Genomic DNA, 113623 nt, shown 5'->3' on the forward strand with positions numbered 1-113623 from the left:
ACCCGTTCGCGCAGCAGCAGGGCCACGGCGGCCAGGCCCATCCCGAGCAGTACCAGTGAGGCCGTCAGCATGACGAAGATCCGTGTGCTGGTGACGGTGGTGGTGAGGTTGAAGTGGCTCGTGGTCCCCTCCGCCGCCGCCCAGGTGCCTCCGGCCCCCTCCAGGGCCACACAGACCACCGCCGTCCAGGACATCACCCGCACCGCACGGTCGTGGCCCCGGACGAGGGACAGCAGCCAGATGAGCGTGACGCCGAACAGCCCGAAGGAGAAGGCGAACCGGGCGGGCTTCGCCCAGATGGGCTGTCCGGTGAGTTCCCGGGGGTCGATGGCCAGCCCCACCAGCGCGGCCGTCAGGAACAGGCCCGCGACCACCATGGTCGCGATCATCGGCGGGTTGACCACCCGCACCCTGCGCGCCAGGGCCCGCGCCCCGGAGACCGTCATGACCAGCCCGCCGTTCCTCGGCAACGACACCTCCTGCCCAGGATCCCGACGGGCCCTCGCACGGGCCGCCCACCGGGCCGGGTGGTCACCCGACCGGTCCGAACACCTCCACCACCCGGCCCACCGGCCCGCCCACGCGACGGGCCGACAAACACAACCGCTGACTGATCGGCCACCGACTGATCGGCCACCGACTGATCGGCCACCGACCGCCGACCACTGGCCACCGACCGATGACCGCCGACTGTCGGTCGTCGGTCGCCGTCAGGGGGTCATCGTCCGCGAGGCTCCCAGCGTCCGGTTCTTCGCGATGGACTTGGCTATCTTGCCCGCGTCCAGGGATATCTCGCGGAGGTTGCCGCTGATGGGGTTGGTGTAGCCGGTGAAGTAGAGGCCGGGGGCGCCCGCGGGGGTGCGGGGGCCCCGGGTGCTGGGGCGGCCCCGGGGGTCGAGGACGTCGAGGTGGCCGAGGAGGGCGTCCAGGCCCCGGGTGTAGCCGGTGGCGGCGATGACGGCGTCCGGGGTCAGCCGGGTGCCGTCGGTCAGGAGCACTTCCCCGTCGGCGAAGCCCTCGACCGCGGCCACGATCTCGACCTTCCCCTTGCGGACCGCGTTGATCAGGCCGATGTCCTGCACCGGGATCGCCCCCTCGCGGGCCCGGCTCAGGAGCCCGGTCGTGGGGCGGGGCAGCCCGTGGGCCGAGAGGTCGGGGACGCCGAGGCGGGCCAGCGGGCGGGCGAGGCGGTCGACCAGAGGGGCGGGGAGGCGGCGGACGAGGATGCCGGAGTACTGGGCGGGCCAGCCGGCGGTGGTGCGGCGGACGATGTGCGGCGGGGTGCGCACGGCCAGCCGCACCCGGGCGGCGCCGCCCTCGACCAGGTCGACGGCGATCTCGGCACCGGTGTTGCCGACACCGACGACCAGGACGTCCTGGCCGGTGTAGGGGTCGGCGTTGCGGTACTCGGCGGCGTGCAGCAGGGGGCCGGGGTGGTCGGCGCGGCCGGGCCAGTCGGGCAGGTGCGGGGTGTGGTTGTAGCCGGTGGCGACGACCACGGCGGCGCCGGTCAGCTCACGGCCGCCGGTCGCGCGCAGCAGCCAGCCCGTGCCGTCGGGGGCGGGTTCGACCCGGGAGACCTCGACGCCGGTGACGATCTCCAGGGCGTGGTGCTCGGCGTACTTCTCCAGGTACCGGACGACGTTGTCGCGCGCGACCCAGCGGCCGAAGCGGCGCGGCATCGGCAGCCCGGGCAGGGCCGACGTGCGGCGGGTGGTGTGCAGCCGCAGCCGGTCGTAGTGGCCCCGGCAGGAGGCGCCGACACGGTCGGAGCGTTCCAGGACGACGGCGCGGACCCCCCGGGCCCGCAGCGCCTGGGCGACGGAGAGCCCGCCGGGGCCGCCGCCGATGACATAGACGGGACGGTCGGCGGCGCGCTCGACGGCACGGTCGGCGGGCTGCGGCGCCGGGGCCTGCGCGGCGGTCGTTGACGCTGTGGAGTCGGCCATGGTTCGGAGCGTAATCACCCCGGGGGTTGATGGGTCTCGGTCAAGACCGGAATTGATTGCGGGTTGATCACGCATGGTGCGGTTTGCACTGGAGGAGTTCCGGTTGTTGTCCGGAAATGCCCAGAGCGCGGGGCGGGTCGGGGGCCTTGCGGAGCCGCCCCGGATCCGCTGAACTGACGTACCGTCAGATATGGCTCGGCGGCAGGGGAGCGCATGGACACGATCTGGCTCGACGGGGCGGAGTGGCTGGCCGTGCTGCGGATCGGGCTCGGGCTGTGGTGGCTGGAGAGCTGGCGGCACAAGGACAAGAAGACCTGGTTCGAGGGCGCGGGGATCGCGTGGGCGGCGGACGTGGCGGCGAAACACCGCTGGGCGGTGGTGCGTTCCGGCTTCGCGAAGGTGGTGGGGCCCCGGCCGAAGGCGATGGCGTATCTCGTCCTGTACGCCGAACTCGCCCTCGGCCTCGGCCTGATCCTGGGCATCCTGACGCCGGTCGCCCTGGTCGGCGCGCTGCTGCTCAACGTCCTCTACTTCGTACTGATGGTCCACGACTGGGCCGAGCAGGGGCAGAACTCGATGATGGCGCTGATCTCGGTGGTGGCCCTGTTCGGGATGGCATGGCAGACGTGGTCGCTGGACGGCGCGCTGGGGTGGTTCCAGTGACGGGGGCGGCCCGGCACGACCTCCCGGAGCCCGATGCCTTCACCCGCCCCTACTGGGACGCGGCGGCGGAGGGCCGGCTGCTGATCCGGCGCTGCGAGACCTGCGGACGGAGCCATCACTACCCGCGCGAGTTCTGCCCGCACTGCTGGAGCGAGGCCGTGGTCTGGACTCCCGCGACCGGCCGCGCCACCCTCTACACCTGGTCCGTCGTCCACCGCAACGACCTCCCGCCCTTCGGCGACCGCACCCCGTACGTCGCCGCCGTCGTGGATCTCGCCGAGGGCCCCCGGATGATGACCGAGGTGGTGGACTGCGACCCCACCGACCTGCACGCCGACGCCGACCTGGAGGTGGCCTTCCGGGCCGACGTCCCCGTCTTCCGCCTACGGGACTCCCACCGGGACTGAGGTGTTGACCGAGTCAACCGACCCGCCCCGACCCCACGAGTTGACCAGGCCGACCGGGCCGACCAGATCAACCGGGTTGACCGAGTCAACGGTGTCGGAGCGATCGGGCTTCCGGCCCGCGTCCCGTCCGTCGACCGGACCCCGGCGGTCAACGGAGGGCGGGCATCGTGCCGTTCCGCCAGTCGTCCACCCGCTTCCGGATGCTGGTGACCATGGGAAGACCATCGACCTCCGAGGGCGGGAACCAGTCCACTTCGGTGGACTCGTCGGACACGGTCAGCCGCCCGCCGATCGGCCGGGCGAGGAAACAGACCGAGAACTCCTGGCGGACTTCGCCGTCGTCATAGGCGAAGACATGGCGGGGGTTCGTGTAGGTGCCCACGATGCCGACGATCTCGACATCGAAACCGGTTTCCTCACGGGTCTCGCGGATCGCGCAGTCCGGCAGGGACTCACCGATCTTCATGGCCCCACCGGGCAGAGCCCACATGCCGTTATCGGTCCGCCGCTGCAACAGGACACGGCCGTCGGCGTCCACCACGATCGTTGAGGCAGCCGGTACCAGGCTGTTCGCCTCGGGCGCGGCCGGGTCGTCCTCGTAGTCACGCCTGCCCACCGTGCTCCTCCCACACCGGCCGCCCTCGCGACCACAGTTCTTCGACGTGCGCAGCGAAGCGATCGAAGAGCCCGTCGTCCTGGTGACGACGTAGGCGCAGCGTAGGCGCCACGGCGCGAGCGTTCAGCGGGGCCGACGGGGGAGTCGTGCGCAGCACCTCGGCCTCCGCCCGAGCGGGGCCGATCGCCGTTCCCCCTGCAACTGGCCAGGGGTACCGTTCCGGTGTCGATGCAGAACGGAGATCAGTATGTCTGAATCCACTGACACCGCGCCGTCACTCACCTTTGGGGAACGCGTCCGTCGCGCACGGATACGTGCCGGGAAGACTCGACCGATCATCGCCGACCGCATGGGCCAGTCAACGGAATGGGTCAAGGCGATCGAAACAGGCCGCATCGGAATGCCGCGCCTTCCCAAGCTGATCCGTCTTGCTCACGCCCTCGGTGTCAAAGACATCACCGAACTCACCGGTGACGACCGGGTAACTGCGGTCACCTATGCCAAAGCCGAGCATGCGGCGCTGCCTTCGGTCAAGCACGCGCTGGCCGATGTCCGCCTGAAACCTTCCGACCGGCAGCCGGAATCGGCCGCGGTGTTGGAGGCGCGAGTACGCGAAGCGTGGAAACTCTGGCATGCCGCCGATCGGCGCACAGGCCCCCGGGAAAGGACGGAGGGGAACCGTACCCGTATGGGTAACCTGCTGCCGTCTCTGCTCGCGGACACTCGGCACAGCGTGCGCGTCCTGGAAGAGGCAGACCGTCGGCGCGCACTTGTCGCCCTCACCGAGACGTACCATCTCGCGCAGCTCTTCCTGTCTTTCCAGCAGGCTCCGGACTTGATCGCCCTTGTGAGTGATCGGGCTATGGCAGCTGCTCTGGACGCCGATAGCCCGCGGGCAATCGCCGGGGCGGCGTGGTATGTCAACCACGTTCATCGGGATGCGGGAGAGGCTGCGGAGGCCCGGGTGGATCTGGCGGAACAAGCGGTCTCACTGCTGCCGGACGGAGAAGAACCGGATTGCCTGGCGCGCCGGGGACTTCTGTACCTCGCGGTCGCCCTCTCGTATGCGAAGTCGGGGCAAGCCGGGGACGCATGGCACTACTGGGACAAGGCCGACGACGCGGCGCGAACGTTGGGCGACAGCTATTCCCACCCTTGGCTGATCTTCGGGCGAGGCATCGTCGACGCCTACGCGATCACGATGCACAACGACTTGGTGCAGCCCGCAAAGGCCCTGGAAATCGCGGAGGCACTTGACCTCAGCCGTATCCCGTCGGCCACCCGCCGGTCATATCACCTGATCGAGACGGCTCGTGCCTACGGCATGTCCGGCGAGCGGGTTGCTGTGGTTTCTCTGCTCAAGAAAGCGTACGAGGAATCGCCCGAGACGGTCATGTACAACCTGCACGCCCGCGCGGTTCTCCCGGAACTCGCGAGGTCCGCTCCTCGCATGGTCCGTGATGATGCGCAGGCGCTCGCACGCGATGTGGGCGTACCCATGTGATCCCACATCTGTGATCCCACATCGGGGGGAGAGAATGTACCCCTCCGAAAGGGGGTAGCGGCTCTACCCGTTGCCGGACTCGCTTGCTCCTAGCGTCGATGGCTCAGACAAGACCCCGGCGGCCCGGTAGGGCCCCGGGGCATGGTCGGACGCTGCAAAGGAGCGCCAACATGCACGACACTGCCCGCCGGGTTGCCACGTGGCTGCGACAAGTCTCGGCGCCCGGTCCGGGCAGGCGGAGGGCGGGTTCACGTTCGGCCCCGGGGACTTCCACGTCCCGCCCGGACGCCGCGCGGGTGCGCGTGCCGCGTTCGCCCTACGGGCTCTGTGAGCCCTTGGACGGTGAGGGCACGGCGTTGGTGCGGCCGTATGTGGTTGCTGCCGAGCGGGAGCGGGAACGGCAGCAGCCGCGGCGCGTTGTTCTGGTTCTCGCGGCCGGCTTCGGTGTCGACCTCGACCGGCATGCGATCGGTGCGAGGGAGTTCGCGCGATGAGCGTGTCGGCCCGGGAAGGTCACCTGTCGGCGGAGTGCGCCCTGGCAGCCACGCGGCGGGAGTACGGGGACCTGCACGCCGACTGCCGCCGGACCGGCGACGTGCCGTTGCCGTACAGCGGGGGTGTCACGCTGATCCCGCGCTGTGCCTGTGGCTGCCACGGGCAGGGTGGCGGGAGGGCACGGTGAACGCCGGCACCCCGCCCGCTCCGGGCAAGTCGCGTATGACGATCGAGACGTATCGGGTCGGTCCGGGGGGTGAGCGGATCGACCGGACAGGGCCACGGACGTACCGGTCGGGTCCTGGTCCGCTGGTGGTCGACTCGCAGCGTTGGCCGCCCTGCCGCTGTCCGCGCTGCCGTGGCGTGGCCACGGTGCCCTCGTTCGCGCGGGGGGTGTGAGACGGCCGTCGCAGCTTGTACGTCCGGGGCGGCGGATATGCGGATATACGGGGCCGGGATGCGGGCCGCCTGATGTCCATGGACCCGGTGTCAACCCCCGTCCACCCTCACGGCCACAGCAAGTGCCTCTCCCAGCCACCCCGCTCCGGCCCCGACGTCGCACCCTCGTAGCGCAGCCGTACGTGGCGGCGGGTGGCGTCGCCCTGGAAGAACTCGACGTCTTCCGGTCGGACGCGATAGAGGGTCCAGGTGGGGGCGGGGGCGGACGGGTCGGCCCGGGCGCGGGTCCACGCGGTGTCCGAGGCGCGGGTCAGCTCCTCCAGGGACTCCAGGGGCTCGCTCTGGCGGCCGGTGAGCGCCGCCGCCAGGGCGCCCGTGGAGCGGGCGTGCAGATCGGCCTGGCTCTCCGCCGGGTCGGCCGGTGTCACCGGGCCGCGGATCCTGACCTGGCGGCCGAGGACGGACCAGTAGAAGCCGAGGGCGGCGTACGGGGCGGCGGCGAGCTGGACGCCCTTGCGGCTGGTCGCGTGGGTCGCGAACGACCAGCCGCGCGCGTCGGCGCCGTGCAGCATCACCGTGCGGACGTCGGGCCTGCCCCGCTCGTCGGTCGTGGCCAGGGACATGGTGTGCGGCTCGGGCTGACCCGCCGCCACCGCCTGCGCGAACCACTCCGTGAACAGCGCGAGCGGGGTGGCGGGAGCCGTGTCAGGAGTGAGCGGCGGGAGGGTGGTGACGCTCGGGTCCCAGACGCGCAGGGACTTCAGCAACTCGTGGAGATCCGGTTCCATGGACCGAGTATCCCGACCGCGCCCCGCCCCCGGCGCACCGCTCGCCCGCCCCCCCTGCCGCTCACCCGCTCCGGTGGCTCACAGCGCCCCGAGGTCCGCCGACAGCCAGCGCTCCGGGCGCATGGTGATCACCACCGACTCGCCGTGGTTGTTCAACGAGAACTCGATGTACTCCTCCAGCTTCTCCGCCGGCAGATAGCGGGTCGAGATCTCGCGGAGGATCTCGGTCGTGCCCGGCTTGTGGTCGATCACCGGGCCCTCCACCGACACGTACTTCACCGTCGGCTCGACCCGGTCGACCATCAGCGTGAACCGTCCGGCCGCTTTGATCAGCTCGTCCTTGCGGGAGTCCTTCGGCGTCAGGATCCAGGCGTCACCACCCGGCTCGTAGCCGTACCAGATCGGGACGGTGAGGGGAGCGCGGCCGGCTCCGGCGTCCACCGACAGCGCGGCGATATGGGGTTCTGCCAGGAACAGTTCACGCTCTTCGCGGCTCAGGGCCATGTACGGGTCGCCTCCGATGGGTCAGGGGGTCGTCGTCATTGCTCGGCAAGCACTGTCTCTCCCCTCACAACTCCCCCCGACGCCCCGGTGTTCCGACCCACATGGCCCACATGACCCACCAGACCCACATGACCCACACGGACCAGATGACCCACCTGGTCCACATGACCTGCCTGGCCCAGTCCCCCCACCCTCACCCCCGCCCCAGCACCACCGTCCCCGCCGAGCAGAACCAGCCCCCCGTCCCCGACGCCACCCCCAGTCTCGGGCGCTCCCCGTCCGCGCCTCGCACCTGCCGGGCCCCCGCCTCGCCGCGCAGTTGCCGTACCGCCTCCACCAGCAGGAACAGCCCGCGCATCCCGGGGTGCTGGGCGGAGAGGCCACCGCCGTCGGTGTTGACCGGCAGCGCCCCGCCCTCGACCCGCAGCCGCCCCTTCTCCACGAACGCCCCGCCCTCGCCCTTGCCGCAGAAGCCGAGGTCCTCCAGGGTCACCAGGGTCATGTAGGTGAAGGCGTCGTAGAGCTGGGCGAAGTCCATCTCCGCGGGTCCCACGCCCGCCCGCCCGAAGGCCAGCCGGCCGCTGACCGCCGCCGGGGAGACGGTGAAGTCGGGCCACTCGGACATCGTCGTGTGCGAGACATGCTCCCCGGTGCCGAGCACCCAGACCGGTTCCGTTCGGCAGTCCCGTACGACGTCCTCGGCGGCCAGCAGCACCGCCGCGCCGCCGTCCGAGCGCAGACAGCAGTGCAGCTTGGTGAAGGGGTCGGCGATCATCGGCCCGGACAGCACATCGTCCACCGTGATCGGCGCGCGGAACATCGCGTCGGGGTTCAGGGCGGCGTTGGCCCGTGCCTGGACCGCCACCTCCGCCAACTGCGCGATGGTCGTGCCGTGTTCGATCATGTGGCGGCGGGCCGCCATCGCGTACTTGGCGATCAGGGTGTGGCCGTAGGGGACCTCGAACTGCAACGGGCCGCGCGCGCCGAAGGAGAGGTCGCCGGTGCGGCGGCCCGCCTTCACGTCCGCGCGGGCCGTCGAGCCGTAGACGAGCAGGACGGCCCGCGCGTGCCCGGCGGCTATCGCGTCCGCCGCGTGCGCGGCCATCACCTCCCAGGTGGAGCCGCCGACCGAGGTGGAGTCCACCCAGGTCGGACGCAGGCCCAGGTACTCGGCCACCGCCACCGGCGCCAGCACCCCCGTGCCCGCCGAGGCGAAGCCGTCCACGGCCGAGCGGTCCAGGCCCGCGTCCGCCAGCGCCCGGCGCGCGGCCTGCGCGTGCAGGGTGTACGGGGTCGCCCCGTCCACCCGCCCGCAGTCGGAGAGGGCCACGCCCACGATCGCGGTCCTGCGCTTTCCCGGGTACGCCACCATGAATCTGACGGTACATCAGGTACGCACCCGTCGGCAGGTGCGGGAGCCCTGTGCAGTGCCGTCCCGGGCGCCTAATATGACGGTCCGTCAGTTCCGGTACGCAGGGACGAGCACCGAGGGGGACCGGTATGGACGCCGCCTTCACCGCCGAACAGGACGACATCCGCCGCAGCGTGCGCGAGGTGCTGCGGCGGCGCTGCGGCAGCCAGGACGTGCGCGCCGCCGTCGACACCCCGGCCGGCCATGACCCCGGCCTCTGGGCCGCCCTCGCCGGACAGCTCGGGCTGCCCGGACTCGCCCTGCCCGACGCGTACGGCGGTGTCGGCTGCTCGGCGACCGAGGCGGCGCTGGTCGGGGAGGAGACCGGCCGGGCACTCGCCCCCTCCCCGCTGCTCGCCACCGCCGTCCTCGCCGCCCCCCTGCTGCTCGCCCTCGGCACCGAGGAACAGCGCGCCGAACTGCTGCCCCGTATCGCCTCCGGCGCCCTGACCGCAGCCCTCGCCGTCCCCGGACCGCGCCTGGCCACCGCCCTCGCGCTCACCGGCGCCAACGACGGCGACTGGGCGGGCGGTGGCCGCGCGGGCGGGATGCAGGCGCGGCCCGTGGACGGGGGGTGGCGGCTGTACGGGGAGGCCGACCAGGTGCTCGACGGACACAGCGCCGAACTGCTGCTGGTCCCCGCGCACACCGGCGGGTTCGCCCGCACCCGCACCCTCCTCTTCCTCGTCGGCGACGACGCGCGGGGCGTCGTACGGACCCGGCGGACCGCGCTGGACGCCACCCGGCCCCTCGCCCGCGTCCAACTCCGCGACACCGAGGCGCGGTTGGTCGGGGCGGACGACGGGGCGGGGCTGCCGGCCGCGCTCGCCGAGGTCGGTGACCGGGCCGCCGCCTTCCTCGCCTGCGAGGCCGTCGGGGCGGCGGCGCGGGCGCTGGAGACCACCGTCGGGCATGTGGGGCAACGGGAACAGTTCGGGCGGCCCGTGGGGTCGTTCCAGGCGGTACGGCATCGGCTGGCGGACGTGTACGTGGGTGTGCAGGCCGCCCGCTCGGCCGCCTACTACGCCGCCTGGGCCTGCGCCCACGGCGAAAGCGTCGGCGCGCTCGCGCTCGCCCAGGCGCTGGAGGCGCTGCGGACCGCCGCGGCCGAGGCGATCCAGTTCCACGGCGGGCTGGGTTTCACCTGGGAACACGACGCGCATCTCCTCTTCAAACGGGCCGCCGGCGACGAACTGCTCTTCGGGCCCCCGCACCGGCTGCGCGCCCGGGCCGCGGAACGGTCCGGACTGTTCGGGGACGGACCCCACGAGAGACAGATACACGGACTCCACGAGGGGCAGGCCCACGGACTCCACGAGGGGCAGGCCCACGGACTCCACGAGGGGCCAGTACACGGACTCCACAAGGGACAGGTGACGGTATGACGGGTGGCGGCAAGGCGGGCGTCGGGCTGCGGGCCGTGCAGAAGGTGTCGTCCACCAGGGGGTTCGCCAAGGTGGCGCCGCACCTCCTGCCCGTCCTGGACCGGGGCGTGCACCGGCTCACCCGGGGCAGGCTGATGCTCAGCGGGCTGTTGCTGCCCAGCCTCGTCCTCACCGCGAAGGGCGCGCGCAGCGGGCGGGAGCGGCGGACCCCGCTCGCCTGTCTGCCGGAGGACGGCGGGCGGTCCTGGCTGCTGGTCGGCACCAACTACGGCCGCCCCGGTCACCCCGACTGGACCGCCAACCTCCGCGCCCACCCCGATGCCGTGATCAACTGGCGCGGCACCGACATCCCGGTCACCGCGCTGCTCCTGGCCGGGGAGGAGCGGGCGGCGGCCTGGCGGGCGCTGGTCGGGCTCTGGCCGCCGTACGCCGTCTACCAGGGGCGGGTGGAGCGGGAGATCAGGGTGTTCCGGCTGGTACGGAAGTGACCCACCACCCCGCTGTTCACACTCCGGCTCTCACAGTGTGGCCAGCTTCTGCACCAGCAGGAACGCCCCGATCCCCAGCATCGCCGCACCCGACGTCCGGGTGACCGCGCGGGCCGCCGTCGGACGGGCGCCCAGGACCGTGCGGGCCGTCAGGCCCACCGTGAGATACACCGCCGCGCAGCACACCATGTGCAGGGCGCCGAGGACCGCCGTCTGGGCCGGGACCGGCAGCGCCTCCTGGCCCGCGGCGCCGCCCACCACCAGGAACTGCGGCAGCACGGAGAGGTAGAGGAGCAGGCCCTTCGGGTTCAGGCCGCTGATCGTGGCGCCGCGCAGGAAGACCCGGCGCCGGGAGGCCCCGGCCGCTTCGCCGGAGGCGCCCGGAGTGCCCGGGGCGCGCAGGACGCCCCAGCCCAGCTGGACCAGATACGCGGCCCCCACCACCGTCAGCACGGTGAGCAGCACCGGGGAGCCCGCGACCAGGACCGCGAGCCCGGCCGCCGCCAGCACCGTGTGCAGCGCGTAGCCGCTGACCAGCCCGGCGACCGCCGGGACGGGGGAGCGGTCGCGCAGTCCGGCCGAGATCGCGTACGCCCAGTCGGCGCCCGGCACACAGACCAGGAGCAGGTCCAGGGCGAGAAAGGAGAGCAGCGTTCCCGAGTCCATGGTGGTGACATTAGGTGGGAATAGCCCGAAAGTGTTTCTTAAGTTTGCCCAGGATCGCGGAATCTGAGGGAGAATCTTCTCCATGGACGACGTGGACCGGAAGATTCTTGCCGAGCTACAGCAGGACGGGCGGCTGACCGTGACCGAGCTGGCCGCACGGGTGCGGCTGAGTGTGTCCCCGTGTCATCGACGGCTGCGGGAACTGGAGCGGTCGGGGGCGATCAGCGGCTACCGGGCGGTGGTGGAACCGGCCGCCGTCGGGCTGACCTTCGAGGCGCTGGTCTTCGTCTCCATGCGGCAGGAGGACCGCGAGACGGTCGTCGAGTTCGAACGGGCGGTGGGGGAGGTGGAGCACGTGCTGGACGCGCAGCGGCTGTTCGGGGAGCCCGACTACCTGCTGCGGGTCGCCACCGCTGACCTGGGGGCGTTCCAGCGGCTCTACGACGAGCGGCTGGCCACCTTGCCGGGGGTGCAGCGGTTGACTTCCACGCTGGTCATGAAACACGTGGTCAAGGACCGGGCGCTGCCGGCATCGGCTACCGGGTCGGCTTCTTCCCGGTGATGCCCAGGTGGACCAGAAGCGCCAGGTTCGGCTTCAGTTCCGCCTGCTTCACCCCCCAGGACTGGAAGCCCTTCTGATGGGAGGCGACGGCGGCGAGCATGGCGACCACCGAGCCGGCGATGGCGGCGGGGTTGACGTCCTTGTCGACCCTGCCCTTGGACTGGAGTTCGGCCACGGCGTCCGCGAGGGAGTTGTTCACCGAATTGAGGATCTTCATGCGGATCTTGTAGAAACGTTTGTCGCCCTCGGCCGCACCGAGGTCGACGACCCGCAGAATGGCATCGTTCTTGCGCCAGAACTCCAGGAATCCGTCCACGAGTTCCTGCGCCGTCTGCCAGCCGGACTTGCCGACCCAGGAGCGGCCTTCCAGCAATTCGGTCAATCCGGCACCCTCGGCGGCCATTTGGTCGGCCACCTCCAGGACGGCGCCTTCGACGTCCGGGAAGTACTGGTAGAACGTCGCGGGCGAAGTGCCCGCCTTCCGGGCGACATCGATGACTTTGACGTCCCGGTAAGGGGAGGAGCTGAGCATCTCGCTGAGGCAGTCGAGCAGCTTCTGCCGGGTCGCCTGCCCACGCCGGCCGGCCACGCGGCCGTCGACGGTACGCACTTGTCCTGTCATGCCGTCAGCTTACCGAGGGGTGATCGGAGCGCGATTCGGCCGACTGCAAATGGGGTGCATGGGGGTCCCGGGGCCCCGTTCCAGGTGGGCGGGGTGCGTGAGTCGCCGTTAGTTTGGCGTTATGGCCGAAAACAGCGGATCCGCGTATGTCGAGGGCGTTCCCTGCTGGGTGGATGCCCAGCTCCCCGACGTCGCCGCGGGCAGGCGGTTCTACGGTGAACTGTTCGGGTGGTCCTTCGAGGAACGGGCCGACGGATCGGGGGTCTGGGCGTACCTGGACGGGGAGCCCGTGGCCGCGCTGGTGCACAAGGCGGACGGGCGGCTGCCCACCGTGTGGACGGTCCATTTCGCCACCCCCGACCTGGACGCCCTCGGGCGCCGCGTCCTGGACGCCGGGGGGCAGCTGATCTCCCCGACCGTGACCGCCGGGAAACTGGGCACCGGGGCGCTCGCCGCCGACCCCGAGGGCGCCGTCTTCGGACTCTGGCAGGCCGGCACCCATCAGGGCTTCGGCACCCGGCACGAGCCGGGGAGCTTCGTCTGGGCCGAGCTGTACGCCCGGGACACCGAGGCGGCCAACGCCTTCTACGGCGGGCTGTTCACCGACGCCCTCTTCGGCCAGGGCGCCGAGCCGGACTTCGGCCGGGCGCCGCTCGCCGGGGTCTTCCCGGAGCGGATGCCGCCGCACTTCCTCGTCCACTTCCAGGTCCCGGACTGCGCGGCGGGCCTGGAGCGGGTGACCCGGCTCGGCGGCCGGGTGCGGGTCGAGCCGTTCGAGACGTCGTACGGGACCGTCGGCGTCGTCGGCGACGACCAAGGGGCGTCGTTCGCCCTGCTGGAACGCTGACCCGGCCTCCACGGCCCCCACAACCCCCACGGCCCCCTCTGCCCCGCCTCCGTGAAAAAGGCAAGACACCCCGATTTGTCGCTGGGTTCGCAACCTGCGCGCCGGGCAGGAAGAATCGGGGTGCGTGCCGCCGCGGCGGTGCGGTGGTGAGACGCTGCACTTCGGTCGCGTCCAGATGTGGGTGACGCGGCTCGTACGGGGAGGTGGCAGGCAAGTGGTGGATCAGCTGACACAGCACGATCCGCGGCGTATCGGTCCGTTCGAGGTCCTGGGGCGGCTCGGCGCGGGTGGCATGGGGCTGGTCTATCTCGCGCGCTCGGCCTCGGGCCGCCGGGTGGCGATCAAGACGGTGCGTACGGAACTCGCCGAGGACCAGCTCTTCCGGGTCCGCTTCACCCGTGAGGTCGAGGCGGCCCGCGCGGTGTCCGGCTTCTACACGGCCGCCGTGGTCGACGCCGACCCGCGGGCCGCCGTGCCATGGCTGGCGACCGCGTACGTCCCCGCCCCCTCGCTGGAGGAGATAATCAACGAGTGCGGGCCCCTGCCGGCCCAGGCGGTGCGCTGGCTGGCTGCCGGGGTCGCCGAAGCACTCCAGTCCATCCACGGGGCCGGTCTCGTCCACCGCGACCTCAAGCCGTCCAATGTGCTCGTGGTCGAGGACGGGCCCCGGGTGATCGACTTCGGGATCGCCTCCGGTGTCTCGAACACCCGTTTGACGATGACGAACGTCGCCGTCGGTACCCCCGCCTACATGTCCCCCGAGCAGGCCAAGGACTCCCGGTCCGTGACCGGCGCCAGCGATGTCTTCTCGCTCGGCTCCACCCTCGTCTTCGCCGCCACCGGCCATCCGCCCTTCCACGGCGCCAACCCGGTCGAGACGGTCTTCATGCTGCTGCGCGAGGGACCGGACCTGGAGGGGCTGCCCGACGAACTGCGCCCGCTGATCGAGTCCTGCATGCAGATGGAGGCCACGGCCCGCCCCAGCCCGGCTGACCTCCAGTCCCAGCTCGCCCCGCACCTCTTCGGCTCCGGCTCCGACGACAGCGGTACGGCCTCGGCCTGGCTGCCGGAGAAATCGGTCTCCCTGATCGAGTCCCGCCGCGGCGGGAGACCCCGCGTCAAGACCCCTTCGCACGGCCGCAGCGTCGGGGGCCGCCACCCGGTGCCGCCGCCGCCCGCCCACGCCCCCGCCGTCCCGCCGGCCCCGCCCGTCACCGCCCCGCCGGTGCCCGCCCCGGCCCCCGGCCCCGACGGCGGCCCGGTCCGGCTCGCGGGCGCCGCCAAGCCCATCGGCCCCGGGCCCCGGGTCGCCGACGCCCGCGCCGCCGCCGTACAGGCCCCGCCGCCCGAGGCCGGTCTCGCCGCCTCCTGGACCCGGGCCCGGCCCCTCGTCAACGGCACCGACCCCGCCGTACCGCCGCCTCCCACGGTCGCCCCGCCCGAGCCCGCGGCCACCGGCTGGCGGCCCTGGCGGTTCCGGATGTCCAACGACGTCTGGGGCACCCCCGCCGTCGCCGACGATCTCGTCTACGTCACCTCCTTCGAGGTGCACGCCCTCGATGTGGCGACCGGCCGACGCCGCTTCAAGACCCGGGACGTCGCCTGGTCCATGGCGGTCGCCGACGGCCGGGTGCACGCCTCCGACGGACCCACCCTCTTCGCCCTCGACGCCCGCCAGGGCAGCGACCTGTGGCGGGTGCAGACCGACGCCTGGGTCTACTCCCTCAAGGCCGAGCGCGGCACCGTCCTCACCGGCACCAGGGGCGGCGGCGTCCAGGCGTGGGAGGCGTCCGGCGGCCAGAAGCTGTGGGAGCTGACCGGCGCGCAGAGCGACTTCGAGACCGCCGAGGCCGGACCCGCCCTGCACGAGGGCACCGCCTACGTCTGGCAGGACGCCCGGCTGCGCGCCCTGGACGCCCGCACCGGCGACGAGCGCTGGTCGTACCCCATCGGTGACGCGGCCTCCTGCGGTGGGGTGCCGGTCCGGCTCAGCCACGCCCCCGACGGCTACGTCTATGTCTCGGCCGGGACACGCGTCCTCGCCGTCGACGCGGCGAGCGGTCATGTGAAGTGGCACTTCGAGGCCCCGGCCGTCTTCCTCTCCCCACCCGCCTTCGCCCCCGGCCCCGCCGTCACCGGCGGCGGTGTCTACCTCGCCGACTACCTCGGCACGGTCTACGCCCTCGACGCCGCCGACGGCCGCGACCGCTGGCGCATCGCCACCGAGTCCCGCACCTCCGTCGAGCCGGTCCTGGTCGCCGGCGGACATGTCCACGTCGGCAGCGGCACCGGCCTCTACACCCTCGACGCGGTCACCGGCACCCCCAAATGGCGTTTCCAGGTGGGCGGCGACATCGTCGGGACCCCGTCGGTGGCCGAGGGCCGGATCCACTTCGGCTCCACCGACCATCTCCTCTACACCCTCAAGGCCGACGACGGCCGGCTGCGCTGGAAGCTCGCCACGGGCGGCGAGATCACCGGCTCGCCCGTCGTACGGGACGGCATCGTGTACGCGTGCAGCAAGGACCGCTGCGTGTACGCGCTGGACGCGGAGAAGGGCACGGGCACGGCCCGTACGGCGTAGGCGGGCCGCCCCGGAGCGGCGACAGGGAGGGGACGGCCGTCGCACCGGGCACTCGGAAGGGGTCCCGGACGGCGGCCGTCACTGGGGGAGGGGCGTGTTCACCACTCCCCCACCAGACGCTACGCCCGCACCGCCGGACCCGCACACGCTGCCCGCCCCGCGTCTGAACGCGAGCGGGGGCAAGCCGGGCACCCGAGCGGTCCGAAGTCCTCACCGCACCCGGAACCCCCCGGCCCGCCGCCCCGCGAACAGCTCCTTCTGGCGGTCGGCCGGGAGGTTCCCCAGCGCGATCAGCTGCGGCGCCTGCGCGAGACAGCGGGCCAGCGACGCCTCCTTGGCCGCCCACAGCGCCCGCACCGTCCCCTGCACGGCCTCCGCCGGCTGGGCGGCGATCACCTCGGCGCACGCCCGCGCGGCGGCCGGCGCCCCGCCGGGCGCGGTCACCTCCGACACCAGCCCGGTCTCGTACGCCCGCCGCGCCCCGATCCGCTCGGCCGTCCCCATCAGGGCCAGCCGCGCCACCTCCCCGGCGGGCATCCGCTGGGCCAGGTACATGGACTCGTAGGCGCTGACCATGCCGTACGTCGTGTGCGGATCGAAGAACGTGGCGGTCTCGTCCGCGACGACGAACTCGGCCTCCCCGAGCAGGTAGAAGGCGCCTCCGCAGGCCATCCCGGCCACGGCGGCGATCACCGGCTTCCACAGGTCGTTGGCCTTGGGCCCGATCCTGAGCAGCGGATCGTCCATCATGTACGGCGAGGGGGGCTGCGGCACCTCCGTGTCCCGGTCGATGCCGGTGCAGAAGGCCCGCTCCCCGGCGCCGGTGAGGACGACGGCCCGTACGGTGTCGTCGTACCGGAACGTGCGCCACACGGAGGTGAGTTCGGCCGCCGTGTCGAGATCGAGGGCGTTGAGCCGGTGCGGCCGGTCCAGGGTGACGACGGCGACGCCGGTGTCCTGGTCGGCCGAGACCCGCAGGCTCATGCCGTCACCCACTGCGGGAGCCCGGCCCCGTCGAAGACCACCCGCACCCGGGCGCCGATCCGCACCCGGTCGGCCGGGACCGAGCCGAGCGCGCCGCCGGGGGCGTCGACCAGATTGCCGACGATCCGGACGCGGGGCGCGTCGGCCAGTTCCACCAGGATGACGGTGTAGGGGGCGCGCGCGGCGTACGCGGGGAGCAGCGGCGGGTGCGGGACGACGTAGGACCAGATGCGGCCCTGGCCCGACATGAGCCGCCAGCCGCTCGTGAAGGACTGGCAGTGCGGACAGCAGGGGCGGGGCGGGAAGCGGAGTTCACCGCAGTCGGCGCACTCCTGGACGCGTAGCTCGCCCCGGGCGGCGTAGCGCCAGAAGGGGGCGCCGTCGGGGTCGGTGACCGGGCTCAGCACGGGTGGTCAGCTCCTCAGCAGCAGGGCCGAGGTGGGGACGCCCTCCCCGGCGGTGACCAGACAGGTGGCGGCGTCCGGCACCTGGGCGGTGCCGGTGCCGCGCAGTTGCTTCACGCCCTCGTTGATCAGGTTGAAGCCGTGCACGTACGCCTCGCTCAGCCCGCCGCCGCCGGTGTTGAGGGGCAGCCGGCCGCCGATCTCCAGCGCGCCGCCCTCGGTGAACGCGCCGCCCTCGCCGCGTCCGCAGAAGCCGTAGCCCTCCAGGGAGAGCGGGACGAGCGGGGTGAAGGCGTCGTAGATCTGGGCGACGTCGATGTCGTCCGGGGTGAGGTCGGCGTGCTTCCACAGATGGCGGGCGGCGGTCCAGGCGGGGCCGGTGAGGGGGTCGTCGTTCCAGTAGTTGACCATGCCGTGGTGCTGGGCGGGCAGTCCCTGGGCGGCGGCGTGGACGTAGACGGGCGGGCGGCGGCAGTCGCGGGCCCGTTCGGCGCTGACGACGACACAGGCCAGGGCGCCGTCCGTCTCCAGGCAGTTGTCGTAGAGGCACAGGGGTTCGCTGATCCAGCGGGACGTCATGTACATCTCGCGGGTCATCGGGCGGTCGTACATGAGCGCGGCGGGGTTCTGGTTGGCGCGGTTGCGGCAGGCGAGGGCGACGTTGAAGAGGTGGTCGCGGGTGGTGCCGTACTCGTGCATGTGGCGGCGGGCGAGCATCGCGATCTCGTCCACCGGCCGCAGCAGCCCGAAGGGCCGGGTCCACTGGGCGGGGGTGGGGAGTTGGACGGCCGTGTTGGTCCAGGGCCGTGGACCGCTGCCCCGTTTGCGGGAGCGCCAGGCCACGCCGACCGTCGCCTGGCCGCTCGCGACGGCGGCGGCGAGATGGGCGACGGTGGCGCAGGAACCGCCGCCGCCGTAGCCGGCCTTGCTGAAGAAGGTGAGGTCGCCGAGGCCGAGCGCCTTGGCGAGTTCGACCTCGTCGGTCTCCTCCATCGTGTACGAGGCGAGCGCGTCGACCTCGCCGGGGGCGATCCCGGCGTCGTCCAGGGCGGCGAGGACGGCCCGGCAGGCGAGGGTGCGCTCGTCCTCCGGGAGGTGCTTGGCGAAGGCGGTCTGGCCTATGCCGACGATGGCGGTGGCGTCCTTGAGTCCGGCCATGTGCACACCTCCGTGCGGGGCCTGGCTGCTGACAGGGCGTCAGGTTACAACTAATCTGACGGATCGTCAGCTAGGGTGCGCGGGCACGATGGGGAGGCCGTGGTGGGCGAGGCGACGGAGTGGGGGAGCATCGGCGGGCTGGTCCGGGACGCGGCCGTGCGGTACGCGGGGACCGAGGCGGTGGTCGAGGGCCGGACCAGGGTGTCGTACGCCGAACTGGGCGCCCGCGTCGAGCGGTCGGCGGCGGCCTGTCTCGCGGACGGCGTCCGCCCCGGCGACCGGGTCGCGATCTGGGCGCCGAACAGCCTGGACTGGATCGTCGCGGCGCTGGGCGCGGTGTCGGCGGGGGCGGTGCTGGTGCCGCTGAACACCCGGTTCAAGGGCGCCGAGGCGGCGGATGTGCTGCGGCGCAGCGGGGCGCGGCTGCTCTTCGTGACCGGCACCTTCCTCGGTACGTCGTACGTGGCCGCGCTGCGGCGCGCGCTCGCGCAGGGGCCGGGACTGCCGGACCTGGAGCGGGTGGTGGTGCTGTCGGACGACGCCCCGGCGGACTACCGCACCTGGAAGGACTTCCTGGCGGGCGGCGAGGCGGTGGACGCGCGGGAGGTGGCCGCGCGGATGGCCTCGGTCCCGGGTTCGGCGCCGTCGGACATCGTCTTCACGTCCGGTACGACGGGCCGCCCCAAGGGCGCGGTGATCACCCACGCGCAGAGCCTGCGGGCGTACGACATCTGGGCGGAACTGGCGGGGCTGCGCCACGGCGACCGCTACCTGATCGTGAACCCGTTCTTCCACACCTTCGGCTACAAGGCGGGAGTGCTGGCCTGTCTGATGCGCGGGGCGACGATGATCCCGCAGCCGGTGTTCAGTACGGACACGGCGCTGGCGAACATCGCGGCCGAACGCGTCTCCGTCCTCCCGGGCCCGCCCACCCTCCACCAGTCCCTGCTGGACCACCCGGCCCGCGACAGTCACGACCTCTCGGCGCTGCGGCTGGTGGTCACCGGCGCCGCGGTGGTCCCGCTGCGGCTGGTGGAACGCCTGCGCGGTGAACTGGGGGTGGCGACGGTCCTGACGGCGTACGGCCTCTCGGAGGCGAGCGGCATCGTCACGATGGGCCGGCGGGGCGACGACCCCGCGCTGATCGCACAGACCTCGGGCCGCGCGATCCCCGGCACGGAGGTCCGCGTCGACGCCCCTCCCGGCACCCCCGGCGAGATCCTCGTCCGCGGCTTCAACGTCATGCGCGGCTACTACGAGGACCCGGCGGCGACGGCGGAGGTGCTGGACGCGTCCGGCTGGCTGCGCACCGGCGACGTGGGCGTCCTGGACCCGTCCGGCAATCTGCGGATCACCGACCGGCTGAAGGACATGTTCATCGTCGGCGGCTTCAACGCCTACCCCGCCGAGATCGAACGCACCCTCGGCCTCCACCCCGAGGTCCGCGACGTCGCCGTCGTCGGCGTCCCCGACCCCCGCCTCGGCGAGGTCGGCCTGGCCTACGTCGTCCGCCACCCCGGCACCCGCCTCACCTCGGACGACCTCATCGCCTGGTCCCGCCGCGAAATGGCCAACTACAAGGTCCCCAGGGAGGTCCGCTTCCTGCCGGAACTCCCCCGCAACGCGAGCGGGAAGGTGGTGAAGGGGGAGTTGCGGGGGCGGTGACGCTGCTGCTGCGGGCCTTCGCCTTGGCCGCCGTGCAACAGGAGCATGCCGCCGCCCCGACCCGGGCGGGTCCAAGCCGACCAGGGTGGCCGGATTCTTGTTCCGCAACTCAGGCGCGGAAGTGCGGATCGCTCGTCGCGGGAGGTCGCGCATGACGATCGAGATGTACCTGGTGGGCCGGGGCGGCGAGCGGGTGGCGGTGACCCGCCCCGTGTCCGCCGGCCGGGTCCGGAACCGGGCCCTGTCGTGATCGGTTCGCGCCGCCGGCCCCCGTGCCGCTGCCCCCGCTGCCTTGAGGAACCGGCCCGTTCACACGGCGGAGGTGGGCGGCGGGCGCGTCCGGCGGGGTGGTCAGCCGTGGCTCAGGGATTCCCGGGCCGTCGTGTGCAGGGCGTGGATGTCGTCCATGGCGGCGCGCCAGGCGGGGTCCGCGGGTTCCAGGCTTCGTGCCGTGTGCTCGGCGGCGCGCAGGCGGGCCGCCGTGGCCGGGGTGCGGGCGATCTCCACGACGACCGTCCAGTTCTCCAGGAACCGGGTGATGGGCCCGAGACTGTCGGTCAGCGCGGCCAGCGCCATGGCCTCGTCCTGCTGCCGCTCCATCTCGCCGAGCCGGTGCGGGGCGACCCGTGCCAGGGCGGCGGGAGTCCGCTCGGGTCGCGGGATCAGCGAGGTGCCGGGCCCGACGGGCGGTGCGGTCATCGTGCGGATCCTTCCGTGGAACTCCGGAGATGGTTCCGGCGAGGGTCCGGGCGGCGGCTCCAGGACACACCTCCGGCCGCGGCGACACCCCCTCCGTCGTCGCCGCGGCCGGTCCCCGTCGTGGTGCTTCCCCCTGGTCTACTTGCCGTCCCGCTCCAGGTCGAGCGCGGGCGGGGCCGGCATGCCGTTGTCCTTGGTCTCAAGGTCCGAGAGGTCCAGGCCGATCGGCATCCCGTTGTCGAGCGTGGTGACCTCCACGCCCCCCGCGGGCTCGCTCGGCATGCCGTTGTCCTGCTGGGTGAGATCGTCCTTCTTCGGCTTCTTGTTCTCGCTCATGGTGGTTCCTCCCCGTTGTGTACAGGTGGTGCGAAGCCCGCCCAGCAACTCCCCCGGGGGTCGCTGGGCGGGCGGCGTCGGAGCCCGCACCCTAACCTGGGGGGCTCCTGTCGGACCGTCTGCCCCCCGATGCGACGGTCCGTTGGATAGGAGAGTGCACGGACGGGATAAACGAATACTGAACGGGCCGGTCAGCCCCCTTACGCAGAACTCACACCGCCGTCGCCGGCTCCAGCAGGGCCCGTACCTCGTCCACCTGCTCCCGCCCCCCGAACTGCTCGTGCAGGCTCAGCGCCTCCCGCCAGCACGCCTTGGCGCGGTCCGCCTGGCCGAGGACGGCGAGGGCGCGGCCCAGCAGGGTGAGCACGGTGCCGCGCATCCGGTCGCCGCCGATACACCCCAGGGCGAGCGCCTGCTCGCAGTGCTGGGCCGCCTGCGCGGGCCGCCGCGCGGCCAGATGCACCTCGGCGATACGGAAGTGGGTGGTGCCCTCCCACAGCCGCTGGCGGTGCTCCCCGAAGATGCCCAGCGCGTCGGAGAACTGGCTCAGCGCGTCCGGGTGCCGGCCGGCCGCGGCCAGCGCGACCCCCAGCGTGAAGTGGCCGTTGGCCAGCCGCAGCGTACGGTCTATCGAGGTGTACGCGGTCAGCGCGCGCAGCGCGATCGCCACCGCCTCGGCGACATTGCCCATGCCCAGGTGGGCGCGGGAGAGGTTGGACAGGCTCAGCGCCTCCAGCGGACGGTTGCCGATGGCGCCGTAGCCCTCGATGGCCTGCTCGAAGAACGGTTTGCCCTCGGGGTGGCGGCCCTGGTGCAGACAGGTCAGACCGCGGTCGTTGGCCGCCCAGCTGATCGCCATCGCGTCCCGCGCCGCCGAGCCCAGCTCCATCGCCTTGCGCGCCTCCTCGGCGGCCTCCTGGATCCGCCCCGACACCAGCAGCACATTGGTGAGCGTGGTGCGGGCCCGGCCCTCCGCGCGGGTGTCGCCCACCGCCCGCGTCGCCTCGCACAGCGCGGTCGCCGTGGACTCGTACGCCCGGGAGTCCGCGCCGGACTCCGTGAGGTCCTTCGCCGCCCACAGCAGGTCCACCGCGCGCCGCATCCGCCCCGTGCCCGCCGCCTGCCGGACACAGGCGAGCAGCGGACCGGCCTCGGTGTACAGCCAGTCCAGCGCCACGGACCGCTCGGCGAACCGCAGCCCCGGGTACTCGGTCGGCTCCAGATGCTCGACCAGCACATCCCCGGGCCGCTCTATGGCGTACACCCCGGCCGCGGTCGCCAGATAGAAGTCCAGGCCCCGGGAGAGGGCCGCCTCCCGCTCCTCCTCCGGCTCGTCCCGCTCCGCGCAGGCCCGCGCGAACAGCCGTACGAGATCGTGGAGGCGGTAGCGGCCCGGCGCCGCGGACTCCACGAGGGACGTGTCCACCAGGGACTCCAGCAGGTCCTCCGTGTCCAGGGAGGACAGGTCCAGGACCGCCGCTGCCGCCGCCAGGGAGATGTCGGGGCCGTCGGCGAGACCGAGCAGCCGGAACGCGCGCGCCTGGGCCGGTTCCAGTTGGCCGTAGCCGAGTTCGAAGGTGGCCTTCACCGCGAGGTCGCCGGCCTGCAACTCGTCCAGCCGGCGGCGCCCGTCGGCCAGCTTCGCCGCCAGCACCGACACCGTCCAGGTACGGCGGGCCGCCAGCCGGGACGCGGCGATCCGGATGGCCAGCGGCAGGAAACCGCAGGCGGCGACCACGTCCAGCGCGGCCTTGCGCTCCGAGCCCACCCGCTCCGCGCCCACGATCTTCGTGAACAGCGACAGCGCCTCCTCGGGCGACATCACATCCAGATCGACCAGATGCGCGCCCGCCAGATCCACCATGCGGACCCGGGAGGTGACCAGCGCTGCGCACCCCTCCGTACCGGGCAGCAGCGGCCGTACCTGCGCCGCGTCCCGCGCGTTGTCCAGCAGCACCAGCACCCGCCGCCCGTCCAGCAGCGACCGGTACAGCGCCGCCCGGTCCTCCAGCGAGTCCGGGATCGCCGGGTCCGCCGCGCCCAGCGCGCGCAGGAACGAGCCGAGGACCGTCTCCGGTTCGGCCGCGCGCGACCCCGCGCCCTGGAGATCGACGTAGAGCTGACCGTCCGGGAAGACGCCCCGCGCGCGGTGCGCGACCTGCACCGCCAGGGTCGTCTTGCCGACCCCGCCGATGCCCGCGAGCGCCGAGACCGCCATCACCCGGCCCTCCGCGGAGCCCAGCACCTGGCTCAGCTCGGCCACGAACGACGCCCGCCCGGTGAAGTCCGGGACCGTCGCCGGAAGCTGTGCCGGACGCACCGCCACCGTCGTCGGCCCGCTCACCGGCGCCGACGGCTCGGCCAGCGCCGGATCGGCCCGCAGGATGCCCTCCTGAAGCTCCCGCAGCCCCGGCCGCGGATCGACGCCCAGCTCGTCGGCGAGCAGCCGCCGGGTGTCGGCGTACACCGCGAGGGCCTCCGCCTGCCGGCCGCTGCGGTACAGCGCCAGCATCAGCAGTTCGCGCAGGCGTTCACGCAGCGGGTGCGCCGCCGTCAGCGCCGTCAGCTCCGAGACCGCCTCGGCGTGGCAGCCCTGCTCCAGGTCCATGTCGAGGCGGGACTCCAGCAGTTGCAGCCGCCACTCCTCCAGGCGCACCCGCTGGGCGTCCGCGTACGGCCCCGGCACCCCGGCCAGCGGCTCCCCCTCCCACAGGGCCAGCGCCCGGCCCAGCATCTCCCGGGCCTGGGTCAGCTCCCCGGCGGCCCGCGCCTTCTCCGCCCGTGCCGCGAGTTCCTGCGCGACCGCCAGGTCCAGCCGGGCGGACCCGGCGCCGGCCGCCCGGATCGCGTACCCGCCGGACTCGCTGACCAGCACGCCAGGATCGAGCACCTTGCGCAGCCGTGAGGCGTACGTCCGTACCGCCGCCAGCGCCTGGAGGGGCGGTTCCTCGCCCCACAGCGCGTCGATCAGCTCGGACGCGGTCGCCGTACGCCCCTCGCGCAGCAGCAGCGCGGCCAGCAGGGCGCGCTGCTGGGGGGAGCCGGTGCCGATCGGTTCCTTGCCGCGCCAGGCGCGCACCGGTCCGAGCACGCCGAAGCGCAGCCCGGCCGGTTCGCCGGCGGCAGCGGCTCCCGGCCGCCGCTGTGCCGGTACCCGCGGCGGTTGCCCGTCCATCCCGTCCCCCTAGACATCCTGAACACCCATGTCAGTTTGCCCTGCCCGGCCCGGATACGTCAGCCGTGAGAGACGGCGCTCACAGCCCGGCGCGCGGTAAATCACAAGTCCCTCACACCCTCCCCGCCCGCTTCGCCATCCGGTCGGCACCTCCCCCTGACCTGAGTGCGTGACCCCGTTCCAGATACACCCGCCGCCGTGTTCCGGTTCCATCCGAGGCCGTACCGATAGCTGACGGTCCGTCAGATCGGCGCTACCGTGCCCCTCATGGACAGCGACCACATCCCGGACCGCGCACCCGCCACCGGCCCCGAGCGCGTCCCCGCCGGCGCCCTCCCGAGGATCATCTCCGTCGACGACCACACCGTCGAACCCCCGACCGTCTGGCAGGACCGGCTGCCCAGGAAGTACGCCGACACCGGCCCCCGGGTCGTCCGCGCCCCCCTGAAGGAGATGAGCTTCCTCGGCGGCCGGTTCAAACCGGTCATGGGCGCCCCCGGCGAGGACGGCCCGATCGGCGACTGGTGGATCTACGAGAACCTGCGCCGGCCGCTCACCCGCCTGGACACCGCCGTCGGCTACGACCGCGACGAGATCAAGCTCGAAGTCATCACCTACGAACAGATGCGCCCCGGCTCCTACGACGTCCCCGCCCGCCTCGCCGACATGGACGTCAACCACGTCCAGTCCGCCCTGTGCTTCCCCACCTTCCCGCGCTTCTGCGGCCAGACCTTCACCGAGGCGGACGACCGCGAACTCGCCCTGCTGTGCGTGCGCGCCTACAACGACTGGATGGTCGAGGAGTGGTGCGGCCCGCGGGCGGAGGGCCGGCTCGTCCCGCTCACCCTCATCCCCCTGTGGGACGCCGGACTCGCGGCGGCCGAGGTCCGGCGCAACGCCGCCCGCGGCGTACGGGCCGTCGCCTTCTCCGAGATACCCCCGCACCTCGGCCTGCCCTCGGTCCACACCGACGACTGGGACCCCTTCCTCGCCGCCTGCGACGAGACCGGCACCGTCGTCGCCATGCACATCGGCTCCAGCAGCCGGATGCCCTCCACCTCCGCCGACGCCCCGCCCGCCGTCGGCTCCACCATCACCTTCGCCAACTGCTGCTTCTCGATGGTCGACTGGTTGATGAGCGGCAAGTTCGAACGCTTCCCGAACCTCAAGGTGATGTACGCCGAGGGCCAGATCGGCTGGATCCCCTACATCCTGGAGCGCGCCGACGTGGTCTGGGAGGAGAACCGGGGCTGGGGCGGCGTCGCCGACAAGGTCACCCGTCCGCCCTCCGAACTCTTCGCCGGCCATGTCTACGGCTGCTTCTTCGACGACGCCTTCGGACTGCGCAACCTCGACGCGATCGGCGTCGGCAACGTCCTCTACGAGACCGACTACCCCCACTCCGACTCCACCTGGCCCAGGTCCCGCGAGGTCGGCGAGGCGCAGATGGGCCACCTGGACCCGGAGACCGTCGAGCGGATCGTCCGCGGCAACGCCATCGACCTCCTCGGCCTCACCCCCGACGGCCGCTGGCCCGGGTCGGCGGCACCGGACGGCACCCGGTGAGCGTCGCGTACGGCATCCAGCTCCCCGTCCAGTCGCAGAGCACGCTCTACGCCGAGCCGTGGGAGGCGGACGCCGGACCCGAGGAACTGCGGGCGGTCGCCGTCGCCGCCGACCGCGCGGGCTTCGCCTACCTCGCCACCTGCGACCACGTCGGGGTGCCGCGCCGGCTCGCCGCCGCCATGGGCACCGTCTGGTACGACCCCGTCGCCACCCTCGCCCACCTCGCCGCCGTCACCACCCGGATCCGGCTCCTCAGCCATGTCGCCGTCGTCGGCCTGCGCCACCCGCTGGCCACCGCCAAGCAGTACGCCACCGTCGACCGCCTCTCCGGCGGCCGGCTGGTCCTCGGCGTCGGCGCGGGGCACGTCCGCGAGGAGTTCGAGGCCCTCGGCCACGACTTCGCCCGGCGCGGGGCCGTCCTGGACGAGGTGATCGACGCCCTGCGCGCCGCCCTCGGCCCCGAGGAGTACCCGGAGCACCACGGCACCTTCTACGACTTCGGCGGCCTCGGCCAGCTCCCCCGCCCCGCCCAGCCGCGGGTGCCGATCTGGGTCGGCGGCTCCTCGCCCCCCGCCGTGCGCCGGGCCGCCCTCAAGGGGGACGGCTGGCTGCCCCAGGGCGACCCGCGCGACCGGCTGCCCGCACAGATCGCCACCCTGCGGCGGCTGCGCGCCGAGGCGGGCGTCGACGCCCCGCTCACCGTCGGCGCGATCACCGGACCCCTCTACGTGGGCCGCCCCGGCTGGGAGGTGGGCCGGCGGACCCGCACCGGGACGCCGGAGGAACTCGCCGCGTCCCTGCGGGCGTACCCGGCGATGGGGGTGGACCAGATCCAGGTGCGGTTCCGCTGCCGCGACCTGGGCGAACTCGTGGACCAGATGACCGCGTTCGGGGCGGAGGTCGCCCCGCACCTCGACTGACGCAGACGTACGGGAGGCACCGCCATGGGCAAGCTGGACGGCCGGGTCGTGATCGTCACCGGCGCCGCACGCGGACAGGGCGAACAGGAGGCCCGGCTCTTTCGGGCCGAGGGCGCGGAGGTGGTCGTCGCGGATGTGCTGGACGACCGGGGGAAGGCCGTCGCCGAGGAGATCGGGGCGCTGTACGTCCATCTGGACGTCGGCGAGGAGGCCGACTGGCAGGCCGCGGTGGCCGCCGCGCGCACCGCGTACGGACGGCTGGACGGGCTGGTCAACAACGCCGGGATCCTGCGGTTCAACACCCTCACCGACACCCCGCTCGACGAGTTCATGCAGGTGGTACGGGTCAATCAGGTCGGCTGCTTCCTCGGGATCAAGTCGGTGGCGGCGGCGCTCACCGAGGCCGGGGGCGGCACGATCGTCAACACCGCGTCCTACACCGGGCTGACCGGGATGGCCGCCGTGGGGACGTACACCGCGACCAAGCACGCCGTACTGGGCCTGACCCGGGTGGCGGCGCTGGAACTGGCCGGCGCCGGGATCCGGGTCAACGCCGTGTGCCCCGGCGCCATCGACACCGCGATGACCAACCCGGCCCTGCTGGACCCGGAGCCGGCGAGGGACCCGGAGCGGGACCGGTCCTCGGAGCGGCTGTACCGCAGGCTCGTGCCGCTCGGGCGGATCGGGCGGCCGGAGGAGGTGGCACGGCTGGCGCTCTTCCTGACCTCGCGGGACTCGTCGTACATCACCGGGCAGCCGTTCGTGATCGACGGGGGGTGGCTGGCGGGGGTGTCGGTGGTCTGACCCGGCCGCGCGGCCCGCCCGCGACACCGGCAGCTGACAGGTCGTCAGGTATTGACGGTGTATGCGGGTGGTGCGACAGTCGGGCCACAGGCAATCTGACGGTGTGTCAGAAACAGGCAGGGGCAGCCAGGAACCGCCGCGAGCAGGGCTGCCAGGGACACAGGGGATGGTGACCGGCCTTGGAATTCGGGCTCTTCGTACAGGGATATGTCGGCAAGCGCGCCGAGACCGACCCGCTGGCCGAGCACAAGGCACTGATGGAGGAGACCGAGTACGTCATCGAGGCGGACCGCTCCGGATTCAAGTACGCCTGGGCCTCCGAGCACCACTTCCTGGAGGAGTACTCGCACCTCTCCGCCAACGACGTGTTCCTCGGCTACCTCGCCCACGCCACCGACCGGATCCATCTCGGCTCCGGGATCTTCAACCCGCTCGCCCAGGTCAACCACCCGGTCAAGGTCGCCGAGAAGGTCGCCATGCTCGACCACCTCAGCGAGGGACGGTTCGAGTTCGGCAGCGGGCGGGGGGCCGGATCGCACGAGATCCTCGGCTTCCTGCCCGGCATCACCGACATGAACCACACCAAGGAGATCTGGGAGGAGACCATCGCCGAGTTCCCCAAGATGTGGCTCCAGGACGAGTACCCCGGCTTCCAGGGCAAGCACTGGTCCCTCCCGCCGCGCAAGGTGCTGCCCAAGCCGTACGGGGCCTCCCACCCGGCCATGTGGTACGCCGCCGGGTCGCCGCCCTCGTACGCCATGGCGGCGCGCAAGGGGCTGGGCGTGCTCGGCTTCAGCGTGCAGAAGGTCTCCGACATGGAGTGGGTGCTGGAGCAGTACAAGGCGGCGATCGTGGACGCCGAGCCGATCGGGGACTTCGTCAACGACAACGTGATGGTGACGACCACCGCCATCTGCGCCCCCACCCACGAGGAGGCCGTCCGGGTCGCCGTCGACGGCGGGCTGCACTACCTGCCGTCCCTCGTCTTCCGCTACCACGACACCTTCCCCCGCCCCGAGGGCTTCCCCGAGTGGCCGGAGACCCTTCCGCCGTACACCGAGGAGTTCATCGAGATGATGATCGAGGAGGAACTCCTCATCTGCGGGGACCCCGACGAGGTGCTGCGGCAGTGCAAGCGCTGGGAGCAGGCCGGGGCGGACCAGATCTCCTTCGGGCTGCCCGTGGGGGTGCCGAAGGAGGACACCCTGCGCACGATCCGGCTCATCGGGGAACACGTGATTCCGCGGATCGACGTGGATCCCGTGCATCGGACCTCTCGGTTCCGGCAGGGGGGCTGAGGTGGGGTGTGCGGTGCGGGTGCGTCGTGGCTGGTCGCGCAGTTCCCCGCGCCCCTGAAAAGCCTTGTCGTGTCCCCCAGCCGCCCCTGAGAAGCCTTGTCGATTCCTCAGCCGAGAGGTGACGGGTTGTGCTTGATCATGTCATTCGAGGTGCTCTCGTCGTGGACGGCACCGGAGAGCCCGGGTTCGTCGCCGACGTCGGGGTGCGGGACGGGCGGATCGCCGCCGTCGGGCACATCACCGAGGAGGCCGCGTCCGCCGAGGACGCGACCGGGCTCGTGCTCTGCCCCGGCTTCGTCGATCCGCACACCCACTACGACGCCCAGCTCTTCTGGGACCCCTACGCCACCCCCTCCCTCCACCACGGGGTCACCACCGTCGCCGCCGGGAACTGCGGCTTCACCCTGGCGCCGCTGAACCCCGACCGGCCGCAGGACGCCGACTACACCCGGCGGATGATGGCCAAGGTGGAGGGCATGGCACTGGTGGCCCTGGAGGAGGGGGCGCCCTGGAACTGGCACGGGTTCGGCGAGTATCTCGACGCCCTGGAGGGGCGGATCGCCGTCAACGCCGGGTTCATGGTGGGGCACTGCGCGCTGCGGCGCCATGTGATGGGGCCGGACGCCATCGGCGGGCAGCCCACCGAGGAACAGCTCGCGCGGATCGTACGGCTGCTGCACGAGGCCATGGACGCGGGCGCCTGGGGATTCTCCACCACCCAGTCCAGCACCCACTCCGACGGGGACGGACAGCCCGTCGCCTCCCGGCACGCCCGCCCCGAGGAACTGCTCGCGATGGCACGGGCCGTCGGGGAGCACGAGGGGACCCAGATCGAGGCGATCGTCGCCGGCTGCCTCGACCAGTTCAGCGACGCCGAGATCGAACTGTTCGCCGGGATGAGCGCGGCGGCCGGCCGCCCGCTCAACTGGAACGTGCTCACCATCGACGCTGCCGTGCCCGAGCGGGTGCCCCGGCAACTGCACGCCGCCGAGCGGGCACGGAAGGCCGGCGGCCGGGTCGTCGCGCTCACCATGCCGATCCTCACCCCGATGAACATGTCCCTGGGCACCTTCTGCGCCCTGAACCTGATACCCGGCTGGGGAACGGTCCTCGCGTTGCCCGTGCCCGAGCGCATCGAACGCCTCCGGGACCCCGCCGTGCGGGCCGAGATGCTGCGCCGGGCCCACTCCAAGGAAGCGGGCGTCTTCCGGCGGCTGACCGACTTCGGCCGGTACGTCATCGGGGACACCTACAGCGCCGCCAACGCCGGGCTGTCCGGCAGGATCGTCGCCGACATCGCGGCGGAACGCGGCCTCGACCCCTTCGCCTGTCTGGTCGAGATCTGCGCCGCGGACGGGTTGCGTACGGTGCTGTGGCCCATGCCGCCCGACAACGACCCCGCCTCCTGGGCGCTGCGCGCCGAGACCTGGCGGCACGAGGACGTCCTGCTCGGCGGGTCCGACGCGGGCGCCCATCTGGACCGGATGTGCGGGGCGCCGTACACCACCCGGTTCCTCGGGGACTGTCTGCGGGGCCGCCGGCTGGTCGGCCTGGAGCAGGCCGTGAAGATGCTGACCGACGACCCCGCCCAGCTCTTCGGGCTGCGGGAACGGGGCCGGATCGCCGAGGGCCACCACGCCGACCTGGTGCTCTTCGACCCCGAGCGGATCGGCGCCGGACCCGCGACGCTGGTGCACGATCTGCCGGGGGACAGCCCGCGTCTGGACTCCCGGGCGATCGGGGTGCGGGCGGTCTGGGTCAACGGGGTCGAGACGATCCGCGACGACGTGGTGTCCGGGGCCGTACCCGGACGGGTGCTGCGCTCGGGCCGCGACACCAGGACGGTGAGCACCCGGTGACCCAGGCGCTGTTCGTCGGCGGGGCGTGGGTGGAGCCGGACGGCGGCCACTACGAGGTGATCGACCCGGCGACGGAGGACGTCGTCGGGGCGGCCCCGGAAGCCTCGCGCGCCCAGGTCCACGCGGCCTGCGCCGCCGCCCGCGAGGCGTTCGGACCGTGGTCGCGCACACCCCCCGAGGAGCGGGCCGCGGTGCTGTCCCGGGCGGCCGGCATCATCCGGGAGCAGCTGGTGCCCTACGCCGATCTGGCCCGGGCCGAGACCGGCGCGACCGCCGGGACGGCCCGCGCGATGCAGGTCGGGGTGGCCGCCGCCCGTTTTCGCCGGTACGCGCGGGTCGAGCCCGCCGAGTGGCCGATCGCGCCGCAGATCACCGAGGCGGGGCCGATGGGCGGGGGCGGGGTGCTGGGGGCGCTGGCGGTACGGCAGCCGGTCGGGGTGGTCAGCTGCATCACCTCGTACAACAACCCCTGGGCCAACCCCGCCGGGAAGGTCGCTCCCGCCCTCGCCATGGGCAACACGGTGGTGGTCAAACCCGCCCCGCAGGACCCCCTGTCCGTGTACCGGATGGCGGAGGCGCTGGAGGCGGCCGGGGCGCCGCCGGGGGTGGTCAACGTGGTGTCGGGGCGGTCGGTGGCCGTGGGGGAGGCGGCCGTGGACTCCCCGGACGTCGACATGGTCAGCTTCACCGGCTCCACGGCCGTCGGACAGCGCATCGCCGAGGTCTGCGGGCGCCGTATGACCCGCCAGTTGATGGAGCTGGGCGGCAAGGGCGCGGCGGTCGTCCTGGACGACGCCGACCTCGACGCCGCCGTCTCCGGCATCGGCACCACCTTCTCCTTCTACAGCGGGCAGATCTGCACGGCCCCCACCCGGGTACTGGCCCAGCGGGGCGTGTACGACCGCCTGGTGGAGCGGCTCGCCGCCTACGCGGCCCGGCTGCGGGTTGGTGATCCGGCCGACCCGCGCACGGTGGTCGGCCCGGTGATCTCCGCCGCCCACCGCGACCGTGTGGAGTCCTACGTCGCCCTCGGCCGCGCGGAGGGCGCGGTGGTGGTGACCGGCGGGGAACGCCCCGCGCTCGACCGCGGTTTCTATGTCGCCCCCACCCTCCTCGCCGACTGCACCAACGACCAGCGCGTGGCCCGCGAGGAGATCTTCGGCCCGGTCGTGTGCGTCATCCCCTTCGACGAGGAGGACGAGGGCGTCGCCCTCGCCAACGACTCCGACTACGGCCTCATCGACTACGTCTGGTCCGGCGACACCGCCCGCGCCTTCCGGGTCGCCCGCCGGTTGCGCGCGGGCGGCGTCGGCGTCAACACCGTCGGCCGCAACATGGAGGCCCCCTTCGGCGGCTTCAAGCGCAGCGGCGTCGGCCGCGACGTCGGCAGCTACGCCCTGCACGCGTATAGCGAGGTCCAGGCGCTGGTGTGGCCGGGGTGAGTGACCCGGTGGGGGAGCGCGGCCCCGGCTACGGTGCCTCCACCCCGGAGATCCGGTACCGGCTCACCTTCGCGTCGCGCACGTCGGCCACCTGCTCGGGTTCCGGGCCTGTGCCACGGAACCGTGCGAGGTGCTCGTCGGTCTCCCAGCGCTCGTGGACGTTGATCCGGCCCGGCTCGACCAGGTCGGCCGAGAGGGCGAAGTCGAGGCAGCCGGGGGCGGCCCGCGCCTGCTCGACCACTGTCGCGCAGCCGGCCAGGTAGGCGTCGCGGTCGGCGGGGTCCACCCACAGGGTCCCGGCGATGATGATCATCATTCGTGCTCCTTGCGTGTCGCGGCGGTCCGTGATCGGCGGCCGTGATCGGCGGCCCGTGGCCCGCGGCCCGCGGCCCGCGGTCGGAGGCCCGCGGTCCGTGGCCCGCAGTCCGCGGTCCGTGGCCCGCAGTCCGCAGTCCGCGGTCCGCGGTCCGTGGCCCGCGGTCCGCCGTCCGTGGCCCGTGGTCCGCCGTCCGTGGCCCGTGGTCCGCGGTCCGTGGCCCGTGGTCCGCCGTCCGTGGCCCGTGGTCCGCCGTCCGTGGCCCGCGGTCCGTCGTCCGTGGCCCGCCGTCCGTGGCCCGCGGTCCGCCGTCCGCCGTCCGTGGCCCGTGGTCCGCCGTCCGTGGGGTGCAGACCGCCGTCCGTGGGTGCAGACCGCCGCGGACCCCGGGACTCATCGGTGCCCCACCCGTCAGCTGTCCAGGTCCACCCGTACCGTCAGCAGGTTCGTGCCGATCGCCCGTACCGCCGCGCTGTTGCCGCGCGGCAGCCGCAGCAGACGGGCCCGTGCGTCGTCGTCGGGCAGGAGGTGGGCCGTGCCCTCGTGCCAGCGGCCCCGCAGCCGGACCCTGACCCGGGGGTCGGCGCGGATGTTGCGGACGTACTGGGAGCGGTCGCCGAACTCCGAGACCAGCCAGAACGCGTCGCCCTCCCGCCGCCCGCCCACCGGGGTGCGGCGCGGCACCCCCGAGACCCGGCCCGTGGTCTCCAGCAGGATCTGGCCCGGCATCCTGCGGGCCAGCGGGTTGACCACATGGCGCTGGAAGGTGGTCGTGGCCCGGAATCTGAGGTCGGCGAAACGGGACGGCATACGGGGCTCCTGTCGTGACCGTGTGCGGTGGGCGGGCGGGCACGGAGACGCCGGAACCTCTGCCGAGGCGACCCTCGCTGTTCCCCGCGCGCGCACCCTTGCTGCAATGATCCCCCTCGGGATCCCCGGGTGCGCGGGGTGGGAGCGGGGGGCTGCGGACGATGCGGATCGTGACCTGGAACCTGTGGTGGCGCTACGGGCCGTGGGAGGCCCGCCGGACGGCGATCCTCGCCACCCTGCGCGACCTGCGGCCCGATGTCGTAGGACTCCAGGAGGTGTGGGAGCGGGACGGGGAGAACCTCGCCGGATGGCTGGCCGACGGACTCGGTCTCCACCTGGCGTACGCGCCCTCGCCCGCCCCCGAGCGCTGGCAGCGCAAGATCGGTGACCCGGCGGTCGGGATGGGCGTCGCCGTGCTCAGCCGGTGGCCCGTCACCGAGCGGGCCGTGCTGCCGCTCGCCGCCCCGGCCGACCTCGACGACGGACGCCTCGCCCTGTACACGCGGCTCGCGACCCCCTCGTACGACGTGCCGTTCTTCACCACCCACCTGACCTCCGCCGCGCACGCCTCCGCCGTCCGGGTCCAACAGGTCGGAGAACTCGCGGAGTTCATCGCCGCGCATCGCGGGGACACCCCGTTCCCGGCCGTCGTCACCGGGGACTTCAACGCCTTCCCCGACTCCGACGAGATCCGCCTCTTCGGCGGGGTGCTGACCGACCCGCCCGTCCCCGGCCAGATCTTCCACGACGCCTGGCGGTACGCCGACCCGGCCGCCCCCTCGGCCACCTGGGACCCGGCCAACCCCTACGTCGCCCGGTACGGCCATCCGCCCGCGCGCGTCGACTACATCCAGGTCTCCCCGCCGGGCGCCGGGGGACTCGGCCGGGTGACCTCCGTACGGCGGGCCGGGGACAGCCCGGTCGGCGGGATCTGGCCGTCCGACCACGCGGCCGTGACCGCCGACCTCAGCGACGGCGCCGACCCCGGCGCACCGGCCGACTGAGCCCCTCAACTCCCCTTTCGCGGACAGGGTGTGCCAACCGTGTGCGAGCCGTGTGGCACCTTTCGTGAGGGCGCGCTACCGCCCCCCGGTCATCTGCTAGGTTCCCCCGTGGCTTGATAGGGACCGGGCGACAGATCGGGGGATCGGCGATGGCCTCGGGGGAGGGCTACCAGGTCACGTCCAGCGCGATGACTGGACAGGCCAAGGAACTTCAGGGTGCCTCGGGCGACGCGGGCAGGATCCGCACCGCCGTCCGCAGCACCGAGTGCCACACCTCGGACGTGCTCGGCGGCTCCGCCTCCGGCCCCGCCTTCAACGCGTTCGCGGCGGCCTGGAGCGCCGAGGCCCGCACGCTGGAGGACGCGCTGAAGGAACTGGCCGTCAACGTCCAGGCCGCGGACGGCTCGTACGGCGGCAGCGACCGCCTGGTGCGGACCCGCGCCAGTGGGGTGCGGACGGCCGACGGGCAGCTCACCACCCTGCCCGTCGCGGCCGAGCGCCCCTCGGCGCTCTCCACCTACTGAGGGGGGGCCGCGCGATGTCAGGCATCGAGTCCACCACCGACCGCCGCCGCAAGCTCGGCGAAGCGCGGGACCGGATCTCCTCGGCCGACAGCAAGAACGACCTGATCGGCGGGATCGACGACGCCCTCGGGGTGTCCGCCCCCGTCGGCGACGTCGCCACCATCGAACGCCTCGGCAAGCGCTACGCCGAACAGGTGGACGACGCCGGGCTGCTCGGGGAACGGGTCGCCCGGGTCGCGAAACAGGGACTGCCCGAGGCGTGGGTCGGCGAGACCAGCGTGCTCGCCTCCGATGTCGTCGCCGCGGCGGGGCGGGCCGCGGAGGAGATGGCGGAAGCCTTCGAGGGCGGCGCCAGGGCCCTGCTGCTCCTGGCCGACCTGCTCGGCGAGGCCCAGGCCAGGGACGGCGACGGGCGGGGCATGCTCCGCGAGGCCCGCGGCATGCTCGGCAGCCGGGACGGCTGGTTCGACAATCTGCACGAGGACGACGGCGAGGAAGGGGCCCGGCTGCGGGCCCGCGCCCTCGCCACCAGCGGCGCCGACCTCCTCCACCAGGCCGCCTGCACCGCCGACGACGCCGCCCGCGACGCCGCCCGCGACCTCAACAAGTGGGCGAGCGAGGCCCGCGCGGGCAAGCTCCAGGCCGACGGACTGACCGCCGCCGACCGGCTGATGCTCGCCGACACCAGCACCGGCGCCGGCGACCCGGAGATGAACGAGATCCTCTCCGCGAGCGACCTCCAGCGCGCCGGCCGGCGCATGGACCAGCTCGACGCGCGGGAGCGGGCCGCGATGGACGAGATGCTGAGCCGCTCCGCGAGCCCGGAGGAGCGTGCCTACCTGATGAAGGCCCTCGCGGCGGGCAACAGCATCGAGGACATCCGCGTCTTCCACGAGAAGATCCAGGGCCAGAGCCCCGATTGGCTCCAGCGGCACCTCGCGCCGGTGGTCACCGAGTCCGACGCGATGAACGACGAGGGCCGCAACCCGGACGGCTCCAACGTCAACCAGGACCGCGTCCAGTTCAACGGCCAGGGATGGGTCCAGGGCGGCGACGGCAGCGAGGGCACCTGTGTGTCGTCCTCCGTCCTCACCTCGCGCGCGATGGTCGACCCCGTCTACGCCCTCGCCCTGACCGGCGGCCCCTCCGGACAGGAGGACGACCCCGGTGCCTTCCGGCAGCGCCTGGTGGACGAACAGCACCGGCTGCACGAGGAGGGCGACGGCGGCGACGACTGGAACGGCATGGACTCCGACGGCTACGAGACCATCTCGGACTCCACCATCGGGCGGGCCACCGGCGACGACTACGACTACCGCGAGATGAACAGCGACGACGACCGCCGGGAGATCCTCCCGGACATCCAGCGGTCGGTGGCCGAGGGCCGGCCCGTCCCCATCGCCATCGAACGCGACGGCGGCGGCCACGCCCTCGTGGTGGTCGGGCAAGAAGGTGACATGCTCCAGGTCTACAACCCCTGGGGCCACACCACCTGGATCAGTGAAGACGATTTCATCAACGGCAATGTGGGCGGGCTGGCGAACAGTGACTACACCGACGCGGACGAGGTCTACCTCCCGAAGTAGGGCGGCCCGCACCGGACGTGGGCTCGCCGCCCTGGCCGGTGCCGCGCTGCTCACCCTCGGCGCCGCCGCCTGCGGCTCCGAGGACGGCTCCCCGCGCAGCCACCCCACCTCCGACACCGAGGTCGACGCGGCCGTCGGCGAGGAGTTCACGCTGGTCGTGGACGAGAACCCGTCCACCGGCGAACGCTGGTACCTGGCCACCCCGAAGCCCGACTCCGCGGTGGTGCGGGACGCGGGCGAGGACTTCGAGGCCGACGAGGACGCCGAGGAGATGACCGGCGCGGGCGGGCAGCGGGTCTTCACCTTCGAGGCGACCGGCGCCGGAAGCACCGAGATCGTGCTGCTGCACTGCCCGGTGGGCACCTGCACGAGCGGCACGCAGTCCCCCGGCACGCCATCCCCCGGCGCGCAGCCGTCCGAACCGCCCGCCTCCGTCCCCGACCCCCGGCGGATCACCTACACCGTCACCGTCAGCTGACCCGAGGGACGGCCACCATGAACACACCCCCCGACCGCACCGACGACGAACTCGCCCTCCTCGACCTCCCGATGCTGCTGCGCTACGGACTGAGCGTCGGGCAGCCCGCACCCCTGCGCACCGCCCTGTTCGGGGACGGGGCCGTGGGCGCGGCCGTCGTCCTGGACCGGCTCGGCACCCAGCCCCGCTCCGTCGCCTATCTCGCCCGCACACTGCGGGCCGCCGGGCTGACCGCCGTACTCGAACTCACCGAGCCGCTGCCCCGGCCGGAGGCGGCGGCGGTGCTCCGCACCTGGCTCCAGGCTGCCGCCTCCCTCGCGGGGGGCCTGGCCACGGAGGACATGCTGGTGCGCTGGCTGCACGCGGTCGCCACGGTCATCGAGTTGAGGCGACTGGCCCGCGCCCGCGCCGCCTGACCCCCGGGCGGCTGGGCCCGCACCAGGGCGTGGACTCCGGTGTACCAGAGAGGGACCCGCAGCACGTCAGCCCTCCGGCAGGTCCCGGACGTACACGAGGCCGTCCGTCCCGGTGAGACGGTCCGGGTCGTAGGGGGCGTAGCCGTGGTACGGGGACGTCCGGGGCGCGGGCGGCGCGGCGGCGAGGGCGTCGGCCAGCCGGGGCGCGTCCAGCAGGCACCGGTCGTCCGGGAGGCCGTACAGCAGCCCTTCGAGGGTGTCCGGGGCCGGGGTGTCCGCCCCGTGGTGCCGGATGGTGCCCACCGCCATGGCCACAAAGCCGTACGCCGCACCCAGCCGGGTGGCGGCCAGCGCGCCCGCGCCCCACCACGGGCAGGGCACACCGTCCATCCGGACCTCGCTGCGGTGCCGCTGGAGATGGGCGTTGTGCGCGAAGGCCAGGACGGGGCCGCGCTCGGCCAGTGCGAGCAGATGTCCGGCCATCATCCGGTCCCGGGTGCTCAGCAGCCGGGAGATCCGCGCGGGCGAGGGGTCGGCCATCCAGCGGTGGTAGGCGAGCAGTCCGGTGGCGGTACGGCCGTGCAGCCGGACCCGGTCCCACTCCTCGCGCCCGGTCGTGGCGGTCAGCCCCGGTGCCTGTTCCTCCAGGAGCGCCACCAGGTCGTCGGCGAGCAGCCGCAGCCGCCCGGCCTCCGGGGTGCCGCCCACCGACCGGGAGGGGTCCCGCATGGCGGCCGGCTCGGGCCAGCGGTCGTCGTCGCCGAGGAGCCGGTCGAGGGTGTCGGCGGTGCAGGGGAGCAGGTCCGGTCCGACCCCGGCGGCGAGGAAGGAGTGGAGCGCCATGAGGGACCGCCGGGGACTCGGGGCGCCGGTGATCTCCGTCGGGGCGTCGATACCGGCGAAGCGGACCCGGTCGGCGGCGGGGCGGCCCTCGTTGAACTCCCGCAGCCAGGCCACGAGCGCCCGGTTGGCGGCGGACGCCCCGAGGCCGTGACTGAAGCCGCCCGCCATGACGTCGTCCAGGGTGCCGGTGCCCCGGGTGATGTGGTCGTCCACGACCAGCCCCGCCAGACAGTCGCTCTCGATCGCGACGGTGCGGTAGCCCGCCCGCTCGATGAGCTGCCGGAAGAGGTCGTTGCGGACGGCGAGGAGGAGATCCTCGCCGTGGGTGGGCTCACCGAGGGCGAGGACGCGGGGCGGCGGACCGGGGAACAGCCGCAGGACGGCGGCGGCGTCGAGAGGACGGGCGACCGCCCGGACGCGTTCCCGGACCTCGTCCCCGACCCGTTCCCGGACCCGTCCCCCGACCCCTTCCCCGACCCCTTCCCGGACCTCGTCCCCGCCCTGTCCCTCGCCCTGTCCCTCGATCCGCCCTTCGCCCTGTCCCTCGCCCTGTCCTTCGTTCTGGGTGTGCGCGCTGTGGGAAGCCATGGATTCAACGGTATCGTTGAACTTCCGGTGGAAACTTGGGTGCGATATCAGCGGGGTCATGGCGCGAAAGTCTCAAAGCGGGGTTCGTCTGCGGCCGGTCGATCTGGCGCGTCGGCACGGTCTGTCCACCCAGGCCGTCCGCAACTACGAGGAGGCCGGCATCCTCCCGCCCGCCGCCCGCACCCCCACCGGATACCGCTCCTACACCCCGCTGCACGCGAGCGCCCTGGACACCTTCCTCGCCCTCGCGCCCGGTCATGGCCGCGCGACGGCCGCGGCGATCCTGCGCGCGGTGCACGAGGACCGGTGGGAGGAGGCGTACCGGCTCGTCGACGAGAGCCACGCTCAACTGCTGGAGGACCGCCGCACCTTGCGCGCGGTGGAGGACGCCCTCCGGGACCTCGGCGACGCCGGGCCACCGGCCGGGGCCGGAGCACCGGCGGGCGACGGCGAGGGGGGCGGGGTGTTCGTCGGTCCGCTCGCCCGGCGGCTCGGCGTCCGCCCCGCGACCCTGCGCACGTGGGAACGGGCCGGACTGGTCCTCCCGCGCCGCGACCCGCGCACCGGCTACCGCGTCTACGACGAGACCGCCGTACGGGAGGCCCGCATGGTCCATCAACTGCGGCGCGGCGGCTATCTGCTGGAGCGGATCGCCCCGCTGATGACCCAGGTGCGGGCGGCGGGCGGACCGGAACCGCTGGAGGCCGCGCTGGACGACTGGCACGGACGGCTGGCGGCGCGGGGGCGGGCGCTGCTGAGGGGCGCGGCGGAACTGGAGCGCCATCTGGGCGAGCTGGGACGACCCCCGGACGGGGGTGGGTGCCGACCGGTCGGTATGGACTTCTCCCGTCCGGCCGGGTAGAGAAGGGGCATGCGTATCGCCGTCACCCTCTTCCTCACCGACGAGACGATCACCCCGGTCCGGCTCGCCCGCGCGCTGGAGGCACGGGGGTTCGCCGGGCTGTATCTGCCGGAGCACACGCACATCCCCGTCGAGCGGACCACCCCCAACCCCGGCGGCGGTGAGCTGCCCCGGGAGTACGGCAGGACCCTGGACCCCTTCGTGGCGCTCGGTCAGGCCGCCGCCGTCACCGAACGGCTCGGCCTCGGCACCGGGGTCACCCTGGTCGCCCAGCACGACCCGATCGCGCTGGCCAAGCAGATCGCGACCCTCGACCACCTCTCCGGCGGCCGGTTCACCCTCGGCGTCGGCTTCGGCTGGAACGTGGAGGAGGCCGACGACCACGGGGTGGACTGGCGGACCCGGCGGGACCTCGTCCGGGACCGGATGGGGCTGATGGCCGCGCTGTGGGCGGACGAACCGACGGCGTACGAGGGCGAGTTCGGCTCGGTCCGGGCCAGCCACGCCCACCCCAAACCGGTACGGACGGCGCGCGGGGCCGCCGTCGGGCCGCGCACCCTGGTGGGCGGGGCGGCCGGGCCCCGGCTGTTCGCCGACATCTGCTCCTCTGCGGACGGCTGGCTGCCGATCGGCGGACGCGGTCTCGGTGAGTCCCTGCCGGTGCTGCGCGCCGCGTGGGCGGACGCGGGCCGCGACCCGCAGGCGCTCCAGGTGGTCCCGTACGCGGTGCGGCCCACCCCCGGCAAACTCGACCACTACGCCGGACTCGGCATCGGGGAAGTGGTGGTGCAACTCCCCTCGGCGGGGGAGGCGGACGTCCTGCGGGCGCTGGACGGATACGCCCGGTACGTCGAGTAGGGGACGGGGTGCGCCGCGCACCCGGGGCCGGGGTGGACGGCCGACCCGCTGAACCGGCGGAGCCCGCTCGTATGCTCGAAGGATGACGACTTCCGCGACCTCCGGAACCGGCCCGACCGAGAACTCCCTGCGTCGCGCCCTCAAACGCGCCCGTGACGGCGTCGCCCTCGACGTGTCGGAGGCGGCGGTGCTGCTCCAGGCACGCGGCGCCGCGCTGGACGACCTCACCGCCTCCGCCGCCCGGGTCCGGGACGCGGGCCTGGCGGCGGCGGGCCGCCCCGGTGTCATCACCTACTCGAAGAGCGTCTTCGTCCCGCTGACGCGGCTGTGCCGCGACAAGTGCCACTACTGCACCTTCGTCACCGTCCCCGGCAAGCTGCGCCGCGCCGGGCACGGGATGTTCATGTCCCCGGACGAGGTCCTGGACATCGCCCGCAAGGGCGCGGCCCTCGGCTGCAAGGAAGCCCTCATCACCCTCGGCGACAAGCCCGAGGACCGCTGGCCCGAGGCGCGCGAATGGCTCGACGCGCACGGCTATGACGACACCATCGCCTATGTGCGGGCCGTCTCCATCCGCATCCTGGAGGAGACCGGTCTGCTGCCCCATCTCAACCCGGGGGTCATGAGCTGGACCGACTTCCAGCGGCTGAAGCCGGTCGCGCCCTCCATGGGGATGATGCTGGAGACCACCGCGACCCGGCTGTGGTCCGAGCCCGGCGGCCCGCACCACGGCTCCCCGGACAAGGAACCCGCCGTACGGCTGCGGGTCCTGGAGGACGCGGGCCGGTCCTCCGTGCCCTTCACCTCGGGGCTGCTCATCGGGATCGGGGAGACGTACGAGGAGCGCGCCGAGTCGCTGTTCGCGCTGCGCAGGACCGCCCGGACCTATCACGGCATCCAGGAGCTGATCATCCAGAACTTCCGCGCCAAGCCGGACACCGCGATGCGCGCGATGCCGGACGCGGAACTGGACGACCTGGTCGCGACGGTGGCCGTGGCCCGGCACATCATGGGCCCGAGCGGCAATCTCCAGGCCCCGCCGAATCTGGTCGACAGCGAGTACGAGCGGCTGATCGGCGCGGGGATCGACGACTGGGGCGGGGTCTCCCCGGTCACCATCGACCATGTCAACCCGGAGCGGCCCTGGCCCCGGATCGAGGAACTCGCCGAACGGTCCCGGGCGGCCGGTTTCGAGCTGCGGGAACGTCTCTGTGTGTACCCGGAGTTCGTGACCCGGGGCGAGCCGTGGCTGGATCCCCGGCTGCGTCCGCACGTGGCGGCGCTCGCCGACCCGGCGACCGGACTCGCCCGACCCGACGCCGTGGTCGAGGGGCGTCCCTGGCAGGAGCCCGACGAGGCGTTCACCGCCTCCGGCCGTACCGATCTGCACACCGCCGTCGACACCGAGGGCCGCACCGGCGACCGCCGGACCGACTTCGACGAGGTCTACGGCGACTGGGGCGCCCTGCGCGATCTGGCCGCCCCCGGCATGGTCCCGTCCCGGATCGACACCGACGTACGGGCCGCGCTCGCCACCGCCGCCGACGACCCGACCCGGCTCACCGACGACGAGGCGCTGGCGCTGCTGCACGCGGACGGCCCGGCGCTGGACGCGCTCTGCTCGATCGCCGACGCCGTCCGCGCCTCGGTGGTCGGCGACGAGGTGACGTACATCGTCACCCGGAACATCAACTTCACCAATGTCTGCTACACCGGCTGCCGGTTCTGCGCCTTCGCGCAGCGCCGCACCGACGCCGACGCCTACACCCTCTCCCTGGACCAGGTCGCCGACCGGGCCCGGCAGGCGTGGGACGTCGGCGCGGTCGAGGTGTGCATGCAGGGCGGTATCCATCCGGACCTGCCGGGGACGGCGTACTTCGACATCGCGCGGGCCGTGAAGGAGCGGGTGCCCGGGATGCATGTCCACGCGTTCTCGCCGATGGAGGTCGTCAACGGCGCCACCCGCACCGGCCTGTCGATCCGCGAGTGGCTGACCGCCGCCAAGGAGGCCGGGCTGGACTCGATCCCGGGCACGGCGGCGGAGATCCTGGACGACGAGGTGCGCTGGGTCCTCACCAAGGGCAAACTGCCCGCCGCCACCTGGATCGAGGTCGTCACCACCGCCCATGAACTGGGCATCCGCTCGTCCTCCACCATGATGTACGGCCATGTCGACCAGCCCCGCCACTGGCTCGGCCATCTGCGCACCCTGGCCGGTATCCAGCGCCGCACCGGCGGTTTCACGGAGTTCGTGACCCTGCCCTTCATCCACACCAACGCGCCCGTCTACCTGGCCGGGATCGCCCGCCCCGGCCCGACCGTCCGCGACAACCGCGCGGTGACCGCGATGGCCCGGCTGCTGCTGCACCCCTGGATCCCCAACATCCAGACGAGCTGGGTCAAACTGGGCGCCGAGGGCGCGGCGGAGATGCTCCGTTCCGGGGCGAACGATCTGGGCGGCACGCTGATGGAGGAGACCATCTCCCGGATGGCGGGCTCCTCCTACGGCTCGTACAAGTCGGTCAAGGACCTGATCGCCGTGGCGGAGGCGGCCGGACGCCCGGCCCGCCCCCGCACCACCCTGTACGGCGAGGTCCCCGAGGAGCGTCAGCGGGCGGCCCACGCCTCGGACGGCCACCTGCCGGAACTGCTGCCGCTGGTGGACTGAGCACGGCATCGGCCGCGGCCCCGCCCTGGGGTGCGCGAAGGGGTCGAGGGGCTCGGCCTCCCCGTGGCGCGCAGTACGATGATCCGACCCTGGGGTGGGCCAGGGTCGGAGACTGAGGAGTTGCGTGTCCGTGTCCGCTCGCCGGCTTCCCCCGTGGACCTGGGTCACCGGCCTGACCGCGGGTGCCGTCGTGGCCGTCGCCGCCATGGCGCTCCAGGCCAGAGAGGGCCCGCGCCCCATCGCCGCCGCGGGGGAGCCGAAGCCCCGCGCGTCGGCGACCGCCAAGCCCGGGGCGAGTGAACCGGCCTCCGTGCGGGTGCCGGACGACTCCGGCACCGGGCGGCGGATCGTGTACTCCCTCGGCGAGAACCGGGTCTGGCTGGTCGACGCCAGCGACGCCCCGCGCCGCACCTTCCGGGTCTGGCCGGGAACGGTCGATCCCGACCCCGGCAGCTACACCGTGGGCCAGCGCACCGACGGCACCACCGGCTCCGACGGGGTGGAGATCGAGAACATCGTCTACTTCGCCGCCGAGTCCGGGGTCAGCGTCGCCTTCTCCAGCGCGCTCGACGGCTCCTCGCCCCCGCCGCCGGCCGAAGGCGCCCGTACCGGCGGCATCCGCATGAAGTCGGCGGACAGCGCGGCCCTGTGGACCTTCGGCACGACGGGGACGACGGTCACGGTCGTGAGATGAGAGCCGGCCTCAGCCGTCCGAGCGCCGGCCTCCCGCGAACTGGTTGACCAGCAGGACCATCCCGCTCATCAGGAACAGGCGGGTCGCCGCGTCCAGCCCGTTCCAGTCGGAGGACTGCCACATCGCGAACCACTCACCGCCGATCGCGATGAACCCGGCACCGAACAGCAGCATCAGCATCAGCAGTCCGTAGGTGGAGATCTGGCGTGCACGGACGACATCGCGCCGCGCCCACAGCCAGGTTCCCGCGATCAGCAGCAGCGCGGCCACCGTCTCCCAGACGATGATCGCGACGTACGCGGTGTTCTGTATCCCCTTGCTGGTGATCGCCCGCCACATGAGGTTCTCGTCCTTGAATGTGGTGTCCATCGCGAGAACATGCTGTACGAACTGCTGATTCGTCCCGAAGTCCGTGATGTTCCCGACGGCGACGAGGGTGATGTGGAGCGCGAGCGTGCCGGTCAGCAGTCCGGCGGCGAGCGGAAGCGCCCGCGGGTTGGAAGTGGCCATGACACGGATCTTTCCAGTCCTCACACGCCCCACACACCCCGGGCGCCGACTCCGTGAGGTCCGCCCCGATCCTGCTCGGACCCCTGATCCGACCGTTGCCCGTCGAATACAGTGCTGAGCTGTCGTGACGACGACACGACCGGACGAACACGGTACGACGTGCCGGGATGAGCGCGCTGAAGGGGGTCCGGGTGGATACGGCGTCGGGGGCGGTGTGGGGCCGCGCCGAGCAGCAGGACTTCCGCAGCCGGGTACGCGGCACACTGCTCGGCCTGGCCGTCGGCGACGCGTTCGGCGCCCCCGTCGACCGGCTCGACCTGGACGAGATCCGGCAGACGCACGGCCCCGAGGGCGTCGTCGACCTGACCCCCGCCTACGGACGCCGGGGCGCCGTCACCCATCTCACCCAGCTCACCCTGTTCACCGTGGACGGGCTGATACGCGCCCAGGTCCGCCGGGACACCGGCGCCTGGCATCCGCCGACCGATCTGCACCGCGCCTATCTGCGCTGGGCGGCCACCCAGCGCGACTGGGGCCCCGACGAGCGCCGCAAGGACGACGGCTGGCTGGCCCGCGAGGAGTGGCTGTACGCCCGCCGCGACCCCACCCGGCCGCTGCTGCTCGGTCTCGGCGACGAGACCATGGGCACCCTGGACGCCCCCAAGAACCCGGCCGCGGCGGGCCCCGAGGCGACCGCCCGCTCGGCGCCGTTCGGGCTGCTCGTCGGCTGGGAGCCGCAACTGGTGGTCCAACTGGCCGTGGAGTGCGCCGCGCAGACCCACGGCCATCCGGTCGCCACGCTCGCCTCCGGCGCGTACGCGGTGATCGTGCACACGCTGGCCCGGGGCGACAGCCTGGACGCCGCCGTGCAGCGGGCGCTGGCGCTGCTCTCCGCCCGCCCCGGCCACGAGCCGGTCGCCGACGCGCTGCAACAGGCGCTCGGCGCGGTCCGCCAGGGCATGCCGACCCCTGCCCGGGTGGGGGAACTGGCGGACGCCGGTACGGCGGAGGCGGTGCTGTCGGCGGCCCTGTACTGCGCGCTGGTGGGGGAGGACGTACGGCAGGGGCTGCGGCTCGCGGTGAACCAGGACGGACCCTCCGCCGCGACCGCCGCGCTCGCCGGGGGGCTGCTCGGCGCGCTGCACGGCGAGACGGCCCTGCCGCCGGCCTGGCTGGCCGAGCTGGAGGGGCGTCCCACGGTGCTGGAACTCGCCGACGACTTCGCGATGGAGATGACGCAGGGGCCCGCGCTGCATGGCCCTGCCGGGGGGGCGGTGGGGTGGTTGGCTCGGTACCCCCGATGACGGGTCGCTCCGCTGGGTTCGGTGGGGTTCGGTGAGGTGGGGTGGGGTGGGGTGCTGGATGTGGGTGGGTGGGTGCGGCTGCGTCGTGGCTGGTCGCGCAGTTCCCCGCGCCCCTAGGGGGTGTTCCTGGGCGGCGTTGTGAGTGACCGTGTCCAGGGGGCTCAGTGCATTAGTTCGCCTGCGTTGACCAGGAGTGACTGGCCGGTGATCGCCTTTGCCCGGTCCGAGGCGAGGAACACCGCCGCCTCCGCCACGTCCCCGTCCGTCGCCAGGTCCGGCAGTGCCATCCGCTCGCCCAGCCGCTTCAGCACCGTCTCCTCCGGCACCCCCTCCGACTCCGCCGCGAACCGCACGTACGCCCGGACCGGAGGCCCGTACATCCACCCCGGCACCACCGTGTTCACCCGGATCCTGGACGGCCCCCACTCCTGCGCCATCGAGTACATCGCGCTGGTCAGCGCCCCCTTCGAGGCCGCGTACGCCGCCTGCCGCACCTGTGAGGGCGGGGCCAGCGCCGACTGCGTACCGATGATCACCACCGCCCCGCCCCGCTCCTTCAGCGCCGGCAGACAGGCCCGCGTCATCCGCAGGGTGCCCAGCAGATTGACATCGATCACCTGCTGCCAGGTGACCAGGTCCGCGTCCTCCACCCCGCCGAAGTACCCGTCCAGGGCCGCCACATGGACCACCGCGTCGATCCTCCCGAACCGCTCCCGCGCCAGCCCCGCCAGGGCCACGCACTGCGCCTCGTCGGTGATGTCGGTGGCCCGCAGCGCCGTGCGCGCGCCGCCCGGGTCGATGTCCCGCGCGCACTCCTCCAGCCGTTCCCGGGTCCGCGCCCCCAGCACCGCGTTCCCCCCGTCCCGGACGACGGCCGCCGCGACCCGGTGCCCCAGCCCGGCCCCGACCCCCGACACCACGACGGTCTTTCCCTCCAGCAGCGACATGGCCGACTCCTGCCTCTGGACCTGTATCTGACGGACCGTCAGAGTAGGGGCGAGTCGAGGAAAGGGGAACGCGATGGGAACCCATGACAGCGACCTGTACGCCGACCTGGCCGCCGTCGGCCCCTACGGAGTGCGCCCCGGGCACGCGCTGATCACCCTGGTCGAACCGCACCCCGGCCACGAGTACGCGTACAACCGCTGGTACGAGGACGACCACTACTACGCGGGCGCGATGGCCATGCCCTGGATGTTCGCCGGCCGCCGCTGGGTCGCCACCCGTGAGCTGCGGGCGCTGCGCCGCCCCGAGCGGTCCGCCGTCGCCGACCCCGTCACCGCCGGCTGCTACCTCTCCACCTACTGGATCACCGAGGGCCGCCACGCCGACCACATGCGATGGACCGTCGCCATCAACCAACGGCTCAACCGCGACGCCCGCGTCTACCGCGACCGCACCCATGTCCTCACCGCGTTCCAGGACCGGATCGCCACCGTCTACCGCGACGGCGCCGCCGGACCCCGGGACACCCACGCCCTCGACCACCCCTACGCGGGCCTGGTCCTCCAGGTCGTCGACGCCCCCTCCGCCGAACAGCGCGACGACCTCGCCGACCGGCTCACCGCCCGCCTGCTGCCCCGGCGCCTCGCGGGCTCACCCGCCGCCCTGGTCACCGTCTTCCGCCCGGTCCCGCTGCCCGGCGACCGGATGACCTACGTCAAGCAGGTCGAGGGCGTCGACACCCGGCTGACCCTGCTCTGGTTCCTGGAGAGCGACCCGAGGGAAAGCTGGGACACCCTGTTCACCGGCGTGGACGAGGAACTCGCCGCCACCGGAGCGGGCCGCCTGGAGCTGCTGGCCCCGTTCATCCCGACCGTGCCCGGCACGGACCGGTACGTGGACCAGCTCCGCTGACCGCCGACCCCACCTCAGCGCCGCACGTCCAGGGTCGCGCCCTCACGCAGCTCCTCCGGACACGGCGTCCCGCGCGGCAGCTGATAGGGCGCGCCCAGCCGGTAGGTCCCGGCCTCCGGCGCCAGCAGCACCGTCCACTTGTCGCCCTCGGCGTCCTCCGCCGCCTCCATCAGACAGCCGTTCTCGTTGTCGTACGACTTCGGCGTGCCCTCGGGCCGGTCCTTGGACGCCTCCGTCTCCTTCGGCGACTCCACCCCCTTGCCCTCCGCGTCCACCAGCCCCAGCCACGGCGAGTACGGGATCCTGATCAGCACCTCGCCCGGCCGGCTGACCTGGATCGTCCACCCCTCCTGACCGGCCTGCTCCACGGTGGCCGGCGGATCGGCCAGCGGCGTCGGATCGGTCACCGCGAACAACTGCCAGTTGGCGTCGCCCCAGATCTGCGTCAGATACGGCAGCCCGCGCTGGACCAGCTCCCGCTCCCGCTCACCGCCGTCCCCGTCCGGCTTGTCCTTCGGCAGCACCACGAAGTGCACGGCCCAGCGCTTGAGCCACTCGTGATAGTTCGCCGAGTTCAGGGTGTCGTCGTAGAAGAGCCTGTTGCGCTCCATGTCGGCCTGCCGGTTCCAGCCCCGGGCCAGGTTCACGTACGGGGCCAGCGCGGACGCCTCGCGGTGGGAGCGGGCCGGGACCACCTCGACCCGGCCCTTGTCCGCGCCGACCTCCTGCAACTCGTTCACCAGCGGAGCCAGTTCCCGCGCCCAGGACGCGGCGGGCGTGGTGTTCACGACATCGTCCACCGACTTGTAGCCGATCCACCCGAAGAACCCCACCGCGGCCACCACGGTCGCGTACCACTTGCGCGAGCGCGGCACCGTGAACGGCAGCGCCGCCACCAGCGCCACCCCCGCGAACAGCATCGGCAGCCGGGTGATGTTGGACCCGATCTGCGAGCTGACCAGCCACACCAGCAGCACCGCCAGCGCGTACACGGCCGACGTGATCCGTACGGTCTTCCACGCCGGCGGCGCCAGCAGATACACCAGCACCGCGTACGTCAGCGGCAGCGCCGCCGAGCCGAACGACATCGGCTGGGTGCCGGAGAACGGGAACAGCCACGCCGACACCGCGACCACCGCGCTCGGCGCCAGTCCCAGCGCCCACGCGCCCGGCCGCCGCTTCTGGAGGAACAGGGCCGCCGCGACCAGCCCCACGAACAGCCCCGCCACCGGCGAGGACAGGGTGGCCAGCGCGGCCAGCGGCGCCGCGCACAGCGCCTTCGCCCACCGCTTGTACCGCCACTGGTGCGGCCAGCAGAACACCACCGCGATCGCGCCGAGCCCGAAGAGCATCCCCAGCCCGAACGTCACCCGCCCCGACACCGCGTTGCACAGCAGCGCGAAGACCCCGGCGAGCGAGGCCCACAGCGGATCGGGCACCGCCTTGACCCGTTGCAGGATCAGCGCCAGCAGCCCCGCCGACACCGTCCCGACGATCATCATCGTCGTACGGACCCCGAGCACCGACATCAGATACGGCGACACCGCGCTGTACGACACCGGGTGCATCCCGCCGTACCAGGCCAGGTTGTACGCCGAGTCGGGATGGCGCCCGGCGAACTCGGCCCAGGCGTCCTGCGCCGCGAGATCGCCACCGCTGTTCGCGAAGGTGAAGAACCAGACGACGTGCAGCACACCCGAGACCACGGCCGCGGTGATCACCGGATGCCGGCGCAGCACCGAGGCCGCCGCGGTCGTCCGGGTCCGCCAGGCCGACCGCCTGCCGGGACCGTCCGGGGTGCCCGGACCGTCCGGGGTGCCGGGGGAGGCCGGGGGCCGGGTACGCGCTCTCGCACCCGTGCCGGTGTCACCCGTGTCGTCGGCGTCGTCGGCGCGTGTCGGCTCCGCAGTGGCCACCTGAGGCACTCCCCGTGTCCCGTCTTCTTCTCTTCTTCTCCCGGCCGCGCCCCGTTCCCCCTGGCTCCACAGCCCCGTTGCCGCGACCGCCGACCTGTCCCGTTTCGTGACGCTAGCAGAGACCCCGTGGGCGGGCTCCGGGGTGGGTGCCCGCCGACGGGGCCGGGGTGGGAGGGGTCAGCCGATACGGGTGAGCTTGTCCGTCCAGCCCGGTTCCACCAGGTCCCGCTGGAGCGCCACCGGCACCTCCACCGCGCCTCCGCCTCCGTCGCCGACGGTGAGCGCGCCGACCTTGGTCCCGGCCTTCGCGGTCCGCGGCAGCTCGTCGGCGGCGAACTCCAGCTTCACCTCCAGGCCGGACCAGCCGACCGCGGTGACGTCCTTGGTGGCGATCACCGGGGTACGGCCGCCGAGACCGTCGTCCACATACCCGACGACCTCGCCCTTCTTCAGGATCGTCTGGGCCTCCAGCGCCTCCTGCGCCGCCCGCATGAGCTGGTCGCCGGCGGACAGGGCGCCCTGGAGGATGGTGTTGTCGGAGCCGCCCGCGGGCTGACGCACCACCGCGCCGACGACGGTCCGGGTCTCGCCGCCGATCTCCTTCTTCGCGGCGAACGTCAGATTGCCGAGCGCGGAGGTGGTGGTGCCGGTCTTGATGCCGATGACACCGTTCTTGCCGACGAGCTGGTTCCAGTTGGAGTGGTTGACGCCCTTGTAGTCGTCGTACGACATCATCGCGGCGACCTCGCGGAAGACCGGCAGCTCCATCGCGGCCTTCCCCAGCTTGACCTGGTCCACGGCGGTGCTGACCGTGGAGTCGTTCAGCCCCGAGGGGTCGGTGTACGTGCTGTTCGTCATGCCGAGTTCCTCGGCGGTGTCGTTCATCTTCTGCACGAACGCCTTGTCCGAACCGGCGTCCCAACGGGCCAGCAGCCGGGCCACGTTGTTCGCCGAGGCGATCAGGATGCTCTCGATGGCCTCCCGCTCGGAGATCTGGTCGCCCGCGGTGACGTTCACCGTGGACTCCTGACCCGCGTCGGACTCCTTCTCCGCGCGCTGGTCGATGTCGATCATCGGCCCCTCGGCACCGCTCTTCAGCGGGTGGTCGCGCAGGATGATGTACGCCGTCATGACCTTGGCCACGCTGGCGATCGGCACGGGCTTCTGCTCACCGGAGGAACCGAAGGAACCGATGCCCTGGACGTCGAGCGCCGCCTGTCCGTCCTGCGGCCACGGGATGTCGACCTTCCCGCCGCCGAAGCTGTGACTGTCCTTCGCGGTCAGCTCCAGCGTGGGCTGCGGCAGCGGCCGTACGGTCTGCACGACCCCGACCACGACCAGCAGCAGCAGGACCAGCGGCGTCCAGATCTTCACCCGGCGCACCGCCGTGCGCAGCGGCGTCTCCGGCGGCGGAGGCGTGTTGGTCAGCTCGGCGAGCAGATCCAGCGGCGGCCTCGGCGGCAGCGGCTGCTGGGTGGTGTGCTCGGGTCCGACCTGCGGGAGATTGCGGGTGGCCTCGGCCGGCGGCACCGGGGGCCGGGGCTGGTCGAGCGGCTTGAGAGCGATGAACTGGCTGGTGCGCTCGGCCTCGGGCGCCGGGGGCAGCTTCAGCATGGCGGTCGGCTGATCGACGGGCTTGGCGTCGGTGCCGCGTGCGGGGGCGCCTGCGGGGGCGCCTGCGGCTTCGGCTTCGGTGGTGGCGTCGGCTTCGGCACCCGTGCCGGTGCCGGTGCCTGTGCCGGTGCCTGTGCCGGTGCTGGCTTCGGGTGCGGTGCCGTCGGCGGTCTCGGGGTCCGTGTCGTCGGCGTCGGCGTCGGTGCCGGTGTCGGTGTCAGCGTCGGTGTCGGTGTCGGCTTCGGCGGGTTCCGGGGCGCGGGACTCGGCCTCGGGGGTCTTGTCGTCGGGGCCGTCGGCGGGCTTGTCCGTCGGCGTGTCGGCGGAGGTGTCGGCGGAGGTGTCCGTGGACTTTCCGGCGTCGGTCCGCCCGCTGTTCTCCGTCTCCGGGTCCGGACCGGGAGGCGGAGTCTTTGCCTCCGGTGCCTCCTGGGCGGCCTCAGAGGGGCCCCCAGCGTCCCCGGAGGGCTTCTCCGGGGTCCCGGCGGGCCCGGCCTCCGCGACAGCCTCAGACGCGCTCTGCGGCTCCTCGGCCTTCTCGGCCCCTTCGGAGGAGCCCACCACGGCGTCGGTGTCGTCCCCGGAGTCGGTCTTCTCCAGGTTCCCGGTTCCGCTCTCCGAGTCGCCCCCGGGGCCGGGATCCGTGGAGCCGTCCGCCGGGTCGCCCTCGGCGTCGCCTCGCGTCCCGGCGTCGTCTCCGGCCCCGGAGTCGGTCTTCTTCCCGCTCCCGGTCCCGCTCCCGGTCCCGCCCTCGGGGTTGTCCCCGGGGTCGGGGTCCGTGGAGTCGTCCGCCGGGTCGCCCTCGGCGTCGCCCAGCGTCCCGGCACCGTCCCCGGACCTGGTCTCGTCCCCGGTCCCGGTCCCGGACTCGGTCTCGTCCCCGGACTCGGGACCGGCGTCGTTCCCGGCGGCGCGCTCCGTCGCCGCCGTCTCCACCCCGGTCGCCGTCTCCGCGTCGGTCTTGTCCCCGTTGTCCCCGTTCCCGGGTTCGTCCTCGGTGTCCGGGGGCTCCGGCGACGGGCGGTCGGCCGTTGTCACCCATGCCGCCACGGCCTCACGCAGCCGTTCGTCGCCCTGGGTGGTGGGGACCGCGAGGACCCGGGTCGCCGTGTCCGCCCCTGAGGGCGGCTCGTGGGACAGGGAGAGGCGTGGGTCGCGGGACTCGGGAACCGGGGCCGACCCCCCCGACGTCGGTTCTTCCGACGACTCGCGCTGCTTCGACCTGTCGGGGGACTCGCCCGCCACCGATGCCTCCTCCGTGCGCCGCACGCTGTCCGCGTGCTGTCCGAACCATGTACCAGTGTCCTGTGTGGGGGCATGCCCCCTGCGCTAGACGAGAACGACATACCTACCGGTTCCACTACGAACCGGTCACGCACCCTCGACAGACCAATGTGAGAGGAGTCACCCTGTCATTCATCCACGCGGGGAGGCATGGATGGGCAGGAGCCGCAGAACAATTCCGGAGGAGCTTCTGCTGCTGGCACTGGACCCGACCACGGGTACCACTGCACAGCCGCAGTCGCTCGACCTCGGTCTGGCCGGAGCACAGCTAGTGGAGCTGGCGCTGGCCGGACGGATAGCCCCAGACGGGGATCGTATCGCCGTGGTCGTACCACGGCCGACAGGAGATCCGACGCTGGACAGCGCGTTGGAGTTGCTGCGCAGGCGCGGCGCTCCGGTGCGCGCGGTCCACTGGATCGGCGGGCCGCGACTCGGGCTGCGCCAGACGTACCTCTCGCATCTGGAGCGGTGCGGCATGGTGCATGCCGTGGCGGGCCAGATGTGCGGGGTGCTGCCGACGACGCGTTATCAGGCGACGGAGACGGCGATCAGCCGGGAGATCAAGGCCCGGCTGGACTCGGCGATCCGCACCGGTGTGCCACCGGATCCGCGGACCGCGGCGCTCGCCGCGCTCGCGCACGCGGTGGGTCTCGGCAAGCATCTGTATCCGGGCAACGAGGGACGTTCCTCTCGCTCCCGGCTACGGGATCTGATCCGGCACGACCCCATGGGCGGTCTCGTCGCGCACGCCGTGATGGACGTCCAGAACGGCGTGGCGGCCCAGCCGCGCCGCAGCCCGGCGTCGGCCGCCCGGCCGACCGGACCCGGCAGGCCCGCGACGGAACCCGCACGCGGGGTTCCGGTGCAGCCGCGCCGCGGATCCATGGCACGCGCCGTGGCTCACTGAGCCGCAGTCACGGAACGCGCGCCGACCCGGCCGTACGCCCCCAGACCCGGTACGGGAGCCGCTGGTCCGAGCGGGGTGGTGAGAGCGTCATGCCCTCACCGCCCCGCTCGGCCGTGCCCGGACGCCGGTCGGGCGCACCGGGCGCGAAGCCGGTGTGTCCGCGCTGCATATCCGCCGTTTCCCAGCGGTAGGAAGCCTCTTGCTGGCAATCTGCTCAACAGCAGATACGCATAGTTGCAGTTCATTGCAGTCAGTTGCGGTTTTTCAGGTATGCAGCCGGAGGTGCACGTCCCGTGGCGTCCAATGTCAACCCCACCGTCAGGCGACGCCGGCTGGGCCAGGAGTTGCGCAGGCTCCGTGAGCTCAAGGGCATGACGGCCGAGGAGGTGGCCGAGCGGCTGCTGGTCTCGCAGTCGAAGATCAGCCGCCTGGAGAACGGGCGGCGCAGCATCAGCCAGCGGGACGTCCGTGATCTGTGCGGGGTCTACGAGGTCGAGGACCACCGGATGGTCGACTCGCTGATGCAAATGGCCAAGGACTCCCGTCAGCAGGGCTGGTGGCACTCCTTCGGTGACATCCCCTACAGCGTCTACATCGGTCTGGAGACCGACGCCGCCAGCCTGCGCGTGTACGACCCGCAGGTCATCCCGGGGCTGCTCCAGACCCGTGGGTACGCCGAGTCCCTGATCACCGGCGCGCTCCCGGAGGCGGCCCCGGCCGACATCGACAAGCGGGTGCAGGTCAGGCTGCGTCGGCAGGAACGTATTTCTGCCGCCGAGAACCCGCTGCGCCTGTGGGCGGTCCTGGACGAGGCGGCGCTGCGCCGGGCCGTGGGCAGCAGGCAGGTGATGATCGAGCAGTTGGAGCATCTGCTGGACATGTCGCAGCTGCCGCATGTCACCGTGCAGGTGATCCCGTTCTCCATGGGGGCGCACCCGGGCGTCAGCGGTCAGTACGCGATCCTGGAGTTCCCCGACGCGGCCGACTCCAGCGTGGTCTACATCGAGGGTGTCACCAGCGATCTGTATCTGGAGAAGCCGCAGGATGTCGGCCGATACAGCGTGATGTACGAACATCTGCGGGCGCAGGCCCTGAATGTGGAGCAAACCCGTCAGTTCATCTCGGACGTGGTGAAAGACTACGCCCGCTGAGGTGAGGACCGTGCCCGCCGAATGTGCGGTGGGCACGGTACACGGTCCCCCGGGCAACAGGGAAGTATCCCCTGGAATATGCCCCTCGGACGAGTGAATGCCCGCTCCGCTCAGCCGGGTTGGCGAGTAGCGTCGATCACGCCAACAAACAACCACGTTGGCGTAAAACCGTGTCGTGCGCTCCAGGCACCCCCGGGCGTCGGGAGGCCGTCGCGGTGACAGCTGATCAGCAACTGCTTACCGGAGCGAAAATGGCAATCACTCAGGGCGCGACGGACTCATGGGTCAAGTCGTCCTACTCCCAGGGCAACGGCGCGTGCGTCGAGGTCAAGTCCCCTGTCCTGGCGGCTATGGCCGTCCGGGACTCCAAGGTGTCCGACGGTCCCGTCCTCGACTTCCCGGCGGACGCGTGGACCGCGTTCGTCTCCTCGGTCACGGCGTAAGGGGAGGGGTTTCCTGATCCTCCGCACACCGACCACAACTCAACAAGCACCACCACAGAGCCCTCTCGACCAGCCCGCCGTCCTAGCCGAGGGGGCTCGGCTTGTGCCCCGCCACCCCGCCACCCTGCCGCTCCGCCCGCCTCGACCACCCCGCTCCGCCCGCCTCGACCACCCCGGCGATCCGCGCGAGCGGCATGACGCACCGGCGGGCCCGTCGCGGTCGGGGGTGCTCAGCCGAGCTGGGCCTCCAGCGCGGCGGTCACCTCCGCGGACTCCGGGTCGGTCTGCGGCGCGAACCGCGCGACGACCCGGCCGTCCCGGCCGATCAGGAACTTCTCGAAGTTCCAGCGGATGTCCCCGGTGTGCCCCTCCGCGTCGGCGAAGCCGGTCAGGCGGTCGTACAGCGGGTGCCGGTCCGCCCCGTTGACCTCCACCTTCTCCGTCATCGGGAAGGTCACGCCGTACGTGGCCGAGCAGAACTCGGCGATCTCCTGCGCGCTGCCGGGCTCCTGCCCCGCGAACTGGTTGCACGGGACGCCCAGCACCGTGAAGCCGCGGTCCTCGTAGCGGCGCTGGAGGCGTTCCAGGGCGGCGTACTGGGGGGTCAGGCCGCACCGGGAGGCGACGTTGACGACGAGGAGGGGGCGGCCGGTGTACTGGGGGAGGTTGGCTGCGGTGCCGTCCAGGGCGTTGATGTCCACGTCCAGTACGGAGATTCGGGGTGTCATGGGGGGATCGTAGGCGGTGGTGCGGGTTCGTGGGGTGGCCGGCCGCGCGGTTCCCCGGGCCCCTTCGGCGGGTCGCCGGAGCCGTGGCTCTTCAGCGCCGGCCGGCGTCCACCAGGATCCGGCCCGCCGCCGTGCGTTCGTACCAAACCGATTTCCCGGTCCTCCTGCGTTCCACCAGGCCCGCCTCCCGCAGCACACGGAGATGGCCGCCCACCGAGCCCAGGGGGCGGCCCGTCAGGGCCACGAGCTGGGTCGTGGTCAGGGGGGTCGCGAGGAGGACGAGGATCCTGGCCCGGGTGTGGCCCAGGAGCGGCCCCAGGGCGGCCGGGGCGGGGGTGGGGCCGGGGGTCCCGGCCAGGGCGCCCGCGCAGGGGTAGACGACGGCGTAGTGATCGGGTTCCTCCCAGGCCACCCAGCCGGTCTGGGGGGTGACGGGGACCAGGACGAGCTGGGCGCCGGAGATCTCACGGGGCGGGTACTCGTGCTGATTGACCTGGAGGCGGCTCTCGCCCAGCCAGCGCATCCCGGGGCGCAGGGCGTCCAGCGCGGCGGCCCAGCCGCCCTGGCTGACCTGGGCGGTGCGGGCCGCGACATCGGCCTCCAGGACCCGTCGGCGGCGCTCCCAGGTCGGCCGTACGGTCTCCTCCCAGACCTGGGTGAGGAGGCCGGCGGCGCGCTCCGGGAGGTCGTCGCGGTCCAGCGCGGCGGGGAGCGGGCCGCCGCCCAGGGAGACCCGCAGATGGGCGCGGGCGTCGGCGGGCGCGGTGGCGCGGATCCGGGCGACGCCGTCCTCGAAGGTCTCACCGGCCCTCGGAGTGGGGGTGAGGAAGTCGGCGATCCAGTGGCGGCCCAGCCCCGCGCGGACCAGCAGCGCGGTCACCGGGTCGGCGGCCAGCCGGGCGCGGTGGCCCGGCAGATGGGCGCGGAGCCAGGACTGCTCACCGGGGTGCGCCCCGGCCCCGGAGTGCAGCAGCTTGAGGGCCGCGAACGCCTCCGCGTGCGGGGAGAGGACGAACCGGCTGCGGGCCAGGGTGTCGGCGTTCACCTGCCACCAGCCCATCCGGGCCACCACCTTTCGTGTGTGCGCGAAAGGTTACCGGGGCGGTCGCCGGTGACCGCAGGTTCTGTGCATGCGCAGTTACAGGGAGCTTTTCCGCACACCGGAGTTCACCCCGCTGTTCCTCGGCTCGGGGGCGCAGATCGCCGCGCAGACCGTGGGCGGTCTGGCCCTGGCCACCCAGGTGTACCGGGCGACCGGGTCACCGCTGCTGTCGGCGGTGAGCATGTTCGGGCCGTCGCTGGCCCAGGTCGTGGGCGCCACCTTTCTGCTGTCCGGCGCCGACCGGCTGCCCCCGCGCGCCACCCTGGCCGGTATCTCGCTGGCCTTCGCGGCCGGGACGGCGGTGCTGGCGCTGCCGGGACTGCCGCTGTGGGCGGTGTTCGCGGTCATCCTCGTCACCGGGCTGATCGCGTCACTGGGCGGCGGGGTCCGCTGGGGGCTGCTCAACGAGATCCTCGCCAAGGACGGCTATCTGCTGGGCCGCTCGGTGTTCAACATGATGTCCGGCCTGATGCAGATCGCGGGCTTCGCGACGGGCGGACTGCTGGTGACCCTGCTGTCGGCGCGTACGACCCTGATCCTGTCGGCGCTGCTGTACCTGGTGTCGGCGCTGATCGTGCGGGCCGGACTGACGGCCCGCCCACCGCGGCAGACGGGCCGCCCCTCCGCCGCGCAGACCTGGCGGACCAACGCCCGGCTGTGGTCGTCCCGGCCGCGCCGCCTCACCTACCTCGGGCTGTGGATCCCGAACGGGCTGGTGGTGGGCTGCGAATCCCTCTTCGTCGCCTACGACCCCGGCGCCGCGGGCACCCTCTTCGCCTGCGCGGCGCTCGGCATGCTGATCGGGGACGTCACGGTCGGGCGGCTGATCCGGCCCGCCCGCAGGGCCCGGCTCGCCGCTCCGCTGCTGATCCTGCTGGCCGCCCCGTACCTGGTCTTCTTCCTGCGTCCGCCGCTGCCCGTGACCGCCCTCCTCGCCACCCTCGCCTCGGTGGGCTTCGCCGCCGGTCTCGTCCAGCAGGAACAGCTGATGGCGCTGACCCCCGACGCCCTCGCGGGCCACGCCCTCGGCCTGCACTCGGCGGGCATGCTCACCTTCCAGGGCGTCAGCGCGGCCCTCGCGGGCACCCTCGCCCAGCTCACCGCGCCCGCCACCGCGGTGACCGTCATGGCGGGGGCCTCGCTGCTGGTGACCGGAGTGCTGCTCGCGGCGGGGAAAAGCCCTACGTTGGTGGGAACACCTGGTCGACAAGGGGAATCCCATGCCGCTTGACCCAGCAATGATCAACAGCAGCATTCCGCACTCCGCCCGGATCTGGAACTACTGGCTCGGCGGCAAGGACTGCTACGAGATCGACCGGCAGGTGGGCGATCAGATCCAGGCCGGGAACCCGGCGATCACCGACATCGCGGTGGCACAGCGGGCGTTCCTGGTGCGGGCGGTCGAGCATCTGGTGCGCGGGGCGGGCATCCGGCAGTTCCTCGATGTCGGGACCGGGCTGCCCACCGCCGACAACACCCACGAGGTCGCCCAGCGGCTCGACCCGACGACACGGATCGTCTACGTCGACCACGACCCGGTCGTGCTGGCCCACGCCGAGGCGCTGCTCACCACCACACCCGAGGGCGCGACCGACTACATCGACGCCGACCTCCGCGACCCCGAAGGGATCCTCCGCGAGGCCGCCAGGACCCTCGACCTCGACCGGCCGGTCGCCCTGATGCTGCTCGGCATCACCGCCCATGTCGTCGACGACTCCGCCTACGGCATCGTCGGCCGTCTGGTGGACGCCCTGCCCTCCGGGAGCCACCTCGTGCTCTGCGACGACACCGAGGTGATCAACCCGCGGGAGATGCGGCGGATGATCGAGCAGTGGAACGAGGCGGGCGACAATCCGCGCGTCAACCGCTCCCCCGAGCAGCTCGCCCGGTTCTTCGACGGGCTCGACCTGCTGGAACCGGGCCTCGTGTCGGTCACCCGGTGGCGGCCCGCGGACGGCGGGACCCCCGCCGAGGTGGACGACTTCGGGGGAGTGGCCCGCAAGCCGTGACCCTCCCCCGCTCGCGGCCGGGACACCCCAGCCCGGCCGTTGATCGCTCAACTGTCGGCTGACGCAAGGGAGTTCACCCCGTTCCGCCGCGCGATGACCGGACCCGGCCGTACAGTGAGGGCACCGGGAACCGGGAGCAGCGGTGAGGGGGACGCGCATGGCGTTGTCTGTGCCGCGGGCGGGACGCCGGGGGACGCCCGGAGCGGTCCGCGGGAGCACCCGGCGGCGGATCCTCGTGCTGTGCGGGACCTTCCTCGTCGCGGGAAGCCCCTGGGCGCAGGAGGCCGCCTGGGAGTTCTACGGCGAGTACGAGGACTTCGGCACCCTGCGCTGGCTGCTCGAAGCGATGGGCGCCGTGTGGTGGGACGTCTCCGCCGAGCGCTACGCCGGGACGGAGACGCTGGTCGCCATCGACGTCAGCGTGGCCCTGCTGATCGCCGTGTTCGCCGCCCTCGCCCTCCGGTTCACCGCGCGCGGCGACTCGGGCCTGCTGCGCTGTCTCGGGGTGGGACTGCTCGCCTCCGAACTGGCGGCCCTGTCCCGGTGGCTGATGCTCGACACCTACGTCAGTGACTTCGTGCCGTACGACGAGGCACTGCGCGACCACCTGCTCGGCTCCGCGCTCGACTTCGGCCTGCTGGCGGGTGTCCTGCTCGCCCTGGTCACCGCCGGAGCGCCCCGGGTGCCGTCCGGCGGGCCGTCGTGGCTCCCGGTCCGGCCACCGCTCCGCCCGCAGAAGGGAACCGTCGGCATGACGACTCCGCAGCCCCACATGCCGGTCGGGCGCGTCCCCGGCGACGTCACCCGGTATCTGTGCACCGCCGCCTACGTGGACGAGGAGTTCGCCGGCCGGGTCGTCGACGAGGTCGTCGCGGACGAGGCCGGTGCGATCGCGCCCTCGCCGGACGTGGACCTGGTGGCGGTGGCCCATCACTGCCTCGCCGCCCAGGAGACCCGGCACGCCCGGAACCTGCGGCTGGCCGCGGCCGTCGCCGCGGTGGCCGTGGTGGCGCCGCTGTGGGTGTGGCTGCCGCGGCTGCTGCTGGGGGTCACCGCGGGCGCCGGGCGCGCCCTGCCCAGCCGGGCCACCCGCGGCAGCCATGACCCGGCGGGCCGGGCCCTGACGGGCACCTGGATCCGCGCCGGATCGATGGTGGCCGCCGCCTTCCTGCTGGCCGTGACGCTGTCCACGCTCCCGCTGCCCGGCGTCTTCAGCTGGCTGTTCGGCACCTACCTCGGCGGCATCCCGGCGGTCCTCGTCACCCTCGGCGCCACGGGGTACGCGTACGTCACCGTCGTACGCCACGATCTGGAGACCGACCGCACGCTGCGCGCGACCATGACCCGCGAGCGCTTCTACGGGATCCCGCTGCCGCCCGTGCCGCCCAGCCCCTGGATCGCGGCCCGGCTGGCGGCCCTGAAGGAGGCGCGGGACGGGAACACCACCGTCTACAGCGGCTTCGTCCCCTTCAAGGGGTACGCGTCGACCGACTCCACCTGGTCCCTCGCCGTCCCGCTGCTGCCCGCCGACGAGTCGGGCGCGGGAACCGGCACCGGCGACGCGGCCGACCGCGCCGACCCGGGCGAACCGCGGCCGTTCACGGTCGTGGACCTCGTGGACCACCTGCGCGACCACCTGCGGACGGTCGCCCGGCGCGGCGGTCCCGACGACGAGGAGCCGGAGGCCGCCGAGACCCTGCGGTCGCTCACCGTCGAGGACCGGGTCTTCGCGAGCGGCACCGGCATCGGGGACGACAGCCGGTTCATCGCGCCGACCCAACTCGCCCCGCTGGCCCGGCTGACGCCCGAGTCGGTCGAGGAGATCATGCTGAACCCGACCGGCACGGTCCGCCACTGCCTGGCCGTGCATGTGCCGCTGTGGGGCGGGGACGTGGTGCCCAGTGTGTTCCTGCACTTCTCGACCGCCGGCCGCACCCTCCATGTCAGCTGCGACAACCATGTGCTCGGACCGGTCGCCGCCGAGTACCACGTGGCGGACCGGCTGCGCGGATCGCTCAGCGCCGCCGGCCGGCGCGGGCTGACCCTCGCCGCGCTCTCCCGCACCGGCCGCGCCCTCTACCGCGCCCCCGCCGACGCCTGGCGCCACCACCACTTCGAGCAGCGTCATCGGCGCCGGATGCTGGACGAGCTGACCGCCCTGGAGGAGGATCCGGTCTACGACTTCGGCGCCCGGGTCAGCGTGCGCGAACTGGCCCTCAGCCCGCGGTACCAGAACTACTTCCAGGTGGTGGACGCCGCCCGGATCACCGCCGCGCTCGGCCGGCACACCCTCGCGGCGATCCGGGAGTTCCTGGACGCCCGCGGCTACGACACCACCGACTTCCGCAGCCAGCAGCAGACCATCCTCAACCAGGGGCTCATCCAGCAGGGCGGAATGAGCATCATCGGGAACCAGGCGATCGGGTCGGGCGCCAGCGCCACCCAGAACCTGGGCCGGCCGCCCGCCCAGCCCGGACCGGGCGGCGCGGGCACGGCGGCGGGACCGGGGGGTGCGGCCGGGGCGCCGGACGCCGCCGGCGCGGGGGCCCGGCCGTAGACGCGGGACGGGGGCGGCGAGGCGCGGTCGGCGAGACGGGTCGGCGAAGAGCAGGAAGAGCAGGAAGAGCGAGGAGTGCGATGGACGGCGACGACGGGCGGCGCGGCGACGACGGGCGGCAGGACCCGCCGGTCAACAACGGCCTGGTGATCAAGGGCGGCACCCACTACGTCGGCAACCAGGCGATCGGCCATCGAGCCCAGGCGTTCTCCGGCTCCGTCGGCTTCCAGCAGCAGGGCGGCGCCGAGGCGGCCCGTACCGCCGAACTCCTGGACCGGATCGAGGAGTTGCTCGAAGAGCACCGGGAGGCGCTCGCCGACCCCGACGGCACCTCCCGCGAACTGCGGCGGCTGCGCGAGGAACTGGACGAGGAGGAGCCCCAGCCGACGGTGCTGCGCCGGGCCCTGGACCGGCTGACCGCCTTCGCCCAGCCGGTGGCCCCGCTGGCGGTGGCGGTGGGCGAACTGACCCAGTCGGTGCGCGGGGTGCTGGGGGCCTGAGGGCGGGGGCCGGGGTCTGAGGACGGGAGGCCGAGGTCTGAGGACGGGGGCCGGGGGCCGAGGACGGGGGCCCGGGGTCCGAGGGCCGGCCGCCGGTGGGGATTGACGGCGTTCATTCAATTGGCAATTCTGGAGCGGGCGTAGGACTGGACCAAGGTCATGGATGTGAACATGATCGGCCGGGTCCGTCGCCCCCCCACCCCCCACCTGAAGGACCGCCCCATGCGACCCCTGACGAACCCCCTGGGCAGGCCCGGACGACGGACCCCGGCGGCGCTGTGCGCGGGCGTGCTGCTGGCCGCCGCCCTGACGTCCGCCACCGCCCCGGCCTCCGCCGCCGCCCACGCCCCGGCCGATGTGCCCACCGGCGTCACCCCCCTCACCACCGGCCTGACCGTCCCCTGGGGCGTGGGCTGGCTGCCGGACGGCTCGCACGCGCTGGTCACCGAACGGGACGACTTCCGGGTCTGGAAGGTCACCCCGAGCGGTCAGAAGACCCAGGTCGGAACCGTCCCGCAGACCGTGACGACCAACGGCGAGGGCGGACTGATGGGCGTCGCCGTCGCCCCCGACTGGGCCACCACCCGCCAGGTGTACTTCATGCACACCGCCGCCGAGGGCAACCGCATCGCCCGTATGACCTACGACGGCACCTCGCTGACCGGGTACACGGTGATCCTCCAGGGCATCCAGAAGGCCCGCTACCACAACGGCGGACGCCTCGCCTTCGGCCCCGACGGCCTCCTCTACGCCTCCACCGGCGACGCCCAGAACACCGCGCTCGCCCAGGACCGCACCTCCCTCAACGGCAAGATCCTGCGGCTCACCAGGACGGGGGCGCCGGCCCCCGGCAACCCCTTCGGCAACCACGTCTACAGCCTCGGCCACCGCAACCCCCAGGGGCTGGCCTTCGACCGCAACGGGCGGCTGTGGGAGGCGGAGTTCGGCAACACCCGCTTCGACGAGCTGAACCTCATCAAGCCCGGCGCGAACTACGGCTGGCCCACCTGCGAGGGCACCTGCTCGGTCGCCGGGACGACCAACCCGAAGAAGACCTGGACGACCGGTGAGGCGTCCCCCTCCGGCCTCACCATCGCCGACAACGTCGTCTACCTGGCCGCCCTGCGCGGACAGCGGCTGTGGCGCGTCCCGATCGACGGCGACACGGAGAACGTGGGCGCGGCGACCGCGTACTACGTCGGCACTTACGGCCGTCTGCGCACCGTCCAGAAGGTGCCGGGCACCGAGCGGCAGCTCTGGGTGACCACGACCAACGCCGACGCCAACGGAGGCCGCCCGGACGGCGCCGACCAGATCCTCGGGGTGACGCTGGGCTAGTCGGCCCGGACCTGGGAGGGAACCGTTCCCGGGCCGTGCGGGGCGCCTGCGGCGGTCGGTGGCGGATCGGTCAGCTTTCGAGAAGCCGGGGCCGCCGGGGCTCCCTAGCCTGGAGGTGTTCTCAGCCGGTCACCACGGAAGGGCCACCCCCATGGACGACACCAAGGACCCGAAGGCCGCGAAGAAGGCCGCCGCCAAGGGTGGCGCGTACGACGGGTTCACCGACGACGAGCGCGCCGCGATGAAGGAGCACGCCCAGGAGCTGAAGGCCACCCGCACCGGGAAGCGGCGGACCAAGGCCGACGCCGAGGCCGCCGTCCTGGAGAAGATCGCCGAGATGCCCGACGAGGACCGGGTCATCGCCGAGCGGCTGCACACCCTCATCAAGGAGAACGCCCCCGAGCTGACACCCAAGCTCTGGTACGGCATGCCGGCCTACGCCAAGAACGGCAAGGTGCTGTGCTTCGTCCAGGCCGCCGCCAAGTTCAAGTCCCGCTACCTCACCCTGGGCTTCGACGACTCGGCCCGGCTCGACGACGGCACCCTGTGGCCCACCGCCTTCGCCGTCACCGAGCTGACGGCGGCGCACGAGAAGACCATCGCCGCGCTGGTGCGCAAGGCGGCCGGCTGAACGCACCGCGGACACGACGGCACACGGTCCCCCGTCCCGTACCGCGCAGTGGCAGCAGCTCCTCGGATCCGTGGCCGCCGTCGTCCCTCTCACCCTCCCCCCCCCGGTACGAGCTTCACCCTGGTCACCCAGCAGGTGATCGCCGGTTCGCGGACCGCCGGGGTGGGATCGTGGGGCTCATCGCGACGGTGCCGACCACGGTGCCGACCGGACGATGAGGAGTCGGATCCATGAACCCCCGCCCCACGCTCCCGGCGCACTTCCGAGTGCGGGACTTCGATCACGTCGTGCTGAACGTCGCGGAGGTCGAGCGGTCCCTGGACTTCTACTGCGGGGTGCTCGGACTGGAGCCGGTACGGGTGGACGCGTGGCGGGCCGGCACAGTGCCCTTCCCCTCCGCCCGGGTCTCGGCGCGCACCATCATCGACCTGGTCAGCGGCCCCAGGTCGGACGCGAACGTCGATCACATCTGTCTGGTGGTCGACCCCCTGGACTGGCAGGAGGTCATCGCCACCGGCGTCCTGGACGTGCTGGAGGGCCCGGTGCGGCGCTTCGGCGCCCGGGGCGAGGCGACCTCGGTCTACGTCCGTGACCCCGACGGCAACACCGTCGAACTGCGCTGGTACCCCGACGACGTCCCCGGGCCGGGTGTGCCAGTCCCGTGATCGGTGCCGTGCGCGGCGCCGGGCGGGGGTACGCTGCCGTGCGCCGAGCATACGGACGGCGGCGCTCCGTGAGCGTACGACGTCGTCGGCCATGACCGTACGACGTCATCGGCAGGGGTGGAGGGCCGGGCACCGATGGAAAGCAGCGGCGGCGGGCGGTCCGATGGACGAGGGGGCGGGGGCGTGGCAGGCTCAGGAAGCATGGGTGCCGTCCAGGGGCGGTCCGTGCCGGGAGTGTCCGCCGACGTGATCTGCGCGCTGGAGGCCATCGGCACCGGGGCCTACGTGGTGGACGAGCAGGGCTGCATCCTCGCGGTCAACCGGCGGACCGAGCGGCTGCTGGTCCGCTCCGCCGGGGAACTCGTCGGACACGACGCGCACGACCTGCTGCACCGCGGACCCCACGGCCAGGAACTGCCGAGGACCCAGTGCAGCATGCGGCGGCCCTTCCACACCGGCGGCACGGCCCAGGCCGACGAGGACTGGTTCGCCTGCGGCGACGGCTCGCTGCTGCGGATCTCGTGGCTGGTCACGCCGTACGCGTTCGGTGACGGCACCTCCGGCACGCTGGTCGTCTTCCACGCGCCCGAGCCGGCGCCCCGGGCCGAGGAGGGTACGGAGCCGCCCGAGGAGGCCCTGCCCGAACTGGAGCGGCTGGCGCTGCTGGCCGAGACGACCACCCAGCTCACCTCCACCCTCGACGTGGACGAGGCGCTGCGCCGGCTGGCGGCGCTGATCGTGCCCCGGCTCGCGGACTGGGCGGTCGTGGACCTGATCACCGAGCGCGACGAGGTGTGGCGCAGCCTGGTGGTCCACGGCGACGGTGACGAGGTGGTGCACCGCGAGGACCTCCAGGGGCCGATGCCACCGGTCTCGCAGGAGTCCACGATGCCGCTCTCCCGGGCCCTGCGCGGGGTCGCGGCCACCCTCACGGGCCCGCAGACCTACCGGGGGACACCGGACTCGGGCCTCGCCGTCGAACAGCGCCGGCTCTTCGACGTCACGGGCATCCACTCCGCGGCGATCGCACCGATCCGCAGCACCCGCGCGGTGCTCGGCGCGGTGACCCTGGGCCGGGCCGACAACCCGGCCCCCTTCACGCCCACGGATCTCTCCCTGCTGGAGGACATAGCCCGCCGGGTCGGGCTCTCCCTGGACAACGCCCGTCTCTACCAGCGGCAGCGCACCGTCGCCGAGACCATGCAGAAGCATCTGCTGCCCCAGATGCCCCGCGTACCGGATCTGCGGATGGCGGTCCGCTATCTGGCCGCGCCCGACGCCTCCCAGGTCGGCGGCGACTGGTACGACGCCTTCCGGCTGGCCGACGGCTCGACCGCGCTGGCCGTGGGGGACGTCGTGGGGCACGACCTGGAGGCCGCGGCGGGCATGGCCCAGATACGCAACATGCTGCGCGCCTACGCCTGGTCCGCGGACGAGCCGCCCAGCCGGATCGTCGCCCGCCTCGACGAGGCGCTCCAGCACATCACCGATGTCTCCATGGCGACCATGATCTTCGCCAGGATCGAGCCGGACGCCGACGGCTGCTGGCGGCTCTCCTGGACCAACGCGGGCCATCCGCCGCCCCTGTTGATCAGCCACGACGGTGTCGCCGACTATCTCACCGACGGCCATGACATCCTCCTGGGCAGCGGCGCGGAACTGCCCCGCACCGACGCCACGGCGATCCTCCCGCCGGGCTCCACCCTGGTCCTCTACACCGACGGCCTCATCGAGGCCCCGGGCCACACCCTGGACGAGGGCCTGGACCGGCTGCGCCGGCACGGCGCCGCCCTCGCCCACCGCTCCCTGAGCCCGTTCACCGACCAACTCCTGCACCGCGTACGGTCGTCGGCGAACGAGGACGACGTGGCGCTGCTGGCGCTGCGTACGCCGGAGGGCTGAGACAGCCCGTAGGTGAACCGGCTTCGCACTGAGCGCGCCGGACTTCTTCGCGATGACGCTGAACGGACCCGGCGTTTCTGCCCTCTTCGCTTGTGGACGTCCCGGGAGGGTGCGGCCGGCTGCGGCCACCGTCCCCTCCGGCGGGGTCCCGCGGGGCCCATGGGGGTCCCAGAAAGATCACACGGGATCACACGGGATCAACACGTGGATCAACACGTGGATCACACGGGGACCACACGGGGACTGGACGGGGACTGGACGGGGGGCACACGGGGGTCATCGCGAGGAAGGAACTGTTCGTGCAGGTCAATAACCGCAGAGGGCTCGCCGTCGCCACAGCCGTGGCCGGGGCGCTGATGACCACCGGGATCACCGGGGCGACGGCGGCACCGTCCCCGGGGCCCGATCTGAGGGCCGACGTCAACCGGGACGGCCGGGTGGATGTGAGGGGCGATTCCGACCAGGCCGGGGAGGACGGCTGGACGGCGTCGCGCGGGGCGGTTGCCCTGCCCAACATCGACGACGACTCACGGCGTTGTCCCGTCCGCGACGCCCGGGGTCGGCCCCTGTCGGACGCCCGGCTCGTCTCCTGCAACGACGCCTCCGACGGCATCGTCAACGGGGCCGCGGACGCGCGCGATCTCGCCAAGGTGCGCAGTGTCCCGCAGCCCGGCGTGGCGGCGAACGCCACCGGCACCGTCAAGGCCGTGGGCGCCGGCGCGTCGAAGGCGCGGGTGTTCGTCAAGCGCTCGGGCGCCTGGAAGCAGCTGCGGGCCGGGGACCGGCTGACGGCCGGCGAACTCCGGCGCGGGGTCGAACTCGGCGTGGAGGCCAAGGACGTGATGCGGGACGCGGCGGTCTGGGACGGCCGGATCACCCTGCGGCTGGCCGTCTCGCAGAACGGTGCCACCAGCTCCGACCAGGTCACCCTGCGGGTGGCCCCGGTCCTCACCCACCATCACCTTCAGCGGGCGAAGCAGGTGATGGTCACCGAGACAGCGGGCGACCGGGAGCAGCGGAAGTTCGTCAAGAGGCTCGGCGAGATCGTGCGGGCCGCCGGGATCAACAAGCCGCTGGGCAAGTTCACCAAGTACGGAGACATCTGGGCGCAGGACTTCTTCGAGCCCGGCTACACCGCCATGCCCGGGCCGGGCGGCAAGCCCCAGACCATGCGGGTGCTGATCCGCTCCGCACAGCCCGACCGCGAGGCGGGCCGGGAGCTGTACGAGAAGCTGCGCGGCCCCGGGGTGGCGGTCGTCCAGGTCGCGAACTCCCCCCGGAGCGGGGAATGGTCGCTGAACTCCATGGGCAACCTGGAGACGATCCCGCCCCACCGGCACGCGGGCAAGGACTTCCCCGCCGGACGGATCATCATGGGCCAGCGCAAGGATTCCGGCGCCAAGCCCGCGAAGAAGATGACCGACTTCCTGCGGGCCCAGGGCATGCAGTCGCCGCTGCTGCTCGACACCTCATGGCTTGAGGTCGGCCATGTCGACGAGTTCATCCAGTTCCTGCCCGCCGACACCCCGCGCGGCTGGCGCGTCGGGATAGCCGACCCGGACGCGGGCCTCGACCTGCTGCGCAAGGCCCAGCGTGAGGGGCACGGGGCGAAGCGGATGTTCTCCATCCCCTCCCAGGGGCGCGACAGGCCCGCCCCCAAGGACACCATCGACGACGTGCTCGGGTCCCAGGAGTTCCTGGCCGGCAACCGGCACGCCGCCGAGCGGATCAAGGCCAATCTGGAGATCATCAAGCGCGAGACGGGCGTCACCGACGCCGAGATCGTCCGGGTACCGTCCCTGTACAGCAGGACCTCGCAGGAAGGCAACGCGGGCGACCCGGCGGTGACCAACTCCGGTGAGCTGCAGCGGCTGGGCCCCGGGACGTGGGACGGGCAGAGCCAGTTGGACGGGGCGCCGTCGGGGCCCCGGGGACGGGACGCGGCAGCGCCGTCGACCATCCAGACGTCCGCCTATGTGCCGGGGGCGGTCAACGGGGTCGTGCTGAGCCCCAACCGCTATCTCGCCGCGAAGCAGTGGGGTCCGGTGATCGGCGGACGCGATGTCTTCGGCAAGGCGGTCGAGGAGGTGTACCGCAAGGCCGGGTTCACCACCGTGTACCTCGACGACTGGCACACGTACCACAAGGGCCAGGGTGAGGTGCACTGCGGGACCAACACCCTGCGGGCGACCCCCGCGTGGTGGCCCGCCGGCCGCTGATGGTGCCGGCCCCGTGAGGGCGGCGTCGCTCAGGCGGCGCGGCAGAGCGCGGGGCCGGTGACCGGGGTGCGCGTCACCCCGGCGGGCACGGGTCGGGCGGACGGGGCGGGCCGTACGGTGGCGCCGTCCGCCCGGCTCCGGGCGAAGACGAGGAGCCGCAGCACCACGAACCGTCCCACCCCGGCGAGCGCGGAGGCGGACAGGTAGACGGTCTGCTCCAGCATCGCGCCGGGCTCCGCCACCCCCGCCCGCAGGCCCAGCATCGCCAGGGAGGTCACCGCGTACGCGGCTGCCGCCGAGCCCGCCGACTGCACATGCTGGCGCCACGTCGCCCGTCCGCCCGCCCCGAAAGTGAACCGGGCGTGCAGCTCGGTGGCGAGGAGCGTGGAGACGACGGTGATCACCGCGTTGGCCAGCATCCACGGGACCCGGGCGGCCAGTCCCGCGACGGCGAGGCTGGAGACGATCCCCAACCCGCCCCCGCAGAGCACGAACCGGGCGAAGGCCACGAACGCCCCGGGTGCCGTCTGCCGCTCTTCCCGCACCGTCTCCATGACCCGCCCCCTCCGATGCCTGCCCCAGCCACCGCGCCCCACCGGGGCGCTGCCGACTACGCCATCATGGCACATGTATGGCGCCATTACGAGTGAGAATGGCGCCATAGGTGTTATCGGTGACGCCAAGAGGTGGTGGACCGGCCGGGACCGGACGCGGTGTGACCCGTTTACGCCGTTACAGCGGAGGTGGCTTGGCCGTTCACTCGTCACAGCGGCAAAGGCTGTCGCGGGCGCGACGGTCGAGTGGGGAGCCAGGATGAGCGTGGGTGGACGCCTTCTCGTCGGCTTGGTGGTGCTGCCCGTGGGGGTGGGGGCGGTGACGGCGCTGGGCGTCGGAGAGACACTGCCGCTCGTCCTCGCGGTGGGTGTGGAGGTGTTCGCCGTCCTGTGCTGGCTGGCCGTCAGGCCGCTGGTCCGGGCCGCGGACGACGAGGCGGCGCGGAGCGATGCGGGACCGGGTGGGGTGGCGCGGAGCGATGCGGCGCAGGGTGGGGCGAGGTGCCGTGGGGTGGAGGCGGGCGGGCCCGGGACGCGCGGTCATGCCGCCGTCCGCTATCTGACCGACGGGGAGCCGCTCGCCCGCTCCCGCTGGGGAACCCGCCAGCGGTACTGACCCGACCGTGGGGAACCGGCCAAGACCTGTCGCACGGGCGTGGCCGAGCGTGTCGTCTGACAGCATGGCCGCGACACCGATCATGAGGGAGTGCTGGTGACGACAGTGCGCGTGAGCTCGGCGGTCATGACCCACCCCAAACGTCTGGCGCAGGCACGGGAGTTGGCCGATCTCCTCCGGCTGGACGGACTGGCGCTCGACCCCGACCCCGACGGCCCGCCCTCGGCGCTGCGGACGGCCCTGGTCGCGTGGGCGGCGGCGGACCCCGCCCGGGCCGGTCACCATCTCGTCGTCCAGGACGACGTGTCCGCCCCGCCGACCCTGCTGGAACTCGTCGGCCGCGCGGCGGCCCGCTTCCCCGACGAGGCGCTCGTCTTCTACACCAACTGGCATGCCCGCAACGGCGGTGCCGCCCGGCTCGCGGCGCTCGCGGGTGCCGCGTGGGTACGGGCCGTGCCGGACGAGTTCACCCCGTCGCTCGCCGTGTGCCTGCCGGCCGGGACGGCCGAGGAGTTCCGGCGGTTCGCCACCGGCAGCGCCGAGCGGCACGACGACGAGCAGTTCTCGGTCTTCTTCCGCGCGCGCGGCCGGATGAGCCTGATCGCCGTACCCAACGTGGTGGAGCACATCGGCACCAGCAGCATCAACGGCCATGCCGCGCAGGGCATTCGGCTCGCCGTGTGCCCCACGGCCGCCGAGGACGCCGGGCCCCTGCTCGACCGGGGCCGCGTCCTGGAGGACCCGGGGTGGATCCCGTACATGCGGTACGGCGAGGGGTATGTGCGGCTCGTCGGCCAGGAGCGGGGTCCGGACGGCGGACGCGGCCACCACCGCTGGACCGACGCCCTGCCCGCGACGGGCCTCACCGAGGACGCCGTACGGGACGCGATGTCGGACGGCATGCCGAAGGACCTCGCGGCCGACGTGGCCGACCGGTTCGGACCCGAGTTCGCCGAGGAACTGTGGATCCACTGCCTGCTCCTGGGCCACCGAGCGGCGGCGGCCCGTGCGACGCTCGCGAGCACGGACGAGGCCATCGCGCCGGCCGCGCTGGGTGACACCCCCGGCGGAGCGCCCGCCGCCCCGTCGGACGATGTGCCGCGGGACGTCCTCGACCGGCTGCGGAACGCCGCGGTCTCGACCGCGGGGCCCGCCGGGCTGCCGCCCGAGCGCCGCCCCGAGGCCGGACCGGACGAGGTCCGACTGATGTCGGCGCTCGCGTGGACCGCGGTCGACGCGGGGGAACACCTCCCGCCGGGCTGACTGGGCTGACTGGGCTGACCGGGCTGACCGGGCTGACCGGGCTGAACGGGCCGAACGGGCCGAATGGGCTGACAGGGCCGACTGGGCTGACTGGGCCGAACAGGCCAGCCGGGCCGACCGGGCCGACCGGGCCGACCGGCCGACCGGGCTGAACAGGCCAGGCGGGACGAACAGGCCGACCGGGCCGACCGGGCCGAACAGGCCGGCCGCGCCGACCCGGCCGACCGGACGGATCGGTCAGGTGGTGCTCGGGTGGGTGATCCAGACCGCGGGTTCCCAGTAGGAGCCCCGGTCCCGGCCCCGGTCCACCGTGAGCAGGGAGAGGCCGCCAGGGAAGACGTAGGCGCCGTCCTCGGGGAAGGCCATGTCGGTCCAGCTCTCCCACTCGGCGACCGTCCCGGTGATCCGCGACGAGCGCTCCGACGCCCCGGCGATCGCGCCCCCGGCACCGACCTGGGTGCGGATCCACGGGTCGAAGGGGAGCCCGTCAGGCCGCGTCCAGGTCGCGTACCGCTCGATCGGCACCAGCGGGTAGCGGTCCTTCCAGGTGGGCCGCACCGGGACGAGGACCGTGCCGAGCCCCGCCCGCCGCGCCACCTCGCGCATCCCGCCGAGCAGCAGCGCGGACAGCCCCCGGCGCTGGTGGTCCTCCGTCACCTCGATGCCCAGGGCGACCAGCGCGCCCGGGGTCCGCCCCTCGGTGGCGTCCGTGAAGGCCCGGTCGATCGAATCGTCCAGACCGGGGCCGAGGTCGGCGGCCGTGCCGTCCCAGGTGCGGGGCAGTGAGCGTCCCGCACCCGTGACGACCTCCTTCTCGTCGTCGTACAGAACGAACTGGTACTCCGGGAAGTCCTTGAACAGCCGGTCCCAGTAGGTGTCGTTGATGTCGCCGTGCAGGTTGTACTCGGGGATGACGCCCGCGAACCGCTCGGGCATGCGGTCCCACAGCTCGGGGCGTTCCGCATAGGTCAGCACGGTCAGGGCCATCGGCTCCTCCTTCTCCGCTCCCGGCTGGCAGCTACACGGGGACCTCGACGTCCCACACCACGACCGCCGGAAGTCCGTCCCAGGCCGCGCGGGCGGCGTCGGCGATGTGCTCCTCGTAACCGCCCGGCGCCAGCCGCCCGTTGAAGAGCGGCTCATGGCAGCCCCGCACCCGCAGCCCCGCCGACGTGAACGCCTCCAGATACCGGCCCGGCAGATGCACATGGTTGCGGACGAAGGCCAGCCGGTCACCGCCGTGCACGAACACACACTGCCCCTGGAGGGCGATCACGAACGGATGCATGTCGGAGACGACGATCCGCCCGCCCGGCCGCACCACCCGGGCCAGCTCGGCCACCCCCGCCGTCAGATCGGCGAGATGGGTCATGGCCAGGGTGCAGACGGCGAGGTCGACCGAGTCGTCGTCCAGCGGGAGGCTCTCCAGATGCCCGACCTGGTACACCGCCTCCGGAGCCCGCTCCTTGGCCTTGGCCAGCATCTCCGGCGACTGGTCCACCCCGGTCGTACGGTGTCCGCGCGCGACCAGGGCACCGGTCTGGCGCCCGGTGCCGCAGGCGGCGTCGAGGGCGTCACCCACCGGGAGGGTGTCCAGGATCGCGTGGACGACGGGTTCCTCCACCTCGATGTACGAGCTGGGCAGCGAGTCGTACACCGTCGACCAGGAGGCGTAGCCCTCGGCGGCGTCCAACTCGCTGACGGTGTCGCCCTCGCCCGGCAGCGCGTCGTCACCCGAGGCGAAGCGGCGGATGTCCGCGACCCGTTGTCGCAGGAACGCCTCGTCCGCGTCCATGGCGTGCCGCAGCAGGGCGAGCCCTTCGATTCCCAGTACCAGTTCCCGTGCACGGAATGCACCGCTCATGCGAGCCCCTATTCGATCGCCGGTTAGGCCGAATTCCGCCGTACCCGGCTGAGCGGGTAAAAATTCGGCCATCTCGCGCACTGTCCGAAAGGGGGCTCCGATTGGCCGGTTCACGGCACCATTGCCCGCGCATTCCCTGCGTCTCTAACATGACCGGCCGTAGTGGCCTCGAATGACACATTCGGAATGGCCGGTTCTGATTTCAGGAGGCGGAATGATAGAGGGGTATCTTGGCCGGGAAAGCGTTGTGTCCGGGGGAGAGGTGACGGTCCATGTCTCCACCGACGCGGCCCGATTCCGGCTGAGGTTCTACCGGTTGGGCGAGGAACTGGAACTGCTCTTCGAGACCGACTGGTTCCCCGGTTCGGCGCACCTTCCGCCCCCGCACCCCGACGCCGTCCCCGGCCGGGCGTCCCCCGCGCACGACTGGCGCTGGCCGGCCCTCGCCCTGCCCGTCCCCGAGGACTGGACGCCCGGCATGCACCTCGTCCAGTTCGTGGCGGACCCACCGGACGGCGAGGACGAGGCACCCGTGCTCGACGCCGCCGGACTCGAAGGCCCCGCCCGCGAGTTCTTCGTCGTTCGGCCCCGGCGGGCGGGCAGCCGCTCCCGCATCCTGTACAAGAAGTCGACCTACACCCGGCACGCCTACAACCGCGCCGACCGGCCGGGCGGGGCCGGCGGGGCCCGCGGCGCCAGCCTCTACGACGACCCCGTGTACCTGCCCGGCGCCGACGGCTCCCCGCGCGGGCACAAGGTCAGCCTGCACCGGCCCGGCGGGATCATCGATCTCGCCTACTGGGACGCCCCCTTCATCGCCTGGCTGGAACGCAACGGCTATCCGGTCGAATTCTGCACCGATCTCGACCTGCACGAGGATCCCGAACTTCTTTCCCACTACGACCTGCTGCTCAGTGTCGGCCATGACGAATACTGGAGCGCCGCCATGCGCGGCCATGCCGAACGGTTCGTCCGGGACGGCGGGAACATCGCCTTCCTCAGCGCCAACACCTGCTGGTGGCGGATTCATCCGGCCGACGAGAACTCCGCCTTCGTCTCCGACACCGACCACCATGTCGGGGACGACTATCCGCATCTCCCCGCCACCGACCAATGGTGGGCGCCGCCGCCCGGCGGAGTGGGCCGGCCGGAGAACTCCCTCACCGGAGTGAGTTTCCGCAACGGCGGAATGTGGCCGAGCACCGAATGGCCCGGCGACCGCCCACGGGTCGGATACACCGTCCAGCACGCCGACCACTGGCTCTACGCCGGCACCGGACTGCGCGACGGATCCGACGGGACGGAACCCGACCGGCTCGGCGCGGGAACCGCCCTCATCGGCTACGAGTGCGACGGTGCCGCCTTCGCCCACGACGAGCGGGGCACCGCCCGTGCCACCGGCGCGGACGGCACGCCCACCTCCTTCCTCATCCTCGGTCTGTATGTCCTCGACCCGGTCCACGAGGACTTCCACCACTTCAAGTGGGGCCACTGGAACGGCCCGGTGCGCGAGCCGGACAGCACCAGCCCCCGGGCCGCCACCATGGGCCTGTACACCGCCGGTGGCACCGTGTTCACGGCCGGTACCACCGACTGGCCCGTGGTGTGCGGTCAGGAACAGGACGCCGCGGTCGTCCAGGTCACCCGGAACCTCCTGGACCGGCTGCGGCACCGCACCCCGACCCCGTGAACCAGATCCGCGGCAGTCCCCTCAGTCCAGTCCCCTCAGTTCGCCGGTCCCCTCAGTTCGCCAGTCCCCTCAGTCCGGGCAGTCCTCTCAGTCCGGGCAGTTCCCCCAGCTCGGTCAGTGAACGGATCCTGGCCGCCCCCGCGGGCAGCGGCGGCCGGGATCCGCGGACCGCCGGATCCGCCCGGCACAGATGCGCGGCGGACATGCCCGCGGCGAGCGGGCCCCGTACGTCCGGCTCCCACATGTCGCCGACGAACAGCACCTGCCCGGGCGGCAGCCCGCACCGGTCGAGCAGGGTCCGGTAGATGAGCGGGTGCGGCTTGCGCGCGCCCGCCCGTGCCGAGCCGACCACCACATCGACCGCCGCGCCGACGCCGACCTCCGTCAGACACTCCTCCAGATCCCAGAACCAGTTGGAACACACGCCGACGAGCAGTCCGGCGCCGCGCAGCCCGGCGAGGACCGCGAGGACCTCGTCGTAGAGCCTGAGACGGAGTGCCTTCATGGCGTGGTCGATCTCCTCGACCAGACCGTCCAGCGCCGCGTCCGGCACACCGCAGGCACGTGCCCTGCGGCGCAGCCGGTCGCGCTCCCAGCCCGTGTACGCCGCCTCGCTGACCGAGTGCGCCGTGTGCTCCTCGCCCTCGCCGGGCCCCACCGCCCACTGGTCGCCCCAGCGGGCGGCCTGGGCGGTGAGGCCCCGGCGCTCGAAGATCGCACGATGGTCGGGCGGCAGCGGCTCCACCATCCGGGCCAGCGTCCCGTAGAAGTCGAAGACGACGGCCCGGACCTGGGACGACGGCCCCCCGACCGCCTCGGCCACCGGCCCGGCGGATGCGTCCGTCACCGGCCCGGTCTCAGTACCGGCCGTAGCGGCGGGGGAAGTAGTCCTGGAGCGACCCCTCCCGCTCGATGTCGACGGTCGCGCAGTGCAGCCCGCCGCCGAACGGCCCCACCGCCCGGAACGGCACCGGGACGATCTCGAAGCCGTACGCCGACAACTGCTCCGCCAGCCGGACCTCCTTCTCCTCGATGCAGAGGGTGTTCTCGTCCAGGTTCAGCATGTTCCCGGCGAGCCAGGGGCTGCAGAACGACAGCTTCGGCGGATGGTCCCAGCTCGCCGGCTGCACCGCCTCGATGATCTCCCAGTCGTTGAGCTTGAAGAACTCCATCAGCTCGGCGTCCGCGAGCCGCTCGCCGCAGTGCAGCACCAGCCCCGGACGCAGCGGCACCCAGGTCGCGTCGATGTGCAGCGGATGGGTGTTGGTGGAGGTCACCGCGTGCACCCGGTGGTCGGGGAAGTGGCGCTTGAGCCACTGGTAGCCGCTGCGGTTGGTGACGAACGAGAGCTGGACGAACAGGTCCTTGCCGAAGCGGGCCACGTCCGCCGCGTCGAAGAGCGGCTCCGCCTCCGTCAGCACCAGGTCGTAGTCACGGACCCGGGCCAGCTGCTCCTCGGTCGGCAGGTCGTTGTACGTGTCCCAGAACCCGGTGTGGTACGAGGCGTCGGTGAGCCGCGGCTTGGGCGCCGCCTCCCAGCGCATCCGCTCGTCGGCGTCGAACAGGCTCTGCAGCACGGGCCGGTAGCACAGGTACTCGTGCCAGCGGCTGCGGTAGGACATGGTGGCTTCCAGGACCTCGTTGCCGACCGTCAGCAGCAGGTCGCGCGGTGGCATGCAGCCGAACATCGAGTCCTGGGTCCACTCGGGGGTGCTCACCCGCTGGGTGAAGTCGATCGGGGTGGGGCGGTCCACCCGGATACCGCGGCGGCGCAGCATCTCGGAGAAGTCGTCGAGCTGTTCCTCGGCCTCGGCGACCATGTCCGCCGGCATGGGGCCGTACGTGCCCAGCGGGAATCCGTCGGAGGGGTAGTCACGGCGCACCGCGTGCTCGGGTGCCTGGACCACCGTGCCCTCGGCCCGGCCGACGATCACATGGCGCAGGGCGTCCCAGCCGTTCCACGCGTTGACCCGCAGGGGTCGTTCCGGGTTCGGGGTCGGGGTCGTACCGGGCACGGTCGTGGTCTGTTCGGTCACGTACAAGCCCTTCGATGGGGGTCGTGTGGGTGACACAAAGGCCCAACCTTCGGGTGCCACTCGTCCGGCGTCAAGGTGCTGTGCCCTTCGTGGGACAGCCACCGGCGTCTTCCGGCCGAATGCGCGCGTCGCCGCGAGGTCCGAGTGACTGCGGGGTAGGCACTTGACCGTCGCCGAAGCCCACAGGAGGAATCCATGGCCCTTCGCATGTCCCGCCGACCTGCTGTTCTGGCGCTCCTGCTGTCGGTGACCGCAGCCGGATGCGGTGGCGGCGGCACACAGGGCGGTGGCTCCGGCGACGACGGAAAGCTGACAGTGTGGCTCGCAGTCGACGCCCGGGAGAGCTGGCCGGAGCTGGTGGATTCGGTCAACGACCGCTTCGCCGAGAAGCATCCCGGGGTCGAGGTGGACATCCAGTACCAGCAATGGACGACCAAGAACCAGAAGCTGGACGCCGTGCTCGCCGGGCGTGGAGTGCCCGATGTGGTGGAGATGGGCAACAGCGAGACCACCAACTACATCATCAACGGCGCGTTCGCCCCGCTCGACCCGGCCGGCTTCGAGCAGTCGGACCGGTGGCTGCCCGCGCTGTCCGACGCCTGCGAGTCGGAGGGCCGGACCTACTGTGTGCCCTACTACGCGGGCGCCCGGGTCGGCGTCTACCGCACCGACTACTTCACCGAGGCGGGCATAGACGAGGCCCCGGGCAGCTATCCGGAGCTGATCTCCGCCCTCGACCGGCTCAAGGACTCCTTGGGCGCCGACAACCCGAACTTCTCCGCCCTCTACCTGCCCGGCCGCTACTGGTCCGCGGCCATGGGCTTCGTGAAGGACGCGGGCGGCGAGATGGCGGTCAAGGACGGCGACCGCTGGAAGGGGGCCCTGTCCGAACCGGCCTCCGTCGCCGGCCTCACCACCTGGAAAGGGCTGATCGACACCTACTACCGCGGTGATCGCGCCAAGGACAACGGCGATCAGCCGGCCGTCGTGGGCCAGGGCCGGGTCGGTGTCTTCTACGGCAACACCTGGGAGGCCGAGGCCGCCGCCGACAGCCGCTCGGGCGGGGACCCGAAACTGAAGGGCAAGTTCGCCACCTTCGCCTTCCCCGGCCCGTCGGGGAAGCTCCTGCCACCGTTCCTCGGCGGCTCCACCCTCGCCGTGCCGGCCAAGTCGACCCAGCGGGAACTGGCCTCCGAGTGGATCCGGCTCTTCACCGACCGGCAGTCACAGCAGCAGCTCATCGAGGCCAACACCCTGCCCAACAACACCGACCAGCTCGCCGACGTGGCCGCCGGCGGCATCAACGGCCCCGCCGCCCAGGCCGCCACCCGGGGCTGGGTCACCCCCCTCGCCCCGGGCTGGACCTCGGTGGAGAAGTCCAACATCCTCCCCGAGATGCTCGAACGCATCGCCACCGGCAAGGCGTCCGTCCAGGAGGCCACCCGCGAGGCGGACGAGCGGATCGACGAAGTGATCAATGAGCGCTGAGCGGGCGCCGCAGCCGGTGGGGCCCGACGCCTCGGAGGTGACCGGACTCGACCCCTCGGAGGTGACCGGGCTCGACGCCGTCCCCGGCGCCGTCCGGGACGGCACCCCCGCCACGGCCGCGGGTACGGCCGGGGTCCCGGGGGGTTCCCCGGCTGCGGCACCGGTCCGCAAAGATGGTGCCGGGGGCGCCGCCCGGCATCGTGACCTCGCCGTGGCCCGGTCCGGTCGGCGACGGAGCCGGCTGCCCTTCCTGCCGTATCTGCTGATCGGCCCGACCGCCCTCGCCCTGGTGCTCGTCCTGGGCTATCCGCTCCTCGACATGCTCACCCTGGCCTTCCAGGACATGACCCGTGAGCAGCTCTTCAGCGGCACCTCACCGCCCTGGGTGGGACTGGACCAGTTCCGTACGATCCTCGGCGACGGGTTCTTCTGGACGGTGGTGGCCCGCACGGTGGCCTTCACCGTCGTGTGTGTCGTCCTCACCCTGCTGTGCGGGATGTTCACCGCCCTGCTCATGCACCGTGTCTCGCCCTGGGTGCGGGCGGTCATGTCCGGTGTGCTGGTCGCCGTATGGGCCATGCCCGTCATGGTCGCCGCCTCCGTCTTCCGCTGGCTCTTCGACGCCGACTACGGCGTGGTGAACTGGGCGCTCTCCGCCCTGCCCGGCCTCGACCTGGCCCGGCACAACTGGTTCACCGACCCCTGGCAGGGGTTCGCCGTCATCGCCGCCGTCGTGGTGTGGGGCTCGCTGCCGTTCGCCGCGATCACCCTGCGGGCGGCCCTCGCCCAGGTGCCGCCCGAACTGGAGGAGTCCGCCGTCCTCGACGGCTGCCGGCCCCGCCAGGTCTTCCGGCATGTCACCTTCCCCGTCATCAAACCGGTGTTCGTCATGATCACCACCCTGATGTCCATCTGGACCTTCGGTGTCTTCAACCAGATCTGGCTGATGCGCGGCGGCCAGCCCGAGCGGGAGTACTACCTGCTCGGCGTCTACTCCTTCATCGAGTCCTTCGCCGTGAACCGCTACAGCACCGGAGCCGCCATCGCCCTGGTCACCGTCGTACTGCTGCTCGCCGGATCCGTCGTCTACCTGCGTCAGATGCTCAGGACAGGAGAGATCGAGTGAGGCGAACGGCACGGCGGCCACATGAGCGGACGGCGCGGCTGCCACACGAGCGAACGGCGCGACCGCGACACGAGCGGACGGCGCGACCGCGACATGAGCGGACGGGACGGCTGCCACATGAGCGGACGGCGCGGCTGCCACACGAGCGAACGGGACGGCTGCGACATGAGCGAAAGGCGCGGCTGCACCACGACCTTCTCGGGCTGCTCGTCGCCGCGGTGATCGGCTTCCCCGTCTACTGGATGGTGCTCACCGCGTTCCGGCCCGCCACCGAGATCCTCAGCCTCCCACCCGAGTTCTGGCCCCGCCGACCCACCCTCGACAACTTCGCGCGGGCCCTCGGCACCGAGACCTTCTGGGCCAACGTCCGCTCCAGCGTCGTCATCGGACTGGGCACCGTCGTCGTCTCGCTCGCCGTCGGCACCCTCGCCGCGTTCGCCCTCGCCCGCTTCCGGTTCGCCGGCCGCAAGGCGTTCGTCCTGGTGATCCTCACCGTCCAGATGATCCCGCTCGCGGCCCTGATCATCCCCGTCTACCTCCTCCTCAACGACGTCGGCATGACCGACAGCATCACCGGCGTCATCCTCACCTACCTCGTCTTCACCCTCCCGTTCACGGTGTGGATGCTGCGCGGCTTCATCGTCGCCGTCCCCGTGGAACTGGAGGAGGCGGCCATGGTCGACGGCTGCACCCGCCTCGGCGCCTTCCGCCGGGTGGTGCTCCCGCTGCTCGCCCCCGGCCTCGTCGCCACCTCGGTCTTCGCCCTCGTACAGGCGTGGAACGAGTACGTCCTCGTCTACGTCCTGCTGTCCACCCCGGAGAAGCAGACCGTCAGCATCTGGCTGGTCTCCTTCCAGACCAGCTTCGGCACCGACTACGGCGGCCTCATGGCGGGCGCCACCCTCACCGCCCTGCCCGTCGTGGTCTTCTTCCTCATCGTCCAGCGCAGGATCGCCTCCGGCCTCGCCGTCGGCGCGGTCAAAGGGTGACCCCTGCCGCAGGAGACGGAGCCCCCGCCGGCATACCGCAACACCCGCACGGCCGCCGGGCGGCGTCTCGTACCCCACTCACCGTTCTCAGGAGGATCCGTGACGCACGACCGCCTCGATCTCGTGGCCAAGCTCCACCAGCCCTCCGGCTGGCCGCGCGTCCTTGAGGCCGCATCAGGCGCACCCTCCAGCGCACCACTCGTCGTGGACCTCGACCCGACCACCTTCTGCGACCTGGCCTGCCCCGAGTGCATCAGCGGAAAGCTCCTCAACCAGGGCCGCTTCACCCCCGACCGGCTGGCCGCGCTCGCCGAGGAACTCGTCGCCATGTCCGTGCGCGCCGTCGTCCTCATAGGCGGCGGTGAGCCGCTCGCCCACCGGGGAACCCGCCAGGTCTTACGCATCCTCGGCGAAGCCGGACTGGCCGTGGGCGTGGTCACCAACGGCACCATGATCGGACAGAACCTCACCGAACTGGCCCAGTACGCCTCCTGGGTCCGCGTCTCCATCGACGCGGGCACCCGCGAGACCTACGGGATCTTCCGGCCCGACCGCAAGGGCCGCAGTGTCTTCGACAAGGTCATCGGGAACATGCGGCTGCTCGCCGAGGCCAAGACCGGCTCCCTCGGCTACTCGTTCCTCGTCATGTCCCGCAGGGAGCCCGACGGCCGGGTCGTCAGCAACCACACCGAGGTGCTGCGCGCCGCCGAACTCGCCCACGACATCGGCTGCGACTACTTCGAGACCAAGGCCATGTTCGACGACGACCACCACATCATCCAGGTCTCCCAGTCCATCCTGGACTCGGTGGACGAGCAACTCGCGCAGGCCGCCCGGCTGGAGAGCGACACCTTCCAGCTCGTCAACTCGTCCACACTCACCTCGCTGCGCGGCCACTCGGGGGCCGTCCAGCCCAAGGAGTACCACCGCTGCCGGGTCGCCGAACTGCGCACCCTGATCACCCCGTCAGGGGTGTACGTCTGCGCCTACCACCGGGGCAACCCGCTCGCCAAGATAGGCGACGCGGTCACCGACGACCTGCCCACCATCTGGCAGAAGTCCGACCGCGGCATCGTCGACCCCAGCCGGGACTGCCGCTTCCACTGTGCGCGGCACCCGTCCAACCTGGAACTGGAGCGCATCGCCCAGGGAACCGGCGAAGTCCCCCACGCCGAGGACTACGACCCCTTCCTGTAGGCCGCCCCGCGTCGGGTGACGCGGGGCGAACCGGGTGCCCTGCCGAAGGGCACCCGGTCACCTGGCGGCGGACAGGGGACCGAGGTCCGGGGTGGCATGTCCGGGGTCGGAGGTCAGGGGCCGGATGTGCGGGTCGGGGGTCAGGGGCCGGAGGTCACAGGGTGGCCCGGTCGGGCTCCGTGGACCGTCCGCGCGTCGCCGGAGCCGCCCGGACCGCCAGCACCCGGGCCCCCGGATACCGGCCGTGCATCGCCCGCGTGAGCCGCTCCACCACCAGGGGTGCCTCGGCCGCCGGACTCACCCCGACCAGCGCGCCGCCACCGCCCGCCCCGCTCAGCTTCAGCGGCAGACCGGCGGCGCGCAGCGCGAGCGCGCGCAACTCCTCCAGCAGCGGGGTCGACATGCGCTGGTGGTCCCGCATGGCCTCGTGGGCCCGGCTCATCGCCGCGCCCAGCGCCTCGTGGTCCCGCTCACGCAGCGCCGCCCACGCGTCGGCGGACGCCTGATCGGCGGTCAGCCGGTACGCCGTGAGGGCGGGGTCGTCCCCGGCGAGCTGCGCCCGCACCACCCGGATGTGGTCGCTGGTGTCCTTGCGGGTGCCCGAGTCCACGACCACCATCCGCCAGTCGTCGGGGAACTCCAGCCGCTCCAGCACGACGGGCAGCCCGCGCTCACGCCCGTCGATCAGCAGCGCACCCGCCTCGATGACGGCGAGGTGGTCCATGCCGCCGCCGTTGAACCGGGCGAACTCGAACTCGTAGGCCCATTCGGTGATCACCCGGGTGGAGACCTGGCCGAGGACCGGCGCCCCGGCCCGCGCGAACGCCTGGAACAGGCCCACGATCAACGCGGTGGACGAGGACAGACCGCTCGCGGCCGGTGCCTCGCTGCGGGTCAGGACCGGCGGGGGGAGCACGGCGAGACCGGGCGCCCGCTCCCGCAGGAACGCCCACACCTCCGCCTGCCAGCCGCCCCCTCCCGCTCCTGCCTCCGGCGCCTGCGTCTGCGTCTGTGTCTGCGTTGGCGACTGTCTTGGCGCCGGTATCTCCACCGTGGTCGGCAGGTCCAGCGCGACACTGACCGAACGGCCGTCGCCCAGCCAGTCCAGATCCTCCCCGGACAGACACGCACGGCACGGCACCGTGGCACGTATCGGACGGTCGTCGCTCATCTGACCCCTCTGACCCCTCTGACCCCTCTGGTCCCTCTGGCCCATCTGTCCCACTTGGTCTGTCCGGCCTGTCCGGCCCGTCTGGCTCGTCCCGCTCACTTGGCCTGGAACCTCCCGTCGCCACGAAACGCCTCGTACATCGACAGCACGACCCCGGTCGGCGGGTGCAGGGGCCCCGGCAGATCGGAGAGGGGCCGGAACTGCGCCGCCCGCACCTCGTCCGCGCCGGGGCGCAGCGTCCCGCTCCACCGCCGGGCCACGAAGCACAGCGCGAAGCAGTGGGTGACATCCCCGTTCGGATACGTCAGCGTGTGCACGGCCGGATCGGACAGCGAACCGAAGGCGACCAGGTCCTCCCTGGCCACCCGCAGCCCGGTCTCCTCCGCCACTTCCCGTACGGCCGCGTCGGCGAAGTCCCCGTCCTCCTCGCAGGCGCCCGCGGGCAGCTCCCACACGCCCGTGTCGGCCCGCTGCTGGAACAGCCCCCGCCCGGCCGGGTCGAGCAGCAGCACCTGCGCGCCCGGCACCAGCAGCCGTCTGCTGCCCACCTGCTGCCGAAGCGACCAGAGGTACGACCCGACGTAGCCCATGCGCGCACCGCCCTCTCCGCCGTCCGTGCCGTGACGGACGTCCACGGGAGCGCAGACTGTCACGCGCCGTCCTCCACCAGCCAGCGCGGCATGGCCTCCGGCGTGGCGAGCAGCCACCGCACATATCGGCCCACCCCGTCCGCCACGTCCACGCGGGCCCGCCAGCGCAGCAGTTCCCGGGCCCGTTCCGTGGCGGCGTACCCGCCCAGCGGGTCGCCTTCGGGGCGCGGGGTGACGATCCGGCGGGCGCCGGGGAAGTAGGGGGTGATCAGATCCGCGATCTCCCGGACCGAGGTGGGCACCCCGGTCCCCACGTTCACCGTCCGCTCCGCCATCCGCTCCTCGATGAGCGCGAGTGCGGTCGCCTCGGCCACGTCGTCGACATGGACCATGTCCCGCACCTGGATCCCGCCGCCGTTCAGCCGCATGGGGCGGCCGAGCCGGGCCTGGAGGGAGAGCCACGGCACCATCCAGGAGTGACTGCCCGGCTTCGGGACCTGCGGGTCCCCGTACACGGAGAAGTACCGGACGATCGCGTACTCGGTGCCCGACGACGCCCCGAGCATCAGCCTGGTCTGGTGCTCCGCCCATAACTTGCCGTTGGCGTACACCGACAGCGGGAACAGCGTCTGGTCCTCGTGGAACACATGCGGGCCGGGGGTGCCGGCCGGGCCGTCGCCGTACACGGACGCCGAGGAGACCAGCACCAGGCGCCGGACGCGTGCCTGTGCGACCTGTTCGAGGACGACCTGGGTGCCGTGCACATTGGCGCGGAACGCGATGTCGGGGTGGCGGGTACAGGCGGCGACGTCGGCGTAGGCGGCGGCGTGGACCACGAAGTCGCTGCCGTCGACCAGTTCGGCGACCGTGTCCCGGTCGCACACGTCGCCGACCACCAGCCTGGCCCCGGATCTCGCCACCCCGAACATCTCGTGGGCGGACTCGGGATAGGCGTCCATCCGGTCCAGGACCGTCACCTCGGCACCGGCCCGGCACAGCAGGGAGACCAGCCGGCTGCCGACGAGACCACCACCGCCGGTCACCATGACACGTGCGTCGCGGAGTTTCTCCAGCCGGGCGGAGACGGATTCCCCCGGATCGGTACCGGTCGCGTTGGTTCCGTTCCCTGGCACGTGCGGTCGGGCGGGCATACGTGTCCCTTCGAAGGCGACGGTGAGTGTGGTTCGCGGGATCGGCGGGTCGGCGGGTTCTCGTGCTGTCGGGGCGGTGAGGAGTCGACGTGTCGGGGTGTTGATCAGTGAGGGCGCACGATCAGCAAGCATCCGTGGCGGTCCGGTCCGCCGCTAGGGGGCCAATTCGGCCCTCTTGCAGGGCTGTTGGGCACTCCGTAGTGTCCGGATCCGGCAGGCTCACCGCCCCCCTGTTTCATTCCATAAGGGGCAGAAGGGATGGACGCTCGATGCGTCATCGGCTCAGCGGGGTCGTGATGACCCACCCCAAGCGCCGTCAGGCGGCCGAGGAACTGGCCCTGAAGGCGCCGCCCGGGGCGCTGCGTGTCGTGATGGACCCGGATCCGACGGGGACGCCCTCGGTGCTGCGTACGGCTCTGGCCGCCTGGGACTCCATTGAGGACGGGGCCACGCACCACCTGGTGGTCCAGGACGACATGTCGTTGTCCGAATCGTTCTTCGAGCGGGTCCGTCTCGCGGTCGACGCGATGCCCGACGCGGCGCTGGCCCTGTTCGCCCTGTGGGACTCCCGCAACGGCGCCGCGATCCGCCTCGGTGCCATGGCCGGCGCCCGCTGGGTCGGGGCTGTCAACGAGTACTTCCCCTGTGTCGCCATCGTGCTCCCGCGGGCGGTCGCGGAGGGCTACGTCCGCTACGGCAGGCAGCGGCTGGGGGCCTGGCCCGACGACATCCTCATGCACCGCTTCCTCCGGGAGAACGCGGTGCCCCGCTACGTCTCCGTCCCCAGCCTCGCCGAGCACCAGGACCGCGGCTCGATCTCGGGCAACGCCTTCCGGGGGCCGCGGCGGGCGGTCTGCTTCCTGCCCGGCGACCGCCCCGGTGACGAGGGGAACCGGCTGACGGGCCTGAGCGTGCTCCCCTTCTACAAGCGCGGGGTGGCCCGCTGCGCGGTCAGGGTCCAGGAGCCGGGCCCCGAACACTGGCTGCACCTGGACTGCGACCAGTACCTACGAGGGCTGGGTCTGCCGCCCTCGCTGCTCGTGCCGCCGGCCGGCCCCGAGCGGGACGCGCCGGACGTGCGGGCGACCTGGCTCACCGCCCTCGCCCTGGGACACGAGGCCGCCCGCCTCGGCCTGCCCGACACCGCGCCCGGGGCGGCGGGGCGGACCGAGGTGTACGAGGAGGCGCTCGCGACGATCGGTTCGGGCGGCATCAGCGACACGAGCACCGAGGAACGGATCGCCGAACGCCGCGGGACCCTGGCGGCGCTGGCCCACCGGGCGGTGACCGCGGGCCGGGAGGCGGCCGGGTCCGCACCCGTGCGCCGCCGCCCCCGTGACCGTCCCGCCCCGGCCGTGCACGGCGGACCGGATCCGTTGCGCGAGCACCTGGCCCGGCGCCTGGCCGACCTGACGGGCCCGGAGACCCCGGAGGCGACCGTCGACCTGACGTCCCTGGCCGAGGAGGCCCCCGACGGACCGGCGCTGAGGATCGAGGTGGCCGGCGATCCGGTCCCCTACACCCTGACGCTGGACGAGTTGTACGGTCCCGGGTGCTCCCGCCACAGCCGTATCGGCCGCATGGTGTGGGACGCCCTGCGCAGCCGGCCGGTGACCGTCGTGGGTGACGGCGAGGCGGAGGTGTATCCCGTGTACGTCGACGATCTGGCCGACGCGGTGGCAGCGGTCCTGCGTGTCCGGCCGGCGGCCCGCACCCTGACCGTCGCGGACCGCAAGCCCCTCACGGTCACCGCGCTGGCCCAGGCGGTCCACGCCTCCGTCCGCCCGGTACCGGTCCTGACCGCCCCGCCCCCGACCACCCCGGCCCCCGGCCCCCGCCTCACCGACGCCCCCCGCCCACCCGACTGGAGGCCGGGGACGGCACCGGCGAAGGGCCTGCACGCCTTCGCCCAGTGGCTGGCCTACGAGGGAACGCTGCTCACCACGGAGTGAGCGGACACTCAGAGCTGCTGGGCGAGCCCGACCCCGAGGGCGACGAGGGCCGCCGCGATGAGGACGGCGCCGACGCGGGTGAGAAGGAGGCCGGGGGAGGACCGGCCTTCGGTGCCCACGGCGAGATGCAGGAAGAACCCGCCGGACTGGGCGAGCACCCCGACCAGCAGAAGGATGCCGAACACCCACTCCACGACGGAGGAGAAGTCGGCCCGCGGCAGATAGAGGAAGTAGACCAGGGAGAGGACGAGCAGGACGCCGGCATGGGCGTGACCGGCCCGGAAGAACCGCTCGCGCGTCGGCGTGAGCGCGCCCTGCCGGGTGGTGACGAACCCCAGCAGCGCGTGGCCGCCGAACTCCACCGTCACGAGGGAGAAGACGGCGATGACCGGGAGGAGTTCGGTCGCATTCATGGCGGACCGCCTTCGCGAGAGCGGGGGAAGGACGGCCCGCACGCTACTCCGGCGCCCGCCCGGTACCGGCCGACGACGGGCCGAAGCGGTACGCGTTCATCCGGATGCAGGGCGTGAGGCGGGCGGTGGATCGTCGCCGGGCGCGGGAGGAGTAGCGTGAGAGGAACGAGGCGTGTCCTGTGACCGCCTCGATCCCGAAGGCGGGTGGACCTCATGACCGGCTCCGAAACACCCCCTGACGCCCGGCATCTGCCCACCGGTGTCCACCACGCCGTACGGCCCGGATCCGCCCTGCTCAGGCTGGAGACGACGGAGGCGCGCGAGGGCGTCCTCGACGGCGCGTGGTGGCCGCGGTCGCGGGCCATCGGTGCCGAACTGCCCGCACTGCTGAGGGCCCTCACCCGTCACCTCGGCCCCCTCACCCGCGTCGGTCTGGACACCGCCGCCTGGGAGGGGCTGCCGACGCGCATCGTCGTAGACGACCGGGTGGTGCACATCGACTCGTACCCGGTGGGGGACGACACCATCCTGATCACCCGCGGTGACCAGGACATCTACTCACTGCTGGTGGTCCCCCCGGACACCGCGCCCGAGGCCGCGCACGCCGCGATGGCCCAGGCGGTACGGGCCGACAACGTGACTCAGGCCGACCAGATCCTCATCGACACGGGAAGCGCGCGGACACCGCTGGACCAGCGGACTTGGACCAGCGGACTGGACTAGCGGACTTGGACCAGCGGAATGGACTAGCGGCCCTGGCACATGGCCCTGACACACGCACCTCGCACGTGGGCCTCGCACGTGGACTTCATACGTGGACCTCACCCCTGCCGCACCCGGACCTCACGCCTTGCGGCCCACCCCGCCGAACATGGCCACCTCGGCGGCCGGGTCGCTCGGGCTGCCCTCGGGCCGCCAGCGATTGCAGGAGACCACGCCCGGATCGAGAAGCTCCAGCCCGTCGAAGAACCCGGCGACGGCGGCCGGGGTGCGCTGGGTCAGCTTCGGCGTGCCGTTCTCGTTCCAGAAGGCCACCGCGGAGTCGACGTCGGGCATGTCGGCGCGGGTGATGGTGTGGGAGAGGACGAGGTGACTGCCCGAGGGAAGGGCGTCCATGAGCCGCCGCACGGTGCCGTAGGCGGCCTCGTCGTCCTTGATGAAGATGACGACGCCGAGCAGTATCAGCGCCACCGGCTCACTGAGGTCCAGGGTCTGCGCCGCCTGTTCCAGGATCGCGTCGACGTTCCGCAGATCCTCGTCGAGGTAGGCCGTGCGCCCCTCCGGCGTACTGGTCAGCAGGGCCTTGGCGTGGGCCAGCACGATGGGGTCGTTGTCGACATAGACCACCCGGGACTCCGGCGCGATGCGCTGCGCCACCTCGTGCGTGTTGTCGGCGGTGGGCAGGCCGGTGCCGATGTCGAGGAACTGCCGTGTCCCGCACTCCCCGGCGAGGTACCGCACGGCTCGCCCGAGGAACAGCCGGTCGGCGCGGGCGTAGTCACCGATCCCGGGGTGCAGCGTACGGATCTGGTCCCCGGCCGCCTGGTCGACCGCGTAGTTGTCCTTGCCGCCGAGCCAGTAGTTCCAGATCCGGGCCGTGTGCGGCTGGTCGGTCTTGATGCGCTTGCGTGCCTCGATCGAAGCAGCGGGAATCTCGGTCACGCGATGTCCTCCGAATCGGGACGGCCGACGTTCAAGGAGCAACCTATCGGGCGGAGTTGACGCCCGCGACACAGCGGTTGCCCGCGGGGCCGTCTTTTCGCGGCCTGATGGCCTTTCGGCGGTCTCCCGGCGGTCTCCCGGCGCTCTTTTGGCGGTCTCCCGGCGGTCTTGCGGCGGCGGCTCAGCGCCCGCCCGACCTCAGCCAAGCCTCCGCGTCCCTGCGGATATGCGCCGCGTCGACGTTCTCGTACTCCAGGATCACCGATCTGATCGTGCCCCGCCCGCGGTACTCGTCCATGATCACGACATGTTCCGGCAGTCGTACGAACTCGGCCAGGCCCCGCCGCCCGGTCCACACGGAGACCGCACCGCAGCGCCGGGCCGAGGGCACGGCCCACAGCCACATGCCGACCGCCTGGTCCAGCTCCGGCCACCGGCGCCGGAGCCGCAGGCCACGACGCGCGATGCCGGGCAGGGCCCGGTAGGTGTCGCTGGTGAAGTCGGTGACGCTGACGAGCAGCGGGCCGTTCAGCCGACCGGGCACCCCGTCGCGGACGCCGCCCGGTGCGGCGAGGTCACCGAGGAGGGCCCCGGCGGGTCCCGGACGCCAGCCGCTCCTCAGCATGGCGCCGGAGTCCAGGACGGGTCGCGGCCCAGCAGGGCGAGCAACCGCTCCTTCGGCGCGGCGCCGTCGGGGACGGCGACGGCGCGGCGGAACGCGGCACCGGCCCCGCGGCCCTCGTCCGGGACCCGGGCGGCGATGCGCAGCGCGACGCCGGTGAGTTCGTCGGTGGGCTCCCACGGAACGCCGATCGTGACCGCGACGTCCCACGCGTGCGCCACATGGTCGAGCAGGTGGAAGCCGATCGCTGTCCGTCCGGCGACGGTGAACCCCGCACCCAGTTCCGGCAGCGCGAACCGCCGCTCCAGCACCCCGTCCTCGGCGAACGCCGCGGTGACCTGCGCGGCCGACGCCTCGAACGCCGCGGTCGGGTCGGCACCGAGGTCGCCGTCCTGCCAGACGGCCCAGGACTCACCCGCGCCCCGGGCGGAGGCGGCGAACCCCGTGTTCTGGCTGACCAGATGGCGGAGCAGACCGTACAGGGTCCAGTCCGCGCACGGGGTCGCCAGCCTCAGGTGATCGGGTTTCACCCGGGAGACCGCCTCCCCCGTCAGAGACAGCGCCTGGCGGTCCAGTCGTCGTATGTCCATGGCCGGAGCGTAAGATCACCGAGTGGATCAGCTCCAGATCCAATGAGTGCTCGATCGATTGAGCCAATCACCGCACCGAGGGCCGAGGGCCGAGGGCCGAAGACGGAAGCCGAAGACGGAAGCCGAAGACGGAAGCAGGCGAGCCGGACCGGACCGGACACCGGGGACGCACCGCCGCCCGCCCGGGACCGGAAAACCGCGACGGGGAGCCGAGATGGATGTGCACGTCACGCTCGAAGGACGGCGCGACCTGTCGGGCCAGATCTACCGCCGGCTGCGCACCGCGATCCACGACGGGCTGCTGCGCCCCGGCGATCCGCTGCCCCCGGCCCGGGTGCTCGCCCGCCGCCTGGAGGTGGCGCGCAACACCGTCGGGGTCGCGTACGACCGGCTCGTGGCCGAGGGGTACGCGGCCGGCAAGGTCGGCTCCGGAACCTACGTATGCGCGACGGGCCTGCCCACCCCCGTGCGGCAGCCCGCACCTCCGCAGACCACGGTCTCGCCCCTGCGCCCCCGAGCCCTCTGGGAGAGCCTGTCCCCCTGGACGGTTCCCCGGGCCACGGGACCGACCGGAGTGACCCACGACTTCCGTACGGGCCTGCCGGACGCCCGCCTCTTCCCCTACGACGCCTGGCGCCCCCTGATCGCCCGGGAACTGCGCCCCTCGGCGGCCGGAGCGGTGGGATACGGCGATCCGGCCGGCCACGCCGGGCTGCGAGCCGCCCTCGCCCGGCACATCCGGCTCTCCCGGGGCGTGCGGACCGGCCCGGAGGACGTACTGGTGACCACCGGTACGCAACAGGCCCTGGACCTCGTCGGGCGGGTGCTGCTCGGACCGGGCGACCGGGTGGCCGTCGAGGACCCCGGCTATCCACCGGCCCGGCTGCCGTTCCAGGCGCAGGGCGCCGACGTCGTGGGCGTACCCGTGGACGCCGAGGGTCTGATCGTGGACGCCATCCCGCCGGACACCAGAGCGGTCTACGTCACCCCCGCCCACCAGTTCCCCCTCGGTATGCCCATGTCCCTGCGGCGCAGGACGGCGCTGCTGCGGTGGGCGCGGCGGCACGGCGCCGCGGTGATCGAGGACGACTACGACAGCGAGTTCCGGTACGGCGGGCGCCCGGTCGAGACGCTCCAGAGCCTCGACCGGGACGGACATGTCATCTATGTGGGGTCGTTCTCCAAAGTGATGCTGCCCTCCCTGCGCGTCGGCTTCCTGGTGGCACCGGCCCCGCTGCGCACCGCGTTGCGCACCGCCAAGTACAGCGCCGACTGGCACACCACGGTCCCCACCCAGGCGGCGCTCGCCCGGTTCGTCGACGACGGGTTGCTGGCCCGGCACATCCGCCGGATGCAACAGACGTACGCCGACCGCCACCGGATCCTCACCCGCGCGCTCACCCACCAGCACGCGGACCTGGCCGAGTTGGTGCCGTCCGCCGCGGGTCTGCACGTGACCACCTTCACCCGGGGCCACCTCGCCGACCCCGCCGCCCTCGCGGCCCGGGCCACGCGGGTGCGGGCGGCCGGTGTGGCGGTCCACACCCTGGCGGAGGTCGCCGCCGACCACTCCACCCGCCCGGGCCTCGTCTTCGGCTACGGCTCGATCGACACCGGGACGATCGAACAGGGCCTGAGGCAGGTACTGGACCCACCCGAGGCGGACTGAACGGCCCCGGGCCTTCTGGCCCCCGTGCCCCCCCCGGGCGTCGAGGGTCGGGCTAGGAGGACGAGGACAAGGACGAGGACGAGGACGGGACCTGCTTCATCCCGTCGACGACGGCGCGGGTCATGATGGCGCTGGTGTAGTTGACGGTGCCGGGCTTGATGACGACCCCGTCCTCCTTGACCTCCTTGACCTGGACGTCCCGTTCGCCGAGGAAGACATGGGTCTTCTTGTCGAAGATCCACTCCTCGCGGGAGCCACTGGTCTCGTCCAGGCGGGCCACGGCGATACCGGACCGGCCGGCGGCGTCGACGGCGTCGTTGACGACGACGACCCCGGGGATCTTCGCGGCGGTCTTGAACAGCGCCGAGTACAGCTCGGCGGGCGGGTAGCTCTCGCCGAGGAGGTCCCCGATGGTGCTGAAGGCTTGCTGGTCGGGGGAGTTGCCCTGGCCCTCGGTCTCCTTGTAGATCTTCGCGAGCAGCTCGTCCGGGTCGGTGGTGAGCTGGGTGAGGTAGTCGTACGACGGTCCGTTCAGGCTGGCCACGGGGGTGTTGCCCTGCTCGTCGGGCAGGCTCAGGGTCTCGCCCTCGGGTCCCTCGTTGACGGTGGGGTCGATGAGCCAGCCCTTGGTGCCGTCGGCGGACTTCCAGATCTGCCGGTCGTACAGGGAGTGGCTGGCGAGGCTGCTCTTGCCGTCGACGGTCTTCACGAAGGTGTCGGCGAACTTGGACTTGATGTAGACGAACTGGCCGGGCCCGACCTTCGGATGGGCGGTATCGGAACCGGCGGCGAGCGAGATCCGGTCGAGGAGCTGGGGCAGCCCGTCGGAGCTGGCGGAGCCGAGTTCGGTGGTGAGGGCGGGCCCGGTGGCGAGACCGTCGCCGCCACCGTCGCCGTCGAGGACGGAGGCGGCCACGACGACTCCGGCGACGGCCGCGGCCAGTGCGGGCAGCGCGATCACCGGACGCAGCAGCCGCTTGGTCCTCCTGGCCGGGGCGGGGGTCGCCGTACGGGCTTCGTTCTGCTGCAGGTCGTGGATCTGGGCCATCAGACGCTCCTTGTGGAACTGGTGACGGCCCGGCGGCAGGTCGCGCGCTGTACGGGACATGAGCTGGGCGCTCTCGTCGGTGTCGGCCGGATGCCGGCGGGACGGGTTCGCGTTCATCGGTTTCCTTCCTGTGCGGGCCGGACCACGTGTTCGTGATCGCCTCTTGTCTGTTTGAGGGGGAGAACGAATTCCCGTTTCCTTCGCCTTTTCTTCTCCGCCGTCCCGCGCCCGGGACGCGCCGCCTGGGTCACTTGAGGTGCTTGGGTCACCTGAGGTGCTTGGGCCGCCGGGCGGGGTGCGGCGCCCGGTGGTCGGGCGAGTTCGGCCTCCGCCAGGGCGCGCAGCTTGCGACGGGCCCGGGACAGCCGGGAGGCGACGGTACCGACGGGAATGCCGAGCGCCTCGGCCGCGGCCTGGTAGTCCAGCCCCTCACCCAGGCAGAGCGCGATGACCTCCCGCTCGGGGCGGCGCAGCGCGGCCAGCGAGGTGAGAACGGTCGCCAGCCGCCGCCGGTCGTCGATCCGCCCGGCGACCTCGTCGGCATGGTCCGGCATCGCCGACTCGGCGGCAGCGGCGGCGTTGGCGGCGGCCCGGTAACGGCGGTTGGACCGGAACTGGTTGCGGGCGGTGTTGGTCGCGATCCCCAGCAGCCAGGGCCGTAGCGACCCTCCTTCCGGATCCACCCGGTCGCGCAGCTTCCACGCCTCCAGGAAGGTGGCGGCCATGACGTCCTCGGCGGTCGACCAGTCGGCGGTCAGCCGGTAGGCGTGGTTGTACACCGCACGCGCATAGCTGTCGAACAGCTCCGCGTACGCGCTCGAATCCCCGGCTCTGATCCGGGTGCGCAGTTCAGTGCTCACCTGAGACAGCTGTCCGACCCCCCGCCCGCCTTCCCGTGACCTGCGCCACACCCCGCACCCCGCAGGGCCTTCCCCTGCCCTGCCCTGCTGCGCAGCGCGAGGTGTTGGGCGGGCAGGTCTCGAACCTGCGACGACGGTTCCTGACCGATACGCGCCTTGGCAGCGATCATCCTCCGTGATGATCTGGCGGCGAAGCACTGACCGGAGGGGGCAGGGTGTGCAGCCGCTGGGAGACGACTTGGCGCAGAACCGGCCGGGTGACGCGGTGCGGAGGAAGATCGAGGAGTTGCAGCCGAATCCGTTGCTGCGGCTGGTGGGCCGTTGGATGCCCGGCTCGGAGATCCGCAGTTGGTCGGACGGGTTGGTCGGGGAGCGCGTCACGGGCAGGAGAATCAACAGGCTCAGGTGGCGCGGCTGGTACGTGCTGCACGCCGTGCAATGGTCGACCGGGGCGGACATAGATCACCTGGCCATCGGTCCGGCGGGGGTCTTCGCCATCAACTCGAAGCGCCATCGGGGCAAGACGGTCTGGTACGGGGATGCCGCCATCACGGTCAATCGGGCGCCGACCCGGCACATCGCCACCAGCAGGTCCGAGGCCCGCCGCATATCCCGGGCCCTGTCCCGTCGCTGTGGGAGCGACGTTCCCGTCCGCCCCGTGATCTCGGTGGTGGACGCGGCGAAGCTGACGGTCAAGAACGCGAACCCGCCAGTGCTCGTGCTCGGCGTCGACCAGGTGGCCCGCGTTCTCTCGGGCCTCGCACCGACGCTCACCCCTCAGCAGGTGGCCCACATCTACCAGGCGGCACGGTCCGCCCGGACCTGGACGGCATGACCCTGAGTCCCGCCTGGCCGACCGTCAGCGCCGATAGCAAGGCGGCCCCGTGGGGAGAACCCGGCTGATGAATCCGGCCCGGCAGAGCCACCCGTACGCCCCGAGCACGTCGTCCGGAATACCACGCCGGAACAGCCCCACTGCGGTGCCGGCCACTCCCCGGGCCATGGCTGCCGAGCCCGACGGCGACGAAGCAGCCGCAGCGGTCACTCCGACGCCCGACAGAGCCGGCTCGCGTCAGGCCGTCACCCGATAGCGGCGAGAGCCCGTGGCGGACTCCGGCCCGCGCGGGCATTCGTTGCGCCCCGCAGTTGACGGCCGCCGTACCCTGGCGATACCGGCACCGGCACCCGAGGGAGCACGCGTGGACCTGTCAGCAGACCTCAGCACGGGCGAACGGATCAAGGTGCTACGCGAGTCTCGCGGTCTGTCGCGGGCCGTCCTTGCGCAGCTCTGCAACCGCGGCCCCGACTGGCTCAAGAAGATCGAGTCCGGTGAACGCGACCTCACGAATCACGGGTTGCTGCTCCGTCTGGCTGCCGCTCTCCAGATTCACGATCTCTCTGTCATCACCGGCCACGACGACGGGCCGGCCGCGACCGTGCCGCTCGGACGGCTGAACCATCCCGGCATGCCCGGCATCTGGAGCGCCGTGATGCAGCGCACCATGGTGCCGAGGTCGGCCAGTGCCTTCGATCCGTCGATCATTCAGGGGCGCGTGGACCAGAGTTGGAACCTGTGGCACACCTCGCAGCACAACCGGACCGAGGTCAGTGCGCTTCTGCCGGACCTGATCCGGGACGCCGAAGCAGCTGTCCGTGCCCTCGACGGCGCTGGCCGCCGGGCCGCCCTGGTCGCGCTCTCCGACGTCTATCGTCTCACCGGCCAGGCAACGGCCTATGTAGCGCCCGCCGAACTCGCATGGGTGGTCGCCGACCGTGCGCTGTCCGCCGCGCAGGACGCCGACCAGCCTGCCGCTATCGCCGCCGCGGCCTGGAACATGGGGAACATCCTGCGGGAGACCTCGTACCCGGAGGAGGCCCTGCGCGTCGTCAACGAGGCAGCCGACCTGCTCCGCCCCCACCTTGACGGTTCGCCAGACGACTGGCGCGGCATCTACGGCGCTCTCCAACTGCACGCCGCGGTGACTGCCGCCCGAGAGGGCCGCGAGGGTGACGCCTGGCGTTACTGGGGCAAGGGCGACCAGGTCGCGAAGTCGCTGCCCGCCAACTACGTCCACCCCAGCACCGTGTTCGGCCGCGCGAACGTGGACTTCCACGAGATTTCCGTGGCCACCGACCTGTGGAAGTCGGCCAAGGCGCTGGGCCTGGCGGACGACATCGATCCCGACATCATGCCCTCGGTGGAGCGGCGGGCCCGGCTGTGGGTGGAGGTTGCCCGTGGCCACCTTCAGCGCGGCGAGCGCACGGCCGCGCTGAAGATCATGCAGATGGCGCAGGAGATCGGGGCCGAGACCGTGAGCTACACGCCGTCTGCCCGACACGTCACCGCCGAGTTGTGGCGCACTGCCCCGCGTGCGATGCGCAAGGAGGCGGGCGAACTGGCGGAGAAGGTAGGCGTGTCCACCGGCTGACCGGGACAGCCTGGGACAGGGGGACAATCTGTCCCCCTTCCTCCTTGTTCTCGACCCTACGGTTACGGCTCGCACTCAGCCGCCTACCGAACGGGGTCACTGTGTCGCTGTTACCTCTCCATGCCTCCCTGGTCCGCGAGGAGTCGCTGACCGCTGACCGGGTCACCGGCGAGGTCCGGGTCCCCGTCGCTCTCTACGAGATCGATGAGCACCGAGGCTTCGTGTCCCTGGTCTGCTCCCGCACCGAGGCGCGAACCCTGTTCACGCAGCTCGCCGAGGCCCTGGGACTGGTGCACGGAATCGCTCTCCGCGCCGGGCTGGAGGCTGTCCGATGAGCCGGGTGATCAAAACCGACGTCGTTCGGAGCACGCAGACCCGGGTAGCCGACCTGCTGGGCCTGCCTCCCCTGGACACGCTCACGGACGACCAGGCACGCGGTGCCACCTGCGTCTGGGATGCCAGCGAGACGCGCCCTCTCACCGCCGAGTCCGCCGTCGACCTCGGCGAGCGGGTCACCGGCGTCCACTGGTTCCCCCGCGCCTGCCGCACCCACACCGGGGACCGCGCGCACCGGGCACTGCTGGACCACGTCCCCGCCTGCGACGAATGCACGGAGCGGAAGGCCATGTGCGACATCGGCCGCGCCCTCTACCGACTCGCCACACGTCGAGCCGTGAACGGCCCGCTCGACCTCGACGCGATGCGGGACGCCGCCCGACGGATCCTCGGTGGGCAGATGGGCATGGTCACCGACGACGAGCTGGAGCTGATCACCAGCCGCCTGCGAGGGCACCTCATGCTCGCCGTCCCCGCCGTCCAGGAGGCGACGACCAAGCACCCCGAGGACGACATCCCCAGCGCCTGCGCCCTCGTCGGCGTCCAGGACGCACGGCTGCGACTCGACAAAGAACCCGCCGCGACCCGGACCGCGGGCGTCGCGCACGTACAGCTTCTCGCCCGCTCGGTGATGGCCCTGTGCGACCACTACGAGTCCCTGACCGGCCAGGTGACGGAACGTGAACTGCGCTCGGTGTGACCGGCCGCTGATCCCGGTAATCGCCGAGGTGATCATGAATCCGGGGGCGAGCGGGCCCGGCGCCGACATCCACATGTGTCGCGAGCTGTGCTCAAGAATCCCCCGACAGACGGCCCCCGCACCCAGCCCTGCCAGGACCCCGCACAGCCCGCCCCCGGGCACATGAGCCGCCGTCCGTCCCTCGCGGGTCGGTGAGGGACGGACGGTTCCACGGCGGCCCCGGCCGGTGCCGGTGCCGGTGCGGACCGGCGAGGCCGGAGATGGCTGGCTATGCCTTATGCCGTCGTATCTCCAGGACCTGTGAAGCGCGTGAATCTTTCCGTCGCCAGCGGCCGGGTTGCCCATGAGGCGGCACGTACGGGCTCATCGCGGGCGGCAAGGAGAGCTCGTGGACGCGGTGGGCAGTGTCGGTCCTGCGCCAGGAGGGTCGGACATCGATCTCCTTCAGAGCCAAGGCAGCGCTCTGGGTGTGCTTCTCCGCCGGCTCCGGCGTCGTGCGCTGCCAGTAGCGGTCGCCGCGTTCGATGGTGTTGCCGTAGGCGTAGCCGACCGGTTCGTCGTCGGCGTAGGCGAGGACGGCGACGAAGCCCGGTTCGGTGCCGTGGCGGTCCAGGCGTTCGCCGAAGGTGGTGACCGCGTAGTTCGGCAGGTGGAGGAGCGGGGCGCGCACGTCGGCGTAGACGTCGAGGAGGTCGCCCCGGACGGGGCCGGCGGTGGTGAAGGTACGCAGTTCGATCGCGGGGGCCGTGGTCATGCGGTGGTCCTCCGGGTGGCGGGGCGCGCAGGGCGGCACCGAACTCTTGCAGCATGCGTGCTACCCGAGCGTGGTGGGTGGCATCGTCGGCGGGAGCCTTCATCGCGGTGGCTGTGGCCGCGTCTGCGGCGCCCTGTGCAGGTTGGGCGTGGGCACGAGGCGGGTGGTCGGGATGACGCGGGCCCTGACCATGTGAGGTCGGAGCGCGGCCAGACAGTGGTGGGTGTGCCAGGGCCAGGTTCGCGGACAGGACCAGCGAGTCGTACCGAGTCTGACTGCGTGTCAGGCGCTTGGCCGTTGATCAGCCAGCCGGGTCGGCGTTCGGTAAAGTGCAAAATCAGGTTCGGGTGCCGATGAAATCCCAGGTGGGCTCCTGTAGACCCGCACGAGCGGGGGTGATCCCCGCGGCGCCTCCATCGGCCTGCGCCCCGGCAAGTAGGCCCCGCACGAGCGGGGGTGATCCCGTCGAGACGTTCACTCCTCCGCTGATCAGGAGGTAGGCCCCGCACGAGCGGGGGTCACGCCGATGATCGGCGTAGTTGAACCACCTCGCCCCCTGCACAGCCCCGCCATGAGCGGGCCGTGCAGGGGGCGATTCGTCATGTCCTGGGGTGTGTGATTCGCGGTCATAAAACTACACGGATTCCCACACCAGAGCTGACCCGCGGAAACGGTGTGTCAGTGGAGTGCCTCGATGGCCCGCAGGACCAATGCCCGTGCGTCCGCCCCATGTACGGCCATACTCCCCAACCGGTCGAACGCCCTAACGTACAAGGCAATCTCGTCCGGCTGGGTCACTTCAAGCTCGGCTGACACCAGTTCGACGGTCACGATCTTGGCGTCGAAGACATGAAATGTCTCTTCTGTCCAATGTACGCGTTCGCGGGTGGCGGTGGGGATGATGCCGATGGAGACGCCGGGGAGGTCTCCGGCGGCGAGAACGTGGTTCAGCTGCGCCGACATGACGTCGTCGGCAGCCACTCTGCTGTACAGGACCGACTCCTCGACGACGAAGTCGAACTGGTGGCCCGGCTCGTCGATGACACGGGAGCGTTCAACTCGCGCTCGTGCGGCATCGGTGCTCTCACTGGTGGGACGCCCGCGGAAGCTCGCCGCGATCCGTAGCACGGCGACCGCGTACTGCTCGATCTGTAGCAGGCCGGGGACCAGCGTGGAGGAATACACCCGGAACTGCTCCGTTGCCTGGTAGCGCGGCACGGACTTCCGTTGTAACGGGGCAAAGCCGTCGCGGATCTTCTCTGTCCATTGGGTGCGCGTGTTCAAGGCCAATCTTCCCCTCGGTCGTGTCAGCGCGGGTTCAACGACCGCCGCGCCGCATTGATCACGTTCTGTGCGTCCGCCCCGTACACCGCGGACTCGCGCAGGGTGTCCCACACCCGCCCGTACAAGGTCACCGTCTCGGCGTCGTCGAGCCACATCTCGGCGTGCCACATCTCGGTGACAACCTGGCGTTCGCCGTAGATCCAGAAGCCGGTGCCGGGCGGGACCTTGACCGACGCGGTGAGGGGAACGATCCCCAGCTCCACGGTGTCCAAGCCGATGACGCCGGAGAGGCGGTCAAGCTGGACGGCGAGCACGGATGGCGGACAGATGAGGGACTGGAGGACCGGTTCCCAGAGAAGGATCTGGTACTTCCTGCCCCCGCTGTAGAGGAGTTCCTGCCGCTTCATGCGTGCGCGCACCGCCGCTTCGATATCCCGTGGGGACCGGTGGAGTTCGGCGGACCGGGCGAGGACGGCGCGAGCGTAGTCGGGTGTCTGAAGGACGCCGACGACCCACGAAGACTCCCAGGCCCGGAGCACGGCGGAACTTGCCTGGGCCTCGTTGTGCGCGTCCTGGACAGGTCGATGGCCAGAGGCGAGCTGCCGTCGCCAAGAGCGGATATGCGACTCGAAGCCGGCGAGGCGGGCCCGTAGCTCCTCGTATGCCTCGGACTGGCCGCATGCCTCCGCCCACTGCCGCAGGTCGTCGGTCGTGGCGGTCTGCTTGCCCAGCTCCAACTTGGAGATGCGCGAGTTCGGCCAGCCGAGAACGCGGGCAAGTGCTGTACCGGTGAGCTGGCCGTCTGGTGCTGTGAGCCGAAGCTCCCGCAGCCGTAGCCCGAGCGCCTCGCGCGCCTTCTGGTAGTCGGTGCTCACCGGTTCATCCTCGCTTCTGCTACTCCTCGGCGTGAACCAGAGACCTGAACTGCTCGTAGGGGACTGCGTAGTGCCGGGCTACATCGCGCAGTCGGTTGTACTGGTTGACGCGCGCGGGTTCGGTGATCAGCTCGGCCCCGGTGAGGTTGTCGTCATTATCGAAGAGGCACAGGGCGACGATGTGTGAATCGAAGATCCAGAAGTCTTCGTTCGGCAGGTTCACGCGCTGGGCGTCCGTCCGCCACATGTTCTGTACCTCTTCCCCGAGCGCGGCGTTCTTCTCGGCGTGTGCAAGAAGGTAGAGCTGTCCGGTCGTTGGCGGATTGTCGACGATACGAACCCGGCCGACGTAGACGCCGCCCTGGGTCTTCGCGCGGATCATCCGGCTCCACGGCGTCTCCAGATCCCAGACTGGCCGTTCCCCGCGCGCGAACTGGGCGTAGGTGTCCGTGGTCTCGTCAACGGCGTAGCGCTGGCGCATCTCAAGGTGCCAGGCGCTGTGCTGAAAGTTCTCGAAGAGCCGTGCGAACTGTTCCGGGGTGAAGATCCGGGGCTCCGTATCCCTGTCGCGCGGGCCGAAATCGATCAGCGTGTTGCGCGGCACCACGATCGGGATCTCGTCCTCGTCGATGTGCTGGAGCTGGGCGAGGGCTTCGGGATCTGTGAGCCGAGGCCCGTGCACGATGACCTCGTCGCTGTCGAGGTCTTCGTGTACAGCGGGGCAACTGCCTTCGCCGCTGCCCGTGCCGTTGAAGCGCAGCCGCCGAGCCATGAGCAGGTCCTTCCGTCGGGGTCTGATCACCCCAGCATTCCCACGTGGACAGTCTGCGGCTACGTGCTTCTCCCACCCTCCTGAGAAAAAACAAGGGAAGCAAGGTACGGGGCGAGAAAAATCAAGAAAGGCGCCTGGTTGCTTCCAAGTGTCGCTCCCTAGCGTCCGGTTCATGGCCCAGAACTTCCGGCACTTGACGCCGTAGACCCCTTCACCGCCGTGGAGTCCCTCCGGGCCGCACTCGACCAGGTCGGCATAGTGCTGCCGTCCCTCGCCGTCACCCCGGGCGCACCGAGCCCCGCGCTCGTCAACCTGGGCCGCGTCAGGGCGGATGTCGCCGTGCGACTGGCACACGCACTCCAGCGAGGAGCCCCCGTATGAGCGTCCTGATCCGGAACATCTCGCCCGCGGCCGTCGAACTGCTTGCCCTCCCTGCGCTCGACGCGCTCACGGCGGACCAGGCCCGCGGCGCGGTCTGCGTCTGGGACGGCGACGAGGAACCGCTGGCAGGCGACTGCGCCGTCGACCTCGGCGAGCGGGTCACCGGCGTCCACTGGTTCCCCCGCGCCTGCCGCACACACACCGGGGACCGCGCGCACCGAGCACTGCTGGACCACGTCCCCGTCTGCGAGGAGTGCACGGAGCGGAAGGCCATGTGCGACATCGGCCGCGCGCTCTACCGGCTCGCCACACGTCGAGCCGTGAGCGGCGCGCTCGACCTCGACGCGATGCGCGACGCCGCCCGACGGATCCTCGGTGGGCAGATGGGCATGGTCACCGACGACGAGCTGGAGCTGATCACCAGCCGCCTGCGAGGCCACCTCATGCTCGCCATCCCCGCCGTCCAGGAGGCGACGACCAAGCACCCCGAGGGCGACATCCCCAGCGCCTGCGCCCTCGTCGGCGTCCAGGACGCACGGCAGCGGCTCGACAAAGAGCCCGCCGCGACCCGGACCGCGGGCCTCGCGCACGTACAGCTTCTCGCCCGCTCGGTGATGGCCCTGTGCGACCACTACGAGTCCCTGACCGGCCAAGTGACGGAACGTGAACTGCGCTCGATGTGACCGGCCGCTGATCCCGGCGATCGCCGAGGTGATCATGAATCCGGGGGCGAGCGGGCCCGGCGCCGACATCCACGTGTGTCGCGAGCTGTGCCCGAGAAGTCGCCGACAGAGCGCGCCCGTCCATGAACCTGTAGCAGCCCTGGACGGCTCGCCCCCGCGCCCGACCTCGGCCGCGTCATGACCCACCGTCCGCTCCTCGCGGCCGGATTCACCAGCGGTCCCGGCCGGGGGCCGCTTACCGAACCGGATCGGCCGGCGGCACGCCATTCGCATCCGCGATACGGATCAGAGTGTCAAGGAGGGGACTGGAGTGGCCCTGCTCGATGCGGCTGTACGTCGCGATGTCGATCCCAGACCGGCCGCACACATCTGACCGGCTGGAGCTTGTGATGCTCGCGTCCTCGCACCCTCTTGATTTCGAATGTATGTGCGTCTCAAGATAGGACACAAGATTGAGGTCATGACTCCGGATGTATCGGTTCGTAGGTCAGGCGATCTGAAACCCGTAGACATGCCGACCACCCCGACGGAACGCCCCCTTGTGGGCGGTCCGGCACACCCGACCCTCGCCCTGCGTTCACCTCACCTGCCAAAGCAGCATGATCGTTTAGGGGATATTTGGGAGATCAACTCCGGCAGTGAGGCCGTATTCACCCTGTGGGCAAGGTGTAGCCAGGGTGGGAAGGCGGGGAAAGAGAGAAGCCCCGGACCCTCCCTGACCTGGGAGTTCCGGGGCCTCTGCCCTGATCAACGCTGTGCCCCCGGCAGGATTCGAACCTGCGACACCCGCTTTAGGAGTGGGATTGGATCCTTGCCGGGGGGGGGCTCGACCCTGCTTCGCAGTGCTGTTTCCCCTGTTCAGTAGCGCGCAACCGTGTAGTCGATCCCTCGTAAGACGCCTTGTGTCGCGCAGTCCGCTCACGCATCGCGCACGCATGAAGGCCGTGTCCTGGAAGCCAGCCGCTCTTTGTCTCCTACTGGATGAGGGCATGCAGGACGGGTACGGAAGCCCCGACACTGGTCAGTCCGGCCAGAGCGGCACCAGCGGGCTGAGTGCCGCAGAGGAGGGCGAGGCCGCCGGTGACTACGCCGATGACTACGGATGCCAGGAGGATGAGCGCGGTGCGTACGGTCATGAAGTGACCAGGCTCTGAGTGTGGAGGCGGGGGAGAAACTTGAGGGTCCTGAGAGTGCGTCATGCATCCCATGGCAACAGTGCCTAGCCCGTAGACCTGTAGACCTGCATTGCACGAACGAAGTTGTGATGCCGCCGAAGTTTCGGCGGATTTCGGCGCGGCACGGACTGAGGTCCCCTAGCGTAGGCGCCAGACGCAACAGGGGGTGGACAGATGAGCGCGCCGAACAAGACCGAATTTTCGGTCGGGCTTGACCGGCTAGCTGAGGAGCTACGGCAACTGCGAGCCGATCGCGGGGGCCCCACGCTCAACATGATCGTGTCCCGCGCGGCTGCTATGCCGGGTGCAAGTCCCTTATCAGTCTCCGCCCTCAGTGAGGCATTCAACGGCAAGCGGCTCCAGCGGCTGGACACCCTGATGTCTCTGGTGCGCACGTTGCTCTCGTACGACGAGGACGGCAAGCGCTGTCTCGTGGCACGCGGAACTCCCGAGATGGGGGTGTGGCGCGAACGGTGGCGAGACCTGGACCATATGCGGTCGCAGCGCAGCAGTACAGGTGTAGGTATCTCGGAGCGCGCCCCAGTGCGAGCCGTAAGTCCGCTGGCCCTCCAGGCGCTTGCGGACGACCTAGAATGCGGATACGTCGTAGCTCTGAGGCATGTTCAGGGCCCTGCCGATGAGTACGACGCATTGGCCTTCTCACCCGATAGGCAGTACCTGGCCCTGGGCGGCTGCGACGGGGTCATATATCTGCAAGATCCCATGGGTAACGCTGTCACGAACCCCCTCGCCGGACACCGCGACATCGTTCGTGACCTGACCTTCTCGTCCGATGGGCGGCTTCTTGCTTCGTCGGCTGATGATGGAACAGTGTGGCTGTGGGACGTGACTTTCCGCGTCCCTGTGGGGGGAAGCCTGCCTGACAGTGAGGGGATCCTCGACAGTCTGGCGTTTTCCCCCGACGGAAGCCTATCGGCGGCAGCCGGATTCGTAGGGTGTGTGTACCTGTGGGACACCGCTACACGCGAGATGATCAGGACTCTGGATGTGGGGCAAACCCGGGTCGACGGGCTTACGTTTTCCCCCGATGGCTCCATGCTGGCCGTTGCCGGATACGACGGGATAACGCAGCTGTGGTCACCCGCCACATGGGAGGTGACCGGATGCATAAGCGTTGGGAAATGTTGTGGTATTGCGTTCGCGCCTGACGGTAAACTGTTGGCCTCAGCAGGGGGCGATGGATCGGTGCGGTTGTGGGATCCACTTGTCTCGGGAACGGGCAACGCTGTCCGTGATTGCTCGTCTGCTCAGAAAGAAGCCGTGAGCGCAGTGACCTTCTCGCCGGATGGTCAATTCTTGGCCGGTGCAGTGATGGATGGCACAGTGCGCTTATGGAATGTGGCTGACGGCCAGCCACTTCCCGGCTCTCTCGATGCCTCCCTCGGTGAGGCGTACGACGTTGCGTTTTCTCCGGATGGTGGCCTCCTCGCAGCAGTCGGCTATCACGACAGCATTCGTATTTGGATCACGCCTGTTCATCGTGCTGGCGGGTGATATCTGGGCCTGAAGCCCCCTAGCCTCGATCTTTCTTGAGGGTCCACCGAATCCGTCGGTGGACCCTCAAGAAAGATCGAGGCTAACGAATGTGGTGCTGGCAATCTGGTGGTGTCGTACTGCTTGGTGTACGAGGATCACACGGAGACCCAAGGCTGTGGTCTGTGCTTGGGTGCGTCCAGGTATCTGACCGATGCCATGCCGAGGGTTTCGGATGGCGAGGGGGAGAGAAATGAAACCTGCGGAAGAGCTTCTGGAGGAGATTTCCAGAAAGAGGTCCGCACTGCGGCTACACCGTGTGTGGAGTGCAGGAGAGGGGCGCATCTACGCGCTACTGCGAAAGGCGGCCGAGTTGAGAGCCAAGGAGATGGGTGCCGGGATATACACTGATGTTCCCTGGGAGACCCTCTTTGAGTTCGTGATTGAGTGGCATCACCAGTTTCCGCTTGGTGATGGTGACTGTGATGAGGATGCGGCTTTCGAAGTGCTCACCTCCGCTATCGAGTTCTCGCGGTGGGAGCAGATAGAACACAGTATCCGCATGGGTGGTTATTCGGTGAGGCGCAGAGGCAGGGATCTTCGAGTTCGCCACACCTGGGATGTGGCCCTTGAGGCAGCCGACATGTATCTGGAATCACGAGCGCGCCCCAGAGAACTACCACCGTTTTCCGAGGTGGAACGGAGGTGGGCCCGGGCTCGCCCCGTCGAGTCGCGTGAAGGGCCGCCGTTCGAGGTTTTGAAGGCGTCCGCAGATCGGGCAATGGTGTCTATTGACGCCTGGAGGAAGTCTGCGCCGGAAGGATACTTGCCCGATTCCTTCGCCCTCGGCAACGGACTCACTATGGGGGAAGCCACGGTTCTCCTGGCCGGCATCATGGGGCTTGCCGACCTCTGTGAACTTGCGGCACGCTCTGCCGTGAGGCTGGAGAGCACGCTTGCTCATCTGGATCGGCAGGTGATGGTCGATGTCTTGAGCCGGCTGCGCCCCGAAATTTCGACCGCACATATCGACGACCTGCTTGAGCGGTTGACCTATCGGGTGGGCCGTTCGGCCCGGACCGCGCCGCTCGTCGAGAGTCGAGAAAAGATCATTCTTTGTCCTCCTCTCATCACTTCGAGGGCGGTTGATGCCATTGCGCTGAGAACGGCGGCTCAAGATACGAGTCGGTTCGGTCGGGTGGGGCACACCCTGGGGAAACGGGCAAAAGAGTGGGAGGACTGGTTTGCCGCGATTCCGGGGGTAGTGGCACGGAGTGGTGTGAAGGTGCTGCGTTCTGATGGAAAACGCGCGGGCGACCTGGACGTCATAGCTGTCGACGCCGAGAATAAGCTGGGAATCTGCCTCGAAATCAAGTGGCCCATCGACGCTGTCACGCGGCGAGAAGTAGGTAAAGTGGAGAACTGGGTCACCTCTGCCGCAGACCAGCTGGAAAGGGTGCGTGGCGAACTGGAGTCAGGGACTGCCGTGGCCGAACTGTCGGACGGATGGCCCCAGCTGAGTGAGATCGAGATGACCTGGGGCGTGGGCACACCTCAGCAGCTCTGTCTACGGCCGATTTCCGTGCAGGGTATCTACCCGACCTCGTTGCGCTATCTCATTGAGGCCGGAGACCCGCCGTCGCTTCGCAGCGTTGTGGAGATGCTCAAGTGTCCAGATCTGCCGAAGCGGGGCCTGCACTATTCCGAGGAGACGTTCACCTTGAGGTTGGGGCACCATGCCGTCGTGGTTGACACAGTCGGACTCAGGCAGTTCGGATGGCGCCCGAGATTTCCTAACCTCGTATGAGGCATACGTCATCCGAGTGCCTTTCCTTTCACAGGGTGGTCACTTGGTTTACGCGACTCGCATGAAGAGGGCCGCTCCGCGTCCGACCTTGCGGGCAGTCGGAGTGGGATCGAATCCTTGCCAGGTAGTGCTACACCCTACCGCAGGGCACTGTTCTTCCTGATCAGCGCCCTGGGGCGTCGTATCCCATCCAGCTCGTGACGCTGCGCCGGACCGTCCGCTCACGCATCGCGCCCGCACGTGAGGCCGATCAAGAGTCCAGGCTCTTGCGATATACGCGCAGCCCCCTATCGGCCTGAGGCCGTCAGGTTGATTGTCCGCTGCGCGTTCTCGATTAGGCGGCCGTATGTAGTGACGCTCAAACGCGTCAGGTATGAGTTGAAGGTACGAATGGTTTCGTCGATCTCTTGGGGCGATGCATCTGTGGTCACGAATCCGTTGTGCCCGATCACGACCGTCATCGACGCGCGTCGGCAATCGATACCCAAGTCCACTAAGATCTGTGGGCGCTTCTCGTCCAGCTCGCGTAGGTAGTTCATTGCCTGCCCGACCGCTTTGTTGACTTCTGTGCCAACAATCAGGTGGTTCCGCTGGCCGGTGACCAGCCGCTTGATGTTGGCCTTCTTGAGTTCGACGCCGTGCAGGGTGCCGTCTGGCCGGAGCAGAGCCAGGTCCAGCTGGTCTCGCAGGGTGATGTTGCGGCGGACCGTGCCTGGCAGGAACTCGCCCCCGAAGATCCAGGTCATCCGCTCGACGAGTCTCTGCAGGTCGCCTTCGCTGCTTTCGGGGTCCTCGACTGCGGCGCGCAGCTCATCCAGATCAGCCTGCCGTCGAGCGCGTTGAACCAGAGTCGCGAGCAGCTGAGCCTCGTCGAGCTCAACGAGGGACGCGGCGGTTGCTGGCTCGCTTTCCAGAACGGTAAGGAGCTTGCGGATGGCGGTCGCGGCTGGCTGGTTACCGACAGGTTGCAGCCGAAGGCTGATGCGAGAGACGTTCCGGAACGGGTCTACCTCGTCCGTTGGCATCGAGAAGCCGTTCAGCTGGCGAAGCCGGAAGAGCGGTGCTCGAGTGTCCACTATGTGTGGCTGACGAGCGTAGGAGGGCGTGATATCTCGTTTGCCGGTATCCACCCAGCGCTCCACCGGTGATTCGGGTTCAATCGCGAACTCCCCGAGATAGAGACTCTCGCTGCGGTGCGCGACGAAGACCCTTAGCGGTACCCCGCGCCGCCTGTGCCCGAGCGCGGCCAGGTTGTCGTCCGAGATGGTGTCGGTCCACTGTGACTGTCCGGAAGCAAGCAGCACTGGGCCATCCCATCGAGGGGCAAGTTGGCCTGTTACGGAGCGATCGAGGAAGAGGAATGCGTTGGGAGTCCTCCCACTGGCACCGACAGTGAGTCGCGGGCTGCCTCCGTAGACATCGTGCAGTTCGCTCCGTTTGACGACTGCCCCGGGTGGAATGCTCCAAGTTGTGGGCATGTCATCCGGTGCCTGTACCTCCTCCAAGAGTTGAATCAAATCTCTCCATCGCCTGGCGGCCAGATTGAGCGCAACCAGCTGGCGTCCTATAGTCGCTGACCGCGCCCGCTTCACTACGTGATCAAGGCCCGAAGTCCGGAGTACCGGGGCCGAGACAGGGGCGGCGAACGAGAGCTTGCCGAAGGACAGACGCACTCTCACATGAGGGGGAGCCGATCCCTCGTTGCCCCTCTCTATGAGCCGCGCGAGCGACCAATCAAGCGTCTCGGACCCCACAGGGGTCGTGCTGGCGATCTCCCCCAGCGCCACTACGCCGCCGTCTCGGCCCCTCCGCCACAGTAGGACTGCGTCGCCTTCCTCAACCCCGAGGCGGGTGAGGGTTGAAAGCGACGAATCCCAGCCCCCGGCCGACGGGGAAGATCTGCGGGTCATCTCGTACGCGGACGTCTTGTTCTCGGCGGCTAATAGCCAATACTTCATGGCTCTCCTCCCACGCCTTGAAATACCGCGAACGCACAGCGACTCATTCGTTTGTAGAGAGAGATCGACACCGGCTGTTCTCGTCGGCTGTCCACTTCGAACTGGCTATGTAGCCAACTTCGAGCGGCTGATCCGTTCGCACGCGGCGGGTCACCTTGGGCGCCGGTCAGCGAATGGCGCGGATCATTACGGTGAGGACCGGTGAGGCCGGTGAGGGCTGACTCTGTCCGATGTCCTCGTATCCCCACGACTTGTAGAGCGCGTGGACTTTTCCTTCGCCGGCAGCCGAGTTGACCATGAGCGTCACGTACGGCTCGTTGCGAGTGGCGAGGAGGGCGTCGTGTATGCGGCGGGCGGTGCCAGTCTTCCGCCAGGTCGGCCGGACGCCGATCTCTTTCAAGGCCACGGCCGCACGCTCGGTGTAATTGTCTGCCGGCATCGGGCTGGTGCGCTGCCAGTAGCGGTCGCCATGCTCGATGCTGTTGCTGTAGGCATAGCCGACCGGATGTCCGTCCGCGTACGCGAGGGCGGTCGTGAATCCCGGCTCGGTGCTGTGCCGGTCCAGGCGTTCGCCGAAGGTGGTGACCGCGTAGTTCGGCAGGTGGAGGAGTGGGGCGCGCACGTCGGCGTAGACGTCGAGGAGGTCACCGCGGACGGGGCCGAGGGTGGTGAAGGTTCGCAGCTCGATGGCGGGGGCCGTGGTCATGCGGTGGTCCTCCAGGTGGCGGCGTGTTCGGTCCAGGTCTGCGCGGTGGTGCTGCCGGGGGCGGTGGCGCGGAGGGCGGCGCCGAACTCCTGGAGCATGCGGGCTACCCGGGCGTGGTGGGTGGCGACGTGGGCGGGGACCTTCATCGCGGTGGCCGTGGCGGTGTCCGCGGCGCCCTGTGCGAGCTGGGCGTGGGCGAGGCGGGTCGTGGCGATGGCGCGGGATCTGATCATGTGGGGGCGGAGCGCGGCCAGGCAGCGGTGGGCGTGGTACTCGGCTGTCGGGTAGTCGCCCAGGGCCAGGTTCGCGGAGAGTGCCAGGGAGTCCAGCTCGGCCTGGTCGTAGAAGGCGAGCATCCACACCGGGCGGTAGTCCGTGGGGTCGGAGCGCAGCATGGCTTCCTGCGCCTGGTCGAACGTTCGGCGCATACCGCTGCGGTCCTGGGCCGTGCCCTGGATGGCTCCCTGGCGGGCCAGGCCGAGGGACGCGAACAGGGGGTCGCGCCGGGTGAGGAAGAGGTTGCGGGCCACGTCGTTCGCGGCAAGGGCGTCGGCGGGGCGCCCGAGGTGCCGGTACATGGTTCCCGTGTGGCTCCAGATGCGGAACTTGATCGCTTGGTCCCCGGACATCTCGGCGAGGGTCTGGGCCTCCCGCATGTGGCTCTTCGCGTCGTCGTAGCGCCGACCGTCGATCGCGGCCCACATCGCGGAGGAGCGGAACGCCGCCGCGGAGGCGTACAGGCTGCTGCGTACGCGTTGGGTCGCGCTGCCCGCGTTCTGGAGGTTCAGTGCCTCGTCAGCGAGGGCCGCAGCCCGCTGCTCGATGCCGAGCTGTCCACCATGGCGGTGGTCGCTGGCGACGATCTCGGCGAAGCGCTTCTGGAGTCGGTCGACGTCGCTCATGCCGATCTGGCGTGGCGACGCGGCAGCGGGGGCTGCCGCCGCGACGGCGGCCGTCACGATTCCGCCGACGAGCGTACGGCGCTTCATGTCAGGGGCCTCCTGCTGCGGTGGAACCAGGGTGGACAAGGTCCTGCCCCGTGGAATGAACCCTAAAGCGGTGGCGGGCAGTCCGGCGATGTCCTCAAGCGCCTTGCGGGTGGCCGACTTCGGCCACCTCACACGGCCGGCCTTCCAGCCCCGGACCGATGATCCGTCGAGACCTCCGGGCCTTCCGGTCAACTGCTCTAAGGACCTGTTCACAGCGTCGGCGAGGCTGTTGGAGCTGTAGCCGTGCTCGGCCATCCACGCCTCAAGAACGGTGTTGCGCGTGGCATCCATCCCGGCACGGTAGCGCTCGCGTCGCCCAGCCGTCGGGTAAACGCTGGGTCAAATCGCCCTAGGTCGACCCGTCGAGCGGGTGCCTGATGGCCCTAACCAGCAGGGCGGAAGGCGGGGTTGCCTGGGTGTCGGCCGCCCACCATCCCGGGCGGCGTTGACGGCCCGGTCCGCACGCTCACATCCCGCAAGGGGCGGACCGGGCACCGAGACAAACCGAAGGCTCCATCCCCATGACGAGTCTCAACACACCTGTTCATGCCGCCCGTGTCGGGCGCCCCGTCTACAGCCAGACCATCCCGTGCCAGCCCTCCACCGCTGAGACCGGCCGCAAGCTCGTTCAGCGCGTCCTGGGCGCGTGGTGCCTCGATGAGCTCGCTGATGGTGCCGTGCTGATCGTCACGGAACTGATCGCGAACGCGTCGAAGCACACCTCGTGCCAGGACATCCGCCTGACCGTGGGACGCCCGAGCGCGTCGCGAGTCCGGGTAGGCGTCGTGGACTGGGAACCGGAGCGTCTGCCCGCCGCCGGTCACGCGGATCACGGTGACGAGTCGGGCCGCGGCCTGCTTCTCATCGACGCGGTGTCGGACTGCTGGGGCTATGACCTGTACGGCTCGGACAGGTGCCGATGGGGCAAGGAGGTCTGGGCCGAGCTTCAGCTCACGGGCGACGGATCGAAGACCCGTCGGTCGCATTCATCACTGAACCCACGAAACAAGGAGGTAGTCACCTTGACGCGCAACACTGTCATCCCCAGTCTCACCCAGGTCCGCCCCCAGGCGCCGGAAGCGTCGGACGGCTTCGACCTGGACGTCTCCCTCGTCGAGATCGCCGACCCGGCGGGGCTGGTCAACCTGACCGACGACAACTGCGGCACCACCTGCGGTGCCTGCACCACGAACGTCGCCTGACCTGCCTGTGGTCCCTCCTGGTGCCGCCGCCTCCGTGCGGCGGCACCAGCCGCCCGTTCCGTAACCCACGGAGGAGTCGATGGCCATCCCGACCGCGGCGTACCGCGCCGGGGCAACCGCCCTCGTGCGCGCCGTCGCCCGCCCGTCGTTGTCGGTTCCCCCATGCCCTGAGCTTGACGAGCCCGGCAGCGCGACAGCCCAGGCGACCTGGCTTCGCGCCGTCTGGGCGGACGAGGACTTCGCCGAGTCCTTGCGACACTCCAGCCCGTCCTTGGCCGCGCAGGTGCGGGGAGTGTGCACGAATCGGCGTCCAGCTCCACGTGACCTTCGGCGCACGGCTCAATCCGTGGTCCGCTATCTGCTGCGGGTCCAGCACCGGGCGACTCCGTTCGGTCTGTTCGCCGGGGTGGCCACTGCGAAGTGGGGATCACAGGCGTACGCGGACTGGGGCGAGGGGCATGTCCTCGTCGGCCGGGCCGGAGCGGAATGGCTGGCCGCCGTCGTACAACGACTGGAGTCGTGCCCGCAACTCCTCGACCGGCTACCGGTCATCGCCAACAACACCGCATTCGTACGTGGGGACCGGCTCGTCGTGCCGTTTCAGTCAGATGACCAAGTCGACGGGACCCGGGCGGTCGAGGCGACGCTCGCCCTCACCGCACCTGTACGTGTGGCGCTCGCCGCCACCAAGGCGCCGATCAAGACCAAAGCGCTCCTGAACAAGCTCCGGGCGGAGTTCCCCGACGCCGGGCCCGAGAAGACTCGCCGGCTGCTGGAGGAGCTGATCCGACGACGGGTCCTGATCACCAGCCTGCACGCGCCGAGCACCGAGCCCAACGCCCTCGGGTACCTCGTCGAACAGCTCCAAGCGGTCGAGGCCGAGACCGTCGCCCCGATCTCGACGACCTTGACCGAGCTGCACGCGATCAGGGCGGGCCTGGAGAAGTGCGTCACGCGGGACGAGCGGGACAGAACCGCCGCGCGGATGCGGGAGCTCGTACCGGGCGGGAAGCGCCACCCCATCGCGTTCGACCTGCGGCTGAACGCCCAGCTCGTACTGCCGGAGGCAGTGGCCCGGGAGGTAGAACAGGCCGCGCTCGTCCTGACCCGGTTGAGTGCCCGCCCGTACGGAACAGTCGCGTGGGGCGAGTACCACCAGCGCTTCTACGAGCGGTACGGCATCGGCACGATGGTGCCGATCAAGGAGGTCGTGGCGGACAGCGGCGTCGGCTACCCCGACGGCTATCCAGGTACACCGCGCGGTGCGCGTCGGCCTCGGATCTCCGCCCGGGACGACGTCCTCGTACGCCTGGCGCAGACGGCCGCGCTGGAAGGGCGCGACGAAGTCGTCCTCACCGAGGAACAGATTGCCGCCCTTGATGTGGGGCCGGACGAGCCACGGGTGCCTCCGCATCTGGAGATGGGCGTACGGGTGCACTCGGCTGGCCTGGATGAGCTGCGGCGCGGGCAATTCCGCATGGAGGTCGTGAGCGTGTCACGCGGCGCGGGCGTCTCAACGGGCCGCTTCCTCAGCGTGCTGGAACCCTCAGACCGCGAGGCTCTGAGCGCGGAACTGGCCAATCTGCCCACCGCCGACAGCGACACCGTGCCCGCGCAGCTCTCCTTCCCGCCGCTGCTCCCCGAAAGCGCTCACGTCACCCGGGCGCCCCAGGTCCTGCTTACCGTGATCAGCCTCCAGGAGCACCGTGCCCCGGATACCAACGTGCTCACCCCCGACGACCTCGCGGTCGCGTGCGACGGACGCCGCTTGTACCTGGCAGCCCCAGGGCGAGGCCACCGGGTCGAAGCCGTCGGCATGAACGCCCTCAACCTGCACACGCACACCCCGCCGCTGGCACGGTTTCTCACCGAACTGTCCCGCGCCCAGTGTGCACAGGTCAGCGTCTTCGACTGGGGTGCCGCAGCGGCAATGCCGTTCCTGCCGCGGCTCCGCTACGGGCGTACGGTGCTGGCCCCGGCACGCTGGCGACTGGAGGCATCGGAGCTGTCCGGCTTCGCCCAGTGGGATACAGCTCTGGCCGACTGGCGGGGCCGGCGGCGGTTACCGCGTCAGGTGCACCTCGTGGAAGGCGACCGGCACCTCTTCCTCGACCTTGACGAGGTCGGCCACCAAACGCTGCTCCGCCAGCACCTCGACCGTGTGCCTGTCGCCGTGCTGGTCGAAGCCCCGGAGGAGTACGGCTGGTGCGACGGACGCGCCCACGAGGTCGTGGTGCCCCTCAAGGCGGTACGGCCGACTGCCTGGCCGCCCCTGCCCGCTCCCACTGCGGCTCGCGCCCTCTCACCAGCGCAGATGCAGACCCCTGCCTCCTCGTCCGTGCTCTTGGCGGCCCTGTACGGAGACTCCCGCCGCCAGGACACCTTGCTCGCCCAGCACCTGCCCGAACTGCTGACACGGCTCGGCAACCCACCCTGGTGGTTCATCCGCTTCCGTGACCCGGCCCAGCACCTCCGCGTACGTATCGCCCTCCCCCATCCGGGGGCCTTTGCCGAGACCGCCCGTGCGGTGAGCGAGTGGGGCGACGAGATGCGCAGCGCCGGACTGCTGGCGGACCTCCGATACTCCACCTCGTACCGCGAGATGGGACGCTGGGGTTCCGGAGCGGCGTGGGAGGCCGCCGAGGAGGTGTTCCGCGCCGACTCGCGCGCTGTCGTGGCGCAGCTCGCACAGCGGCAGCGCCCCGGCCAGCGCGCCTTGGTGGCGGCGCACACCGTCTCCATCGCCTCCACTTTCCTCGGCGGCACCGAAGCCGGAATGCGGTGGCTGATCGACCACATCCCTCCGACGGCGCCCGCGTCCGTGCCCCGCAAGCTGTTCACCGAGGCCGTACGACGTGCCGATCCCCGCGACGGCTGGTCCGCATTACGCGGAGTGCCAGGCGGGGAGGCCATCGTGTCGGGATGGGCAGAACGGGACGCGGCACTCGCCGCCTACCGCCCGCACCTGCCCGGTCCGGACACCCAAGGAATCGCCATCGACGATGTCCTGACGTCATTCCTGCATGTCCACTTCGTACGGCAC

Annotated in this window: 103 protein-coding genes and 3 pseudogenes (2 of these 106 cut by a window edge); 59 read left to right on the plus strand and 47 right to left on the minus strand. The window is 71.6% G+C overall.

Going from position 1 to position 113623, the window contains the following annotated elements; translation table 11 throughout:
- Both ACIQNG_RS15245 and ACIQNG_RS15250 read right to left on the minus strand, forming a co-directional pair.
- Positions 1–470: the 5' end (the start) of a hypothetical protein gene (locus tag ACIQNG_RS15245; RefSeq protein WP_401485259.1), read on the minus strand. 547 nt of this gene lie to the left of the window's left edge; only the first 470 of its 1017 coding nucleotides appear in the window; the start codon lies at positions 468–470; its stop codon lies beyond the left edge, outside the window.
- 240 nt (positions 471–710) lie between these two features.
- Positions 711–1949 carry a flavin-containing monooxygenase gene (locus ACIQNG_RS15250; RefSeq protein ID WP_401485261.1) on the minus strand — a complete coding sequence of 413 codons (1239 nt, stop codon included), beginning with the start codon at positions 1947–1949 and terminating at the stop codon, positions 711–713.
- 213 nt (positions 1950–2162) lie between these two features.
- Here ACIQNG_RS15250 and ACIQNG_RS15255 point away from each other — a divergent pair, with 213 nt between their 5' ends.
- On the plus strand, positions 2163–2612 hold the full coding sequence (locus ACIQNG_RS15255; RefSeq protein WP_401485263.1) for a DoxX family membrane protein: 450 nt from the start codon (positions 2163–2165) through the stop codon (positions 2610–2612).
- A complete protein-coding gene (locus ACIQNG_RS15260) occupies positions 2567–3019 on the plus strand; it encodes a Zn-ribbon domain-containing OB-fold protein (RefSeq protein WP_401485265.1) in 453 nt (150 codons plus the stop codon). Before ACIQNG_RS15255 ends, ACIQNG_RS15260 begins: the two co-directional genes overlap by 46 nt.
- A 148-nt stretch (positions 3020–3167) precedes the next feature.
- Here the strand turns inward: ACIQNG_RS15260 and ACIQNG_RS15265 are convergent, their stop codons facing one another.
- Positions 3168–3635 carry an NUDIX hydrolase gene (locus ACIQNG_RS15265; protein WP_401428425.1) on the minus strand — a complete coding sequence of 156 codons (468 nt, stop codon included), beginning with the start codon at positions 3633–3635 and terminating at the stop codon, positions 3168–3170.
- Between the two features lie 247 nt (positions 3636–3882).
- Here ACIQNG_RS15265 and ACIQNG_RS15270 point away from each other — a divergent pair, with 247 nt between their 5' ends.
- Entirely contained in the window at positions 3883–5139 is a 1257-nt protein-coding gene (locus ACIQNG_RS15270; RefSeq protein ID WP_401485268.1) for a multiprotein-bridging factor 1 family protein, read from the plus strand.
- Positions 5140–6140: 1001 nt separating this feature from the next.
- Here the strand turns inward: ACIQNG_RS15270 and ACIQNG_RS15275 are convergent.
- The 3 genes from ACIQNG_RS15275 to ACIQNG_RS15285 form a co-directional block, all read right to left on the minus strand.
- Positions 6141–6821, minus strand: a complete 681-nt coding sequence (locus tag ACIQNG_RS15275) for a pyridoxal 5'-phosphate synthase (protein ID WP_401485269.1) — start codon at positions 6819–6821, stop codon at positions 6141–6143.
- Positions 6822–6899: 78 nt separating this feature from the next.
- Positions 6900–7325, minus strand: coding sequence for a pyridoxamine 5'-phosphate oxidase family protein (locus ACIQNG_RS15280; RefSeq protein ID WP_401428431.1), 426 nt, complete (start codon positions 7323–7325; stop codon positions 6900–6902).
- A 193-nt stretch (positions 7326–7518) separates the two neighbouring features.
- Positions 7519–8697 (minus strand): thiolase C-terminal domain-containing protein, encoded by a 1179-nt coding sequence (locus tag ACIQNG_RS15285; RefSeq protein ID WP_401485272.1) that lies wholly within the window; start codon positions 8695–8697, stop codon positions 7519–7521.
- 128 nt (positions 8698–8825) lie between these two features.
- On the opposite strand from ACIQNG_RS15285, the gene ACIQNG_RS15290 reads away from it, so the two are divergent.
- A complete protein-coding gene (locus ACIQNG_RS15290; protein WP_401485274.1) occupies positions 8826–10121 on the plus strand; it encodes an acyl-CoA dehydrogenase family protein in 1296 nt (431 codons plus the stop codon).
- Complete coding sequence (locus tag ACIQNG_RS15295) at positions 10118–10609, plus strand: nitroreductase/quinone reductase family protein (protein WP_401485276.1); 492 nt, start codon at positions 10118–10120, stop codon at positions 10607–10609. Before ACIQNG_RS15290 ends, ACIQNG_RS15295 begins: the two co-directional genes overlap by 4 nt.
- Before the next feature lie 30 nt (positions 10610–10639).
- Here ACIQNG_RS15295 and ACIQNG_RS15300 read toward each other — a convergent pair whose 3' ends face one another.
- Complete coding sequence (locus tag ACIQNG_RS15300) at positions 10640–11275, minus strand: LysE family translocator (RefSeq protein WP_401485277.1); 636 nt, start codon at positions 11273–11275, stop codon at positions 10640–10642.
- Positions 11276–11357: 82 nt separating this feature from the next.
- On the opposite strand from ACIQNG_RS15300, the gene ACIQNG_RS15305 reads away from it, so the two are divergent.
- On the plus strand, positions 11358–11837 hold the full coding sequence (locus tag ACIQNG_RS15305) for an Lrp/AsnC family transcriptional regulator (RefSeq protein ID WP_401428443.1): 480 nt from the start codon (positions 11358–11360) through the stop codon (positions 11835–11837).
- Here the strand turns inward: ACIQNG_RS15305 and ACIQNG_RS15310 are convergent.
- Positions 11812–12447, minus strand: a complete 636-nt coding sequence (locus ACIQNG_RS15310) for a TetR family transcriptional regulator (RefSeq protein WP_401428704.1) — start codon at positions 12445–12447, stop codon at positions 11812–11814. The genes ACIQNG_RS15305 and ACIQNG_RS15310 overlap by 26 nt on opposite strands.
- A 133-nt stretch (positions 12448–12580) precedes the next feature.
- Between ACIQNG_RS15310 and ACIQNG_RS15315 the strand changes: the two genes are divergently transcribed.
- Together ACIQNG_RS15315 and ACIQNG_RS15320 are read left to right on the plus strand one after the other, a co-directional pair.
- Positions 12581–13306 carry a VOC family protein gene (locus tag ACIQNG_RS15315; RefSeq protein WP_401428445.1) on the plus strand — a complete coding sequence of 242 codons (726 nt, stop codon included), beginning with the start codon at positions 12581–12583 and terminating at the stop codon, positions 13304–13306.
- A gap of 214 nt (positions 13307–13520) precedes the next feature.
- The gene (locus ACIQNG_RS15320; protein ID WP_401485279.1) at positions 13521–15890 is read left to right on the plus strand and encodes a PQQ-binding-like beta-propeller repeat protein; all 2370 of its coding nucleotides are present in this window, start codon (positions 13521–13523) and stop codon (positions 15888–15890) included.
- 210 nt (positions 15891–16100) lie between these two features.
- On the opposite strand, the gene ACIQNG_RS15325 is transcribed toward ACIQNG_RS15320, so the two are convergent.
- From ACIQNG_RS15325 to ACIQNG_RS15335, 3 genes are read right to left on the minus strand one after another with little or no spacing between them, the layout of a single operon-like run.
- Complete coding sequence (locus ACIQNG_RS15325) at positions 16101–16874, minus strand: enoyl-CoA hydratase/isomerase family protein (RefSeq protein ID WP_401485280.1); 774 nt, start codon at positions 16872–16874, stop codon at positions 16101–16103.
- Positions 16871–17281 carry a Zn-ribbon domain-containing OB-fold protein gene (locus ACIQNG_RS15330; RefSeq protein ID WP_401485282.1) on the minus strand — a complete coding sequence of 137 codons (411 nt, stop codon included), beginning with the start codon at positions 17279–17281 and terminating at the stop codon, positions 16871–16873. Before ACIQNG_RS15330 ends, ACIQNG_RS15325 begins: the two co-directional genes overlap by 4 nt.
- Before the next feature lie 6 nt (positions 17282–17287).
- Entirely contained in the window at positions 17288–18436 is a 1149-nt protein-coding gene (locus tag ACIQNG_RS15335) for a lipid-transfer protein (RefSeq protein ID WP_401485284.1), read from the minus strand.
- 75 nt (positions 18437–18511) lie between these two features.
- On the opposite strand from ACIQNG_RS15335, the gene ACIQNG_RS15340 reads away from it, so the two are divergent.
- Positions 18512–20101 carry a FadD3 family acyl-CoA ligase gene (locus ACIQNG_RS15340; RefSeq protein WP_401485286.1) on the plus strand — a complete coding sequence of 530 codons (1590 nt, stop codon included), beginning with the start codon at positions 18512–18514 and terminating at the stop codon, positions 20099–20101.
- Between the two features lie 351 nt (positions 20102–20452).
- Here the strand turns inward: ACIQNG_RS15340 and ACIQNG_RS15345 are convergent, their stop codons facing one another.
- The 3 genes from ACIQNG_RS15345 to ACIQNG_RS15355 form a co-directional block, all read right to left on the minus strand.
- Positions 20453–20800, minus strand: coding sequence for a hypothetical protein (locus ACIQNG_RS15345; protein ID WP_401485288.1), 348 nt, complete (start codon positions 20798–20800; stop codon positions 20453–20455).
- A 138-nt stretch (positions 20801–20938) separates the two neighbouring features.
- Complete coding sequence (locus ACIQNG_RS15350; protein WP_401428459.1) at positions 20939–21136, minus strand: hypothetical protein; 198 nt, start codon at positions 21134–21136, stop codon at positions 20939–20941.
- Positions 21137–21347: 211 nt separating this feature from the next.
- Positions 21348–24311 carry a BTAD domain-containing putative transcriptional regulator gene (locus ACIQNG_RS15355; protein ID WP_401485290.1) on the minus strand — a complete coding sequence of 988 codons (2964 nt, stop codon included), beginning with the start codon at positions 24309–24311 and terminating at the stop codon, positions 21348–21350.
- Positions 24312–24578: 267 nt separating this feature from the next.
- Between ACIQNG_RS15355 and ACIQNG_RS15360 the strand changes: the two genes are divergently transcribed.
- The 6 genes from ACIQNG_RS15360 (at position 24579) to ACIQNG_RS15385 (ending at position 32200) form a co-directional block, all read left to right on the plus strand.
- Positions 24579–25877, plus strand: a complete 1299-nt coding sequence (locus tag ACIQNG_RS15360) for an amidohydrolase family protein (RefSeq protein ID WP_401485291.1) — start codon at positions 24579–24581, stop codon at positions 25875–25877.
- Complete coding sequence (locus ACIQNG_RS15365; protein ID WP_401485293.1) at positions 25874–26797, plus strand: TIGR03619 family F420-dependent LLM class oxidoreductase; 924 nt, start codon at positions 25874–25876, stop codon at positions 26795–26797. Before ACIQNG_RS15360 ends, ACIQNG_RS15365 begins: the two co-directional genes overlap by 4 nt.
- Positions 26798–26821: 24 nt before the next feature.
- Positions 26822–27601 carry an SDR family NAD(P)-dependent oxidoreductase gene (locus ACIQNG_RS15370; protein WP_401485294.1) on the plus strand — a complete coding sequence of 260 codons (780 nt, stop codon included), beginning with the start codon at positions 26822–26824 and terminating at the stop codon, positions 27599–27601.
- Positions 27602–27780: 179 nt separating this feature from the next.
- A complete protein-coding gene (locus ACIQNG_RS15375; protein ID WP_401485296.1) occupies positions 27781–28899 on the plus strand; it encodes an LLM class flavin-dependent oxidoreductase in 1119 nt (372 codons plus the stop codon).
- A 128-nt stretch (positions 28900–29027) separates the two neighbouring features.
- Complete coding sequence (locus tag ACIQNG_RS15380; protein ID WP_401428471.1) at positions 29028–30758, plus strand: amidohydrolase family protein; 1731 nt, start codon at positions 29028–29030, stop codon at positions 30756–30758.
- On the plus strand, positions 30755–32200 hold the full coding sequence (locus ACIQNG_RS15385) for an aldehyde dehydrogenase family protein (RefSeq protein ID WP_401485298.1): 1446 nt from the start codon (positions 30755–30757) through the stop codon (positions 32198–32200). Before ACIQNG_RS15380 ends, ACIQNG_RS15385 begins: the two co-directional genes overlap by 4 nt.
- A gap of 28 nt (positions 32201–32228) precedes the next feature.
- Here the strand turns inward: ACIQNG_RS15385 and ACIQNG_RS15390 are convergent, their stop codons facing one another.
- A complete protein-coding gene (locus tag ACIQNG_RS15390) occupies positions 32229–32516 on the minus strand; it encodes a putative quinol monooxygenase (RefSeq protein ID WP_401485300.1) in 288 nt (95 codons plus the stop codon).
- Positions 32517–32927: 411 nt separating this feature from the next.
- Positions 32928–33326 carry a nitroreductase/quinone reductase family protein gene (locus ACIQNG_RS15395; protein WP_401428478.1) on the minus strand — a complete coding sequence of 133 codons (399 nt, stop codon included), beginning with the start codon at positions 33324–33326 and terminating at the stop codon, positions 32928–32930.
- Positions 33327–33487: 161 nt separating this feature from the next.
- Here ACIQNG_RS15395 and ACIQNG_RS15400 point away from each other — a divergent pair, with 161 nt between their 5' ends.
- The 5 genes from ACIQNG_RS15400 to ACIQNG_RS15420 all read left to right on the plus strand — a co-directional run bounded on the left by ACIQNG_RS15400 (position 33488) and on the right by ACIQNG_RS15420 (position 37334).
- Positions 33488–34330, plus strand: a complete 843-nt coding sequence (locus ACIQNG_RS15400; protein WP_401485303.1) for an endonuclease/exonuclease/phosphatase family protein — start codon at positions 33488–33490, stop codon at positions 34328–34330.
- A gap of 149 nt (positions 34331–34479) precedes the next feature.
- Positions 34480–34854 carry a hypothetical protein gene (locus ACIQNG_RS15405; RefSeq protein WP_401485305.1) on the plus strand — a complete coding sequence of 125 codons (375 nt, stop codon included), beginning with the start codon at positions 34480–34482 and terminating at the stop codon, positions 34852–34854.
- A 14-nt stretch (positions 34855–34868) separates the two neighbouring features.
- A complete protein-coding gene (locus ACIQNG_RS15410; RefSeq protein WP_401485307.1) occupies positions 34869–36440 on the plus strand; it encodes a peptidoglycan-binding protein in 1572 nt (523 codons plus the stop codon).
- Positions 36400–36918 (plus strand): protease inhibitor I42 family protein, encoded by a 519-nt coding sequence (locus ACIQNG_RS15415; protein ID WP_401485309.1) that lies wholly within the window; start codon positions 36400–36402, stop codon positions 36916–36918. The genes ACIQNG_RS15410 and ACIQNG_RS15415 overlap by 41 nt, the downstream gene beginning before the upstream one ends.
- Before the next feature lie 17 nt (positions 36919–36935).
- Positions 36936–37334, plus strand: coding sequence for a hypothetical protein (locus tag ACIQNG_RS15420; RefSeq protein WP_401428491.1), 399 nt, complete (start codon positions 36936–36938; stop codon positions 37332–37334).
- Between the two features lie 66 nt (positions 37335–37400).
- Here ACIQNG_RS15420 and ACIQNG_RS15425 read toward each other — a convergent pair whose 3' ends face one another.
- Positions 37401–38765, minus strand: a complete 1365-nt coding sequence (locus ACIQNG_RS15425) for an erythromycin esterase family protein (protein ID WP_401485311.1) — start codon at positions 38763–38765, stop codon at positions 37401–37403.
- 58 nt (positions 38766–38823) lie between these two features.
- On the opposite strand from ACIQNG_RS15425, the gene ACIQNG_RS15430 reads away from it, so the two are divergent.
- The 4 genes from ACIQNG_RS15430 to ACIQNG_RS15445 all read left to right on the plus strand — a co-directional run bounded on the left by ACIQNG_RS15430 (position 38824) and on the right by ACIQNG_RS15445 (position 43847).
- The gene (locus tag ACIQNG_RS15430) at positions 38824–39627 is read left to right on the plus strand and encodes a TioE family transcriptional regulator (protein ID WP_401485313.1); all 804 of its coding nucleotides are present in this window, start codon (positions 38824–38826) and stop codon (positions 39625–39627) included.
- Between the two features lie 9 nt (positions 39628–39636).
- On the plus strand, positions 39637–40485 hold the full coding sequence (locus ACIQNG_RS15435; protein WP_401485315.1) for a TIGR03619 family F420-dependent LLM class oxidoreductase: 849 nt from the start codon (positions 39637–39639) through the stop codon (positions 40483–40485).
- Positions 40486–40567: 82 nt separating this feature from the next.
- Positions 40568–43153 (plus strand): bifunctional FO biosynthesis protein CofGH, encoded by a 2586-nt coding sequence (locus tag ACIQNG_RS15440; RefSeq protein WP_401485317.1) that lies wholly within the window; start codon positions 40568–40570, stop codon positions 43151–43153.
- A gap of 124 nt (positions 43154–43277) precedes the next feature.
- Entirely contained in the window at positions 43278–43847 is a 570-nt protein-coding gene (locus ACIQNG_RS15445) for a hypothetical protein (RefSeq protein ID WP_401485319.1), read from the plus strand.
- A gap of 9 nt (positions 43848–43856) precedes the next feature.
- Here ACIQNG_RS15445 and ACIQNG_RS15450 read toward each other — a convergent pair whose 3' ends face one another.
- Complete coding sequence (locus ACIQNG_RS15450) at positions 43857–44357, minus strand: DUF2165 domain-containing protein (protein ID WP_401485320.1); 501 nt, start codon at positions 44355–44357, stop codon at positions 43857–43859.
- A gap of 167 nt (positions 44358–44524) precedes the next feature.
- On the opposite strand from ACIQNG_RS15450, the gene ACIQNG_RS15455 reads away from it, so the two are divergent.
- Positions 44525–45661: an ADP-ribosylglycohydrolase family protein gene (locus tag ACIQNG_RS15455; RefSeq protein WP_401428504.1), complete on the plus strand. Its 1137-nt coding sequence runs from the start codon at positions 44525–44527 to the stop codon at positions 45659–45661.
- A 161-nt stretch (positions 45662–45822) separates the two neighbouring features.
- Here ACIQNG_RS15455 and ACIQNG_RS15460 read toward each other — a convergent pair whose 3' ends face one another.
- Complete coding sequence (locus ACIQNG_RS15460) at positions 45823–46608, minus strand: SDR family oxidoreductase (RefSeq protein ID WP_401485322.1); 786 nt, start codon at positions 46606–46608, stop codon at positions 45823–45825.
- 73 nt (positions 46609–46681) lie between these two features.
- Here ACIQNG_RS15460 and ACIQNG_RS15465 point away from each other — a divergent pair, with 73 nt between their 5' ends.
- Complete coding sequence (locus ACIQNG_RS15465) at positions 46682–47518, plus strand: hypothetical protein (protein WP_401485324.1); 837 nt, start codon at positions 46682–46684, stop codon at positions 47516–47518.
- A gap of 14 nt (positions 47519–47532) precedes the next feature.
- On the opposite strand, the gene ACIQNG_RS15470 is transcribed toward ACIQNG_RS15465, so the two are convergent.
- Both ACIQNG_RS15470 and ACIQNG_RS15475 read right to left on the minus strand, forming a co-directional pair.
- On the minus strand, positions 47533–49434 hold the full coding sequence (locus ACIQNG_RS15470) for an MFS transporter (RefSeq protein WP_401485326.1): 1902 nt from the start codon (positions 49432–49434) through the stop codon (positions 47533–47535).
- A 177-nt stretch (positions 49435–49611) separates the two neighbouring features.
- Positions 49612–52317, minus strand: a complete 2706-nt coding sequence (locus ACIQNG_RS15475; protein WP_401485327.1) for a D-alanyl-D-alanine carboxypeptidase — start codon at positions 52315–52317, stop codon at positions 49612–49614.
- Positions 52318–52486: 169 nt separating this feature from the next.
- Here ACIQNG_RS15475 and ACIQNG_RS15480 point away from each other — a divergent pair, with 169 nt between their 5' ends.
- The 3 genes from ACIQNG_RS15480 (at position 52487) to ACIQNG_RS15490 (ending at position 54833) form a co-directional block, all read left to right on the plus strand.
- Entirely contained in the window at positions 52487–53239 is a 753-nt protein-coding gene (locus tag ACIQNG_RS15480; protein ID WP_401428516.1) for a GPP34 family phosphoprotein, read from the plus strand.
- A gap of 293 nt (positions 53240–53532) precedes the next feature.
- Positions 53533–54390, plus strand: a complete 858-nt coding sequence (locus ACIQNG_RS15485; RefSeq protein ID WP_401485329.1) for a helix-turn-helix domain-containing protein — start codon at positions 53533–53535, stop codon at positions 54388–54390.
- 251 nt (positions 54391–54641) lie between these two features.
- Positions 54642–54833 carry a DUF397 domain-containing protein gene (locus tag ACIQNG_RS15490; RefSeq protein WP_401428520.1) on the plus strand — a complete coding sequence of 64 codons (192 nt, stop codon included), beginning with the start codon at positions 54642–54644 and terminating at the stop codon, positions 54831–54833.
- A 230-nt stretch (positions 54834–55063) separates the two neighbouring features.
- Here the strand turns inward: ACIQNG_RS15490 and ACIQNG_RS15495 are convergent, their stop codons facing one another.
- Together ACIQNG_RS15495 and ACIQNG_RS15500 are read right to left on the minus strand one after the other, a co-directional pair.
- Positions 55064–55561: a glutathione peroxidase gene (locus ACIQNG_RS15495; protein ID WP_401485331.1), complete on the minus strand. Its 498-nt coding sequence runs from the start codon at positions 55559–55561 to the stop codon at positions 55064–55066.
- Between the two features lie 91 nt (positions 55562–55652).
- Positions 55653–56621 carry a helix-turn-helix domain-containing protein gene (locus ACIQNG_RS15500; RefSeq protein WP_401485332.1) on the minus strand — a complete coding sequence of 323 codons (969 nt, stop codon included), beginning with the start codon at positions 56619–56621 and terminating at the stop codon, positions 55653–55655.
- 70 nt (positions 56622–56691) lie between these two features.
- On the opposite strand from ACIQNG_RS15500, the gene ACIQNG_RS15505 reads away from it, so the two are divergent.
- From ACIQNG_RS15505 to ACIQNG_RS15545, 9 genes are all read left to right on the plus strand, one after another.
- The gene (locus ACIQNG_RS15505) at positions 56692–57894 is read left to right on the plus strand and encodes an MFS transporter (RefSeq protein ID WP_401485334.1); all 1203 of its coding nucleotides are present in this window, start codon (positions 56692–56694) and stop codon (positions 57892–57894) included.
- A complete protein-coding gene (locus ACIQNG_RS15510; protein ID WP_401428530.1) occupies positions 57884–58672 on the plus strand; it encodes an SAM-dependent methyltransferase in 789 nt (262 codons plus the stop codon). Before ACIQNG_RS15505 ends, ACIQNG_RS15510 begins: the two co-directional genes overlap by 11 nt.
- A 157-nt stretch (positions 58673–58829) precedes the next feature.
- Positions 58830–61229, plus strand: coding sequence for a hypothetical protein (locus tag ACIQNG_RS15515; protein ID WP_401485336.1), 2400 nt, complete (start codon positions 58830–58832; stop codon positions 61227–61229).
- Between the two features lie 80 nt (positions 61230–61309).
- The gene (locus ACIQNG_RS15520; protein WP_401428534.1) at positions 61310–61729 is read left to right on the plus strand and encodes a DUF5955 family protein; all 420 of its coding nucleotides are present in this window, start codon (positions 61310–61312) and stop codon (positions 61727–61729) included.
- 222 nt (positions 61730–61951) lie between these two features.
- A complete protein-coding gene (locus ACIQNG_RS15525; RefSeq protein ID WP_401485338.1) occupies positions 61952–63067 on the plus strand; it encodes a PQQ-dependent sugar dehydrogenase in 1116 nt (371 codons plus the stop codon).
- 151 nt (positions 63068–63218) lie between these two features.
- Positions 63219–63698: an iron chaperone gene (locus tag ACIQNG_RS15530; RefSeq protein WP_401485340.1), complete on the plus strand. Its 480-nt coding sequence runs from the start codon at positions 63219–63221 to the stop codon at positions 63696–63698.
- 230 nt (positions 63699–63928) lie between these two features.
- Positions 63929–64363 carry a VOC family protein gene (locus ACIQNG_RS15535; RefSeq protein WP_401428542.1) on the plus strand — a complete coding sequence of 145 codons (435 nt, stop codon included), beginning with the start codon at positions 63929–63931 and terminating at the stop codon, positions 64361–64363.
- Between the two features lie 201 nt (positions 64364–64564).
- A complete protein-coding gene (locus ACIQNG_RS15540; protein WP_401485342.1) occupies positions 64565–66265 on the plus strand; it encodes a SpoIIE family protein phosphatase in 1701 nt (566 codons plus the stop codon).
- Between the two features lie 356 nt (positions 66266–66621).
- Positions 66622–68484: a protein-arginine deiminase domain-containing protein gene (locus ACIQNG_RS15545; protein WP_401485697.1), complete on the plus strand. Its 1863-nt coding sequence runs from the start codon at positions 66622–66624 to the stop codon at positions 68482–68484.
- A gap of 29 nt (positions 68485–68513) precedes the next feature.
- On the opposite strand, the gene ACIQNG_RS15550 is transcribed toward ACIQNG_RS15545, so the two are convergent.
- On the minus strand, positions 68514–69038 hold the full coding sequence (locus tag ACIQNG_RS15550) for a hypothetical protein (RefSeq protein ID WP_401485344.1): 525 nt from the start codon (positions 69036–69038) through the stop codon (positions 68514–68516).
- Between the two features lie 259 nt (positions 69039–69297).
- Here ACIQNG_RS15550 and ACIQNG_RS15555 point away from each other — a divergent pair, with 259 nt between their 5' ends.
- Positions 69298–69654 (plus strand): hypothetical protein, encoded by a 357-nt coding sequence (locus ACIQNG_RS15555; protein WP_401485346.1) that lies wholly within the window; start codon positions 69298–69300, stop codon positions 69652–69654.
- Between the two features lie 96 nt (positions 69655–69750).
- A complete protein-coding gene (locus tag ACIQNG_RS15560) occupies positions 69751–70917 on the plus strand; it encodes a hypothetical protein (protein WP_401485348.1) in 1167 nt (388 codons plus the stop codon).
- Positions 70918–71154: 237 nt separating this feature from the next.
- Here ACIQNG_RS15560 and ACIQNG_RS15565 read toward each other — a convergent pair whose 3' ends face one another.
- Both ACIQNG_RS15565 and ACIQNG_RS15570 read right to left on the minus strand, forming a co-directional pair.
- On the minus strand, positions 71155–71904 hold the full coding sequence (locus ACIQNG_RS15565; protein WP_401428554.1) for an N-acetyltransferase: 750 nt from the start codon (positions 71902–71904) through the stop codon (positions 71155–71157).
- Between the two features lie 31 nt (positions 71905–71935).
- Entirely contained in the window at positions 71936–72781 is an 846-nt protein-coding gene (locus ACIQNG_RS15570; protein WP_401428556.1) for a class I SAM-dependent methyltransferase, read from the minus strand.
- Positions 72782–73028: 247 nt separating this feature from the next.
- Here ACIQNG_RS15570 and ACIQNG_RS15575 point away from each other — a divergent pair, with 247 nt between their 5' ends.
- Positions 73029–74471 (plus strand): N,N-dimethylformamidase beta subunit family domain-containing protein, encoded by a 1443-nt coding sequence (locus ACIQNG_RS15575; protein WP_401485350.1) that lies wholly within the window; start codon positions 73029–73031, stop codon positions 74469–74471.
- A 52-nt stretch (positions 74472–74523) separates the two neighbouring features.
- Here ACIQNG_RS15575 and ACIQNG_RS15580 read toward each other — a convergent pair whose 3' ends face one another.
- Entirely contained in the window at positions 74524–75318 is a 795-nt protein-coding gene (locus tag ACIQNG_RS15580) for an HAD family hydrolase (RefSeq protein WP_401485352.1), read from the minus strand.
- Positions 75319–75328: 10 nt separating this feature from the next.
- Positions 75329–76507 carry a serine/threonine protein kinase gene (locus ACIQNG_RS15585; RefSeq protein WP_401428562.1) on the minus strand — a complete coding sequence of 393 codons (1179 nt, stop codon included), beginning with the start codon at positions 76505–76507 and terminating at the stop codon, positions 75329–75331.
- Between the two features lie 195 nt (positions 76508–76702).
- Between ACIQNG_RS15585 and ACIQNG_RS15590 the strand changes: the two genes are divergently transcribed.
- The 4 genes from ACIQNG_RS15590 (at position 76703) to ACIQNG_RS15605 (ending at position 81307) form a co-directional block, all read left to right on the plus strand.
- Positions 76703–77995 (plus strand): extracellular solute-binding protein, encoded by a 1293-nt coding sequence (locus ACIQNG_RS15590; RefSeq protein WP_401485354.1) that lies wholly within the window; start codon positions 76703–76705, stop codon positions 77993–77995.
- A complete protein-coding gene (locus ACIQNG_RS15595) occupies positions 77985–79121 on the plus strand; it encodes a carbohydrate ABC transporter permease (RefSeq protein WP_401485356.1) in 1137 nt (378 codons plus the stop codon). Before ACIQNG_RS15590 ends, ACIQNG_RS15595 begins: the two co-directional genes overlap by 11 nt.
- 218 nt (positions 79122–79339) lie before the next feature.
- Positions 79340–80110 (plus strand): carbohydrate ABC transporter permease, encoded by a 771-nt coding sequence (locus ACIQNG_RS15600; protein WP_401428570.1) that lies wholly within the window; start codon positions 79340–79342, stop codon positions 80108–80110.
- Between the two features lie 99 nt (positions 80111–80209).
- On the plus strand, positions 80210–81307 hold the full coding sequence (locus ACIQNG_RS15605) for a radical SAM protein (RefSeq protein WP_401428572.1): 1098 nt from the start codon (positions 80210–80212) through the stop codon (positions 81305–81307).
- A gap of 154 nt (positions 81308–81461) precedes the next feature.
- Here ACIQNG_RS15605 and ACIQNG_RS15610 read toward each other — a convergent pair whose 3' ends face one another.
- The 3 genes from ACIQNG_RS15610 to ACIQNG_RS15620 form a co-directional block, all read right to left on the minus strand.
- Positions 81462–82478, minus strand: a complete 1017-nt coding sequence (locus tag ACIQNG_RS15610; RefSeq protein WP_401485359.1) for a galactokinase — start codon at positions 82476–82478, stop codon at positions 81462–81464.
- A 95-nt stretch (positions 82479–82573) separates the two neighbouring features.
- A complete protein-coding gene (locus ACIQNG_RS15615) occupies positions 82574–83131 on the minus strand; it encodes an NUDIX domain-containing protein (protein WP_401485361.1) in 558 nt (185 codons plus the stop codon).
- A complete protein-coding gene (locus ACIQNG_RS15620; RefSeq protein ID WP_401428579.1) occupies positions 83128–84201 on the minus strand; it encodes an NAD-dependent epimerase/dehydratase family protein in 1074 nt (357 codons plus the stop codon). The genes ACIQNG_RS15615 and ACIQNG_RS15620 overlap by 4 nt, the downstream gene beginning before the upstream one ends.
- Before the next feature lie 287 nt (positions 84202–84488).
- On the opposite strand from ACIQNG_RS15620, the gene ACIQNG_RS15625 reads away from it, so the two are divergent.
- Entirely contained in the window at positions 84489–86171 is a 1683-nt protein-coding gene (locus tag ACIQNG_RS15625) for an NAD-dependent epimerase/dehydratase family protein (protein WP_401485362.1), read from the plus strand.
- Positions 86172–86179: 8 nt separating this feature from the next.
- Here ACIQNG_RS15625 and ACIQNG_RS15630 read toward each other — a convergent pair whose 3' ends face one another.
- The gene (locus ACIQNG_RS15630; RefSeq protein WP_401428584.1) at positions 86180–86584 is read right to left on the minus strand and encodes a hypothetical protein; all 405 of its coding nucleotides are present in this window, start codon (positions 86582–86584) and stop codon (positions 86180–86182) included.
- A 213-nt stretch (positions 86585–86797) separates the two neighbouring features.
- Between ACIQNG_RS15630 and ACIQNG_RS15635 the strand changes: the two genes are divergently transcribed.
- The gene (locus ACIQNG_RS15635; protein WP_401485364.1) at positions 86798–87307 is read left to right on the plus strand and encodes a DUF5994 family protein; all 510 of its coding nucleotides are present in this window, start codon (positions 86798–86800) and stop codon (positions 87305–87307) included.
- Between the two features lie 120 nt (positions 87308–87427).
- On the opposite strand, the gene ACIQNG_RS15640 is transcribed toward ACIQNG_RS15635, so the two are convergent.
- The 3 genes from ACIQNG_RS15640 to ACIQNG_RS15650 all read right to left on the minus strand — a co-directional run bounded on the left by ACIQNG_RS15640 (position 87428) and on the right by ACIQNG_RS15650 (position 89458).
- Positions 87428–88246 carry an SAM-dependent methyltransferase gene (locus ACIQNG_RS15640; protein WP_401428589.1) on the minus strand — a complete coding sequence of 273 codons (819 nt, stop codon included), beginning with the start codon at positions 88244–88246 and terminating at the stop codon, positions 87428–87430.
- 181 nt (positions 88247–88427) lie between these two features.
- Positions 88428–88871, minus strand: coding sequence for a hypothetical protein (locus ACIQNG_RS15645; RefSeq protein WP_401485366.1), 444 nt, complete (start codon positions 88869–88871; stop codon positions 88428–88430).
- Positions 88865–89458, minus strand: coding sequence for a TIGR03086 family metal-binding protein (locus ACIQNG_RS15650; RefSeq protein ID WP_401428593.1), 594 nt, complete (start codon positions 89456–89458; stop codon positions 88865–88867). The genes ACIQNG_RS15645 and ACIQNG_RS15650 overlap by 7 nt, the downstream gene beginning before the upstream one ends.
- A gap of 214 nt (positions 89459–89672) precedes the next feature.
- Between ACIQNG_RS15650 and ACIQNG_RS15655 the strand changes: the two genes are divergently transcribed.
- Positions 89673–91127 carry a PLP-dependent aminotransferase family protein gene (locus ACIQNG_RS15655; protein ID WP_401485368.1) on the plus strand — a complete coding sequence of 485 codons (1455 nt, stop codon included), beginning with the start codon at positions 89673–89675 and terminating at the stop codon, positions 91125–91127.
- Positions 91128–91179: 52 nt separating this feature from the next.
- Here the strand turns inward: ACIQNG_RS15655 and ACIQNG_RS15660 are convergent, their stop codons facing one another.
- Together ACIQNG_RS15660 and ACIQNG_RS15665 are read right to left on the minus strand one after the other, a co-directional pair.
- Positions 91180–92292, minus strand: coding sequence for a CU044_5270 family protein (locus tag ACIQNG_RS15660; RefSeq protein ID WP_401485370.1), 1113 nt, complete (start codon positions 92290–92292; stop codon positions 91180–91182).
- A complete protein-coding gene (locus tag ACIQNG_RS15665) occupies positions 92289–93035 on the minus strand; it encodes an RNA polymerase sigma factor (RefSeq protein WP_401485372.1) in 747 nt (248 codons plus the stop codon). Before ACIQNG_RS15665 ends, ACIQNG_RS15660 begins: the two co-directional genes overlap by 4 nt.
- Before the next feature lie 217 nt (positions 93036–93252).
- Here ACIQNG_RS15665 and ACIQNG_RS15670 point away from each other — a divergent pair, with 217 nt between their 5' ends.
- The 4 genes from ACIQNG_RS15670 to ACIQNG_RS15685 all read left to right on the plus strand — a co-directional run bounded on the left by ACIQNG_RS15670 (position 93253) and on the right by ACIQNG_RS15685 (position 96500).
- Positions 93253–93870, plus strand: coding sequence for a nuclease-related domain-containing protein (locus tag ACIQNG_RS15670; protein WP_401485374.1), 618 nt, complete (start codon positions 93253–93255; stop codon positions 93868–93870).
- Positions 93871–94234: 364 nt separating this feature from the next.
- Positions 94235–95464, plus strand: a complete 1230-nt coding sequence (locus ACIQNG_RS15675; protein ID WP_401485375.1) for a multiprotein-bridging factor 1 family protein — start codon at positions 94235–94237, stop codon at positions 95462–95464.
- 101 nt (positions 95465–95565) lie between these two features.
- Positions 95566–95799 (plus strand): hypothetical protein, encoded by a 234-nt coding sequence (locus ACIQNG_RS15680; RefSeq protein ID WP_401485377.1) that lies wholly within the window; start codon positions 95566–95568, stop codon positions 95797–95799.
- Complete coding sequence (locus ACIQNG_RS15685) at positions 95796–96500, plus strand: DUF6415 family natural product biosynthesis protein (RefSeq protein WP_401485380.1); 705 nt, start codon at positions 95796–95798, stop codon at positions 96498–96500. Before ACIQNG_RS15680 ends, ACIQNG_RS15685 begins: the two co-directional genes overlap by 4 nt.
- Before the next feature lie 237 nt (positions 96501–96737).
- On the opposite strand, the pseudogene ACIQNG_RS15690 reads toward ACIQNG_RS15685, so the two are convergent.
- From ACIQNG_RS15690 to ACIQNG_RS15710, 5 genes and pseudogenes are all read right to left on the minus strand, one after another.
- Positions 96738–97254 (minus strand): annotated as a pseudogene (locus ACIQNG_RS15690) (GNAT family N-acetyltransferase); the annotation flags it as partial.
- Between the two features lie 13 nt (positions 97255–97267).
- A pseudogene (locus tag ACIQNG_RS15695) lies at positions 97268–97482 on the minus strand (hypothetical protein); the annotation flags it as partial.
- Positions 97483–97932: 450 nt separating this feature from the next.
- Complete coding sequence (locus ACIQNG_RS15700; RefSeq protein ID WP_401485382.1) at positions 97933–98538, minus strand: DUF5753 domain-containing protein; 606 nt, start codon at positions 98536–98538, stop codon at positions 97933–97935.
- A 23-nt stretch (positions 98539–98561) separates the two neighbouring features.
- Complete coding sequence (locus ACIQNG_RS15705) at positions 98562–99413, minus strand: helix-turn-helix domain-containing protein (RefSeq protein ID WP_401485385.1); 852 nt, start codon at positions 99411–99413, stop codon at positions 98562–98564.
- Positions 99414–99432: 19 nt separating this feature from the next.
- On the minus strand, positions 99433–100185 hold the full coding sequence (locus tag ACIQNG_RS15710) for a DUF6879 family protein (protein ID WP_401485387.1): 753 nt from the start codon (positions 100183–100185) through the stop codon (positions 99433–99435).
- Between the two features lie 219 nt (positions 100186–100404).
- Here ACIQNG_RS15710 and ACIQNG_RS15715 point away from each other — a divergent pair, with 219 nt between their 5' ends.
- Both ACIQNG_RS15715 and ACIQNG_RS15720 read left to right on the plus strand, forming a co-directional pair.
- On the plus strand, positions 100405–100566 hold the full coding sequence (locus tag ACIQNG_RS15715; protein WP_401485389.1) for a hypothetical protein: 162 nt from the start codon (positions 100405–100407) through the stop codon (positions 100564–100566).
- Complete coding sequence (locus ACIQNG_RS15720) at positions 100563–101249, plus strand: DUF6415 family natural product biosynthesis protein (RefSeq protein WP_401485392.1); 687 nt, start codon at positions 100563–100565, stop codon at positions 101247–101249. Before ACIQNG_RS15715 ends, ACIQNG_RS15720 begins: the two co-directional genes overlap by 4 nt.
- Positions 101250–101484: 235 nt before the next feature.
- On the opposite strand, the gene ACIQNG_RS15725 is transcribed toward ACIQNG_RS15720, so the two are convergent.
- Complete coding sequence (locus ACIQNG_RS15725) at positions 101485–101697, minus strand: helix-turn-helix domain-containing protein (RefSeq protein ID WP_401485394.1); 213 nt, start codon at positions 101695–101697, stop codon at positions 101485–101487.
- A 526-nt stretch (positions 101698–102223) separates the two neighbouring features.
- Positions 102224–102385, minus strand: coding sequence for a hypothetical protein (locus ACIQNG_RS15730; RefSeq protein WP_401485397.1), 162 nt, complete (start codon positions 102383–102385; stop codon positions 102224–102226).
- Between the two features lie 213 nt (positions 102386–102598).
- Between ACIQNG_RS15730 and ACIQNG_RS15735 the strand changes: the two genes are divergently transcribed.
- Both ACIQNG_RS15735 and ACIQNG_RS15740 read left to right on the plus strand, forming a co-directional pair.
- Positions 102599–103939 carry a WD40 repeat domain-containing protein gene (locus ACIQNG_RS15735; RefSeq protein ID WP_401485399.1) on the plus strand — a complete coding sequence of 447 codons (1341 nt, stop codon included), beginning with the start codon at positions 102599–102601 and terminating at the stop codon, positions 103937–103939.
- A 232-nt stretch (positions 103940–104171) separates the two neighbouring features.
- Positions 104172–105725 (plus strand): hypothetical protein, encoded by a 1554-nt coding sequence (locus ACIQNG_RS15740; protein WP_401485401.1) that lies wholly within the window; start codon positions 104172–104174, stop codon positions 105723–105725.
- Between the two features lie 287 nt (positions 105726–106012).
- Here the strand turns inward: ACIQNG_RS15740 and ACIQNG_RS15745 are convergent, their stop codons facing one another.
- From ACIQNG_RS15745 to ACIQNG_RS15755, 3 genes are all read right to left on the minus strand, one after another.
- A complete protein-coding gene (locus ACIQNG_RS15745) occupies positions 106013–107029 on the minus strand; it encodes a Shedu anti-phage system protein SduA domain-containing protein (RefSeq protein WP_401485403.1) in 1017 nt (338 codons plus the stop codon).
- An 820-nt stretch (positions 107030–107849) separates the two neighbouring features.
- Positions 107850–108389, minus strand: coding sequence for a GNAT family N-acetyltransferase (locus ACIQNG_RS15750; protein WP_401485405.1), 540 nt, complete (start codon positions 108387–108389; stop codon positions 107850–107852).
- On the minus strand, positions 108386–109669 hold the full coding sequence (locus ACIQNG_RS15755) for an XRE family transcriptional regulator (RefSeq protein WP_401485407.1): 1284 nt from the start codon (positions 109667–109669) through the stop codon (positions 108386–108388). The genes ACIQNG_RS15750 and ACIQNG_RS15755 overlap by 4 nt, the downstream gene beginning before the upstream one ends.
- A gap of 230 nt (positions 109670–109899) precedes the next feature.
- Here ACIQNG_RS15755 and ACIQNG_RS15760 point away from each other — a divergent pair.
- From ACIQNG_RS15760 to ACIQNG_RS15770, 3 genes and pseudogenes are all read left to right on the plus strand, one after another.
- Positions 109900–110340: pseudogene (locus ACIQNG_RS15760) on the plus strand (ATP-binding protein); the annotation flags it as partial.
- Positions 110341–110400: 60 nt separating this feature from the next.
- Entirely contained in the window at positions 110401–110580 is a 180-nt protein-coding gene (locus ACIQNG_RS15765) for an FxLD family lanthipeptide (RefSeq protein WP_361964527.1), read from the plus strand.
- Positions 110581–110659: 79 nt separating this feature from the next.
- Positions 110660–113623 carry the 5' portion of a lantibiotic dehydratase gene (locus ACIQNG_RS15770; RefSeq protein ID WP_401485409.1) on the plus strand. It continues 96 nt past the right edge of the window, so the window shows 2964 of its 3060 coding nt (coding positions 1–2964); its start codon is at positions 110660–110662; its stop codon lies beyond the right edge, outside the window.

The sequence above is a fragment of the Streptomyces sp. NPDC091377 genome (assembly GCF_044757045.1).
Classification (GTDB): domain Bacteria; phylum Actinomycetota; class Actinomycetes; order Streptomycetales; family Streptomycetaceae; genus Streptomyces.

Excerpts from the sequence above, each read along its gene's own strand:
- ACIQNG_RS15250 (WP_401485261.1), bottom strand. The coding sequence starts at position 1,949 with ATGGCCGACTCCACAGCGTCAACGACCGCCGCGCAGGCCCCGGCGCCG.
- ACIQNG_RS15255 (WP_401485263.1), top strand. The coding sequence starts at position 2,163 with ATGGACACGATCTGGCTCGACGGGGCGGAGTGGCTGGCCGTGCTGCGG.
- ACIQNG_RS15260 (WP_401485265.1), top strand. The coding sequence starts at position 2,567 with ATGGCAGACGTGGTCGCTGGACGGCGCGCTGGGGTGGTTCCAGTGACG.
- ACIQNG_RS15270 (WP_401485268.1), top strand. The coding sequence starts at position 3,883 with ATGTCTGAATCCACTGACACCGCGCCGTCACTCACCTTTGGGGAACGC.
- ACIQNG_RS15275 (WP_401485269.1), bottom strand. The coding sequence starts at position 6,821 with ATGGAACCGGATCTCCACGAGTTGCTGAAGTCCCTGCGCGTCTGGGAC.
- ACIQNG_RS15280 (WP_401428431.1), bottom strand. The coding sequence starts at position 7,325 with ATGGCCCTGAGCCGCGAAGAGCGTGAACTGTTCCTGGCAGAACCCCAT.
- ACIQNG_RS15285 (WP_401485272.1), bottom strand. The coding sequence starts at position 8,697 with ATGGTGGCGTACCCGGGAAAGCGCAGGACCGCGATCGTGGGCGTGGCC.
- ACIQNG_RS15290 (WP_401485274.1), top strand. The coding sequence starts at position 8,826 with ATGGACGCCGCCTTCACCGCCGAACAGGACGACATCCGCCGCAGCGTG.
- ACIQNG_RS15295 (WP_401485276.1), top strand. The coding sequence starts at position 10,118 with ATGACGGGTGGCGGCAAGGCGGGCGTCGGGCTGCGGGCCGTGCAGAAG.
- ACIQNG_RS15300 (WP_401485277.1), bottom strand. The coding sequence starts at position 11,275 with ATGGACTCGGGAACGCTGCTCTCCTTTCTCGCCCTGGACCTGCTCCTG.
- ACIQNG_RS15305 (WP_401428443.1), top strand. The coding sequence starts at position 11,358 with ATGGACGACGTGGACCGGAAGATTCTTGCCGAGCTACAGCAGGACGGG.
- ACIQNG_RS15315 (WP_401428445.1), top strand. The coding sequence starts at position 12,581 with ATGGCCGAAAACAGCGGATCCGCGTATGTCGAGGGCGTTCCCTGCTGG.
- ACIQNG_RS15325 (WP_401485280.1), bottom strand. The coding sequence starts at position 16,874 with ATGAGCCTGCGGGTCTCGGCCGACCAGGACACCGGCGTCGCCGTCGTC.
- ACIQNG_RS15335 (WP_401485284.1), bottom strand. The coding sequence starts at position 18,436 with ATGGCCGGACTCAAGGACGCCACCGCCATCGTCGGCATAGGCCAGACC.
- ACIQNG_RS15345 (WP_401485288.1), bottom strand. The coding sequence starts at position 20,800 with ATGACCGCACCGCCCGTCGGGCCCGGCACCTCGCTGATCCCGCGACCC.
- ACIQNG_RS15350 (WP_401428459.1), bottom strand. The coding sequence starts at position 21,136 with ATGAGCGAGAACAAGAAGCCGAAGAAGGACGATCTCACCCAGCAGGAC.
- ACIQNG_RS15355 (WP_401485290.1), bottom strand. The coding sequence starts at position 24,311 with ATGGACGGGCAACCGCCGCGGGTACCGGCACAGCGGCGGCCGGGAGCC.
- ACIQNG_RS15360 (WP_401485291.1), top strand. The coding sequence starts at position 24,579 with ATGGACAGCGACCACATCCCGGACCGCGCACCCGCCACCGGCCCCGAG.
- ACIQNG_RS15370 (WP_401485294.1), top strand. The coding sequence starts at position 26,822 with ATGGGCAAGCTGGACGGCCGGGTCGTGATCGTCACCGGCGCCGCACGC.
- ACIQNG_RS15390 (WP_401485300.1), bottom strand. The coding sequence starts at position 32,516 with ATGATGATCATCATCGCCGGGACCCTGTGGGTGGACCCCGCCGACCGC.
- ACIQNG_RS15395 (WP_401428478.1), bottom strand. The coding sequence starts at position 33,326 with ATGCCGTCCCGTTTCGCCGACCTCAGATTCCGGGCCACGACCACCTTC.
- ACIQNG_RS15400 (WP_401485303.1), top strand. The coding sequence starts at position 33,488 with ATGCGGATCGTGACCTGGAACCTGTGGTGGCGCTACGGGCCGTGGGAG.
- ACIQNG_RS15405 (WP_401485305.1), top strand. The coding sequence starts at position 34,480 with ATGGCCTCGGGGGAGGGCTACCAGGTCACGTCCAGCGCGATGACTGGA.
- ACIQNG_RS15410 (WP_401485307.1), top strand. The coding sequence starts at position 34,869 with ATGTCAGGCATCGAGTCCACCACCGACCGCCGCCGCAAGCTCGGCGAA.
- ACIQNG_RS15420 (WP_401428491.1), top strand. The coding sequence starts at position 36,936 with ATGAACACACCCCCCGACCGCACCGACGACGAACTCGCCCTCCTCGAC.
- ACIQNG_RS15425 (WP_401485311.1), bottom strand. The coding sequence starts at position 38,765 with ATGGCTTCCCACAGCGCGCACACCCAGAACGAAGGACAGGGCGAGGGA.
- ACIQNG_RS15430 (WP_401485313.1), top strand. The coding sequence starts at position 38,824 with ATGGCGCGAAAGTCTCAAAGCGGGGTTCGTCTGCGGCCGGTCGATCTG.
- ACIQNG_RS15435 (WP_401485315.1), top strand. The coding sequence starts at position 39,637 with ATGCGTATCGCCGTCACCCTCTTCCTCACCGACGAGACGATCACCCCG.
- ACIQNG_RS15440 (WP_401485317.1), top strand. The coding sequence starts at position 40,568 with ATGACGACTTCCGCGACCTCCGGAACCGGCCCGACCGAGAACTCCCTG.
- ACIQNG_RS15450 (WP_401485320.1), bottom strand. The coding sequence starts at position 44,357 with ATGGCCACTTCCAACCCGCGGGCGCTTCCGCTCGCCGCCGGACTGCTG.
- ACIQNG_RS15455 (WP_401428504.1), top strand. The coding sequence starts at position 44,525 with ATGAGCGCGCTGAAGGGGGTCCGGGTGGATACGGCGTCGGGGGCGGTG.
- ACIQNG_RS15460 (WP_401485322.1), bottom strand. The coding sequence starts at position 46,608 with ATGTCGCTGCTGGAGGGAAAGACCGTCGTGGTGTCGGGGGTCGGGGCC.
- ACIQNG_RS15465 (WP_401485324.1), top strand. The coding sequence starts at position 46,682 with ATGGGAACCCATGACAGCGACCTGTACGCCGACCTGGCCGCCGTCGGC.
- ACIQNG_RS15480 (WP_401428516.1), top strand. The coding sequence starts at position 52,487 with ATGGGCAGGAGCCGCAGAACAATTCCGGAGGAGCTTCTGCTGCTGGCA.
- ACIQNG_RS15490 (WP_401428520.1), top strand. The coding sequence starts at position 54,642 with ATGGCAATCACTCAGGGCGCGACGGACTCATGGGTCAAGTCGTCCTAC.
- ACIQNG_RS15495 (WP_401485331.1), bottom strand. The coding sequence starts at position 55,561 with ATGACACCCCGAATCTCCGTACTGGACGTGGACATCAACGCCCTGGAC.
- ACIQNG_RS15500 (WP_401485332.1), bottom strand. The coding sequence starts at position 56,621 with ATGGGCTGGTGGCAGGTGAACGCCGACACCCTGGCCCGCAGCCGGTTC.
- ACIQNG_RS15505 (WP_401485334.1), top strand. The coding sequence starts at position 56,692 with ATGCGCAGTTACAGGGAGCTTTTCCGCACACCGGAGTTCACCCCGCTG.
- ACIQNG_RS15510 (WP_401428530.1), top strand. The coding sequence starts at position 57,884 with ATGCCGCTTGACCCAGCAATGATCAACAGCAGCATTCCGCACTCCGCC.
- ACIQNG_RS15515 (WP_401485336.1), top strand. The coding sequence starts at position 58,830 with ATGGCGTTGTCTGTGCCGCGGGCGGGACGCCGGGGGACGCCCGGAGCG.
- ACIQNG_RS15520 (WP_401428534.1), top strand. The coding sequence starts at position 61,310 with ATGGACGGCGACGACGGGCGGCGCGGCGACGACGGGCGGCAGGACCCG.
- ACIQNG_RS15525 (WP_401485338.1), top strand. The coding sequence starts at position 61,952 with ATGCGACCCCTGACGAACCCCCTGGGCAGGCCCGGACGACGGACCCCG.
- ACIQNG_RS15530 (WP_401485340.1), top strand. The coding sequence starts at position 63,219 with ATGGACGACACCAAGGACCCGAAGGCCGCGAAGAAGGCCGCCGCCAAG.
- ACIQNG_RS15535 (WP_401428542.1), top strand. The coding sequence starts at position 63,929 with ATGAACCCCCGCCCCACGCTCCCGGCGCACTTCCGAGTGCGGGACTTC.
- ACIQNG_RS15540 (WP_401485342.1), top strand. The coding sequence starts at position 64,565 with ATGGGTGCCGTCCAGGGGCGGTCCGTGCCGGGAGTGTCCGCCGACGTG.
- ACIQNG_RS15545 (WP_401485697.1), top strand. The coding sequence starts at position 66,622 with ATGACCACCGGGATCACCGGGGCGACGGCGGCACCGTCCCCGGGGCCC.
- ACIQNG_RS15550 (WP_401485344.1), bottom strand. The coding sequence starts at position 69,038 with ATGGAGACGGTGCGGGAAGAGCGGCAGACGGCACCCGGGGCGTTCGTG.
- ACIQNG_RS15555 (WP_401485346.1), top strand. The coding sequence starts at position 69,298 with ATGAGCGTGGGTGGACGCCTTCTCGTCGGCTTGGTGGTGCTGCCCGTG.
- ACIQNG_RS15565 (WP_401428554.1), bottom strand. The coding sequence starts at position 71,904 with ATGGCCCTGACCGTGCTGACCTATGCGGAACGCCCCGAGCTGTGGGAC.
- ACIQNG_RS15570 (WP_401428556.1), bottom strand. The coding sequence starts at position 72,781 with ATGAGCGGTGCATTCCGTGCACGGGAACTGGTACTGGGAATCGAAGGG.
- ACIQNG_RS15590 (WP_401485354.1), top strand. The coding sequence starts at position 76,703 with ATGGCCCTTCGCATGTCCCGCCGACCTGCTGTTCTGGCGCTCCTGCTG.
- ACIQNG_RS15595 (WP_401485356.1), top strand. The coding sequence starts at position 77,985 with ATGAGCGCTGAGCGGGCGCCGCAGCCGGTGGGGCCCGACGCCTCGGAG.
- ACIQNG_RS15610 (WP_401485359.1), bottom strand. The coding sequence starts at position 82,478 with ATGAGCGACGACCGTCCGATACGTGCCACGGTGCCGTGCCGTGCGTGT.
- ACIQNG_RS15625 (WP_401485362.1), top strand. The coding sequence starts at position 84,489 with ATGCGTCATCGGCTCAGCGGGGTCGTGATGACCCACCCCAAGCGCCGT.
- ACIQNG_RS15630 (WP_401428584.1), bottom strand. The coding sequence starts at position 86,584 with ATGAATGCGACCGAACTCCTCCCGGTCATCGCCGTCTTCTCCCTCGTG.
- ACIQNG_RS15635 (WP_401485364.1), top strand. The coding sequence starts at position 86,798 with ATGACCGGCTCCGAAACACCCCCTGACGCCCGGCATCTGCCCACCGGT.
- ACIQNG_RS15645 (WP_401485366.1), bottom strand. The coding sequence starts at position 88,871 with ATGCTGAGGAGCGGCTGGCGTCCGGGACCCGCCGGGGCCCTCCTCGGT.
- ACIQNG_RS15650 (WP_401428593.1), bottom strand. The coding sequence starts at position 89,458 with ATGGACATACGACGACTGGACCGCCAGGCGCTGTCTCTGACGGGGGAG.
- ACIQNG_RS15655 (WP_401485368.1), top strand. The coding sequence starts at position 89,673 with ATGGATGTGCACGTCACGCTCGAAGGACGGCGCGACCTGTCGGGCCAG.
- ACIQNG_RS15660 (WP_401485370.1), bottom strand. The coding sequence starts at position 92,292 with ATGAACGCGAACCCGTCCCGCCGGCATCCGGCCGACACCGACGAGAGC.
- ACIQNG_RS15685 (WP_401485380.1), top strand. The coding sequence starts at position 95,796 with ATGAGCCGGGTGATCAAAACCGACGTCGTTCGGAGCACGCAGACCCGG.
- ACIQNG_RS15710 (WP_401485387.1), bottom strand. The coding sequence starts at position 100,185 with ATGGCTCGGCGGCTGCGCTTCAACGGCACGGGCAGCGGCGAAGGCAGT.
- ACIQNG_RS15720 (WP_401485392.1), top strand. The coding sequence starts at position 100,563 with ATGAGCGTCCTGATCCGGAACATCTCGCCCGCGGCCGTCGAACTGCTT.
- ACIQNG_RS15730 (WP_401485397.1), bottom strand. The coding sequence starts at position 102,385 with ATGACCGTACGCACCGCGCTCATCCTCCTGGCATCCGTAGTCATCGGC.
- ACIQNG_RS15735 (WP_401485399.1), top strand. The coding sequence starts at position 102,599 with ATGAGCGCGCCGAACAAGACCGAATTTTCGGTCGGGCTTGACCGGCTA.
- ACIQNG_RS15740 (WP_401485401.1), top strand. The coding sequence starts at position 104,172 with ATGAAACCTGCGGAAGAGCTTCTGGAGGAGATTTCCAGAAAGAGGTCC.
- ACIQNG_RS15750 (WP_401485405.1), bottom strand. The coding sequence starts at position 108,389 with ATGACCACGGCCCCCGCCATCGAGCTGCGAACCTTCACCACCCTCGGC.
- ACIQNG_RS15755 (WP_401485407.1), bottom strand. The coding sequence starts at position 109,669 with ATGGATGCCACGCGCAACACCGTTCTTGAGGCGTGGATGGCCGAGCAC.